114 protein-coding genes, 4 tRNA genes and 1 pseudogene (1 of these 119 cut by a window edge) are annotated in these 112,012 nt (G+C 64.3%); 57 read left to right on the plus strand and 62 right to left on the minus strand.

Translation table 11 applies throughout. The features are described from left to right. The 3 genes from PQR02_RS13760 to PQR02_RS13770 form a co-directional block, all read right to left on the minus strand. Nucleotides 1–960: tyrosine-type recombinase/integrase (locus PQR02_RS13760; protein ID WP_408231208.1), on the minus strand; the 960-nt coding region annotated here is incomplete at its 3' end. Nucleotides 961–1,034: 74 nt separating this feature from the next. Further along, nucleotides 1,035–1,121 (minus strand) — tRNA-Leu (locus PQR02_RS13765). Between the two features lie 231 nt (nt 1,122–1,352). Then, nucleotides 1,353–1,439: transfer RNA gene (locus PQR02_RS13770), tRNA-Leu, on the minus strand. 306 nt (nt 1,440–1,745) lie between these two features. Here PQR02_RS13770 and rnr point away from each other — a divergent pair. From rnr to PQR02_RS13805, 7 genes are all read left to right on the plus strand, one after another. Then, a complete protein-coding gene (rnr, locus tag PQR02_RS13775) occupies nt 1,746–4,247 on the plus strand; it encodes a ribonuclease R (RefSeq protein ID WP_408231210.1) in 2,502 nt (833 codons plus the stop codon). 227 nt (nt 4,248–4,474) lie between these two features. After that, on the plus strand, nt 4,475–5,218 hold the full coding sequence (gene rlmB / locus PQR02_RS13780; RefSeq protein ID WP_408231213.1) for a 23S rRNA (guanosine(2251)-2'-O)-methyltransferase RlmB: 744 nt from the start codon (nt 4,475–4,477) through the stop codon (nt 5,216–5,218). A 62-nt stretch (nt 5,219–5,280) separates the two neighbouring features. Next, entirely contained in the window at nt 5,281–5,976 is a 696-nt protein-coding gene (gene rpiA, locus PQR02_RS13785) for a ribose-5-phosphate isomerase RpiA (RefSeq protein ID WP_408231216.1), read from the plus strand. 597 nt (nt 5,977–6,573) lie between these two features. Then, complete coding sequence (locus tag PQR02_RS13790) at nt 6,574–7,818, plus strand: glycosyltransferase (RefSeq protein ID WP_408231219.1); 1,245 nt, start codon at nt 6,574–6,576, stop codon at nt 7,816–7,818. Between the two features lie 353 nt (nt 7,819–8,171). Next, nucleotides 8,172–8,342, plus strand: a complete 171-nt coding sequence (locus tag PQR02_RS13795; protein ID WP_408231550.1) for a type II toxin-antitoxin system HigB family toxin — start codon at nt 8,172–8,174, stop codon at nt 8,340–8,342. Beyond that, complete coding sequence (locus PQR02_RS13800; RefSeq protein WP_408231222.1) at nt 8,339–8,764, plus strand: helix-turn-helix domain-containing protein; 426 nt, start codon at nt 8,339–8,341, stop codon at nt 8,762–8,764. The genes PQR02_RS13795 and PQR02_RS13800 overlap by 4 nt, the downstream gene beginning before the upstream one ends. Nucleotides 8,765–8,807: 43 nt before the next feature. Beyond that, the gene (locus tag PQR02_RS13805; RefSeq protein WP_408231225.1) at nt 8,808–8,963 is read left to right on the plus strand and encodes a hypothetical protein; all 156 of its coding nucleotides are present in this window, start codon (nt 8,808–8,810) and stop codon (nt 8,961–8,963) included. Nucleotides 8,964–9,262: 299 nt separating this feature from the next. On the opposite strand, the gene PQR02_RS13810 is transcribed toward PQR02_RS13805, so the two are convergent. The 7 genes from PQR02_RS13810 to PQR02_RS13840 all read right to left on the minus strand — a co-directional run bounded on the left by PQR02_RS13810 (nt 9,263) and on the right by PQR02_RS13840 (nt 18,377). Continuing rightward, a complete protein-coding gene (locus PQR02_RS13810; protein WP_408231228.1) occupies nt 9,263–10,648 on the minus strand; it encodes an undecaprenyl-phosphate glucose phosphotransferase in 1,386 nt (461 codons plus the stop codon). 36 nt (nt 10,649–10,684) lie between these two features. Beyond that, on the minus strand, nt 10,685–11,419 hold the full coding sequence (locus tag PQR02_RS13815) for a Crp/Fnr family transcriptional regulator (protein ID WP_006048767.1): 735 nt from the start codon (nt 11,417–11,419) through the stop codon (nt 10,685–10,687). A 630-nt stretch (nt 11,420–12,049) separates the two neighbouring features. Then, nucleotides 12,050–14,701, minus strand: a complete 2,652-nt coding sequence (locus PQR02_RS13820) for a glycoside hydrolase family 2 protein (protein WP_408231553.1) — start codon at nt 14,699–14,701, stop codon at nt 12,050–12,052. A gap of 51 nt (nt 14,702–14,752) precedes the next feature. After that, on the minus strand, nt 14,753–15,799 hold the full coding sequence (locus PQR02_RS13825) for a DUF1839 family protein (RefSeq protein ID WP_408231231.1): 1,047 nt from the start codon (nt 15,797–15,799) through the stop codon (nt 14,753–14,755). Next, entirely contained in the window at nt 15,796–16,854 is a 1,059-nt protein-coding gene (locus PQR02_RS13830) for an amino acid--[acyl-carrier-protein] ligase (RefSeq protein ID WP_408231234.1), read from the minus strand. Before PQR02_RS13830 ends, PQR02_RS13825 begins: the two co-directional genes overlap by 4 nt. After that, the gene (locus tag PQR02_RS13835) at nt 16,855–18,132 is read right to left on the minus strand and encodes an acyl-CoA dehydrogenase family protein (RefSeq protein WP_408231237.1); all 1,278 of its coding nucleotides are present in this window, start codon (nt 18,130–18,132) and stop codon (nt 16,855–16,857) included. It lies immediately after the preceding gene. Further along, nucleotides 18,129–18,377 (minus strand): acyl carrier protein, encoded by a 249-nt coding sequence (locus tag PQR02_RS13840; RefSeq protein ID WP_408231556.1) that lies wholly within the window; start codon nt 18,375–18,377, stop codon nt 18,129–18,131. Before PQR02_RS13840 ends, PQR02_RS13835 begins: the two co-directional genes overlap by 4 nt. Before the next feature lie 353 nt (nt 18,378–18,730). Here PQR02_RS13840 and PQR02_RS13845 point away from each other — a divergent pair, with 353 nt between their 5' ends. From PQR02_RS13845 to lepB, 6 genes are all read left to right on the plus strand, one after another. Beyond that, complete coding sequence (locus PQR02_RS13845) at nt 18,731–19,258, plus strand: GNAT family N-acetyltransferase (protein WP_408231240.1); 528 nt, start codon at nt 18,731–18,733, stop codon at nt 19,256–19,258. A 167-nt stretch (nt 19,259–19,425) separates the two neighbouring features. Then, complete coding sequence (locus PQR02_RS13850; RefSeq protein WP_408231243.1) at nt 19,426–20,502, plus strand: mannose-1-phosphate guanylyltransferase; 1,077 nt, start codon at nt 19,426–19,428, stop codon at nt 20,500–20,502. Nucleotides 20,503–20,535: 33 nt separating this feature from the next. After that, nucleotides 20,536–21,003, plus strand: coding sequence for a cupin domain-containing protein (locus PQR02_RS13855; protein ID WP_408231246.1), 468 nt, complete (start codon nt 20,536–20,538; stop codon nt 21,001–21,003). 191 nt (nt 21,004–21,194) lie between these two features. Further along, nucleotides 21,195–21,914 (plus strand): FadR/GntR family transcriptional regulator, encoded by a 720-nt coding sequence (locus PQR02_RS13860; RefSeq protein WP_408231249.1) that lies wholly within the window; start codon nt 21,195–21,197, stop codon nt 21,912–21,914. A 141-nt stretch (nt 21,915–22,055) separates the two neighbouring features. Next, on the plus strand, nt 22,056–23,054 hold the full coding sequence (locus PQR02_RS13865; RefSeq protein ID WP_408231252.1) for a Gfo/Idh/MocA family protein: 999 nt from the start codon (nt 22,056–22,058) through the stop codon (nt 23,052–23,054). A gap of 129 nt (nt 23,055–23,183) precedes the next feature. After that, nucleotides 23,184–23,882, plus strand: a complete 699-nt coding sequence (gene lepB, locus PQR02_RS13870; protein WP_408231255.1) for a signal peptidase I — start codon at nt 23,184–23,186, stop codon at nt 23,880–23,882. 45 nt (nt 23,883–23,927) lie between these two features. Here lepB and PQR02_RS13875 read toward each other — a convergent pair whose 3' ends face one another. The 7 genes from PQR02_RS13875 to PQR02_RS13905 form a co-directional block, all read right to left on the minus strand. After that, nucleotides 23,928–24,587: an amino acid ABC transporter permease gene (locus tag PQR02_RS13875; RefSeq protein ID WP_149675221.1), complete on the minus strand. Its 660-nt coding sequence runs from the start codon at nt 24,585–24,587 to the stop codon at nt 23,928–23,930. A 206-nt stretch (nt 24,588–24,793) separates the two neighbouring features. Further along, the gene (locus PQR02_RS13880) at nt 24,794–25,588 is read right to left on the minus strand and encodes a cystine ABC transporter substrate-binding protein (RefSeq protein WP_408231258.1); all 795 of its coding nucleotides are present in this window, start codon (nt 25,586–25,588) and stop codon (nt 24,794–24,796) included. 129 nt (nt 25,589–25,717) lie between these two features. Further along, the gene (locus PQR02_RS13885) at nt 25,718–26,740 is read right to left on the minus strand and encodes a quinone-dependent dihydroorotate dehydrogenase (protein ID WP_408231261.1); all 1,023 of its coding nucleotides are present in this window, start codon (nt 26,738–26,740) and stop codon (nt 25,718–25,720) included. A gap of 221 nt (nt 26,741–26,961) precedes the next feature. Beyond that, on the minus strand, nt 26,962–27,783 hold the full coding sequence (locus PQR02_RS13890) for an arginyltransferase (RefSeq protein ID WP_408231264.1): 822 nt from the start codon (nt 27,781–27,783) through the stop codon (nt 26,962–26,964). Between the two features lie 97 nt (nt 27,784–27,880). Next, nucleotides 27,881–28,618, minus strand: coding sequence for a leucyl/phenylalanyl-tRNA--protein transferase (gene aat / locus PQR02_RS13895; RefSeq protein ID WP_408231267.1), 738 nt, complete (start codon nt 28,616–28,618; stop codon nt 27,881–27,883). Between the two features lie 9 nt (nt 28,619–28,627). Beyond that, nucleotides 28,628–29,173 (minus strand): NUDIX hydrolase, encoded by a 546-nt coding sequence (locus PQR02_RS13900; protein ID WP_408231270.1) that lies wholly within the window; start codon nt 29,171–29,173, stop codon nt 28,628–28,630. A 732-nt stretch (nt 29,174–29,905) separates the two neighbouring features. Then, a tRNA-Met gene (locus PQR02_RS13905) sits at nt 29,906–29,982 on the minus strand. 298 nt (nt 29,983–30,280) lie between these two features. On the opposite strand from PQR02_RS13905, the gene PQR02_RS13910 reads away from it, so the two are divergent. Further along, nucleotides 30,281–30,778, plus strand: coding sequence for a heme-degrading domain-containing protein (locus tag PQR02_RS13910; RefSeq protein ID WP_408231273.1), 498 nt, complete (start codon nt 30,281–30,283; stop codon nt 30,776–30,778). A gap of 10 nt (nt 30,779–30,788) precedes the next feature. Further along, complete coding sequence (locus tag PQR02_RS13915) at nt 30,789–31,121, plus strand: DMT family transporter (protein ID WP_408231559.1); 333 nt, start codon at nt 30,789–30,791, stop codon at nt 31,119–31,121. A 36-nt stretch (nt 31,122–31,157) separates the two neighbouring features. Here the strand turns inward: PQR02_RS13915 and PQR02_RS13920 are convergent, their stop codons facing one another. Both PQR02_RS13920 and PQR02_RS13925 read right to left on the minus strand, forming a co-directional pair. After that, complete coding sequence (locus PQR02_RS13920) at nt 31,158–31,538, minus strand: hypothetical protein (protein ID WP_408231276.1); 381 nt, start codon at nt 31,536–31,538, stop codon at nt 31,158–31,160. Nucleotides 31,539–31,604: 66 nt separating this feature from the next. Further along, on the minus strand, nt 31,605–31,796 hold the full coding sequence (locus tag PQR02_RS13925; RefSeq protein ID WP_408231279.1) for a hypothetical protein: 192 nt from the start codon (nt 31,794–31,796) through the stop codon (nt 31,605–31,607). Nucleotides 31,797–32,008: 212 nt separating this feature from the next. On the opposite strand from PQR02_RS13925, the gene PQR02_RS13930 reads away from it, so the two are divergent. Beyond that, nucleotides 32,009–32,278, plus strand: a complete 270-nt coding sequence (locus PQR02_RS13930; protein WP_408231282.1) for a hypothetical protein — start codon at nt 32,009–32,011, stop codon at nt 32,276–32,278. Between the two features lie 167 nt (nt 32,279–32,445). Then, nucleotides 32,446–32,730, plus strand: coding sequence for a DUF1488 family protein (locus tag PQR02_RS13935; protein ID WP_408231562.1), 285 nt, complete (start codon nt 32,446–32,448; stop codon nt 32,728–32,730). 128 nt (nt 32,731–32,858) lie between these two features. Here the strand turns inward: PQR02_RS13935 and PQR02_RS13940 are convergent, their stop codons facing one another. Further along, the gene (locus tag PQR02_RS13940; protein WP_408231285.1) at nt 32,859–33,857 is read right to left on the minus strand and encodes an NAD-dependent epimerase/dehydratase family protein; all 999 of its coding nucleotides are present in this window, start codon (nt 33,855–33,857) and stop codon (nt 32,859–32,861) included. A gap of 134 nt (nt 33,858–33,991) precedes the next feature. Here PQR02_RS13940 and PQR02_RS13945 point away from each other — a divergent pair, with 134 nt between their 5' ends. Both PQR02_RS13945 and PQR02_RS13950 read left to right on the plus strand, forming a co-directional pair. After that, on the plus strand, nt 33,992–34,975 hold the full coding sequence (locus PQR02_RS13945) for a TetR/AcrR family transcriptional regulator (RefSeq protein ID WP_408231288.1): 984 nt from the start codon (nt 33,992–33,994) through the stop codon (nt 34,973–34,975). 47 nt (nt 34,976–35,022) lie between these two features. Beyond that, nucleotides 35,023–36,159, plus strand: a complete 1,137-nt coding sequence (locus PQR02_RS13950) for an enoyl-CoA hydratase/isomerase family protein (protein WP_408231291.1) — start codon at nt 35,023–35,025, stop codon at nt 36,157–36,159. A gap of 97 nt (nt 36,160–36,256) precedes the next feature. On the opposite strand, the gene PQR02_RS13955 is transcribed toward PQR02_RS13950, so the two are convergent. Both PQR02_RS13955 and PQR02_RS13960 read right to left on the minus strand, forming a co-directional pair. Continuing rightward, nucleotides 36,257–36,682: a hypothetical protein gene (locus PQR02_RS13955; RefSeq protein WP_408231294.1), complete on the minus strand. Its 426-nt coding sequence runs from the start codon at nt 36,680–36,682 to the stop codon at nt 36,257–36,259. 157 nt (nt 36,683–36,839) lie between these two features. Further along, nucleotides 36,840–37,121 carry a hypothetical protein gene (locus PQR02_RS13960; RefSeq protein WP_408231297.1) on the minus strand — a complete coding sequence of 94 codons (282 nt, stop codon included), beginning with the start codon at nt 37,119–37,121 and terminating at the stop codon, nt 36,840–36,842. A 71-nt stretch (nt 37,122–37,192) separates the two neighbouring features. Here PQR02_RS13960 and ssuD point away from each other — a divergent pair, with 71 nt between their 5' ends. Genes ssuD through PQR02_RS13980 form a run of 4 tightly spaced genes read left to right on the plus strand, consistent with a single transcriptional unit; the run spans nt 37,193 to nt 40,526 of the window. Next, a complete protein-coding gene (ssuD, locus tag PQR02_RS13965; RefSeq protein ID WP_408231300.1) occupies nt 37,193–38,353 on the plus strand; it encodes an FMNH2-dependent alkanesulfonate monooxygenase in 1,161 nt (386 codons plus the stop codon). Between the two features lie 50 nt (nt 38,354–38,403). Next, nucleotides 38,404–39,240, plus strand: a complete 837-nt coding sequence (gene ssuC, locus PQR02_RS13970; protein WP_408231303.1) for an aliphatic sulfonate ABC transporter permease SsuC — start codon at nt 38,404–38,406, stop codon at nt 39,238–39,240. Next, nucleotides 39,237–40,262: an ATP-binding cassette domain-containing protein gene (locus PQR02_RS13975; protein WP_408231306.1), complete on the plus strand. Its 1,026-nt coding sequence runs from the start codon at nt 39,237–39,239 to the stop codon at nt 40,260–40,262. The genes ssuC and PQR02_RS13975 overlap by 4 nt, the downstream gene beginning before the upstream one ends. Nucleotides 40,263–40,310: 48 nt before the next feature. Next, on the plus strand, nt 40,311–40,526 hold the full coding sequence (locus PQR02_RS13980) for a TOBE domain-containing protein (RefSeq protein WP_149675241.1): 216 nt from the start codon (nt 40,311–40,313) through the stop codon (nt 40,524–40,526). Between the two features lie 20 nt (nt 40,527–40,546). On the opposite strand, the gene PQR02_RS13985 is transcribed toward PQR02_RS13980, so the two are convergent. Further along, on the minus strand, nt 40,547–40,804 hold the full coding sequence (locus PQR02_RS13985) for a hypothetical protein (RefSeq protein WP_408231310.1): 258 nt from the start codon (nt 40,802–40,804) through the stop codon (nt 40,547–40,549). Nucleotides 40,805–41,207: 403 nt separating this feature from the next. Here PQR02_RS13985 and PQR02_RS13990 point away from each other — a divergent pair, with 403 nt between their 5' ends. Beyond that, a complete protein-coding gene (locus PQR02_RS13990) occupies nt 41,208–41,405 on the plus strand; it encodes a hypothetical protein (protein WP_408231312.1) in 198 nt (65 codons plus the stop codon). Nucleotides 41,406–41,515: 110 nt separating this feature from the next. Beyond that, nucleotides 41,516–41,758, plus strand: a complete 243-nt coding sequence (locus PQR02_RS13995; RefSeq protein ID WP_408231315.1) for a DUF6566 family protein — start codon at nt 41,516–41,518, stop codon at nt 41,756–41,758. 279 nt (nt 41,759–42,037) lie between these two features. Here the strand turns inward: PQR02_RS13995 and PQR02_RS14000 are convergent, their stop codons facing one another. From PQR02_RS14000 to PQR02_RS14015, 4 genes are all read right to left on the minus strand, one after another. Beyond that, entirely contained in the window at nt 42,038–42,310 is a 273-nt protein-coding gene (locus PQR02_RS14000) for a hypothetical protein (protein WP_408231318.1), read from the minus strand. A gap of 378 nt (nt 42,311–42,688) precedes the next feature. Beyond that, nucleotides 42,689–42,764, minus strand: a tRNA-His gene (locus PQR02_RS14005). An 88-nt stretch (nt 42,765–42,852) separates the two neighbouring features. Next, nucleotides 42,853–43,854 (minus strand): tRNA dihydrouridine(20/20a) synthase DusA, encoded by a 1,002-nt coding sequence (gene dusA / locus PQR02_RS14010; protein ID WP_408231321.1) that lies wholly within the window; start codon nt 43,852–43,854, stop codon nt 42,853–42,855. Between the two features lie 141 nt (nt 43,855–43,995). Next, complete coding sequence (locus PQR02_RS14015; protein ID WP_408231324.1) at nt 43,996–44,337, minus strand: hypothetical protein; 342 nt, start codon at nt 44,335–44,337, stop codon at nt 43,996–43,998. 250 nt (nt 44,338–44,587) lie between these two features. On the opposite strand from PQR02_RS14015, the gene PQR02_RS14020 reads away from it, so the two are divergent. Next, nucleotides 44,588–45,256: a hypothetical protein gene (locus PQR02_RS14020; RefSeq protein ID WP_408231327.1), complete on the plus strand. Its 669-nt coding sequence runs from the start codon at nt 44,588–44,590 to the stop codon at nt 45,254–45,256. Between the two features lie 65 nt (nt 45,257–45,321). Then, nucleotides 45,322–45,519, plus strand: coding sequence for a hypothetical protein (locus tag PQR02_RS14025; protein ID WP_408231330.1), 198 nt, complete (start codon nt 45,322–45,324; stop codon nt 45,517–45,519). A 48-nt stretch (nt 45,520–45,567) separates the two neighbouring features. Here PQR02_RS14025 and PQR02_RS14030 read toward each other — a convergent pair whose 3' ends face one another. Together PQR02_RS14030 and PQR02_RS14035 are read right to left on the minus strand one after the other, a co-directional pair. Continuing rightward, nucleotides 45,568–45,813, minus strand: coding sequence for a hypothetical protein (locus PQR02_RS14030; RefSeq protein ID WP_408231333.1), 246 nt, complete (start codon nt 45,811–45,813; stop codon nt 45,568–45,570). Nucleotides 45,814–46,029: 216 nt separating this feature from the next. Beyond that, nucleotides 46,030–46,242, minus strand: a complete 213-nt coding sequence (locus PQR02_RS14035) for a DUF3820 family protein (RefSeq protein WP_149673212.1) — start codon at nt 46,240–46,242, stop codon at nt 46,030–46,032. 138 nt (nt 46,243–46,380) lie between these two features. On the opposite strand from PQR02_RS14035, the gene PQR02_RS14040 reads away from it, so the two are divergent. Further along, nucleotides 46,381–47,433 (plus strand): NADP(H)-dependent aldo-keto reductase, encoded by a 1,053-nt coding sequence (locus tag PQR02_RS14040; protein ID WP_408231337.1) that lies wholly within the window; start codon nt 46,381–46,383, stop codon nt 47,431–47,433. A gap of 111 nt (nt 47,434–47,544) precedes the next feature. Here PQR02_RS14040 and PQR02_RS14045 read toward each other — a convergent pair whose 3' ends face one another. Beyond that, nucleotides 47,545–48,981 carry a M20 family metallopeptidase gene (locus tag PQR02_RS14045; protein WP_408231340.1) on the minus strand — a complete coding sequence of 479 codons (1,437 nt, stop codon included), beginning with the start codon at nt 48,979–48,981 and terminating at the stop codon, nt 47,545–47,547. A gap of 220 nt (nt 48,982–49,201) precedes the next feature. Here PQR02_RS14045 and PQR02_RS14050 point away from each other — a divergent pair, with 220 nt between their 5' ends. Continuing rightward, on the plus strand, nt 49,202–50,164 hold the full coding sequence (locus PQR02_RS14050) for a LysR family transcriptional regulator (RefSeq protein WP_408231343.1): 963 nt from the start codon (nt 49,202–49,204) through the stop codon (nt 50,162–50,164). 337 nt (nt 50,165–50,501) lie between these two features. Further along, nucleotides 50,502–50,924: a hypothetical protein gene (locus tag PQR02_RS14055; RefSeq protein WP_408231346.1), complete on the plus strand. Its 423-nt coding sequence runs from the start codon at nt 50,502–50,504 to the stop codon at nt 50,922–50,924. A 116-nt stretch (nt 50,925–51,040) separates the two neighbouring features. On the opposite strand, the gene PQR02_RS14060 is transcribed toward PQR02_RS14055, so the two are convergent. The 3 genes and pseudogenes from PQR02_RS14060 to PQR02_RS14070 all read right to left on the minus strand — a co-directional run. After that, entirely contained in the window at nt 51,041–51,868 is an 828-nt protein-coding gene (locus PQR02_RS14060) for an ABC transporter permease (RefSeq protein WP_408231349.1), read from the minus strand. A gap of 115 nt (nt 51,869–51,983) precedes the next feature. Then, the gene (locus tag PQR02_RS14065) at nt 51,984–52,478 is read right to left on the minus strand and encodes an AAA family ATPase (RefSeq protein WP_408231565.1); all 495 of its coding nucleotides are present in this window, start codon (nt 52,476–52,478) and stop codon (nt 51,984–51,986) included. Then, a pseudogene (locus PQR02_RS14070) lies at nt 52,464–52,896 on the minus strand (ATP-binding cassette domain-containing protein); the annotation flags it as partial. The pseudogene PQR02_RS14070 and the gene PQR02_RS14065, both read right to left, overlap by 15 nt. A gap of 279 nt (nt 52,897–53,175) precedes the next feature. Here PQR02_RS14070 and PQR02_RS14075 point away from each other — a divergent pair. Further along, the gene (locus PQR02_RS14075) at nt 53,176–53,640 is read left to right on the plus strand and encodes a universal stress protein (protein ID WP_408231352.1); all 465 of its coding nucleotides are present in this window, start codon (nt 53,176–53,178) and stop codon (nt 53,638–53,640) included. A 78-nt stretch (nt 53,641–53,718) separates the two neighbouring features. Here the strand turns inward: PQR02_RS14075 and PQR02_RS14080 are convergent, their stop codons facing one another. The 3 genes from PQR02_RS14080 to lexA form a co-directional block, all read right to left on the minus strand. Beyond that, nucleotides 53,719–54,363 carry a DUF2939 domain-containing protein gene (locus PQR02_RS14080; protein WP_408231355.1) on the minus strand — a complete coding sequence of 215 codons (645 nt, stop codon included), beginning with the start codon at nt 54,361–54,363 and terminating at the stop codon, nt 53,719–53,721. A gap of 164 nt (nt 54,364–54,527) precedes the next feature. Further along, nucleotides 54,528–54,872, minus strand: coding sequence for a hypothetical protein (locus tag PQR02_RS14085; protein ID WP_408231357.1), 345 nt, complete (start codon nt 54,870–54,872; stop codon nt 54,528–54,530). A gap of 116 nt (nt 54,873–54,988) precedes the next feature. Then, entirely contained in the window at nt 54,989–55,639 is a 651-nt protein-coding gene (lexA, locus tag PQR02_RS14090; RefSeq protein WP_408231360.1) for a transcriptional repressor LexA, read from the minus strand. A gap of 313 nt (nt 55,640–55,952) precedes the next feature. On the opposite strand from lexA, the gene PQR02_RS14095 reads away from it, so the two are divergent. The 6 genes from PQR02_RS14095 (at nt 55,953) to PQR02_RS14120 (ending at nt 62,441) form a co-directional block, all read left to right on the plus strand. Then, a complete protein-coding gene (locus tag PQR02_RS14095; RefSeq protein ID WP_408231363.1) occupies nt 55,953–57,002 on the plus strand; it encodes a sulfate ABC transporter substrate-binding protein in 1,050 nt (349 codons plus the stop codon). A 157-nt stretch (nt 57,003–57,159) separates the two neighbouring features. Beyond that, nucleotides 57,160–58,059, plus strand: a complete 900-nt coding sequence (cysT, locus tag PQR02_RS14100; RefSeq protein WP_408231366.1) for a sulfate ABC transporter permease subunit CysT — start codon at nt 57,160–57,162, stop codon at nt 58,057–58,059. After that, the gene (gene cysW, locus PQR02_RS14105) at nt 58,056–59,144 is read left to right on the plus strand and encodes a sulfate ABC transporter permease subunit CysW (protein WP_408231369.1); all 1,089 of its coding nucleotides are present in this window, start codon (nt 58,056–58,058) and stop codon (nt 59,142–59,144) included. Before cysT ends, cysW begins: the two co-directional genes overlap by 4 nt. Further along, nucleotides 59,144–60,202 (plus strand): sulfate/molybdate ABC transporter ATP-binding protein, encoded by a 1,059-nt coding sequence (locus PQR02_RS14110; protein ID WP_408231372.1) that lies wholly within the window; start codon nt 59,144–59,146, stop codon nt 60,200–60,202. Before cysW ends, PQR02_RS14110 begins: the two co-directional genes overlap by 1 nt. 99 nt (nt 60,203–60,301) lie before the next feature. Then, the gene (locus PQR02_RS14115) at nt 60,302–61,228 is read left to right on the plus strand and encodes a CysB family HTH-type transcriptional regulator (protein WP_408231375.1); all 927 of its coding nucleotides are present in this window, start codon (nt 60,302–60,304) and stop codon (nt 61,226–61,228) included. 181 nt (nt 61,229–61,409) lie between these two features. Further along, nucleotides 61,410–62,441, plus strand: a complete 1,032-nt coding sequence (locus PQR02_RS14120) for an asparaginase (RefSeq protein WP_408231378.1) — start codon at nt 61,410–61,412, stop codon at nt 62,439–62,441. Nucleotides 62,442–62,599: 158 nt separating this feature from the next. Here PQR02_RS14120 and lysM read toward each other — a convergent pair whose 3' ends face one another. The 4 genes from lysM to gcl form a co-directional block, all read right to left on the minus strand. Beyond that, the gene (gene lysM, locus PQR02_RS14125; protein WP_408231381.1) at nt 62,600–63,091 is read right to left on the minus strand and encodes a peptidoglycan-binding protein LysM; all 492 of its coding nucleotides are present in this window, start codon (nt 63,089–63,091) and stop codon (nt 62,600–62,602) included. Nucleotides 63,092–63,829: 738 nt separating this feature from the next. Beyond that, nucleotides 63,830–64,738 (minus strand): 2-hydroxy-3-oxopropionate reductase, encoded by a 909-nt coding sequence (locus PQR02_RS14130; protein ID WP_408231384.1) that lies wholly within the window; start codon nt 64,736–64,738, stop codon nt 63,830–63,832. 136 nt (nt 64,739–64,874) lie between these two features. Beyond that, nucleotides 64,875–65,684 (minus strand): hydroxypyruvate isomerase, encoded by an 810-nt coding sequence (gene hyi / locus PQR02_RS14135; protein WP_408231387.1) that lies wholly within the window; start codon nt 65,682–65,684, stop codon nt 64,875–64,877. 139 nt (nt 65,685–65,823) lie between these two features. Next, the gene (gene gcl, locus PQR02_RS14140; RefSeq protein ID WP_408231390.1) at nt 65,824–67,599 is read right to left on the minus strand and encodes a glyoxylate carboligase; all 1,776 of its coding nucleotides are present in this window, start codon (nt 67,597–67,599) and stop codon (nt 65,824–65,826) included. Between the two features lie 252 nt (nt 67,600–67,851). Between gcl and PQR02_RS14145 the strand changes: the two genes are divergently transcribed. The 10 genes from PQR02_RS14145 (at nt 67,852) to PQR02_RS14190 (ending at nt 75,878) form a co-directional block, all read left to right on the plus strand. Next, nucleotides 67,852–68,766, plus strand: coding sequence for a LysR family transcriptional regulator (locus PQR02_RS14145; RefSeq protein ID WP_408231392.1), 915 nt, complete (start codon nt 67,852–67,854; stop codon nt 68,764–68,766). Between the two features lie 144 nt (nt 68,767–68,910). After that, entirely contained in the window at nt 68,911–69,729 is an 819-nt protein-coding gene (locus PQR02_RS14150; RefSeq protein WP_408231395.1) for an RNA polymerase sigma factor, read from the plus strand. Further along, entirely contained in the window at nt 69,719–70,789 is a 1,071-nt protein-coding gene (locus PQR02_RS14155) for an anti-sigma factor family protein (RefSeq protein WP_408231398.1), read from the plus strand. The genes PQR02_RS14150 and PQR02_RS14155 overlap by 11 nt, the downstream gene beginning before the upstream one ends. Nucleotides 70,790–71,097: 308 nt before the next feature. Further along, the gene (gene rpsF, locus PQR02_RS14160) at nt 71,098–71,472 is read left to right on the plus strand and encodes a 30S ribosomal protein S6 (RefSeq protein ID WP_006048823.1); all 375 of its coding nucleotides are present in this window, start codon (nt 71,098–71,100) and stop codon (nt 71,470–71,472) included. Between the two features lie 50 nt (nt 71,473–71,522). Further along, entirely contained in the window at nt 71,523–71,822 is a 300-nt protein-coding gene (priB, locus tag PQR02_RS14165; protein WP_007182110.1) for a primosomal replication protein N, read from the plus strand. 2 nt (nt 71,823–71,824) lie between these two features. Beyond that, nucleotides 71,825–72,100: a 30S ribosomal protein S18 gene (gene rpsR, locus PQR02_RS14170; protein ID WP_149673187.1), complete on the plus strand. Its 276-nt coding sequence runs from the start codon at nt 71,825–71,827 to the stop codon at nt 72,098–72,100. Between the two features lie 27 nt (nt 72,101–72,127). After that, nucleotides 72,128–72,580 carry a 50S ribosomal protein L9 gene (rplI, locus tag PQR02_RS14175; RefSeq protein ID WP_408231402.1) on the plus strand — a complete coding sequence of 151 codons (453 nt, stop codon included), beginning with the start codon at nt 72,128–72,130 and terminating at the stop codon, nt 72,578–72,580. 159 nt (nt 72,581–72,739) lie between these two features. Next, the gene (locus PQR02_RS14180; RefSeq protein ID WP_149673185.1) at nt 72,740–74,125 is read left to right on the plus strand and encodes a replicative DNA helicase; all 1,386 of its coding nucleotides are present in this window, start codon (nt 72,740–72,742) and stop codon (nt 74,123–74,125) included. Between the two features lie 116 nt (nt 74,126–74,241). After that, nucleotides 74,242–74,868 (plus strand): DUF47 domain-containing protein, encoded by a 627-nt coding sequence (locus PQR02_RS14185; RefSeq protein WP_007182106.1) that lies wholly within the window; start codon nt 74,242–74,244, stop codon nt 74,866–74,868. After that, entirely contained in the window at nt 74,868–75,878 is a 1,011-nt protein-coding gene (locus tag PQR02_RS14190; RefSeq protein WP_408231406.1) for an inorganic phosphate transporter, read from the plus strand. Before PQR02_RS14185 ends, PQR02_RS14190 begins: the two co-directional genes overlap by 1 nt. A gap of 141 nt (nt 75,879–76,019) precedes the next feature. Here the strand turns inward: PQR02_RS14190 and PQR02_RS14195 are convergent, their stop codons facing one another. The 12 genes from PQR02_RS14195 to PQR02_RS14250 form a co-directional block, all read right to left on the minus strand. Beyond that, a complete protein-coding gene (locus PQR02_RS14195; RefSeq protein WP_408231409.1) occupies nt 76,020–76,826 on the minus strand; it encodes an SDR family oxidoreductase in 807 nt (268 codons plus the stop codon). A gap of 131 nt (nt 76,827–76,957) precedes the next feature. Next, the gene (locus PQR02_RS14200) at nt 76,958–78,220 is read right to left on the minus strand and encodes an NlpC/P60 family protein (protein ID WP_408231412.1); all 1,263 of its coding nucleotides are present in this window, start codon (nt 78,218–78,220) and stop codon (nt 76,958–76,960) included. A gap of 203 nt (nt 78,221–78,423) precedes the next feature. Continuing rightward, nucleotides 78,424–80,283: a PhoH family protein gene (locus PQR02_RS14205; protein ID WP_408231415.1), complete on the minus strand. Its 1,860-nt coding sequence runs from the start codon at nt 80,281–80,283 to the stop codon at nt 78,424–78,426. A 356-nt stretch (nt 80,284–80,639) separates the two neighbouring features. Beyond that, nucleotides 80,640–81,038, minus strand: a complete 399-nt coding sequence (locus PQR02_RS14210) for a peroxiredoxin (protein WP_408231568.1) — start codon at nt 81,036–81,038, stop codon at nt 80,640–80,642. Nucleotides 81,039–81,242: 204 nt separating this feature from the next. Further along, nucleotides 81,243–82,136: a polysaccharide deacetylase family protein gene (locus PQR02_RS14215; protein ID WP_408231418.1), complete on the minus strand. Its 894-nt coding sequence runs from the start codon at nt 82,134–82,136 to the stop codon at nt 81,243–81,245. Between the two features lie 10 nt (nt 82,137–82,146). After that, entirely contained in the window at nt 82,147–83,193 is a 1,047-nt protein-coding gene (locus PQR02_RS14220; protein WP_408231420.1) for a bifunctional UDP-4-keto-pentose/UDP-xylose synthase, read from the minus strand. Beyond that, entirely contained in the window at nt 83,190–84,125 is a 936-nt protein-coding gene (locus tag PQR02_RS14225; RefSeq protein ID WP_408231423.1) for a formyltransferase, read from the minus strand. The genes PQR02_RS14220 and PQR02_RS14225 overlap by 4 nt, the downstream gene beginning before the upstream one ends. After that, a complete protein-coding gene (locus PQR02_RS14230) occupies nt 84,122–85,165 on the minus strand; it encodes a glycosyltransferase (RefSeq protein WP_408231425.1) in 1,044 nt (347 codons plus the stop codon). Before PQR02_RS14230 ends, PQR02_RS14225 begins: the two co-directional genes overlap by 4 nt. A gap of 6 nt (nt 85,166–85,171) precedes the next feature. Further along, nucleotides 85,172–86,323, minus strand: a complete 1,152-nt coding sequence (locus PQR02_RS14235; RefSeq protein WP_408231428.1) for a DegT/DnrJ/EryC1/StrS family aminotransferase — start codon at nt 86,321–86,323, stop codon at nt 85,172–85,174. 251 nt (nt 86,324–86,574) lie between these two features. Beyond that, nucleotides 86,575–86,946 carry an SMR family transporter gene (locus tag PQR02_RS14240; protein ID WP_408231431.1) on the minus strand — a complete coding sequence of 124 codons (372 nt, stop codon included), beginning with the start codon at nt 86,944–86,946 and terminating at the stop codon, nt 86,575–86,577. Nucleotides 86,947–86,971: 25 nt separating this feature from the next. Next, the gene (locus PQR02_RS14245) at nt 86,972–88,693 is read right to left on the minus strand and encodes a glycosyltransferase family 39 protein (protein ID WP_408231434.1); all 1,722 of its coding nucleotides are present in this window, start codon (nt 88,691–88,693) and stop codon (nt 86,972–86,974) included. 439 nt (nt 88,694–89,132) lie between these two features. Further along, the gene (locus PQR02_RS14250) at nt 89,133–89,507 is read right to left on the minus strand and encodes an Mth938-like domain-containing protein (RefSeq protein ID WP_149673172.1); all 375 of its coding nucleotides are present in this window, start codon (nt 89,505–89,507) and stop codon (nt 89,133–89,135) included. Nucleotides 89,508–90,117: 610 nt separating this feature from the next. Between PQR02_RS14250 and PQR02_RS14255 the strand changes: the two genes are divergently transcribed. The 6 genes from PQR02_RS14255 (at nt 90,118) to moaE (ending at nt 96,650) form a co-directional block, all read left to right on the plus strand. Continuing rightward, on the plus strand, nt 90,118–91,365 hold the full coding sequence (locus tag PQR02_RS14255) for a pyridoxal phosphate-dependent aminotransferase (protein WP_408231438.1): 1,248 nt from the start codon (nt 90,118–90,120) through the stop codon (nt 91,363–91,365). Nucleotides 91,366–91,461: 96 nt separating this feature from the next. Beyond that, nucleotides 91,462–92,793 (plus strand): homoserine dehydrogenase, encoded by a 1,332-nt coding sequence (locus tag PQR02_RS14260; protein WP_408231441.1) that lies wholly within the window; start codon nt 91,462–91,464, stop codon nt 92,791–92,793. Between the two features lie 7 nt (nt 92,794–92,800). Next, nucleotides 92,801–94,252: a threonine synthase gene (gene thrC, locus PQR02_RS14265; RefSeq protein ID WP_408231445.1), complete on the plus strand. Its 1,452-nt coding sequence runs from the start codon at nt 92,801–92,803 to the stop codon at nt 94,250–94,252. A 341-nt stretch (nt 94,253–94,593) separates the two neighbouring features. Further along, nucleotides 94,594–95,844 carry a molybdopterin molybdotransferase MoeA gene (locus PQR02_RS14270; RefSeq protein WP_408231447.1) on the plus strand — a complete coding sequence of 417 codons (1,251 nt, stop codon included), beginning with the start codon at nt 94,594–94,596 and terminating at the stop codon, nt 95,842–95,844. 34 nt (nt 95,845–95,878) lie between these two features. Further along, complete coding sequence (gene moaD, locus PQR02_RS14275; protein ID WP_408231450.1) at nt 95,879–96,136, plus strand: molybdopterin converting factor subunit 1; 258 nt, start codon at nt 95,879–95,881, stop codon at nt 96,134–96,136. A 37-nt stretch (nt 96,137–96,173) separates the two neighbouring features. Next, nucleotides 96,174–96,650, plus strand: coding sequence for a molybdopterin synthase catalytic subunit MoaE (moaE, locus tag PQR02_RS14280; protein ID WP_408231453.1), 477 nt, complete (start codon nt 96,174–96,176; stop codon nt 96,648–96,650). A gap of 90 nt (nt 96,651–96,740) precedes the next feature. Here moaE and PQR02_RS14285 read toward each other — a convergent pair whose 3' ends face one another. Beyond that, complete coding sequence (locus PQR02_RS14285) at nt 96,741–97,286, minus strand: group III truncated hemoglobin (RefSeq protein ID WP_408231456.1); 546 nt, start codon at nt 97,284–97,286, stop codon at nt 96,741–96,743. 306 nt (nt 97,287–97,592) lie between these two features. Here PQR02_RS14285 and PQR02_RS14290 point away from each other — a divergent pair, with 306 nt between their 5' ends. Further along, nucleotides 97,593–98,081 (plus strand): Rrf2 family transcriptional regulator, encoded by a 489-nt coding sequence (locus tag PQR02_RS14290; protein ID WP_408231459.1) that lies wholly within the window; start codon nt 97,593–97,595, stop codon nt 98,079–98,081. Nucleotides 98,082–98,201: 120 nt separating this feature from the next. Then, a complete protein-coding gene (clpB, locus tag PQR02_RS14295) occupies nt 98,202–100,799 on the plus strand; it encodes an ATP-dependent chaperone ClpB (RefSeq protein ID WP_408231462.1) in 2,598 nt (865 codons plus the stop codon). A gap of 153 nt (nt 100,800–100,952) precedes the next feature. On the opposite strand, the gene PQR02_RS14300 is transcribed toward clpB, so the two are convergent. Both PQR02_RS14300 and PQR02_RS14305 read right to left on the minus strand, forming a co-directional pair. Beyond that, nucleotides 100,953–101,492, minus strand: coding sequence for a YidB family protein (locus PQR02_RS14300; RefSeq protein ID WP_408231465.1), 540 nt, complete (start codon nt 101,490–101,492; stop codon nt 100,953–100,955). Between the two features lie 90 nt (nt 101,493–101,582). Then, nucleotides 101,583–102,170: a ComEA family DNA-binding protein gene (locus PQR02_RS14305; protein ID WP_408231468.1), complete on the minus strand. Its 588-nt coding sequence runs from the start codon at nt 102,168–102,170 to the stop codon at nt 101,583–101,585. Between the two features lie 301 nt (nt 102,171–102,471). Here PQR02_RS14305 and PQR02_RS14310 point away from each other — a divergent pair, with 301 nt between their 5' ends. Both PQR02_RS14310 and PQR02_RS14315 read left to right on the plus strand, forming a co-directional pair. Next, nucleotides 102,472–102,969: a MerR family transcriptional regulator gene (locus PQR02_RS14310; RefSeq protein WP_408231471.1), complete on the plus strand. Its 498-nt coding sequence runs from the start codon at nt 102,472–102,474 to the stop codon at nt 102,967–102,969. Further along, nucleotides 102,921–103,367 (plus strand): carboxymuconolactone decarboxylase family protein, encoded by a 447-nt coding sequence (locus PQR02_RS14315; protein WP_408231474.1) that lies wholly within the window; start codon nt 102,921–102,923, stop codon nt 103,365–103,367. Before PQR02_RS14310 ends, PQR02_RS14315 begins: the two co-directional genes overlap by 49 nt. Before the next feature lie 260 nt (nt 103,368–103,627). On the opposite strand, the gene PQR02_RS14320 is transcribed toward PQR02_RS14315, so the two are convergent. The 7 genes from PQR02_RS14320 to rho all read right to left on the minus strand — a co-directional run. Continuing rightward, nucleotides 103,628–105,007, minus strand: a complete 1,380-nt coding sequence (locus PQR02_RS14320; RefSeq protein ID WP_408231477.1) for an MATE family efflux transporter — start codon at nt 105,005–105,007, stop codon at nt 103,628–103,630. Nucleotides 105,008–105,009: 2 nt separating this feature from the next. Next, nucleotides 105,010–106,767 (minus strand): ArnT family glycosyltransferase, encoded by a 1,758-nt coding sequence (locus tag PQR02_RS14325; RefSeq protein ID WP_408231480.1) that lies wholly within the window; start codon nt 106,765–106,767, stop codon nt 105,010–105,012. Between the two features lie 347 nt (nt 106,768–107,114). Beyond that, nucleotides 107,115–107,381, minus strand: coding sequence for a type B 50S ribosomal protein L31 (locus PQR02_RS14330; RefSeq protein ID WP_149673157.1), 267 nt, complete (start codon nt 107,379–107,381; stop codon nt 107,115–107,117). Nucleotides 107,382–107,644: 263 nt separating this feature from the next. Then, nucleotides 107,645–108,478 carry a M90 family metallopeptidase gene (locus PQR02_RS14335; RefSeq protein WP_408231483.1) on the minus strand — a complete coding sequence of 278 codons (834 nt, stop codon included), beginning with the start codon at nt 108,476–108,478 and terminating at the stop codon, nt 107,645–107,647. A gap of 13 nt (nt 108,479–108,491) precedes the next feature. Further along, nucleotides 108,492–110,048, minus strand: a complete 1,557-nt coding sequence (locus PQR02_RS14340; RefSeq protein ID WP_408231486.1) for an MFS transporter — start codon at nt 110,046–110,048, stop codon at nt 108,492–108,494. Next, nucleotides 110,045–110,599 (minus strand): MerR family transcriptional regulator, encoded by a 555-nt coding sequence (locus PQR02_RS14345; RefSeq protein ID WP_408231489.1) that lies wholly within the window; start codon nt 110,597–110,599, stop codon nt 110,045–110,047. Before PQR02_RS14345 ends, PQR02_RS14340 begins: the two co-directional genes overlap by 4 nt. A gap of 182 nt (nt 110,600–110,781) precedes the next feature. Further along, nucleotides 110,782–112,012 carry the 3' portion of a transcription termination factor Rho gene (gene rho, locus PQR02_RS14350; protein WP_006048863.1) on the minus strand. Its footprint extends 38 nt past the window's final position, so the window shows 1,231 of its 1,269 coding nt (coding positions 39–1,269); the start codon falls outside the window, past its right edge; its stop codon occupies nt 110,782–110,784.

Below are 112,012 nucleotides of genomic sequence, written 5' to 3' on the forward strand. Positions count from 1 at the left end.
GCCAATCTTCGAAAAGACGAGGTTGATGGTGTTTTCGCTCATGATCTCGTGCTTCGTGCCGATGCCGGGAAAAACGTACTTGTGACGGCCAGTCAGCTCTTTGAGCTCTCTGAGCGCCTTGACGAGTTGTGACGGAAGCGGCGTGACGTGGCTGCGCCGCATCTTCATCTTTTCGGCGGAGATCGTCCACGGGGCGCCGTCGAGATCGACCTCGGTCCATTCGGCATATCTGACCATGCCCGGCCGGCTCGCAGTCCAGATGGTCATCCAGGCAGCGACGTATGCGATGAGGCGACTCGTTGATTTATCGAGCGCACGCAGGAAATCGGGCAGTTCTGGTTCGAGGAGATGAGGGTAGGGCTTCGGCTTCCTGGCGGGTTTCGCGATGACCGTGAGTTCGGACGCGGGATTGAACTCGCACTTGCCGCGCGCAATGGCCTGACTGAAGATTTCGCGTAACCAGCGGCGGGCCTTCTTCGATACGTTGAGAGCGTCGCGCTTTTCGAAGCGTTCCTGGATGCGGGCGCAGTCTGCGCGCGTGATGTTTACCAGCTTGATCGAACTGAACTCGGGCAGGATGTCCTTGTCGAGGTACGTCCGAATCTTGTTCAGCGTTGAGGCGGACCGACCCGCATCCTGTTTGCTCTTGTACCAGAGTTCAGCGGCGGCCCTGAACGTGCCGTCGTCGCTGGTATCAGCCCGCCGCCGGTCTATCCGTCGTTTCGCGCGCGGATCGGCGCCGTCGGCGACGAGCGTCCGGTATGCCGCTGCCTGCTGCCTCGCTTTCTGAAGCGTGATGTCGGGGTAGCGCCCCAATGAGATACGCGGTTGCTTGCCGGGCAGGCGATAGCGGAAATGCCAGAACTTGTTGCCCAGTACATTGCGTGATCTCGAACTTTCAATGTACTCAAAAACGTACTCATCTGCACGTGGCTTGCCGTGTTCAGGCTTGGACGGCAATAAACAAAAAACCCCGCAAATTCAATAATTTACGGGGTCTTCTGGACTTCTCTGTACTACGCTAAACAGCCTTGTGGTGCCCAGGAGAGGACTCGAACCTCCACGGTGTTGCCACCGCTAGGACCTGAACCTAGTGCGTCTACCAATTCCGCCACCTGGGCACGTCTTCAAGCTAGACCACTATTTTAGCGAGCTGATGCAGCGTGTCAATCCCTACTTCAAACAAACTTCGCTGTATCAAACCGCTCGGTTAAGTTGTGCAGAAAAGCGCTGCTTTTACTACTCAACTACCGTCCTGCCGACTACGCAAACCGGTCGCACCAACGCGTGAATCCGACCGCGTAGCTTCCACAAAAATTGAAGCCGCCCGCAGGCGGCTTCAATTTTGAATCTGGTGCCCAAGAGAGGACTCGAACCTCCACAGTGTTGCCACCGCTAGGACCTGAACCTAGTGCGTCTACCAATTTCGCCACCTGGGCAGGTGATGAACAGCAAAGACCGCTATTATAGCGACAGATTGAGGCCTGTCAAGCGTTTCTCCAAACTTGCTTGATCATCGCGCCGACACGCCCGCGCGCGCCTTCCCGCGACTATTGACGGGCCGCGTGGCGCGCAAGACGGGGTGTTAGAATGCCTCGCAGTAGTTCGTTGGCACGGTGCACACACGCCCGTCGACTCAGCCTTGAACGAGCCGGACCCGAGCTGTTTTTCCAGTGCAGCCGCAAGTGCAACTCAAGCGCAGCGCAAACGCATTCCAAGCCGAGCCACAACGCCGACCGACGTCCATGCAACGAGAAAAAATCATCGACAAGCCCTTGAGCAAATTTCCGTATCCGATTCCAAGCCGCGAAGAAATTCTGGGCGTCCTGCGCACGAGTGAAGCGCCGCTTGCCGCGAACGACATCGCCGAAGCCCTGTCGATCAAGCGCCAGGAGCGCGAAGGATTTTTCAAGCGCTTAGGCGCGATGGAGCGCGACGGCCAGATCCGGCTCGATCAGCGCAATCTCTATCAGCTGACGCATCCGTCGAACTTTGTCGCGGGCCGTGTGCAAGGCCATCGCGACGGCTACGGCTTCCTGATTCGCGACGACGGCCAGGACGATCTGTTCCTGCCCACCGCCGAGATGCAGAAGGTCATGCACAACGATCGCGTGCTCGCGCGCATCGTCGGTTATGACCGGCGCGGCCGTCCGGAAGGGCATGTCGTCGAAGTCACGGATCGCGCCAACAAGCGCGTGATCGGCCGCCTGCTCAATGAAAACGGCGCGCTGATCGTCGCGCCCGAAGACAAGCGCATCGGCCACGACATCCTGATCACGCAGAACATCAAGAAGGCCAAGGTCGGCCAGGTGGTGGTGGTCGAGCTGACCGATTTCCCGAGCCGTCATTCGCAGCCGCTCGGCCGCGTGGTGGAAGTGCTCGGCGATATCGACGACCCCGGCATGGAAATCGAAATTGCGGTGCGCAAATACGGCGTGCCGCACGAGTTCAGCCAGGACGCGCTCGACGAAGCCGCCAAGCTGCCCGACGAAGTCCGTCCGGTCGACGCGCGTCACCGCATCGATCTGCGCGACGTGCCGCTCGTCACGATCGACGGCGAAGATGCGCGCGACTTCGACGACGCGGTGTACTGCGAGCCGGTCCAGGTCGGCCGCGGCGAGGGCTTCCGGCTGATCGTCGCGATCGCGGACGTGTCGCACTACGTGCATCCGAAGGGCGGGCTCGACGCCGACGCGCTCGAGCGCAGCACCTCGGTGTATTTTCCGCGCCGCGTGATTCCGATGCTGCCGGAGAAGCTGTCCAACGGCCTGTGCTCGCTGAATCCGCAGGTCGACCGTTGCGTGCTGGTGTGCGACATGGTCGTTACCGCGCGCGGCGAAGTGAAGGCGTATCAGTTCTATCCCGGCGTGATGCACTCGGCCGCGCGGCTGACCTACACGGAAGTCGCCGCGGTGCTGAAAAACACCAAGGGCCCGGAGGCCACGCGGCGCGCCGCGCTGCTGCCGCAATTGCAGAATCTGTACGGCGTGTACAAGTCGCTGTTCGCGGCGCGCCAGAAGCGCGGCGCGATCGACTTCGATACGACCGAGACCTACATCGTCTGCAACGCGCAGGGCAAGATCGAACAGATCGTGCCGCGCACCCGCAACGACGCGCACAAGCTGATCGAGGAATGCATGCTGGCCGCGAACGTCTGCGCGGCCGATTTCCTCAAACGCAACAAGCATCCGGGCCTGTTCCGCGTGCACGCCGGGCCGACCGCGGAGAAGCTCGAGAATCTGCGCACGTTCCTGCGCGGCATGGGCCTCACGCTTGCCGGCGGCGACACGCCGCACGCGAGCGACTACGCCGCGCTGATGGCGCAGATCCGCGAGCGGCCCGATGCGCAGATGCTGCAAACCATGCTGCTGCGCTCGATGCAGCAGGCGGTCTACAGCCCGGACAACATCGGCCACTTCGGTCTCGCGTATGAGGCGTATGCGCACTTCACGAGCCCGATCCGCCGCTATCCCGACCTGCTCACACATCGCGCGATCTACGCGATCCTGCAGGGCCGCAAGTATCAGCCTGAGCCGCCGCAAGGCGTCGTGCTGAATACGGCGCTGTCGCCGCGCGCCCGCGCCATGCAGCAGGCCGACGACGAAAAACGCGGCCGCCAGCGCGGCAACAATGTTGCGATCTGGGAAGAGCTGGGGCTGCACTGCTCGGCCAACGAGCGCCGCGCGGACGAAGCGTCGCGTGACGTCGAAGCCTGGCTGAAGTGCTACTTCATGCGCGACAAGCTCGGCGAAGAGTATGGCGGCATGGTGAACGGCGTTACGTCGTTCGGCATTTTCGTGCAGCTCGATTCGCTCTTCATCGAAGGCCTCGTGCACGTCACCGAACTCGGCTCCGACTACTTCCAGTACGACGAGATCAAGAACGAGTTGCGCGGCGAGCGCACCGGCATTCGCTATCGCCTGTCGGATCGCGTGCGTGTGCAGGTGAGCCGCGTCGATCTCGACGCGCGCAAGATCGACTTCCGGCTCGTGCGCGATACGCCGATCAAGCCGCCCGCGCGCGGCTCGCTGGCCGACAAGGGTTCGAGTGAAGGCGGCGGCGGCGCGCGCGTGCGCGCGTTGCCACCGATCGAAGGTGGCGCGGCGGCGCCGGGCGCGCGGCGCAAGAGGGCCGCGCCCGCGCAAAGCGCGGCGGTCAAGGAAGCGCGCGCTGCGCGTGGCGCAGCGAAGAAGCACGGCGCCTCGGCCAAGCCGGCGCCGAAGGCGACCTCACACAAGAAGCGCTGAAGCGGTTTCACCGCCTGAACCGCGCGCATCGGGTACGTTCCCACGTGCCGGTTGCGCGCGGTCTGCGTTTTATCGCAGCCACGCCCGCATGGATGTGCGCACTCGTCTACGCGGGCGCGGCAGGCAGCTAGAAGTATTCAGGCATAACGATTCAAGCGAAGCACTCAGGCTCGCATTCATCACAGCAGCGCGCGTTGAACGCGCGCTCAATCAAAGGTTGTTCAGTCATGGCACGTCTCAAGGTTTTATATGGTTTCCACGCAGTGACCGCGCGTATCCGGCATGATGCGTCGACGGTCGAAGATGTCTATTACGACGCGACGCGCAAAGACCGGCGCATGACCGAATTCCTGCACGCGGCGAAAGAAGCCGGCGTGCGCCTGATCGCCGCCGACGAAACGCGCCTGTGGGGTCTCGCGCACACCGAGCGTCACCAGGGCGTGGTGGCTCGCGCGGGCGATCTGCCGCTGGCGCAGAACCTGGCCGAACTGCTCGACGGGATCAACGGTTCGCCGCTGATCCTGGTGCTCGACGGCGTCACCGATCCCCACAATCTCGGTGCCTGCCTGCGCGTGGCCGATGCCGCCGGCGCGCACGCGGTGATCGCCCCGCGCGATCGCGCGGTGGGGTTGAACGCGACCGCCGCGAAGGTGGCGAGCGGCGCGGCCGACACCGTGCCGTACATCACGGTCACGAATCTGGCGCGGGCGCTGCGCGAGTTGAAGGACGCCGGCGTGTGGGTCGTCGGCACCGCTGGCGAAGCCACCAAGAGCCTCTACGACACCGAGCTCGACGGCCCGGTGGCGCTCGTGATGGGCGCCGAAGGCGAGGGCATGCGCCGTCTCACGCGAGAGACTTGCGATGTCGTCATGCAGATTCCGATGGCGGGCACGGTCGAGAGCCTGAACGTGTCGGTGGCGAGCGGCGTGTGCCTGTTCGAAGCGGTGCGGCAGCGGTCGGTCAAGAAGTAATCGCCCGGCGCTCGCATGCCACTCCGGTAAACTAGCTGTTTTTACTGATTGCCAGCTTCCCCATGACTCAAGACGAACTCAAACAACTGGTCGGCCAGGCCGCCGCCGACTACGTGAACGCCAACGTGCCCCAGGGCGCGGTGATCGGCGTCGGCACCGGCTCCACCGCGAACTGCTTCATCGACGCGCTGGCCGCCAACAAGGCGCGCTATCGCGGCGCGGTGTCGAGTTCGCTCGCCACCACCGCGCGTTTGCAATCGCACGGCATCAAGGTGTTCGACCTGAACGAAATCGATTCGCTGCCGGTGTACGTGGACGGCGCCGACGAGATCGACCGCAGCGGCGCGATGATCAAGGGCGGCGGCGGCGCGCTGACGCGCGAGAAAATCGTCGCGTCGGTGTCGGACGTGTTCGTCTGCATCGCGGACGCGAGCAAGCTGGTCGACACGCTCGGCAACTTCCCGCTGCCGATCGAAGTGGTGCCGATGGCGCGCACCGCGATCGGCCGCCGCGTCACCGCGCTCGGCGGTGTGCCGGTGGTGCGCGTGACCAAAGAGGGCTCGCCGTTCATGACCGACAACGGCAACGAAATCATCGACGTCAAGGGTCTGCGTATCAGCGATCCGCGCACGCTCGAAATGCACATCAACGCATGGCCGGGCGTGGTCACGGTCGGCCTGTTCGCGGGCCGTGGTGCGAACCTGTGCCTGCTCGGCACGGACTCGGGCGTCGAAACGATCGAGTACAGCAAGGGTTGATGGGTCTGCGTTGAAGCTGCGCGTGAGTCCGCGGTCAGCGGGCTTACGCGCGCTTCGTTTGCATGGGCCGCTTCGTGTCGTATCGATTGAGTTGATGCGTGGCGTGGTGGATTGCCTGCGCCATCCGCTGTAAATACTTAGCCACCGGAACAGACTCTGGTTACGCATGGTTCGGCAGCGCCGCCTGCCGCGTAAAGACGCCGCGCCGGATCGGCATGCAACCTGCAGAGCGCGTCAACTGACGCAGCGACATCTCCGGCACTCAGCCGACATATATTCCCCTGACGATCACCGACCCCCACGGCCCGGCTTCCATCGACCTGGGCAAAGCACACGCATTGCACTCATCCATGCGCGCGCGCAGTTCCGACAGGTCGTGGCGCGCGCGCAATCAGCGACGCGCCGTGCCCAGCGCTGCGATCGTCAGGCATGCAGCCACGCGAAGCGTCCAGGCGCCGCTTCTAGCGGGCGAGCGAAAGGCCCCAATTATTAGCGCACTGTCGCATGTCGAATGTGGGCACGCGCACGCACGGCATTGAATGTGGCACATACACTCGTTGTTGAGCCCAACAGGCGTTTCCGACAGGCGGGGAGATCATGAGAGTGGCGATCGTGCACGACTGGCTCGACGCACCTGGCGGTGCGGAGAAGGTGCTCGCGCAGATCATCGAATGCTTTCCCGAGGCGGACCTCTTCAGCCTCGTCGATTTTCTCGAAGACCGCAAGCTGCTCGGCGGCCGGCCTGTCACGACGTCGTTCATCCAGAGTCTGCCGTTTGCGCGGCGCCGTTATCGCGCGTATCTGCCGTTGATGCCGCTCGCCGTCAGACAGTTCGATTTGTCCGATTACAACCTCATCATCTCGAGTTCTTCGGCGGTCGCCAAGGGTGTGCTGGTGGGACCGGGAAAGACGCACGTGAGTTACGTGCATGCGCCGCTGCGCTGCGCGTGGGATCAGCAACACGAGTCTCTGCGCGCAGCGAATCTGACGCGCGGACCGAAGTCGTGGGCGGCGCGCGCGATGTTCCACTATCTGCGCGGCTGGGATGCGCAATCGGCAAATGGCGTCGATCGCCTGATTGCGAATTCGCACTTCGGCGCGCGACGTCTGATGAAAACGTACGGGCGCGATGCCGCGGTGATTCCGCCGCCGGTCGACGTGCATCGCTTCGAGTTGCGCACGCACAAGGACGACTTCTATCTGACGGTAGCGCGGATGGTGCCGCACAAACGCGTCGATCTGATCGTCGAGGCGTTCAACGCGACGCCGCATCGCCAACTGGTCGTGATCGGCGACGGGCCGCAGATGGCCGCGCTTCGCGCCAAAGCGGGCCCGAATGTGACGATGCTCGGCAATCAGCCCTTCGAAGTCTTGAAGGGCTATCTGCAACGCGCGCGGGCTTTCGTATGCGCAGAAGAAGACTTCGGCATCGTCCCGCTCGAGGCGCAGGCCTGTGGCACGCCGGTCATTGCGCTCGGCAAGGGCAGTGCGCTCGAAACGATGGTGCCGGTCGGCGAGGCGCGCGCCACCGGCGTATATTTCGGAGCCCAAACGGTCGTGTCGATGCTGGGCGCGATCGCCCGCTTCGAACGGCTGCGCGGGCATATCAGCCCGGCGGCCTGCCGCGCAAACGCCGAACGGTTTTCGCCCGCGGTCTTCCGGCGCGCTTTCATGGCCGAGGTCACGCGGACGATCGCGGCGGCGGGCGTGCGTCAACCGGTGGAGGCAGGGCAACGGAGCGGCGTGGTCCGGCAACCCGACATGTCGGGCGAGCGCGCGAACCGGCATCCAGAAGCAGCAGGGGGCGCCGATGCGTTCACGCCGGGTGCGTCGGACTTTTGAGCTGACGTGGTGGTCGGTCCTTTGATGCAGAGGGCGGATCATCCGGTTGACCGTCTCATTGTGAGTTGCTGAAGGCGCGAGCAGGAAAGCTTTTCGTCGTATCGCAGTAGGTGTAACGAGCCGTTCGGGTGTAGGCGTCCGGCCGGCTGTCGCTGTCGATCCGCTGCGTTTGGCCTCGCAGGTGGCGCGCGCAAGTTCGAAGCGCGGGCACGGGCGAACAAGGACGAAGCGGGTCACCTCAAAAACGCGTTGCTGGGTTTCATAAAAGACATCGGGGCGTGCACAGTGGGCAATTTGCGTGGCGCTCACTGGCGCAGGCTTGCCTCGCGTATCGCTATAACGACCTGAAGCAGATGTTCGCCGGCGGGGACTACGTGCCGCTTCAATACACGGCTTTCGATGTGCGCGGCCCGCGGTCCTGGCTCGTCGCGGCGATTCACTGCAACAGGCAGTCGTTATTCGTTCGTCGTGAATTGACGCATGCGGAGTACGACCTTTGGACGAGGAAGAATCTAATCTCATGAACGCCGATCGCCTTCCGGGACCCTTTCCCGATGTTGCTCAAACCTGGGCCATGCTGCGAAGCCAGTTGCCGATCACACCCATTCGTAACGAAGAGGATTACCAGCAGATGGTGCGGGTAGCCAACACGCTCTCCGATCATCTGAGTCGTGGTAACGGGGAGGATCCGCTTGCCGATCTGCACGCGATCGTCACGGACCTGATCGGGCGATGGGAAGCGCACAGCGTGACGATTCCGAAAGCGGAGCCGCGCGAAGTCTTGCGCCATCTGCTGGAGACGCACGGGCTCAAGCAGAAAGACCTGATAGGTATCGCGTCGCCCACCGTGGTGAGCGACATTCTTGCGGGGCGCCGCGCGATCAGCAAGAAGGTGGCGAAAGCGCTAGCCTCGCGTTTTCATATCGACGTCAGCGCCTTTCTGTGAGAGGCTCGCCGCGCCCGCATCGTGCCGTGCTCTGCACGGCACGATGAGCTTTAACGCACTTTTTGACCGTTTCATCCGCGCCGGCGCCGGCGGCCTGCAGTTCAGCCGTTGGCAGCCGGCGCTTCTGTATCTGGCGCTGTTTCAGTTGTGGGTCGATCGAAAATTCAAACAGGAAGGGGCCACGCTCGAACGCGAATGAAAATGCGCGCAGGCCTCTTGGCCCGCGCGATCTCCGATCAATGTCGAATAAGCGGCGAACGCCCATCAGCCGGCCGGTCCCAGCTATTCGCACGTGATGAGCAAAAGATCGAACGACGGGTTATGGAAAGCGGCGCCGTCGAAGATGAGACGTGGGTCTTCGTGTGCGCGTTGGGCACAGAAGTGCTCCACCAGCAGCGACGGATCGTCAATCAAAGTCCCGCTGCGCCGTTGGACGTCCACGCGGAAGGCCGTCACGCAATGAGTCTGCGCGCGGGTGCCGCACGCGGCGCCGCGTGATCAGAATGCATTGCGCCCGACAAAGCCTTTGAAGATCGTGATGAACACGATTTTCATATCGAACCAGAACGACCAGTTGTCGATGTAGAACAGGTCGAACTTGACCCGCGCTTCCATCTTCTCGACCTTGGTGGTGGCGCCGCGATAGCCGTTCACCTGGGCCCAGCCGGTGATGCCGGGCTTGATCCGGTAGCGGTGCATGTAGCCGTACACCTGGTCCTTGTAGAGATCGTCGTGTTCGATCGCGTGGGGACGCGGGCCGACCACCGACATCTGCCCGAGCAGCACGTTGAGGAACTGCGGCAGCTCGTCGAGGCTCGTGCGGCGCATGAAGGCGCCGAGCTTCGTCACGCGCGCGTCGTTGCGGGTGGCCTGAGTGATCTGGCCGTGCGCTTCGTGATGCACGGTCATCGAGCGGAACTTGTAGATTGCGAACGGCTGGCCGTCGACGCCCTTGCGAGTCTGGCGAAAGAACACTGGCCCCGGCGAGCCGAGCTTGATGCCGACCGCGAGCACGATGAACACCGGTGCGAGCGCGAGCAGCGCGAGCGCCGCGAACAGGCGGTCGAACATCAGCTTGGGCCACATCTGCGGCGGCGAGAGGGGCGTCGCGCTCAGATTCAGCGTGGGCAAACCGACCACGTCCACCAGCGCGTGGTTGAACAGCGACAGGCTGCGCACATCGGGAATGAAGCGCAGGTTCACGAAGTCGTGTCTGAAGGTGCGCGCGAAGCGATAGAGCGTGTGTTCTTCGGAAAGCGGCAGTGCGAGCCACACTTCGTTCACGTGCTCGTTGCGCACCTTGTCGGCGAACGCACTCAGATCGGTCAGCACCGGCAGGCGGCTAAGACGCGGGCCATACGCGCCGGCGCCTTCGACGCTGGTGTCGAACACGCAGACCGGTTTGAAGCCGGCTTGCGGCGCATGTTCCAGGTGCGCGAGGAGCGTGCGCGAAAACCCGGGCGCTCCGACAATCGCGACCGTGCGCATATTCATTCCGCGACTTCGCACGCTGCGCAGCACGACGTGCATCGCGCACCGGGCGACGATGATCAGCGCGCCGGAGATCAGCGTGGAATAGCCGAACCACAGACGCGACACCGCATCCATCCGGTGCAACGTGAACGCCAGCACGAGGCCGGTGGCGACCACCACCATCCACGCAGCGGCGATTCTCGCCAACACCGGCGCCAATGCCTTGCCGCGCCACGTTTCGTACACGCCGAAGCCCGGAAACAGCAGCAGCACGAGCACGCAGTTAAAGGCGATCAGAAGCCGCTGGGTGTCCGACAACGCGATTGGCGTGGAGTAGCGCAGCCAGTGAGCAATCAGGCCTCCCGCAATCACGAAGAATGCGTCGAGGCATCGCGCAGTATTCCTGAACATAGATGGCATTTATCCAGTAGTCGAACGGTGCGGCGCTTATTCGACGGTTTCGGCTTGGCGCAGGCGCGGCAGCAGACGGTCGAATTCACGCTTGACGAGGCCGTAGCATTCGCACGCGCGCGCTTCGAGGCCCTTGCGGTCGAGCACCTTGATGTGGCCGCGGCTGTGGTGGATCAGGCCTTCGTCGTGCAGCTTGCCCGCGGCTTCGGTAATGCCTTCGCGGCGCACGCCGAGCATGTCCGCGATCAGTTGCTGGGTTACCGTCAGATCATTCGACGCGACGCGATCCACTTCGATCAGCAGCCAGCGGCACAGTTGCTTGTTCAGCGCATGGTGACGATTGCAGGCCGCTGTTTGCGCGACTTGCGTGAGCAGGGCGTGCATATACAGGAGCATCAGGCGGCGCAGGAAATCCGAGCGGGCGAATTGCTGTTTGAGCGCCTGTGCGCTCATCCGGTACGCGAAGCCGGCGCATTGCACCTGCACGCGGTTCGGCATGGTTTCGCCGCCGGTGAGCACCGGCACGCCGGTCATGCCTTCGCGGCCGACCGCGGCGATTTCGACCGAGCTGCCGTCTTCCATCGTCGAGAGCATCGAGATGATCGCAGTGGTCGGGAAGTACACGTGGTGAATACGTTGGCCGGAGTCGCACAGCAACTGCTCGGTGCGCAGATGAACCAGTTCGAGGTGGGGAGCTAGCGCTTGCCATTCGTGCGACGGCAATGCGCCGAGCAAATGGTTTCCGTGCAGATCTGATTGAAGTGTCAACATGATCGGTCCTCGCGTGAAAGGCGCGGTTTGGCGACTTTCTGTTTTTGATCCGATGCCTGTATCCGTTTATGAACGACATGCTGCTCGTCGAGCAGCGGAGGATGAACAGGACCGGCCCCGTATTGGCCTTGGCGCGTCACGCCATTCTTCTGAAGCTTCGATGAGGCGACGCCGTGTTGCGCAAGGATAATAGCGAGGAGCGTGCCAATGGCACGCAAAGCAAGCACTGGTGCGGCGCAGCGAATCGGGCCCCCTCATTGTGCGAAGGCAAAGGTGTCTTTTTGTTTCAATTCTGCACAACGCCTGGCTGGCAAGTCCGCGTTTCGCGGCCCGGTCCAAAACGACGCCAGGCTTTGACGGCATTGGCTTTGCGGCTGATGAAGGGGATTCGCGTGCAGTTGTCTGAGGGTTGCAAGAGCCCTTCCATGCTCGTCGCAATGCGATGTCCGGGATGTGCCGGAATTGATTCAGAAGTGTTCAATGCCCTACGTTCGCTGCCGTACGGTTCGCCTTTGCCACGAGGCGGGAGTCGCGCAGGAACCAACAGTGATGCTTCGAACCAGACACCTGCACGCGCACGGCGCGAGGTTTTTCGCGGCTTGCGAAGGAGTGCCTAGCTCAGCGGGACATTCAGCGGTAGAAGGTGGCGGATATCGCATTGATCGCGCGCACTTCGCCCGCGGGTGTCGGGCATGTTGCATCATCTTTAAATGCGGACCTGGCTGTGCGCGCAACGATTCGTTGCTGCGGCGCGAACGGCGTCGCTGCGATCAGCGGCACGACGCGAGGGCGGTTCGGCGCGAGGTGGAACCAGTCGTGCGCGGCCCGGTAGTGCGGGTCAATGATATGAACGAAACGCGCAAAACGCTGGGCTTCGATGACGAGCTGCCAGCCTTCACGCGTTTGCTCGACGGCCACCGTCAGGCCGAGATCGCGCCGCTCGTGCACGCGCCGCTCGGGCAGGTGAAACGTTTCCGACACGATCTGGCCGCTCGCCGCGTCGCGCAGTGTTGCAATCGTGACCTCGTGTGCGCGCGGGCCGAAACGATAAGCGTGCGTGAAGTCGAAGAACTGGCCTAGGCAGACGGCCGCACTGAGGCGTTGCGCGCTGTGCGGCTGCAACTCGACCGGGCAGTTCGCGGACGCGACCCGCACGTTGCCATCGCGCAGACAGATCAGTTCGAGCTGCGCGCTAAACGTTTGCGGGCGCTCGTTGATCAGATGAATGTCGAGGCCGTTGAGCCCTTCGTCGGTCATGACCACCTGCACGGGCTGCAACGTTTGCGAGAGGCCGTGCAGTGCGCTTTTAGGCCTTCCTGTCGCGTCGATCACGCCCCATCCCGCGCCGGCCCGCAGATCCTGCAACTGCCACACGAGCGCGCCGCCGCAGTTCGAATCCGCGCGCCGCCACTCGGCGAACACGTCGCTCATCAGTTCGGCCACCACCGCGCGCGACAGATCCAGATAACGCTCGGTGTCTTCGTAGCGCAACCGTGCGGCGTCGACGCCGTAGCGGGTGCGCAGATAGTGGTCGCGCACGTCGTCGAAATCCCAGCCCGCGCCAAGGTCGCGCGGCACGGCCGCCTTCCAGCGCGGATCGTGCGAATTCAGCGTGCCGAGCGCGTCGTGCAAGGTCGCGTCGTCGGGCACGTTGGCGAACGCGAGGCATTCGGCGGCGAAGCGCACCTGCGCGCGGCGCACGTCGTCGAGCGGGCGCTGATACGCGCCCACGCCATAGTAGTGCGTGATGCCTTCGTTAGTCGAAAACGGCCACGGGCCCCCTGATGGCGAGTTGCCGATATACGCCAGGTCGGGCCGTTCGCGCGCGACGATCGCGGGCAGGTGTTCCGTGAACACAGCCTGCGCGCGCCGTGAAGGCGGCAGACCGAACATCGCGGCCTGCTGGTCGGCTTCGCTGCCGCCGCACAGCACCGCGAGCGCGGCGAAGCGCCGCGTGCGGATCAGAAACTGGGTGGCTTCGCGCTCGATCGACGCTTTGAAAGCCGCGTCGTTCGGGTAGTCGAAATTCGCCAGCGCGAAGTCTTGCCAGACGAGCATGCCGTATTCGTCGGCGAGCGCGTAAAAGGCATCGGACTCGTACACCATCGTGCCGCCCACGCGCAGCATGTTCATGCCCGCGTCGCGAGCCAGCGCAAACGTATGCCGCAATTGCGCGTCGGTGCCGGCGAGCGTGACGAGGTCCGCGCTGGTCCAACACGCGCCGCGACAGAACACCGGCACGCCGTTCACGCGTAAAGCGAAGCCGGCGCCGTCGGCGCCGCGCTCCACCTCGATGCTGCGAAAGCCGATCGATCCCAGCGCGTGACTCGTTGCGCGGCCGTCATCGAATTGCAACGTCAGAGGATATAAGGTGGGCGCCCCGTGCGTGTGCGGCCACCAGCGCTCTGCATGCGTTACGCGCACACTGCCGCGCAGTGTATAGGCATCGCTCCATTGCAATGACGAGACAGAGGCGCCGCATTTCAACGTTGCGCGGCAGGTGGCGGCATCGTGCGGATTAACGAAACGTAACGTCAGCGCAACAACGCCGTCGTCGTCTTCGATGCGACTCGTCAGATCAATCGAGTCGAATGCGTGCGGCGCGGTGCCCAGCAGTTCGACCGGACGCCAGGGGCCGGCAGCCTGGATCGATGGACACCAGCCGGGCATATGGCCGAGCAGGGTGGTGCGCACGTTGCGCAACGTGGGCGGCGACACGAGCCGTGGGCGCCAGCGCGCACGCGAGCGCTTCTGCGCCAACGCTGGCGTCAACGAGCGAAAGCAGAGTGCGAGCGTCGTGGTGCCATTCAGTTCGATATCCAGATCATGTGCGATGAACATCGAATCGGATTCGAGCTGTCTGACGCCGTCGAGCCACACTTCGGAGAGCGTGGCGAGCCCGTGCAGACGCAAACGGCGTTTGCCCGTTCCGGTGAGCGTGACGCGATACCAGTGATCGTCGAACGCGAGCGGCGGCGGATCGTTGCTGTCGAACAGGCCCGCCGCGCGGCGCGCGCCGGCCACGGTGCCGGGGACCTGGGCTTCGAGCCAGCCATCAGCCGGCAAATCCACTGGCGACTCGCAGGCGCCCGCTGGCGTGCTCAGGCATTGCCAACCCGAGTCGAGCCGCTGCGGCCAAAGCGAATCATGCGTGCTGTCGACGCTGGCGACACTGACGCCCCTCTCGTCTGCCTGCGCGACAGGCAGGTCTTGACCGGCGAGCGTTGCCGCTGCGAGCGGGCCACGGCCGTCGCCACTCTCATCAGCCGCCGGCTCGAGCATCAGTGCATCCACGGCGAACTCCCGGATTGCGGACGCTGCACGAGACGGGCGTCACCGCACCAGCGCGGCGAGCGGCGGCAGTGTCTTTTCATAAGCACTTTCCAGTACATCGAAGCAATCTTCACAGGCGTCGCGCCGGCCGCGCGCGATGGCCCGCACGAGGCGGAACTGCATCACCATCGACTCCGCCGCGATGCGCTGCGCCGCCTCCGGAATCGACCGCGGAATCTCGAAGCCCTGGGCCGACAGCCACAGCAGATACTTCGACAGAAACTCGAAGTTCGCGCCGAGCTGACGCATCAGGTTGAACGAATACGGATGGAAGAACGCTTCACCGCGTTCAAGCAGCAAGTCGAGATGCGCGGGAAACACGGCACGCCACTGCGAAACCGGATTGCGCAGTGGGCGGCGCAGCAAATGCGCGCCCAGCAATTCCGCCGACGCATCCGCGAGCGCGGCGCCCTCGAGCGCGGGCCGCGTCTGCTTGGCGAATTCCACGTACGGGAATAGCAGGTCCGGTTGCTGCGCGAACTGCGGAAGCTTGCGGAACACGCCGTCGTAGTCCTCGCCGTCGAGCCGGTGATAGCCGGTGTTGTGAAAATAGCCGAGGCGGCGCGAGGCAGGATCGATGAAGTCGATGCCGACCGTGGTTTTCGGATGTTCGCGGCGATACGATGTGGCGCGCGTATTCGGCAAGTAATAGCCGTCCACTTCGACCAGCACGGTGTGGCCGCGCAAAGTCTGCGCAAGCACGCGGGCCTCGAGCGAATCGTAGATAGCCAGTTCCTGCACTTGCGTGCCGTACAGCCGTTCGAGGTCTTCGAGCGGAAACTTGAAGAACGTGAACTGGTCGCCCTCGAAATCCTGCGTGACGGTGAAGGCGAGCGCGGCGCGCGGATCGAGCCCGAAGCCGTGCAGCAGTTCGATCCACAGATCGACGTAGCAGTTGGTCTCCTGCCACACACGCTCGCCCTGATGCAGCGCGTGCGGCGCGTGCTCGCGCAGACCCGCGCCCGCCGTGCTGCGAGCGGACAGGCCGGTGTGCGGCGGCAAGGCTTCAGACGTGCCGGGGAGCGCTGTCGTCAGAGGGGAACTCATGCGCCGGCTCCCGTGCGTTGCGCCGCGTGCATGTCCTGTAGCCCATGCGCGACGCGCGCCTCGGTGTCGCCCCACAGCAGCGCGCGCACGTCGTCCGGCCAGCGGTTCACGTCGAGCCCGTGATGACGGAACAGCGCGAGCGTGATGCGCTCCATGCCGAAGCCGACACACCCGGTATGCGCGACCGAGCCGTCTGCGCAGGCGATCTTCCAGATCGCGCCGAAGTGCTCCATGTGATAGTTGAACGACAGGCAGGCGGTCTTGCCGCGCGGGTCCGCGACCGGAATCAGCAGCTCGAACTTGAGCGCCTGGGCACGCTGGCTATCGGCGATGATCTTGCCGCCGCGCCCGAAGAACGGGTCGTTGGCGAGGTCCACGTCGACCGGCAATTGCAGCAGCGTCACCAGCAGCGAGCCGCGTTCGATCCACATCTGCCGGAATGCCATCACCTGTTCGGCGTTGCCGAGGCGCACGTATTCGCGCTGCCGGAACATCTGCATGCGGCCCGGATCGAGCGAGGGCTCGTGACGGAAGCAGTACGACAGCACGTCGATCGTGCGGCCGTCGGCGGGCAGCGCGCCGCGCCGTGCGATCACCGGATAGATCGGATAGCAGGCGGCGGGCGTCAGCACCACGCGCGTGGGCTTCTGCTGCGCCATCCATGCGTCGCTGCGCTCGCCGTCGCTCTCGCTCGTCGCATCGTCGAGCGCACGCAACAGGCGCTGGTGGCCCATGTCGTTGCCGCAGAACGAGTGGATCGTGCCTGCCAGATTCGGAAAGCTCTTCAGATATTCGCTGTCCTCGAAGTCGGTGCGGCGCATGGCCGGCGGGAAGCGCAGCACTTCCGGCTGCTGGTCCGCACCCAGGTGCGTGATGGCCACGTTCAAGCGGTCCACCACGTCTTCGAAAATCTGGCTGCGGCCATACAGGCCGTTTTCGCCGGTATCGATCAGCAGGCCGGCGGCCAGCAGGTCGTCGCGAAAGTCCGGCGCGGTTGAGGTTTCGGCAGCCGCGTTGGCGGAGGCTGCCGCGGCGGTATCGGTCATGGTATTCATTCAGGCTTTCCCCGGGGCGGCAGGGCGCTGCGCGAGCAACAGGCTCGCGGTGTTCTGCGCGATGCGGTCGTTGTTGATCATCAGCGGCGCGGAGTGCAGGTCGCGTAAATGGCGGCCGACGCTGTACGGTGTGCCGTTCTTGTAGCCCGCCATGCCGCAGATCATCAGTACCTCCTGAACGACCTGTAGCGCGGTGTTCGAGATGCTGGTCTTCAGCGTGTTCATGTCGGACGCGAAGCCGAGTTGCGCCGCGAGCGGCGCATCGGCTTGCGCGCCGCCGTGGCGGGCCTGGTGCGCGATGCGCGCCGCTTCCAGCGCGACCGACAGGCGCGCCTGCATCATCTGCAGCAGACCGACCGCTTCGGCAAGGCGCAGGCCCGCGGGCGGCACCGTGCCGGGCTTCGCGCGAGCCTGGGCGCGGAAGAACGCCTTCGCGCGATTCACCGCGTCGGCAGCGATGCCGGTCCACACCGAAGCCCACAGCGTGTGTGAAACCGGCAGCATGGTCTGGTCGGCGATCTCGGCGAACGGCATCGCGAGAATCTGCCCGGCGAGTCCGGTCGCGACGAGCCGGAAGCCCTCGCTGCAGGTGCCGCGCATGCCCATTGCGTCCCAGCCGCCGCGCTTTTCCAGTTGGGTGTCCTCACGTAATGCGACGATCAGCACCTGGTCGGCGGCGGCCGACTCGGCGGTGCGGCGCGCCGTGACCAGAATGCCGTCCGCGTGCGCGCCGTACGAAATGGTCGGCGCGAGCTTCTCGATCCTGAAGCGCGCGCCGTCGAGTTCGACCGAGCATGCGCTGGTGCGCATGTTGCCGCCGATGGTTTCCTCCGAGGTCGCCGAAGCCAGCAGCCATTGATGCTCGACCAGCTGCGCGAGCAGCTGCCGGTGCCAGGCCGAGTCGCTGCCATGCGCGTCGATGCACGCGACCTGGATCTGATGCATCGCATACACCATCGCGGTCGACGCGCAGCCTTGCGCGAGGGTCTCGCAGATCGCGCCGACTTCCGCGAGCGACAACCCCGCGCCGCCGAATGCCACCGGCACCATGGCTGACAGCAGACGTTCGCGCTTGAGCGCATCGAATGCCTCGCTGGGAAAGCGCGCGTCGCGGTCCACCGCATCGGCGAATTGCGCGGCTACCGCAGTGCAGCGATGCGCCGCCGCACGCCAGCAGGGTTCGGCCGCGAGCGCCGTCAACTGGACGGCCGCATCGGCGCCGTCCTGCGCCGGCGCTGCGTTGCGCGGGACCGCCGCGTCGAGCAGCGGCGCGTTCATGCTGCTTTCGCCTGCTGCAATTCGACGATCGCGGCGGCCATCGAATCGATGCTGGAGAAGAGCCGTCGCGTCAACAGACGGTCGGGAATTTCTACGTTGAACTCATCTTCTATGGCCAGCATCAGATGCACGGTTGCGAGCGACGACAGGCCCGCAGCGTAGAGATCGGCGTCGTCCGCGAGGCTATCCGGGGCAACGTCCAGACGGGCAGATTCAGAAAGGATGCGGCGTAATTCGTTCTTCATTTCGTGGTGCCCCTTTGTTGTCCAACTGTCTTCGGGAGGTGTTGGCGAAGAGCCGCTACAGGTGCGGCTTGTTGCCGTCATCGGCCCGGTCCACATCGTTGACGCTCTGGATGCCTGGGACTGCCTCACGCCTGCGGCATCCAACTGCTCTGTGCAAAGGCTCGCGACATCGTGCACCGGTAGGGAGTATTTAAGGATTGTGAAAGCCTGGCGTCGGTGCGATGGCGCACGGAAGCTACCTTTTCACGGACGTACCGTGTAGCCATGACAATAAGCCGGTGTGTTGAAGCAGGCCGTAGAGGGCGGCATGCGATGCCGGACCTGTTGAACTCAATTGATCGCTGGGGAACTGGATGAACTGGAAAACGCTGGAATTCGATCAGCTCTCGGCACGTGAGCTGTATGTGATCTTGCGGGCGCGCAGCGCGGTGTTCGTGGTCGAACAGTCGCACGTCTGTCTCGACGCGGATGGCCGCGATGAAAACGCGCTGCATGTGTTCGCGGTGGAGGACATGGCGCGGCCGATGCCGATTCTCGCTTATGCGCGCGTGCAACCCGGCGACGCGGAAGATCCGGAAATCACGATCGACAAGGTGTTGACGAGTCCGTTGCGGCGCGGCGACGGCACCGCGGAGCTGCTGGTCGAACGCGTGCTGGAGGCGATCGCGCAACGCTGGCCGGGGCACGCCGTGCGCGTGAGCGCGCCGCTCGGCTTGCGCGGCTTCTACGAGCAGTTCGGCTTTCGCAAGACGGAAGGGCCGTTTCTCGAACACGGTGTGCCGTTCATCGGCCTCATGCGTCAGGTTCGCGCGAGCCAGCCGCGCTTCGGTTCGCGGCATCGTGCGCGCGCGACCGTGGTCGACACGTTCGAGCTGCTGTAGCGGTGCGCGTGAGCATCGCGCACGAGCCTTGGACCGCGTGGCGCCGCGGCTGAAGGGCGGGACGAAGGGGCACGCGGGGGACCGCGGGACGGTATCACCGATATCAAACATAAAACGACCAACGGGGCGACCAACGAGACCAGACCGAACACTGACGGGAAGCGCTGATGAATCGCATCGTAGAACCAGGCAATTCGCTCGACCTGAGCGTGGGCACGGGTGTCACGCAGACGTTTGCGCGTTTGTCGGTACAGCCGGCGATTCTCGCGGGTGGCGCGGGCACGCGGCTCTGGCCGTTGTCGCGTGAGCGAAGCCCGAAGCAGTTGATCGGCCCGATCAGCGACGCATCGGTGCTCGAAGCGACACTGAGCCGTCTCGATGACGCGCTCGCCGTGGCGGCGCACAGCATGCCGCCGACCGGTCGGTTCGCGGCGGCCGCGCCGCTGGTGGTCTGCTGCGAAGCATTGCGGCTGCAAACGCGCGAGCGCCTCGCACAGTGTGGACGCCAGGTGCGCGTGGTGCTCGAGCCGCAGCCGCGCAACACCGCGCCCGCACTGACGGTGGCTGCGCTCGCCGCACGCGCTGCAGGCGCCGGCGACGACGATCCGGTCATCGTCGCGGTGCCGGCCGATCATGCGGTCGCCGATCATGAGGCGTTCGGCGTGGCGCTGGCGGAGGCGCTCACGCATGCGGTGCGCGGCGCGATCGTCACCTTCGGGGTGCCTCCGCGGCGCGCGGCGACAGCGTATGGCTATATCCGCACAGGCACGACGCTCGGCACGCGGGGCGCGCGCGCGATCGTACGCTTCGTCGAGAAACCCGACGGCGAACTCGCAGAACGCTATGTCGCTTCCGGCGACTACTGGTGGACCAGCGGCATATTCGTGGTGCGCGCGTCGGTGTGGCTGTCGGCGATCGGGCTGTGCCGTCCCGTGATCGCGGCGGCGTGCGCGGACGCATTCAGGCATGCCACGGAGGATAGCGACGGCGCGCTGCATCTCGCGTGCGATGCGTGCGCCGCGTGTCCGTCTGATTCGATCGACTATGCGGTGATGGAGCGCATCGCGACCGACGCGCGTCTGGTCGGCGTGACGGTGCCGCTGATCGCGGGCTGGTCGGACGTGGGCGCGAACCCGTTGTGGGACGCGTCCGTCAAGGATGACGCCGGCAACGTCGCGGGTGGCCACGTGGAAGTGATGGCTTCGCGCATCTGGAGGGACGGCGCGTCGCGTGTGTCGGCGTGAGCGGCGTGGTGATGGTGGAGACGCGCCGGCGCGTTGCCGCTCGCCGCGAAGGATCGCGTGCAGGACGCCAAGGTGATCGTGGGCCCGGCTAAGGCGGAGCGCGGCATTCAAGCGCAGACGCATCGCAAGCTCGGGTGGCTGCGTGGCTTTTGCGATTCGCTCGAACGTGGCGAGCGTTTCCAGGTGACGCGCATCGTCGTGAAGCCGGGCGAGCGTCTATCGTTGCGGATGCATCGTTCTTGCGCCGAACGCTGGACGGTGGTGCGCGGCACGGCGCCGGTCAGGCGCGGCGGCCACAGGTCGCGCTGCTCCCGGATATACAGCGGTATACACCGCACGCCCTCCATCGCTCCGATTTGTCTTGTATCACCTGGCGTATTCCGCCAGTGTGCAACCGTGAGTGCCGGAAAATCAGACAATTCGATCCCATTACGTGCGTATTCGCACTATGCAGATCCGGCAACGCAGGCACGCTTGAGACGCAAGCATAAGGCCCTTTAAAACGTCCAGCGTTACATAGAAGAAACAAATCTTCAGAGGGATAACCCTGTCAGGAAGTGTCCCAACTGGCGCAACTGTTTTGAAGCTAGCAACGTATCGTGAATGCATAGTCGCGCACAAAAAAAAACGACACGCAAGGGCCGCTCGATCAACACGCAACGCGGGGAAAACACCGCTTCGGGGAGAGTGCCATGGAACAGACAAACAAAGAGCGATCGCTGGTGAGCAAAGTGATGGACGGACTCGTCACCGGCATCGTCGAAGAGAAGTACGGCGCGATACTGCCGCCGCAGGACGTGCTGTCCAAGGAGTTCAACGTCAGCCGCACCGTGATGCGCGAGGCGCTGTCGATGCTGCTCGCGCGCGACATGCTGGACGTGCGGCCGAAGATCGGCACGCGCATCCGTTCGATGAGCGACTGGCGCATGATCGACGAGGACGTCGTGAACTGGCGTTTTCGCGCGAAACCCGATCCCCTGTTTCTGCGCGACGTGATCGAATTCCGCATGCTGATCGAGCCGCGCGCGTCGGCACAAGCGGCCGCGCGCGGCAGTGCCGCCGACATCGCCGCGATCCGCGAGGCGTTCGACGCGTTTCGCGTGATTCGTCCAGGGGAGCCCGCCTATCAGGAAGCCGACGAGCTGTTCCATACCCGCATCGTGGTGGCGAGCGGCAATCAGTTTTTCAAGCAGATGGCGGCGATCGTTCGCGGCGCGCTATCGACCGTCAATCCCCTCGTCACCGACAAGAACGGCTTGTGGGAAACGGCGGTGAGCTCTCATCAACGCGTACTCGAAGCGATCGAACGGCGCGACCCGAAAGAAGCGGAAATCGCCGCGCTGGCGATGATCGACTTCTCGGCCGAAGAAGTCGGCGGCAAATTTTCAGCGGAGCCGCCCACGCACGTCTGAACGCAGCCGCGCAGGCGGCCTGCCCATCATCGTTTGTCTTGCGAGACAGCGCCTGAAGCCTGGCGCGAGCGCCGGTTCGCGTCCACGTTCGGCATGCGCGACAATAGCGCCTCGTCTGAACCGCAAGGACTCGAAGAAACGATGACAATCGCAACGCAGGAAACGCCCCCGGTCGACGTGATTCGCTGGGGGATCGTCGGCGCGGGCCGGATCGCCCGCCGCTTTGCCCAGGGACTCGCCCATGTGCCGCAAGCGCGACTCGCCGCGCTGTGGTCGCGCCGCGCGGAACCGGCGCAGGCTTTTGCCGAAGAATTCGGCGGCGAGGCGTGCGCGAATTTCGACACGCTGCTCAGGAGCGGGATCGACGCGCTCTATATCGCCACCGTCCAGGATAGTCACGCCGACTATGCGATCGCCGCGCTGCAAGCCGGCTTGCACGTGTTGTGCGAAAAGCCCGCCACCATCAACCGGCCGCAACTCGAGCGCGTGCTCGACACCGCGCGTGACGCGCAACGGCTCTTCATGGAAGCGATGAAGCCGCCGTTCTATCCCCTCTACCAAAAATTGCGCGGGCATCTCGCGGCCGACCCGATCGGCGACGTGGGTCTCGTGCGCGCGGGCTGTTCGGTGCCGGGCGTGCCGGACGATCACCCGTCGCTATCGTTCGACCATGCGGGCGGCGCGCTGCTCGATATCGGCATCTACGAGATGTTCCTCGCGGTGGACTGGCTCGGCGCGCCGCGCGAAGTGCAGACCCTGGGGCGGCTCGGGGCGACCGGCGTCGATACGTTCGCGAGTCTGAACAGCCAGCACGAGCGCGGCATTGCGCAGCTTTTTTGCGGACTCGATCTGCATGGCAAAGGCGATGCATTGCTGATGGCAAAAGGCGGCCACGTGACGATTCACGAGCCGTGGTGGAACCCGTCGCGCGCTACGATCCGTTACGGCGACGGGCGCGTGGTGGAACTCGACGAGCCGTTCGCGGGCGGCGGCCTGAACTACGAGACTGCGCACTTCTGCGAGCTGATTCGCGCGGGACGCCTGGAGAGCCCGCTCATGCCGCACAGCAAATCCTTGCAGATGATCGCGATGGCCGATGCGGCGCGCGCGGCGTTGGGGCTGAAGTTCGCGGGCGAGTGAGAAGCGGCTGAACGTGCGGGGCTGGGAGGCGCAGTGATACGATTCGCGCGGGCCCGCGAATGCGAAGGTGAACGTGAAAACGCAGCGCCCGCCCGCCGCTTCTGAACCTTTCCACCGGAGCCGCCCGTCATGCGCATGCTCAAAAGACTGTGGCGCGACAACAAGAGCCTCGTCGCGTTTCTCTTCCTGATGGTGCTGTTTCGCAGCGCCGTAGCCGACTGGAACGTCGTGCCGAGCGGATCGATGCTGCCGACCATCCGCGAAGGCGACCGCATCCTGGTCGACAAGATGGCCTACGATCTGCGCGTGCCGCTCACCCATATCGCGATCGCCCATCTGCATGATCCGAGGCGTGGCGACATCGTCACGATCGATTCGTCGGCCGCGCACGAGCTGATCGTCAAGCGCCTGATCGGCTTGCCCGGCGACAGCGTCGCGATGCGCGACAACGTGCTGTATGTGAACGGCGTGCGTGCCGCCTACCAGCCGCAGAAACTCGCGCCGCTGCCGGGCGACGCGCTGTCTCGCGGCGATTATCTGACCGAGCGCTTCGACGGCGTCGTGCATTCGGTGCGGCTCGCGCCGGACGCGCCCAGCCCGCGTGATTCGTTCGGCCCGGTCGTGGTGCCTCAAGGCGAGTATCTGATGCTCGGCGACAATCGCGACGACAGCGCCGATTCGCGCTACTTTGGTTTCTTTCCGCGCGAGGAGTTGATGGGCCGCACGCGGCGCGTCGCATACTCGCTCGATCCGCAGCATCACGACAAGCCGCGGTTCGAGCGCTTCGGCGCGCCGCTGGATGCGGCGGCAACGCTCGCCGGCCGTTAGGCACCGCGAGCCGCTGTGCAGGGCGCTGCGGGTTCCCTGTAGCGCTCAATGACGCGACGGCAGCGCGAGGCGCCGTTCGTACCAGCGCTGCGCCCATTCGAGCACCTGGCACAGCACCCAGTACACCGCGGCCGCGGCCAGATAGAGCGGCAGCGGCTGATAGGTCGACGCGATCATTTCCTGTGCGCTGCGCAGCAGCTCGGTCACCGTGATCACCGACACCAGCGAGGTGTCCTTGATCAGGCTGATCAGGCTGTTCGACAGACTCGGCACGGCGATGCGCAACGCCTGCGGCGCGACCACGTAGCGCAGCGTCTGGCGGCGCGACAGGCCGAGGCTATAGGCGGCCAGCCACTGGCCCGGGGGAATCCCGAGGATCGCCCCACGCATGCTCTCCGACAGATACGCCGCGACGTTCGCCGACAACGCGATCACTCCGGCCGGCGTCGGATCGAGCGAGATGCCGAAGCTCGGCAGGCCGTAGTAGATCACGAAGATCTGGACCAGCAGCGGCGTGCCGCGCATCACGCTCACGTAAATGCGGGCGATCCAGTTCAGCGGCCGACTGTGGCTGATGCCCATCAGCGCGAGCACGGCGCCGCCGATCAGGCCGAAGATCATCGACAGAACCGCGAACTTGACCGTCAGGACGGCACCCTGCGCGAGCACAGGAAGCGATTGGACGAGCAGGGAAGTGGTGGACATGAGCGGTGGTCTGGTTGGCGCACAAAGCGCACATCATAAACTTTGGCGGGCGGTACGGCGCGACTGTGTGCGGTGAAACGACGGTGCGGGCGTCGGGAAATCATCAGGCACAGGGCGCGGTGTAGCCGGCGAGGCCCGGTCAACGCCGCAAAAACACGAAGGGCGGCATCGCCGACGATGCCGCCCTTCGTTTCACCCCGCGCGTGTTACTTGATCGGTTTGCTGACGTCGATGCCGAACCACTTGTCCGAGATCTTCGAGAACGTGCCGTCGGCTTCGAGCTGGGTCATCGCGTCGTCGATCGCCTTCGCGAACTTCGGATTGCCCTTCCTGAACGGAATGCCCGACGGGTTGCCCGCGCCGACCATCGCGCCCGTGCGCAGCGGCAACTGCGAGTTCTTCAACAGGTACGCGAGCATCAGGCGGTCGTTGAGCGCCGCATCCAGGCGGCCGGCGGCCAGGTCGCGCAGATATTCGGGCGCGCCCGGATACGTCTTCACGTCGATGCCCGGCACCGACTTCGCCATGTCCATGTAGTTGGTGCCCAGACCGACGCCGAGCTTCTTGCCCTTCAGATCCTCGAGCGAGTTGAACTGGCGCGAGTCGTCCTTGCGCTGGATCAGCTGCGCGGCCGAGTACGTGTAGGCCGGCGAGAAGTCGAGCGCCTGCTTGCGCGCGTCGGTGATGCCGACCTGGTTGACGATCACGTCGAACTTGCCCGCCTGCAGGCCGGCGATGATGCCGCTCCACTCGGTCGTGACGAACTCCGGCTTCACGCCGAGTTTGGCCGCGACGGCCTTGGCGATGTCGACGTCGTAGCCGACCAGTTCGCCCGACGGCGCTTTCGAATTGAACGGCGGGAAGGTGCCCTCCAGGCCGATGCGCAGCGTGCCGCGCTGCTTGACCTGGTCGAGCAGGTCTTCCGCGTGCGCGGCGACGGCGGTGAACGACGCGCCGATCAGACCGGCGACCAGAAGCTTTTTCAGCAGGCCAAATTTCATCGTGTTCCTTGTTGTTCGTATGGCGTTTTAACGGACGAGAGCTTAGCAAAACAGGCTATCGAACCTAAATACCGTTTGTTTATGTCTATATTATCGGGCGCTGCGGCGCAGCGCCGGTGGGCCTGCGGCTTAGCGCAGCGCCTGCGCGCATTCTGCCACCAGTGCCGGTCCGCGGTAGATAAAGCCGGTATAGAGCTGCACCAGCGACGCGCCCGCCGCCAGCTTCGCGCGCGCATCGTCGCCCGAGAAAATACCGCCGACGCCGATGATCGGCACCGTCTCGCCGACTTCGGCGCGCAGCTTGCGGATCACCTCGTTCGACGCGTCGAACACCGGTTTGCCGGACAGGCCGCCGGCTTCGTCGCCGTGCTGCATGCCGGCGACGGCCGTGCGCGACAGCGTGGTGTTGGTGGCGATCACGCCTTCGAACTGGTGGCGCAACAGGGTGTCGGCGATCGACTTGATCTGTTCGCCGTCGAGGTCCGGCGCGATTTTCAGCGCGAGCGGCACCAGCTTGCCATGCAGGTCGGCCAGACGCTGCTGCTTGTCCTTGAGCGCGGCGAGCAGCGCGTCGAGTTCGCCCGCGCCTTGCAGCTGGCGCAAATTCCTGGTGTTCGGCGACGAGATGTTGACCGTCACGTAGCTCGCGAACGGGTACACGCGTTCAAGGCAGTACAGGTAGTCTTCGGCGGCGCGCTCGATCGGCGTGTCGGCGTTCTTGCCGATGTTCAGCCCGAGAATGCCGCGATAGCGCGCCGCCTGCACGTTCTGCACGAACTGGTCGACACCCGCGTTGTTGAAGCCCATCCGGTTGATCACCGCGTTGGCCTGCGGCAGACGGAACATGCGCGGGCGCGGATTGCCCGGCTGCGCCCGCGGCGTCACGGTGCCCACCTCGATGAAGCCGAAACCGAGCGCGGCCAGGCCGTCGATGCAGGCGCCGTCCTTGTCGAGCCCCGCCGCGAGCCCGACCGGGTTGCGGAACGTCAGCCCCATCACGGTGCGCGGCGCGTCCGGCACGTGCGGCGCGAGCATGCCCGCGAGGCCTGTGCGGCCGGCGGCGCCGAGCATCCGCAAGGTCAGGTGATGAGCGTCTTCCGCGTCCATGCGAAAGAGTTGGGCGCGTACGAGCGGGTAGAGGGAACTGAACACGGGGGACGAAGCCGGGCGGCCGGAAAATGGGAACCCGCTATTTTACCGGCTTTGATACGTTAATGAGACACATCGGCGCATTCGGAAGCGCCCGCACCTGGCATGGGATTGAAAACCGCGCGTCGGCGCATGGGGTGCCGGGGCGAGCGTCGCGCGAGTGCCGGCCTGCTTGCGCGCTTGTGGAAGACGGCGGCTCTCACGAGCCGCAGTGCGCGCTGCGCTTATGGCCTGAGTGGCCCGCGCTTGCCGTGAATCGCCAGATCGACCGGCGGCAGGTCCGCGTTTGTCGGATCGAGCACTTGCCACGCGCCGTCGATCAAGCCTTCGAGCGGGCGGAAATTCGCCTTGTACGCCATCTTCGAACTCTCGCGAATCCAGTAGCCGAGATACACGTACGGCAGCTTCAGGCTGCGCGCCTGTTCGATCTGCCAGTAGATGTTGTAGGTGCCGAAACTGGTGTGCGCGAGCCCGGGCTCGAAGAACGTGTACACGGACGAGAGTCCGTCGCCGAGAATGTCGATCATGCTGATCATGCGCAGGATGCCGGGCGCGTTCGGCCGGTCCGGCAACGGCTCGCGGAATTCGACGAGGCGTGAATTGATCCGGCTTTGCAGCAGGAACTGTTCGTACTGGTCGCGGCTGTCGCGGTCCATGCCGCCGCCCGCATGCCGCGCCGATTGATACCGCATGTAGAGCGCGTAGTGCTCTTCGTCGTAATGCAGCGGCGCGACGGTGGCGATCAGTTCACCGTGTTTCTTCCACACACGCCGCTGCGTGCGGTTCGGCTCGAACTGGTCGACCGGCACGCGCACCGGCACGCACGCGCGGCAGCCGTCGCAATACGGGCGGTATGTGAATACGCCCGAGCGCCGGAAGCCCGCCTTGACGAGGTCGGTGTAGACATCGGAGTTGATCAGGTGACTGGGTGTGGCGACTTGCGAACGCGCGATGCGGCCATCCAGGTAACTGCAGGGATAGGGCGCCGTTGCATAAAATTGCAGCGCTGAAAGCGGAGATAGAGGCAGCTCGTTAGGATGAGTCACGTTGGCAGCTCTCGAAGCGTCTCTGGTAATGCGAACCCGGCATGCCTTGCGGCTCGCGACCCGCGGCTCGGTGGATCCGGATTCGGCCTGATTCTTCCTACGCCGCCCGCGCGAGGACCTCGAGCAACGCGGTTTTGTCGAAGCGCCATGGAATGGGCGGTGCGTCGACCGACGCGCGAACATGCGCGATGAACGCCTTGCGCGCGATCTCGCGGCCGCCCAGCGACGCCAGATGCGACGTGTTCTGCTGGCAGTCTATCATTTCTATTTTGTGGCGGCGCAAGTGGCCGACCAGCGCGGCCAGCGCGATTTTCGACGCGTCGGTGGCGTGCGCGAACATCGATTCGCCGAAGAACATCTTGCCGAACGACACGCCATACAAACCGCCTACGCGCTTGCCCTCGAACCAGCTTTCGATGCTATGCGCATCGCCCAGCCGATGCAGCGACGAATAGGCTTCGACGACGTCCGCGGTGATCCATGTGCCGCGCTGTCCGCGTCGCGGCGCTTGTGCGCACGCGCGCATCACGGCGGCGAAATCATCGTCGACGCGGATTTCCCAGGCGTCGTCGCGCAGCACGCGCTTGAGCGTCTTGCGCAGCGACGGCGACAGTTTGAATTCCGCGGGGCACAGGATCATGCGCGGATCGGGACTCCACCACAAGACCGGCTGGCCGTCCGAATACCACGGAAAGATGCCGCGCCGATAGGCGTCGACCAGCCGTGACGGCAGCAGGTCGCCGCTCGCCGCGAGCAGGCCGGGCGCGCCGCTGGCCGCGCCGAGCGCGCGCTCGACGGGTGGGAACGGATCATCAGTTCCGAGCCAGGGAACCATGCGCGCCGCTCAGCCTTCGCGCAGCGAGCGGAAGATGTCGCCCGTGTGCAGGCCGAAGCTGCCGGCGGCGCGGTCGGCGAGAAAGAAGCGCAGTGTCTGGCCGACGGTGGGGAAGGCGATCTCGTCCCACGGAATCTCGTGTTCGTCGAAGAGCTTGACTTCGAGACTTTCCTCGCCGGCGGCGATCTCGAGATCGAGCAGCCGCGCCATGTAGAACAGATGCACCTGATGCACGTGCGGCACGTTCAGCAGCGAGAAGAGGTTTTGCACCTCGACGCGCGCGCCGGCTTCTTCCAGCGTTTCGCGCGATGCGGCCTCGGCTGTCGTTTCACCCATTTCCATGAAGCCCGCGGGCAGCGTCCAGTAGCCGTAGCGCGGTTCGATCGCGCGACGGCACAGCAGCACCTTGTCGTCCCACACCGGGACGGTGCCGACGACGTTGCGCGGATTCTGATAGTGCACCGTGCCGCAACTGCCGCATACGAAGCGCTCGCGGTTGTCGCCCGGCGGAATGCTCAGACTGACGCCTTGACCGCAGACAGAACAGAATTTCATAGGATGGGGACGAGAAGGGGTGATGGGAGTTTATCACCGGGGCGGATGGGAAGACTCGCTGTGTGCTCGACTGGGACGAGCCTGGATGCGTGCTGGTGGCTCGGGTTCGGCGGGGTAGTGCACGATGCGCTCGACGGGTCAGCAGCGCATCAACCACTATGCGCTACGACGAGCGGTTCGTGGCCCGCAAGGGCGACGAGCTATCTACCTGATACGAGCCTGTATCGCAGGACGAATCCGGTGCGAATCGACTCAGGGTCGGCAATCTGCATGGGGGGCGGACGCGCGTTATCAGATGTTTCGCTTCGCCGCTCGCTGCACTGAGTGAAGCCACGTGCCTCCGGAAAACAGGGCATCGTCGTAGGGTCATTGATGCCTCGGCAATCAGGCGCGACGCAATACAGGATGATCGGGGATCAGTAGCGAGGCGCGGCTTCTGAGTCGAAGCAGTTTCGGGACGGTCCATCGACGCTCGTAGTGCGCGCTGCGAAGAACGGAGCGGCACGAGCGATCATTCGCGGGAATTAGCGCAGTCAGTCGGCGCAAAACTGCGTCACGAAAACGAGAATTACGTGGCGGTCTCCGTAGGAGAACTTAGAAAGTGCAACATGCGAGCGCGCTGCGGGCTGTCTCGTTGCGGCTGTCTCGTTGCGTTACCGGCTACAGGACTGTTACACGGACACACAAAACAAAAAAGGCTTACACGCCAATGCGTTGTAAGCCTTTGATGGTTGGTTGCGGGGGTAGGATTTGAACCTACGACCTTCGGGTTATGAGCCCGACGAGCTGCCAGACTGCTCCACCCCGCGTCCGTCGAAGAAAAGATTATAGAACAACGCCGACGCCGATGCAATACTTATTTAAGAATCGGCTTCACATCGCGCCCAGGGGGCGCGGTAAGCCGCGCGCGGCAATCCAGATTCCAAACTCCGAACCGGCGGCGTGGATTAACAGCATCGGCCGACTTCGCATAGCCTAACGCGAAGGCAAACGCCAAGGCCGCTATCAGACGCTGCGCTAGAATTCAGGTTCTCTTCACGCTCGCCGCCAACGCAGTCACAACGGACAAGGGCGGGCGCCCAAACTCTTACCTTGCTCTGAACCCCCATGGATATCGCTCACGACCTACAGGTCATTGCCGCTCAGGAACAAGCGCTGGTGTTCCCTCAATTCGACGCCGACCGTGCCTGGCAAATCGGCGCCTATCTTCACGAGATCGCCAAGGCGCGCGGCATCGCCGCAGCCATCGACATTCGCACCTTCGGTCAGCCGCTGTTCTTCAGTCTGCTCGGCGGCGCGACGCCCGACAACGTCGATTGGGCGCGTCGCAAGGGCAACACGGTCGCGCATTTCCGCCGCAGTTCATATGCGATCGGCCTGAAGATGCAGCAGGCGGGCAGCACGCTCGCCGACAAGCACGGCCTGCCCGCCACGGAATACGCGTCGCACGGCGGCGCGTTCCCGCTGACGGTGGCCAGCGCGGGCGTGATCGGGTCGATCACGGTGTCCGGCCTGCCGCAGCGCGCCGATCATGAGCTGGTGGTGGAGGCGCTGTGCGCGCATCTCGGTCACGACTACGGCAAGCTCGCGCTCGCAAAGGCCTGAGCCGGTGCGGGTGCCTCCCTATGCATTGCTCGCAATGGCCATCGTCGCCGAAGTGATTGCGACCTCGGCGATGCGGGCGTCGGACGGTTTCTCGAGACTGCTTCCCTCAGCGGTTGTCGTGCCTGGCTACGGCGTCGCGTTCTATTGCCTGTCGCTGACGCTCAGGAGCATTCCGGTCGGCATCGTCTACGCGGTGTGGTCCGGCGCGGGCATCGTGCTGATCACGCTGGTCGCGCTGGTGCTCTACCGCCAGGTGCCGGACGTGCCCGCGATCATCGGACTTGGACTGATCGTGGCCGGCGTCGCCGTGTTGAACATCTTTTCGAAGATGCAGGCGCATTGACCCGGCGTTCAGCCATGCCATGCGCTTTGCGCAGGCTCACTTGCAGCGCACGATCATCGAGCGGTTTTTCACGTTGGCCGATACGACGTTGGTGACGCTGCCGCCCGCCGTGCCGCCTTCGTCGTTATCTTTCGACACGATTTCATAGCCGGTCGCGCCGCATGCTTTGCCGGCCTGCACGTAGCAGGAAGCCCAGCTGGACGCGGCGTCGGCGCCGCTGCAATTCACCGCGAAGCCGGTCTGGCCGTTCGGCAGGTTGATCAACGACGTGGTGTTCGACGATGCGCAGCCGGCGAGGCCCGCGCCCAGCAGCACGGCAGCGGGCAGGGCGGCCGACAGGCCCATTCTGCGGACCAGGGCAAGCGCGGCGCCGGAGCGCAAAGGGCCAGGGCGGCGCGTTCGCGTCATGATATGCATCGTGATAGTTCCTTTCAGATTGATAGATGGAAGCTTGCCGTTCGCGCGTGAGGTGCGCACCGAAGGCTAGGGTGTTTCGATCGTGATGCCCGCCGCGCCGACCAGGCGGCGGCTTTCCGCGCCGCTTTCGCTGGCCGCGTCTTCCCAGAGGCTGATGGCTTTCGGAATGTCGATGCCGTGGCTTTCGGCGTACTCGAACCACACGTTGGCCGCATCCGGCTCGGGCAGTGCGTGGTTCTGCAGAAAATATTTTCCCATATTGCGCTCGCGGGTCTCGAAAATGGCGTGTTGCGGCAGCACGGACCGTGCCGGTCACCGCGTTCGACCGGCGCGGCCGACGCAAGTGCAATCCGCTGGATGTCGTGCGCGGAGCGTCGGGCAGAACTTATCCGCGTGCGCGGCGCCTTACTGACTTGTGGTTCGCCGCGACTGCATGCGGGCGACCATCCATCGCAATGAGGAGAATGACCATGGCTGAACGGGTCAGCGGCCCCTATCGCGGCTACTACATCAGCGCCGCCGCGCGCCTCGTGCCGGCAATCGACGCGCCGGATGCCGCCGCGGGCGGCACCTATGTCGGATCGGTAAGCCTCGCCGAACAAGGCCCGGACGATCCGCACCGGATCGAAACCTTGCTCGATCTCGGCGGCGAGCAGCGCTTCGGCAATGAAGAGGAGGCGCTGCTGTTCGTCGAACAGGCGGCGCGCGATTATGTCGATCGTCTGCTGGGCGGGCGCTGATGGCGATGCGCAACCCACCCGAATCCCCCGCCGAATGCGCTGACGAAAGCAGCTCGCGCGCTGGACCGCGGTCCGGACGCGCGAGTACCATAGCGGGGGCGACGGCGGCGGGCTTGACGGCTCTCGCCGGCGCCGCTCTCCTGCACGAACCTTCTGATGAGGCGACCATGGAAATACGGTTTCCCGCGGACGCGCCTGCTTACCGCGGTTCCAATCTGACCATTGTCTTCCCCGCGCTGGTGGACGGCGAGCCGGTGCCGTGCGCGATCTCGGTGGAAGCGCTCGAAGATCACTTCGGCGCCTACTCCGAGGACCGTGAAGGTTGGCTGCGCGCGTTCGACGCCGGGCGCACCCGCATCGAGGCGGTGGCGCGTGAGCACTTGCAGATCAGCAACGGTACGCCTGTGCTGCTGAAAAGCGGGCACTTTCCGCCCGGCAAGGTGGCGGGGTAGGTTGGGTCCGCTAGTGCTGATCGTCGGCTGGCGCACGCGTGCACAAGTGTGCGGCGGCGATAAAGTCCCATCGAACCGCGTGGTTTGCGAAGATCGTTCGCCCACGTCCGCGAACCGCGAGCCCTCGTTCAAGCCGTTTTCGCGGCGCTACACCCGGTGGTGCCGCGAGCCGATGCCGCGTCGCGCGCGGCTTCGAAACAATGCCGGATCCCTTCCTCATACGGCGTTTTGGCGATCGGACCAAGCAACTGCGTGAGCGCGGAATCGTCGAGCACGAGCGGCTCGGTCATCAGGTAGTTCATCTCCACCAGTTCGCGCATCAATGGATTGAACAGGCCGAGCACGCGCAACAGGGTCTTGCCGGCCACCATCAGCTTCGGTTCGAGGCCCGCCAGCGCGTAGGCCTGCGTCGCCACTTCGCGTTGCGTGAGCGTGCCCGCGCCGGCGAGGTGCCACCAGCGCCCATACGCTTCGGGCGTGCGCGTGAGCTTCTCGACCACCGGCCCGGCATCCGGCAGGTAGATGAATTCGTGCGGCACGTCCACCGGGCCGACCAGCTGTGCGCGCTTTGCGGTTGCGGCGCCCTCGAACACGCCATTCAGCAGACTGCGCTCTATCCTGGGCCCATAGAAGTCGGGCAGGCGCAGGACCAGCGTCGACAGGCCGTTGCGGCCATGTGCGGCGAGGACGAGATTTTCCTGGGCGAGCCGCATCCGGCCTTTGAACGTGTGCGGCTCACGCGGATGATTCTCGCTGACGGGATTGCCGCGCGCGCGGCCGTACGGATACACCGTGCCGATCAGAATGAAGCGCTCGACGCCCGCTGCCACGACGCCTGCGAGCGTTTTCTCCATCAGCGGGGGATGCTTGGCGAACTGATCGTAGGGCACGCCGACCAGATAGATTACGGTCTGCAAGCCGGCCGACGCCGCGCGGACCGACGCGGGATCGTCGGGATTCCATGTGACGATTTCCGCGCGCGGATCGTGGCCGAAGGCGGCCTCGAGCGGCTCGCGCGAGCGGCCGACCACCCGGTAATCACGGCCCGCTGCGCTCAGTGCCGCCGCAATGCTCTGGCCGGCCGCGCCCGCGGCGCCGAATAAACCTACTTTTCCTGACGTTTCCACGGCAACTCCTTGAAAGAGCGCCGCGTCGCGCTCTGGTGACCTTGACTGACGACTGAAGAATTAGTGAACGACGTTCAGTGAACGGTGTTCAGTTTAAATTGACTTTTCAGTTTGTCAAGCCGAGAATGCTTCGCATGGGAATTATCGAACGTAAAAAACGCCAGAAACAGGCACTGCGCGAACGCATCCTCGATGCCGCGCGGCGCATCGTGGTGCATGAAGGCTTCGCCGCGCTGTCCATGCGCAAGATTGCCGAAGCCATCGAATATTCACCGGCCACGCTGTACCTGCATTTCGCGAGCCGCGACGAAATCGCGCGGGCGTTGTGCGCGGAAGGCTATGCGCAATTGCTGGCGACCTTCGTGCCGCTTGTGGGGATCGCCGATCCGGCTGAACGGCTCAAGGCACTCGGGCGCGCGTATGTGGCGTTCGGCGTGGCGCATCCGCAAACGTATCGGCTGATCTTCATGGAGGATCCGAGTTATACCGGCGCGGCGTTGGGCGGGGCGGCGGGTGTGTCAGATGCGGGGCAAGCCGGCGCCCTCACGGACCAAGATGCGGCGAGCGCGGCAACGGACTCCGTGGTGGACACGACGGCGTCCGCCACGGCGGCGATATCGGCCGATCCGGCAGCGAACTTCGCAACAGTCGCCCCCGCCGAAGATCCCGGCGCCGCCGCCATGCACATCATGCTCGCCGCGCTCGAAGAGCTTCGCGCAGCGGGACGCTTGCCGGCGTCGATGGATGCGACCGTGTGGGCCGAGGCGTTATGGGCAACGCTGCATGGCATCGTCGCACTGAATCTCACGTGTCCGGTGTTTCCAACTGCGCCGCTCGACACGCTGGTGGGGGTCGCACTCGATGCGTGGCTGGGTGTGCCAGAAGCCACACCACAACAGGCTAACCGACGCACCGCGCCACCTCGCAACGTCGCCAGCGCCGCGGGTGCGCGCAAGAAAAAGTCTGCTGCCGACCGCGCCGCACAGGCCTCACAACTCGAATCGCCCGATGAGCCGGAGAACCACCCGCCGACGCGACCACCGCACGCCAGATCAGCGGAGGCGTTGCCCAAAAAGCCCCTCAGCGCCGGCGCAAAACGCAGATCCACGACCACGTGATAACGTTCAAGTCCATTTCTACTCAACGCCGTCGCGTCTAGCTCTCCATGTCCATTTCCACCTCGCCCGCCGTCAGCGACGAAGTCGCGACTTACGTAGCCAACCGCATCGGCTTCATCGAACTGGAGCGGCCGAAGGCGCTCAACGCGCTATCGACCGGCATGATTCGCGCGATGCATGCGGCGCTCGATCAGTGGCGTGAAAATCCCGATGTGCTGGCCGTCGTGGTGCGCAGCCAGCATGCGCGCGCGTTCTGCGCGGGCGGTGACATCCGCTTTCTGTACGAGTCGGCGCAACGCGGCGAGCACGAAGCGCGCGATGAGTTCTTCACCGAGGAGTACAGCCTCAATCATGCGATCTTCACCTATCCGAAGCCGTATATCGCGTTGATGAACGGCGTCGTAATGGGCGGCGGCATGGGCATTTCGCAGGGCGCGCATCGCACCGGCGGCCTGCGCGTGGTCACCGGGTCGACGAAGATGGCGATGCCCGAAACGCGCATCGGACTCTTTCCCGATGTCGGCGCGAGCTGGTTTCTGGCCCGCACGCCCGGCGCGCTCGGCCGCTATCTGGCGGTAACGGGCGAGGCGATCGGCGCAGCCGATGCGCTCTACGCCGGGCTGGCCGACGTCTATATCGACGACTCGGCGTTGCCCGCGCTGGTCGATACCTTGCGCAGCGAACTGTTCGAACGCGGCGCGGACGTGGTCGCCTGCGTCGCGCGCGAGGCGCTCGCGCATCACGTCGTGCCGCAGCCCGAGGCTTCGCCGCTGGCGAACTCCCGTGTGTTGATCGACCGGCACTTCGCGCTGCCGGACATGGCGCGCATTCTCGCCTCGCTCGAAGGCGAGCGCGCACATGCGGGCGACGCGGCGGAATGGGCCGAGCAGACCATCGCGGTGTTGCGCGAACGCTCGCCGCTGTCGATGGCCGTGTCGCTGGAAGTGGTGACGCGTGCCGAGGGCTCGATGGTGGAGGTGCTGCGGCGCGATCTCGATCTGACGCGTTCGAGCTTCGCGATCGGCGATACGATCGAAGGTATTCGCGCGCGCATCATCGATAAGGACAATGCGCCGCGCTGGCGTTTCGCGCGCATCGAGGACGTGAACGCGGCCGAGGTCGAGAAGATGTTCGAAAGCCCGTGGCCGGCGAACGAACACCCGTTGCGCGATCTGCGGGGTTGAGTAGCGCGACTGAAGCAAAAGCGCTCATGCCGGCGGCGCTGCCGGCAATGAGTTCGCAATCAGGCCTGAGGCAAAGCGGGTAAAGTTGCAAACCCGCTCATTCTTCCTCTTCGCTTGCCATGAACGCGCGCATGAACACCAGCGCGCCCCAGCCCCACATCGCGTTGGCCGCGAAACCCACCGAGAGGCGCGGCAGCATGTTGCCGCTCGGCCAGATGCCGCGCAACGGGTCGATCACGAACACGCTCGCGGCGGTCAGCACGATGCCGCCGAACACGAAAGCTTCCACCCACGGCGCGCGGCGGTGCGGCGCTACGCGCAGCAGCCATGCCATCAGCACGGCCCAGACCGCGCTCCAGATCGCATTCGCGATGAACTCAGGCAGCCCGAGCGGTAAAAACGGCGCAGTAGAAAAACCAGTAGATTCGATCATGCCGGCTGCGTGGATCAGTGCCAGCGTCGATTCGTGAAAGAACAGGGATGCCAGAAAACCGGCGAAAAAAGGCAGGATGAGTTTTTGCATGCATTGCACCGCGAAAATACAGGCGGCGTGATTCGCGTAGCCTGTACCGGGTTGTTGGAAACGTGCGCCATTATATCTAGGGGCACCCTGTTTCCCGCGTGCACAACGCGCAACACCCGTATGCTTTAGCGTCGGGCTAATCACGAAAGTGGAAAACCTAAGCTAAAAAAAATCGTTCAAAAGCCGCGGCCCGATCCATAGACTGTTTCTCCATGCAGACGGCGTTCGTCGCCGTCGCCCATTTAATCGAGCGCGTCACGCGCCCGTTCTGATCGAGGGAAGCCGTCGCGATGTCCTGCCTGATGCCGATCTTCACCCGCCGCCGGGCGCACGCGCGCCGGTGCTTGCGCTGTCGACCGTAGCCCGCGCCGGCGGCGCTCGTTTTTCTCAAGCCACTTTGACGTTGCATCGTCCGGCCGCGCGCCGGCTGGATGCGCACGGCCGGCGCATGCGCAGCGCTTTCATGCAGCGTCTTTCGTCAATTCAGTTTCGCACCAGCAGGAGCCGCAAATGAATGTGTTCTGGTTCATTCCGACTCACGGCGATAGCCGCTATCTCGGTACGTCCCAAGGCGCACGCGCAGCCGATTACGACTACTTCCAGCAGATCGCCGTCGCCGCCGATACCCTCGGCTACGAAGGCGTGCTGCTGCCGACCGGCCGTTCGTGCGAAGACGCATGGGTCGTCGCATCGAGCCTGATTGGCGTGACCCGACGCCTGAAATTTCTGGTGGCGATCCGTCCGGGCATTGCGTCGCCGGGCCTCGCCGCGCGGATGGCCGCCACGTTCGACCGGTTGTCGAATGGACGCTTGCTGATCAACGTCGTGACGGGCGGCGACGTGACCGAGTTGGGCGGCGACGGCGTGTTCGTCGATCACGACACGCGCTACGAAATCACCGACGAATTCCTGCACATCTGGCGCAAGCAGCTCAGCGCGTCGCACACCAAAGACGCGATCGAATTCAGCGGCAAGCATCTCGCCTCGAAGGGCGGCAAGGTGCTGTATCCGCCGGTGCAGAAGCCGCATCCGCCGCTATGGTTCGGCGGATCGTCGCCGGCCGCGCATGACCTGGCGGGCGAGCACATCGACACGTACCTCACGTGGGGCGAGCCACCCGAGGCGGTGGCGAAGAAGGTGGCCGATATTCGCGCACGCGCAGCAGAGCACGGCCGACAGATCAAGTTCGGCATTCGCCTGCACGTGATCGTGCGCGAGACCGAAGATGAAGCATGGGCCGCGGCCGACAAGCTGATCAGCAAGCTCGACGACGAAACCGTCGCGCGCGCGCAAGCGTCGTTCTCGAAGACGGATTCCGAAGGGCAGCGCCGCATGGCCGCGCTGCACGGCGGCAAGCGCGGCGGGCGCGCCGAGCTCGAGGTCTATCCGAACCTGTGGGCGGGCGTGGGGCTCGTGCGCGGCGGCGCGGGCACGGCGCTGGTCGGCCATCCCGAACAGGTGGCCGCGCGCATGAAGGAGTACGCCGAGCTCGGCATCGACACCTTCATCCTGTCCGGCTATCCGCATCTCGAAGAGTCGTATCGCTTCGCCGAGCTGGTGTTTCCGCTGCTGCCGAACCGGCGCAGCAAGGTTTCGAACGGACCGCTGTCGGGGCCGTTCGGCGAGATCATCGGCAACGAGTATCTGCCGAAGGCGACGAGCGCGAGTTGAGTGATGCGCAGCGCAGTCCGGGTAATCGACGGGCAATCAGGAAAGCAATCATGACTCCATCCACTGTGAATGCGCACGGCGATGTCGACGCGAGCGCCGCAGCGAGCGCGCTGCGCCGGATCGGCGCGCATCTCGCGCCGTGGCTCGCGCCGCTCGCGATTCTGCTGGCGTGGGAATTCGCCGCGCGCAGCGGCGTGCTGTCGACGCGCGTGCTGCCCGAACCGCTCGCGGTCGTGAAGGCGGCGTGGTCGCTGATCCAGTCCGGCGAAATGTGGGCGGACGTGAAGGTCAGCACGTGGCGCGCGGTGTCCGGGTTCGCGCTCGGCGGCGGTATCGGACTCGTGCTCGGGCTCGCGACGGGTCTGTTCAAGCCCGCCGAAATCGCGCTCGATTCAACCGTGCAGATGGTCCGCAACATCCCGGCACTGGCGATGATTCCGCTCGTGATCCTGTGGTTCGGCATCGAGGAGCAGGCGAAGGTGTTTCTGGTCGCGCTGGGCGTGTTCTTCCCGATCTACGTGAACACGTTCCACGGCATCCGTTCCGTGGACGCCAACCTGATCGAAATGGCGCGCAGTTATGGCGTGAAGGGTTTCGCGCTCTACCGGCACGTGATTTTGCCCGGCGCGTTGCCGTCGATTCTCGTCGGCGTGCGCTTCGCGTTCGGGCTGATGTGGGTCACGCTGATCGTCGCCGAAACCATTTCAGCGCAATCGGGCATCGGCTACATGACGATGAACGCACGCGAATTCCTGCAGACGGATGTGGTGGTGGTCGGCATTCTGCTGTACGCGGCGCTCGGCAAGCTCGCCGACGTGTTCGCGAAGGGCCTGGAGCGCGTGTCGCTGCGCTGGCATCCGGCTTATCAACGTGGAGCGAAAACATGAGCGCAACGACATTGCCGGCGTCGTTCGGCGTGGTCGCGGGCCGCGATCTGGAGGCTGAACCGGCGGCGCAGGCGCGCAGCGTCGATCACGACGCGGCCCAAGCCGCGGACTTCGAGCAGGGCGAAGCGGCGCACGCGGCGCAACGCGCCGCTTCGCGGCACGACGCGCGCCGGCAGGACCACACGTTCGCGCGCAGCGACGCGCAACGCGCGGGCGGCGACGCGGCCGATTACGCGGTGCAATTGCGCGGAGTCGGCAAGCAGTACGGCGAACGTACGGTGTTGTCCGGTTTCGATCTGTCGATCGGGCGCGGCAGTTTCGTCGCGATCGTCGGGCGCAGCGGCTGCGGGAAGTCGACCTTGCTGCGGCTCATCGCCGGACTCGAAAAGGCCAACTCGGGCGTGCTCGAAAAGCGCACCGCGGACGGCGGCCCGCTCGACACCCGCATCATGTTTCAGGACGCGCGGCTGCTGCCGTGGAAGACCGTGCTGCACAACGTGATGCTCGGCCTTGGCCGCAGTGCCCGGGAAGAGGCGCGCGCCGTGCTCGCCGAAGTCGGGCTGCTCGAACGCGCCAACGATTGGCCGGCGCAGCTTTCCGGCGGTCAGCGTCAGCGTGTGGCGTTGGCGCGGGCGCTCGTGCATCGTCCGCAATTGCTGCTGCTCGATGAGCCGCTCGGCGCGCTCGACGCGTTGACGCGAATCGAAATGCACGCATTGATCGAACGGTTGTGGCGTGAGCATCGCTTCACTGCGCTGCTCGTCACGCACGACGTGCATGAAGCCGTGGCGCTCGGCGACCGGATTCTGCTGGTCGAAGAAGGGCGTATCGCGCTCGATCAGCCGGTGCCGATCGAGCGTCCGCGCAAGCGGGCGTCGGCGGGCTTCGCCGCGCTGGAAGAACACGTGTTGCAACGCGTGCTGAAGACCGCGCCGAACGACACGGCGCTGTCCCCGCGTGCGTTCGACGCGCGTGACGAAGGGCGCCTCGCGCGGCCGACAGACGTCCGCTGGGCCGTCTGACATTGTTTGCCTGACTGTTTTTCAACCGCTTCTCTGGAGTCGCTCGCTATGACCATTACTGCAATCAACGTGCGCAATCAGTTCAAAGGCAAGGTCAAGGAAATCATCCGCGGCTCGGTGGTGTCCGAAGTCGATGTGGAGACGCCGTTCGGCATCGTGACCTCGGTGATCACCACGCGCTCGGTCGACGAACTGGAACTGAAGGTCGGCTCGGAAGTCGTCGCGCTGGTGAAGTCGACGGAGGTGTCGATCGCGCGCCTGTGAGTTTGGCTGTGAAGCCGGCGTTATTTCGCGTTCGCGCCGCTGGCAGGCGGCTCGTGCATCATCCTGTCGTTGGTCGGTTTGCGCGGGCGTTTGATCGGCATGTTATCCGGATTGCTCGCGCCGCCCGAGCCGGAGGCCGACCCGGGCGGTTTTGCCATCGGCGCGCTGCTGTCCTGCGGCGTCGCTTTAGACGTTTGCGCGAATGCTGCCGTGCCGCTCGTCGCGGCCACCGCGAGCGCGATGCTCGCGGTCAGCCTGGTCAGTCTGCTTTGGTTCATTTCGTCCTCCTTTGCGATCCCGCCTGCTGGTTTGCTGCCTTTGCACATGGAGTGATAGACCGGAAGGCTTGTTGAAGATTCGCGTGTGTTCGGGTAGCGCTGGGTCCAGCTATGCCTCGATGTGTGTCGGTGCGATGAAGGCGAATGATGCGGCGACGGCCGCGCGTCCTTTGTCGCTCTCGCCGCTCTCGCCGGGCTTCGTTGTTGCGTTGTCGCAAAGCGCAGGGCAGCCCCTGCCGCAAGCCTCAGCACCCACGGCGGAGCACGCCCCGTGCCGGACCCGGCTACGTTTCTTCAGACGCGCCACGTCAATTCAAATCACTCACCGCGTAGAGGTCGACACCCGTCTGCATATGCCGTCGAAACTTGCTAGGATAAATTGAATATCCCGACGGAGATGGCCATGTCGAAGTCATTGAGTCCCCAAGCGGTCGAAGGGTTGCGGCGTCTGAACGACGTCGGCGTCGGACAGCAGGCGCCGCGGCTGGAGCAATCCGTCACGGCGGAATTGCTGGCGACCGGTCTCGCCACCGAAGTGAGCGGCGGAGAGGTCGAGATCACGTGTAGCGGCCGACAGTACCTTTCCGGCGATTGCGATTAATCGTCGGATAAGCCGAGGCTGGGAAAGCGTCGCTGCATGCCGCGGGCGTATCGACGCTCGCCGGGTCAGCTTGGCCGCCGTCCTTTCATCCGCGACACCAGGAGGCGAACATGGAGCCGAAGGGCCTCGACATGGGGGATTACCAGGAGCGCTATCGGGACTACGACATCGAGGTCGCGGTCGAGCAGGTGCTCACGGGCGTCAAGGCGCATTTTCGGGTGCTGCGGGGCGATGCGGTGGTGGTCGACTGGAGGCTCGTTCATATCGACAGCTTGTGGTCGACCGAGCATGGCGCTGCCGAGGCGGGCTTTAACGCGGCGCGTGAATTGATCGATGCGGGCCTCCCAGCTTAAGTCGCGGGTTTCGTTTCAGAGCGCTGCGAACGTGGATAGCGGATCGACTGCCGCGCTGTGATTTGCTGTGGACGTTGCACGCGGCACAACGAACCGACCTTGCGTGCAATGCAACGCTGCAATGCTACGAATCGCTAAAACGAAGATCGGCTAGCCGGGCTTGAGCGACGCTCGCCGACTGGCGCCCCCGTAAACGCAACCGGGCGCCGGCATCAGTACTGCATGCGCGGCGCCCGGTTGATCCGCTGCCGTGGGGGCAGCAGATTCGACGGCAAGTGCTTAGTGGCCGAAGAAAACCGATTGCGGTCCCGAAGCCGGTGCACGCGTACCCGATTGCGACGAAACGTTCTGCACGCCGCCGTAGGCATTCGTATTCGATTCAGCGTTGGCACGTTCAGCGGCAACCGTCTGCGCGCTTTGGCCTTGCTGCGAAGCCGGCGCGCCGACCGACGGACGATAGTACGGTGCGGGGCCGTAGCCGCTTGCAAAAGCAGGGGCGGCGATCGAGGCAGAAACTGCAACCAGCAGGGCGGCGATGAGCTTGGTCTTCATGGTGTGACTCCGATAACGTTTCGATTTCAGTTCAGGAAGGCGTCGCAGGGGCCGATGAGGTGTTGTCTGCAACGTCGATGGGAGGAGTGTATACCCCTACTATTGAAAATTTGTGCCGATAATATGAAATTACTATTCTCGGATCCGGAACAATCCGTCAGACGTAGGCTGTGTGGGGGCGAGCGCTGGTGCGACCCTCATCCCCAAGCGTTTTTGGGAGCTATAGCCCTTGGGATGGGTGGGGTTATCTGGGCGAGGGAGTTTGAGAGAGCGCGCGGTTGGTGCGCGCTGAGGAATCATCGAAACGGAGAGCACAAACAAAAACGGCGTGGTGATTTCTCACAACGCCGTTTGCAAAACATGACTACCTGAATTCTTTGGGGTGGCTGATGGGGCTCGAACCCACGACAACAGGAATCACAATCCTGGACTCTACCAACTGAGCTACAGCCACCACTGACATCTGCTTGACTTGCCAAGAAACTTGGCTCGCCGATGAAGAAACGAGATTATACGAACAAGAATCCCGTTTGCCTAGTCCTTTATTCAAAAATTTCGACGGGCTCGCGCAGATGCTGTCTTGCCTCGGCGAAGATGCCCAGATCGCGCGCGGCGAGGCGTTTGCTATCGGACAAAACACGACGCCATCCACGTGCGCCTGCCTCGCCGCGGTAAAGACCGAGCGCGTGACGCGTGATCGCACCGAGATACGTGCCCCGCGCCATTTCAGCCGCGCAATATTCGATCAGCTTTGCTTCGACCTGCTCGCGAGTCGGCGGCGCTTGCGTGGAACCATAGAAGCGCGCATCGACCTCTGCCAACACATACGGGTTGTGATAAGCCTCGCGCCCGAGCATCACGCCATCGACGTGTTGAAGATGCAGGTCGACTTCATCGAGCGTCTTGATGCCGCCGTTGATGATGATCTCCAGTTCCGGAAAGTCGCGCTTCAACCGGTATGCGTAGTCGTACTTGAGCGGCGGAATCTCGCGATTCTCCTTCGGGCTCAAACCTTTGAGGATGGCGTTGCGCGCGTGCACGATGAACACGTTGCAGCCCGCGTCCGCGATGGTGCCGACGAAATCGCGCACGAAGCCGTATTCCTCGACCGCGTCCACGCCGATCCGATGCTTGACCGTGACGGGTACCGAGACCACGTCGCGCATGGCCTTCACGCAGTCGGCGACGAGTTGCGGCTCGTTCATCAGGCACGCGCCGAATGCGCCGCGTTGCACGCGCTCCGACGGGCAGCCGCAGTTCAGATTGATTTCGTCGTAACCCCATTGCTCGCCGAGTCTGGCCGAGCGGGCGAGGTCGTCGGGTTCGCTGCCGCCGAGTTGCAGCGCGACCGGCGCTTCGTCGGGCGTGAAGCCGAGATGGCGCGGCACGTCGCCGTGCAGCAACGCGCCGGTCGTCACCATTTCCGTATAAAGCCACGTATGGCGCGAGATCGCGCGATGCAGCGAGCGACAGTGGCGATCGGTCCAGTCCATCATCGGCGCGACGGAGACGCGGCGCGGGCTGGGAGTTTGAGGTGAAGACATGGGACGGCCAGACGGCTTGAATCAAAACATCGATTTTACCGCAAGGTACGAAAGCGCCTGATCGGGCCGAGAGGTCACGTCGGCGAGGCCCACCCATGCTGCTTCGCGCAACTGCGCTCAAGCCATCAACCGTCGACGGCCTCAGCGCCCATGTCCACCGTGTCCACCATGTCCGCCGCCGCCGCCGCTGCTCCACGTGCCGCCGTGCGATCCGCCATAACCGCCGCCGTGCCAGCCACCGCCGCCATGACCATGCCAATGGCCGCCGTGACCTCCGTGGTAGTAATAGCAGCATGGACCACCGCCCCAGCCACCCCAGATCCCCACCGTCCCGTAAACCGGCGCATAGGGTGGACCGTAAGCGTAGCCATAACCCGGGTAGTAGGGCTGCGCGTACGCATAGTCGTAGCCCGGCGCGACCGCGCATCCGGTGAGACTTGCCGCCAAGGTTATCAAAGCGATTGATGCAACGAGCCTGCTCACGATTTTCTCCTTCATATAAGCATCAGAAAAATCGCGTGCGAACGAGTTCAATAGCATTTGTGTCTGCGAATTACCGCATGTCGCGTGCCTGTACGCGTCGCCGATTTCGGTAAGGCGACCGAACCCCATCGCCACCGGCCACTGCGCGAATCTTCCAGCGTCTTACCAATGTGCATTGCTGTAACAGTTGGTTAACTATTCGACAAGGAACAGTAGGGGGCGCTTGCAAGTTTTCGGTCGGACAGTTGCCTTGGAATCTCCACCCATGCTTGCGCTGCCGCAGGACGAAAAACAACGCCAGGCTTTCTGCCAGAATCGCGCGACGCGAGGCCTGCCCGCAACCAGCCGGCAATGGAGCACGATCCCCAGCCCGCGAGCGCATCGGCATGGCGCACACAAGGCGACGCCAGCATTGTGCGCGGCGACATCCCAACCGCGCTGCAATGTTTCGAAGCCGCGCGCGCGCTCGCTCCCGCCGACGCCGTCAATTACGAACGGCCTCGCCGCGACGCTTGTCGCGTTGAAGCGCTTTCCCGAAGCCGCCGGCCATTATCGCGAGGCGATCGCGCGCGATCCGTGCAACGCCGATTCGCATCACGGATTCGGCTGGACGCTCGAGCAGATGCAGCAACTCGAACCGGCGGTGGCGGCCTGTCGTGAAGCGGTGCGCCGCAAGCCGGGCGCCGACGGTTCGCACAAGTTGGGCAACTGCCCGCAAGCACTCGGCCGTTTCGACGAAGCGCATGCAGCATATCGCCGCGCGATCGACGGCGCGCCGCGCGTGCCGCTGTATTACCGGAACTTCGTGCAGATCACGCGCCTTGCTGCCGACGACCCCGTGTTCGCGTCGATCGAGCGGCTCGTCAGTGATGCCGCCTCGCTGGAAGTGGCCGATCAGGCGCAACTGCACTTCGCGTAGGGTGAAGCGCTGTCCGGCCTGGGCCGCGATGATGCTTCGTTCGATCGTCTCAGACGGCGCGTCAGGTGATCACGGCCAGCTCGGCGCAGGTGCGCCGTCCGCTGTACAGGACTTCGCTGCAGCGCTGGCAGCCACGGCAGACATTGCTCGCGCCGCTGCTCGATGCACTGGGCCCGGAGTTGGTGTCGGCAGGGCGCTTGAACGAGCGCGCGACTGGCGCGGTGACGCAACGTGCGGAGCCGGACGCGAAAGGCGAATCGTGACGAACGTGTGGTCCGGCGTCGCGCCGGAAACGCCGTGTTTGTCCCGCGCTAATGCAGTGCGGCAGCCGAATGATGCAGCGCCGGGTACACACCGATGAGGAACGCCGCATAGATCGCGGCCATCGTTACGCCGGCTGCCGTGCCCCAGATATCGCGCGACGCGGCGCCCTGGCGAAAATGCAGGGGCAGTCCGACGATCACATAGCCGATCAGAAAAAACGCGATCACTGCGCGCACGGGCGAGAGATCGTGACCGAGAAAGTCCAGCATCGCGGACAGGCTGAATTCAGACATGGACAGGCAGGGCAGGCAAGGTCATGTGCAAAGGCGCGCGCGGTTTTCGATCATTCGTGACCGCGCGACGACCTACGCCGATTAAAGTCCACGGGACCGCGCGGTGCAAGAAAAATACTGTATAAATTTGTACGGTCTTACATGGCTTGCACGATGCCTGCGCTGCAACTTTCGTCTGGCTTGCCCATGGTTCAGCCGGCTTTCATCGCGAGCGCGTCAGCGCTTGCGCAAAGGCGCGAGCAGCGGCTTCAAACCGTTGTGATCGATCTCATGCATCAACGCGAGCAGGCGGCCGATCTCGCCCGGCGGAAAGCCCTGGCTCGCGAACCAGTTTAGATAGTGGCCCGGCAGGTCCGCAATCACGCGGCCTTTATATTTCCCGTAGGGCATCACGCGCGTGACCAGCAGTTCGAGGTGTTCGGGATTCATCGCAGAAGAGTGGGTGCCAGGCTCATTGAGCGGGGCAAAGCGGACCGCCCGCCGCACCGGCATTTTAGCCTTGCTGCAGGCATCGCGCCGGCGTGGTAACTTCTGCGCTTTCCGATCACATTCGACAGGACAAACTAGATGGAATACCGCAGACTCGGCGGCTCCGACGTGCAGGTTAGCCTGATTGGTCTGGGCACCATGACGTGGGGCGAGCAGAACACCGAACAGCAAGCGCACGCGCAGATCGACTACGCGCTCGATCACGGCGTCAACCTGATCGACACCGCGGAAATGTACCCGGTGCCGCCGCGCGCCGAAACGCAAGGTTCGACCGAGCGCTACATCGGCACGTGGCTCGCGCAGCATCGCAGCGCGCGAGAGAAAATCGTGCTCGCCACCAAGATCGCCGGACCGGCGCGTCAACCTCACAACCCGCGCCATATTCGCGGGGAGGGCAACCAGTTCGACCGCCAGAATCTGACCGAGGCGCTCAACGACAGCCTCAAGCGCCTGCAAACGGATTATGTCGATCTGTATCAACTGCACTGGCCGGATCGAAGCACGATGACGTTCGGCCGCCCCGCCTATCCGTGGGTCGACGACGCGTACACGGTGCCGATCGAAGAAACCCTGTCGGTGCTGGCCGAGTTCGTGAAGGCGGGCAAGGTGCGCCATATCGGCGTGTCGAACGAAACGCCGTGGGGTGTCGCGCAATTCCTGCGCGCCGCCGAAAAGCTCGGCTTGCCGCGCATCGTCAGCATCCAGAATCCGTACAGCCTGCTGAACCGCACGTATGAAGTGGGCCTGTCCGAGTACGCGCATCGCGACAACATCGGCTTGCTTGCCTATTCGCCGCTCGCGTTCGGCTGGCTGTCGGGCAAGTACGAAGGCGGCGCGCGTCCGGCCGGCGCCCGCATTACGCTGTTCGAGCGCTTCCAGCGCTATAGCAAGCCGCAAGCGGTGCAGGCGACCACGCGTTATGTGGAACTGGCCAAACGCCATGGCTTGTCGCCCGCGCAATTCGCGCTCGCGTTCGTCAATAGCCGGCCGTTCGTGACCAGCAATCTGGTCGGCGCGACCTCGCTCGATCAGTTGAAGGAAAACATCGCCAGTGCCGCAGTGAAGCTGTCGCCGGAAGTCCTCGCGGAGATCGACGCGCTGCATGAATTGCAGCCGAATCCGGCGCCTTGATGCGGCGCTAGCGCGGCGGCTTTCGAGAGCCTCGTCCGGCGCGATGCCGGATCAGGCTCGAGCCGCGCTGCAGAGGTTCAGGCGTCGTTCAGGGGGCGTGCGGCTCGCGGCTCACGCCGTGTGGGCCGTGTTCGCCGTGCCTCGCGCATGCGTCGCATCTGCCGTTGCACGCGGCGAGTTCTCGCCGAGGTCCCAGAACAGCCCGGCCATCATTTGCAGTCCCTCGCGCACGACCGGCCCGAGCATGTGCTCGTTCGGCGCGTGCTGCGAGCAGGCCGGGTACGAGTGCGGCACCCAGATGGTCGGCAGGCCGAGCGTGTCGGAGAACACTTCGTTCGGCAGCGTGCCGCCCAGGTTCGGCAGCACCGCGGTCTTCTTGCCGGTAGTTCGTTCGAGCGACGCGACGGCCCATTTGACCCACGGATCGTCGGGGTTCAGACGCGTGGCGGGCGCACCGCGCTCGACGGCGATCTCCACCAGCGAGAAGCCATGCGCATCCAGATGCGTGCGCAGATGCCGTTCGAGCTGTGTCCAATCGGTGCCGATCACGAAACGCAACTGGCAATGCGCGTACGCCGACGCCGGAATCGCGTTGACCGGGTTCTCCGGATTACCGGCCTTGAAGGCCAGCACTTCGAAGCTGTTCCAGCCGAACACGCGCTCGGGCGCCGTGAGGCCGGGCTCTCCCCACTTGTCGTCGATCTCGGGGTCGCCGGGGCCGCCGCCTACCGTGAGGTCGGCGAGCGCGCGGCGCACGGCGTCAGGCAGCGGCGGCGGACGCAAGCCGTCGACGGCGATCACACCGCGCGCATCAACGAGGCTCGCCAGCGCGTTCGCCAGCACCGTGGCCGGGTTGCGCAGCAGGCCGCCCCAGTTGCCCGAGTGATGCGCGCCGTCGCGCAGATTCAGCGACAGCTTGAAGTTCACCGCGCCGCGCGAGCCGAGGAACACGGTCGGCCGCCGCGCGGCGACACGCGGGCCGTCGGAGGCGATCAGCACGTCGGCCGCCAGTTCGTCACGGTGCGCGCGGCAAATCGCGTCGAGGCCCGGCGAGCCGGTCTCTTCCCCCATCTCGATCAGCAGTTTCGCGTTGAAGCCGAGCCGGCCGCCGCGCGCGGCGAGCACGCTCGCCAGCGCGGCCAGGTTGATGGTGTGCTGCCCCTTGTTGTCGGCGGTGCCGCGGCCGAACCAGCGCTCGCCTTCGACCGTCACGGCCCACGGCGTCAGCGGCGCGCGCCACTGGCTGTCGTAGCCGCGCACGACGTCGCCGTGGCCGTAGACCAGCACGGTCGGCAGATGGTCGCCCTCACGGCGGCTCGCGATCAGGAACGGCCCGAAGCCGCCCACCGGGTTGTCGACGATGCGCGTGCTGAAACCGAGGCGCGCGGCTTCGGGCGCGATCTCGTCGGTCAGATACGACAGCAGGATGGCGGCGCGCTCGGCTTCCTGACTTTCGGTGCGAAAGCCGACACGGCGATTGAGGTCCTCAAGGAAGGCGCCTGATTCGAAATGCTGGGTTGCATGCTCGATCGCCCGGGTGCGGCTCATGGGGTGTCTCCATTGCGGGGTGCGGGGGGGCGGCGCGTGGCCGGATGCCCGGTCGGCATCGGCCTGCGGCCTGTGGTGTCGAACCGATTCTAGGAGGCCGTGTTTTTTGTCACAATGATCGTGTTTCGAATCTTGCGTTGCCGAAAAGGCAAAGCTCCACGCGCGCGGGCCGCGCTCGCGATTCCACCGGGCGCTCGGCTTCGCTGCATAAGGCGTCCCCATGGCAGTTTCGCTACACGGTATTGCATTGCGCTACTTCGTCGAAGTCGCGCGCACCGGCTCGCTCAGCGACGCGTCGCAACGACTGCATGTGGCCGTGTCGGCCATCAGCCGGCAGGTTGCGCGGCTCGAAAGCGAACTCGGCGCGGCGCTGTTCGAGAGGCGTCCGCGCGGCATGGCGCTGTCCGAAGCCGGCGAGCGGCTGCTGGCCTACGCGCAGCGCAGCCTTCTCGAAGCCGAGCATGTGATGAAGGAGATCGGCGGTATCGCGACCTTGCATGGCCGCATGATCAAGGTGGTCAGTTCGGAGGGGTTCGCCGCCGACTTCCTGCCCGCCGCCATGGCGAGCTTTCGCGGGCAGTATCCTGGGATCGACTTCATGCTGTCGGTGGTGTCGCCGGGCGAAGCGACGCGCCGCGTGCGCGACGGCGACGCCGATCTCGCGTTGACCTTCAGCCTCGCGCCCGAGAAGGGCGTCAAGGTCGAGCACACCGAACGCGCGCCGGTGCTGGCGCTGCTGCGCGCCGATCATCCGTTGGCCGCGCGTGCGAGGGCGTCGCTCGCGGATGTGCGGCACTATCCGCTGGTGCTGCCCGAGCCGGGCACGACGATCCGTCAGTTGATCGACATTACGTGCGCGCTCGAAGGCATCCTGCTCGAACCCGAACTCACGTGCAACAACAGCGGCGCGATGTATCGCTATGCGCAGAAGTCCGGCGCGATCATGTTCACGGGCCTGCTGTCCGTGCGCGACCGCTATGCTGGCGACGGCTTCGTCGTGATGCCGCTCGCGCATCCGCAGATGCGCCAGCGCAGCATTCAGGTGCAGACCATGGCGGGGCGAGAACTGCCGCCTTCAGTGCGCGCGTTCCGCGATCATCTGATCGTCGAGATCGGCGGCGCGAAGCCGGGCGATGCGGGTGGATCGAAGGGCGCGCGTAAGCGGAGCGCGCCGGTGCGCTAGCGTCGCGCGAGCTGCGTTCGATATCGCAATTGCGTATGCAGTGGCTGAGGCTGCAATTGCGGCAGGGTTCGGACGCAGTGCATGACGCTGATACCGTTCGTAACCAATCGGGGGGCAAATGTCCCTGCCGGAACCCGATTCACGACCTAAACTGAGGTGGACGAGGAGACCGGGAAGAACAGCGCTGCGAGTCCCGTGCCGGCGCACGCCAAAGCACTGTGCGGCTGGCGATGCTGCAACGCACACCAGTGGTACGATTCAGCCCGAAAAATGGAGCGCGCGGCGCAATCGACGCGGCGTGCCGTGCACAACAGAGCGATAGGACCAAGGACATCGAATGGCCCAACAAAAAACCAACCCGAAACTCGAGCAGGCGCTGACGCGCGGGGATCTGGCAATCCGTCAGGCGAACTCGGCGCGAGCGACAGCGTTGCTGCGCGCGCTGGCGAAGATGATCGTCGAGGCGTCGGCGACGATTGGCGTGGAAGCGTTCACGCTGATTCCCGATGGCGACAAGATTTACGATCCGGCTGACGGACTGTGGCCGCAGGAATTGCAGATCTCGCTCGACGGTCCCGTCGAGGAAGCCGATCCGGACGAAGTGCGCACGGTGCGCCTGATCGCCGATGATCCGGCCACGGTGTTCCGGGTTGAATGGCAGCGCGCCGATGGGAAGATCGGGCGTCAGGATGGCGGGCCGTTCGCGACGGTGGCGTTTATCTCCGACGTCGACATTCCGTGGACGGACGACGAGGACTGAAGCGGGTGGGTTGAGTACGTGGCGTGCCACCACTGCAACCGCGGCAGTCACAGAAGTTTCAGCGGGTTCGCCGAGTATCCGTCATCCGCTGCCCGCGGATCTTCAAGGCTCGCGGTTTATTTCATCATCCGGCGGCGAAACAGGATCGCCGACACGATAAACCCGCCCACCGCATAAGCCACCAGCACGGCCAGATGCAATACCGCGTGGTCGATGGGCCGCGCCAGCATCGCCGGGCGCATCAGATCGACCGCGTGCGCGAGCGGCATCACGCCGGTCACCGCCCGCGCGGCGGCGGGCAGTTGCGAAGCGGGAAAGAACACGCCGGAGAGCAACAGCATCGGCGTCAAGACCAGTGTTTGGTAAAACATAAAAAAATCATACGAAGGCGCGAGCGCCGTCACCACCATCGCGATACTCGCGAACGCAAGCCCGGTCAGGATGATGACCGGCAACGCCAGCAGCATCGACGGAAAATTCGCATAGCCCAATACGCCGGCCACCAGCATGATCGCCGCGCCCGACAGCATCGACTTGCTGCCCGCCCACATCACCTCGCCAAGCACGATGTCGCCGAGCGTGAGCGGCGTGTGCATGATCGCTTCCCACGTGCGCTGGACATGCATGCGCGAAAAGCCCGAATACATCGACTCGAAACTCGCCGACATCATGACGCTCGACGCCACCGTGCCCGCTGCCAGAAACGCGATGTACGACACGCCGTCGACCTGCCCGACCATCAGCCCGAGGCCGAAACCGAGGCCGAACAGATAGATCATCGGATCGGCGAGATTGCCGAACATCGACGCGAGCGCGAGCTTCTTCCACACCAGATAGTTACGGCGCCACACCGCGATCCAGTTCACCGCGTTGGCCGGGAAGGCGCCGAAGGGCGCCTGTTTCGACGGCGTGTCGCCCGGGGCTTCGTAAGTGCGTGCGTCCATTGCGTGTCTCGTGCGGTGGCGTGGCTGTGGCGTGGTGGTTTCGTTGCAGTTTCGATGCGGTTTCGTCGTGGTTTCGTTATAGCTGTGGAGAGAGTGCCCTCATCAATACGCGCCTTCAGTCCTGCATCTCGCGGCCAGTGAGCCGCAGGAACACGTCTTCCAGATTCGCCGGCCGATGCAGATAGCGCAGATCGGCGCGCTGCTTGAGCCGCGCGTGCACGGGCTGCGCGTCGTTCACGTAGCAGAAGAGCGTTTCGCCGCTGATTTCCGTGCGCTCGACCAGCGGCGCCAGTTCATCGCGCAACGCCAGCGGATCGGGTCCGAAGATCTCGATCACATCGCAGCCGATCTCGGAGGCGATCAGCGCGCTCGGCGCGCCTTCGGCGATCTTGCGTCCTTCCTCGATCACGCACAGCCGGTGACAAAGCCGTTCGGCTTCTTCCATGAAGTGCGTGGTCAGCAGGATGGTCTTGCCACGCGCGAGCAACGAACGCAGCCGCTCCCAGATGAGATGCCGCGCCTGCGGATCGAGGCCGGTGGTCGGCTCGTCCATGATGAGCACGTCCGGATCGTTGATGAGCGCGCGCGCCAGCGTGAGGCGCCGCTTCATGCCGCCCGACAACTCGCTCACGCGGGAATCCGCCTTGCTTTCGAGGCGCGCGAATTCGAGCAGCGACGGCACCGCCGCGCGGCATTGCGCGGCGCTCATGCCGAAGTAGCGGCCGAACACCAGCAGATTCTCGCGCACCGTGAAATCGGGATCGAGATTGTCGAACTGCGGCACCACGCCGACCCGCGCGCGCCCCGCGCGCGCGGCCGGGGATCGGTTCGCCGCATAGCCGGATCGCGCCGGCGTCGGGTGCCGCGATGCCGAGCAGCATGCGCAGAGTGGTGGTTTTGCCCGCGCCGTTTGGGCCGAGCAGGCCGAAACATTCCCCGGCGTTGACATGAAACGACAGTCCATCGACGACCGTTTTTTCGCCGTAGGTCTTTTTGACCTCATGGAATTCAATGGCGGCTTCAGACATAAATATCGGGCGAGGCTCCGCAAAACGGCGTTGATGGCCGGGAAGGCCGCCTATTCTAGGCTATCGCCGACTAACGTCGAGAGGGCGGCGAGTCATTGCGCCAAGCTCTTTTGCACTGCGGCATTGCCCCGCAAAAGTATCGCGGAGCACGACCCATCCCGTGTGCACCGGGTTAGGGCGCGCCGCTCGCACACTTAGCGTTTTCCATCCCTTGCTAGTTGAATTGCGGCGCACCATGATTGATTCAGACCGCGCTTTCCGCGCGAAGGGAGGAAAACCATGGCGAGCTACCAGAAAATCCTGCTGTGCTACGACGGCTCGCGCGAAGGCCGCAAAGCCCTGCGTTGCGGCGCCGACCTCGCGTTGGACCTGAAGGCGGAAACACATCTGCTGTCGGTGGTCGACATGCGCTCCAGCATTGCGCAAAGCGCGGGCCTGCTGACCGATGTGGCCTGCGGCAGTTTCGAAAAGACCGCGCGCGATATCCTGCAGGAAGGGGTGAACTGGCTGACCGAGCGCGGCGTGATTGCGCAAGGGCATTTCGCGTTCGGCCATCCGATCGACGAGATCGCCAATCTCGCCAATGAATTGCATGTCGACCTCGTGGTAGTCGGGCATCGCTGCCGCACCGGCTTGTCGCGGTGGTGGATGGGCGCGGGCAACACGCCTTTGCTCGACCGGGTGTCGTGCAGCATTCTGGTGGCCTGTTCTTCCGCGCAGGAGGAGCAACAAGCCGCGGCTTGAGGCGGCTTGCCGCTTGATGCCGGTTGCGCGCAAACGGGCAGTGCGTCGGTCGAGTGGCTGGCCGTCAGGGCCCGCCGGTCACTCGCTCAGGTTGATTGCCGCGAGCTTCCACGTGAACAGACCTTCGCGTCTGAAGATGGCCGAGTAATGCGCGGCGGCCTCGCCGCCACGCCGGTAAGTGACTGCGAACTCGTTGAGGCTGCGATAACCCGCCGAGGTTTGCCGTTGCGCGGGAGCAGCGTTGCCGTTGGCGTTGTTGCTGGTGTCACCAGCGGCAGGCGACGCGGGTGGTTGCGCGGCTGCGGCCGGCGCATTGTTCGCCGCAGGCGCTTCGGGTGGGTGTTCGCCAGGGTCGCCGCTCGGGGGCATACCGTTTAGCAAGGCCGCGACGCCGTCCGGCGTCGCATAAGCATCGACTAGCGGACCGATCAGCGTCACGCCGATCATTGCGCCGATGGTGGCGAGTTTGCTGTTGTTATCCGCGTCCAGCCGGCGTGACAGCAAGCTGGCGATCTGCAGCTTCAGGCTGTCGCGCAACGCGGGGAAATCCACATACTGATTGACGGTTTGCACGTCGCGCGCATCGGCCGCGCGTTTGAGGTTGTTCAGTGCGATATACGGTGATGCGTAAGCAAACCCCAACACGGCGATCACCGCAATCACGATCAGCGTGATGATCAGCGGCCGGGTGGCGATGCCTTTGTTGCGTGTTGGAACTGTCATTGAACGGGACTCCCCATCAGGTTTGATCTAACGTGGACCTCGGTCACGCAGAAACAATCCCATTCTAGGCAAATATCCGACGGCGGGTCTGAAAAGGGCGAAGCAGCGAACGATTACGCGCTATGCACCATGCAGCCGCTTTCGCGCTCAACACCGACTCGATCTCAAGACTCGAACACGGCGCCGTGCACATTGGCTTCGTCGGCAATGCACCGGTCGATCATGCGGCACACCGCGTCGACCGTGCCGACCATGATCAGCCGCGACGGCCCGTGATAGACCCGCACCGGCGCGCGACGCGCCGGCTCGGCCGTGTTCAATCCCGAGTTCAACGACACGCGCGCAAACGCCGGCAATGCAGAGGGCAGGCTCGCTGCCTCGGCGGGCGTGTCGAACAGCGATGCGGTATTCGCCGCAGCCGCTTCGATCAATGAGCACGGCACCAGATTGCGTAAATGTCGCAGACGACCAAACTGGCGAAAAGGCAGCAGGCGGGCAAGGCGTTCCATGAGTCTCTCCAGGCGAGGCAGCGTTGATGCAGCGTGAGTGTGGCCGATAGGTACAAGCGAGGTACAAGTGACGCACAAGCGACGCCTATACGACGCCCGGGCGCCGCGCCTGCGGCTTAAAACTCGCCTGGGCGAATCAGGCCCACGGCGATGCCTTCCAGCGCGAATTCCGCACTGCCGGTCTCGACGAAGATGTTCTCGTAGTCCGGGTTCTCCGCGATCAGCTCGATGCCGTTGGGCCGGCGCTTCAGGCGCTTGACCGTGACGTCGTCGCCGAGCCGGGCAATGATGATCTGGCCGTCTTTCGCCTCGCTCCTCTTTTGCACCGCGAGCAGGTCGCCGTCGAAGATGCCCGCGTCGCGCATGGACAGCCCGCGCACCTTCAGCAGATAGTCGGGCTTGCTCGAGAACAGCGCCGGGTCGCACACGTAGTGCTGCGAGATATGTTCCTGCGCGAGGATCGGGCTGCCGGCGGCAACCCGGCCGATCAGCGGCAGCGACAACTGCATGATGCTGGCGTGCGGCAGCGTGAACTGATGCGGCGAATCTTCGGGGCCCGCCAGCAGGCGGATGCCGCGCGACGCGCCGGCCGCGAGTTCGATCACACCCTTGCGAGCGAGCGCGCGCAGATGTTCTTCTGCCGAATTGGCCGAGCTGAAGCCCAGTTCTGCGGCAATCTCCGCGCGGGTGGGCGGAAAGCCGGTGCGTTCGATCGCCCGGCGGATCAGATCGAACACCTGCTGCTGTCGTGCTGTGAGTTTTGTCATGGCCACTGTATGAATGAACAGGTGACTGTATTTTTATACAGTATTCGGCGCAATTCAAGCTTTACTTTAAGTTCGCCGCTTGGGGTGCCGCTCCAACGTCACCCGGCGACGCCGAGACAGCCGTTTTCGTGCCGCAACGCCTTATCCAGCTGTCATTACCACTTTTGCGTATTAAAAAATGAAGAAACATTATTTTTAATGATGAAAGCGCTTCGATAGACTGGCCTCCAGTTGGCGCTCATGTGCACGTGACCGCGACGCAAAACAACACCAGACGCTGTTTCAGCGGACCACAACGCGGAGAAGATCGAACATGAACCATCGACACACGGGGCTGACGGGCAGGACCAGACAACTCATCGCGGCGCTTGCGTTCGGCGCGGCCGGCGTGCTCGGCACGCTCGGCGCCATCGGCCAGGCGCACGCGGCCGACAGTACGCTGCTGAACGTTTCCTACGATCCGACGCGCGAGTTGTATCAGGACGTCAACCAGGCATTCGGCAAGGAATGGAAAGCCAGGACCGGCGAGTCGATCACCTTCAAGCAGTCGCACGGCGGCTCCGGCGCGCAGGCGCGCTCGGTGCTGGACGGTTTGCAGGCGGACGTGGTGACGCTGGCGCTCGCTTACGACATCGACGCGCTCGCCGGCAAGGGGTTGCTCGACAAGGGCTGGCAAAAGCGCCTGCCGGACAACGCGTCGCCGTACACGTCGACGATCGTGTTCCTCGTGCGCAAGGGCAACCCGAAGCACATCAAGGACTGGGACGATCTGACCAAGCCGGGTGTGTCGATCGTCACGCCGAATCCGAAGACCTCGGGCGGCGCGCGCTGGAACTATCTGGCGGCGTGGGCGTATGCCGAGCATCAGCCGGGCGGCAATGCGCAGAAGGCGAAGGAGTTCGTCGGCAAGTTGTACAAGAACGCTGGGGTGCTGGATTCGGGTGCGCGGGGCGCGACCACCAGCTTCGTGCAGCGCGGTATCGGCGACGTGCTGATCGCATGGGAGAACGAAGCGTTTCTGTCGCTGAAGGAGTTTGGTCCGGAGAAGTTCGAAATCGTCGTGCCGTCGGTGAGCATTCTGGCCGAGCCGCCGGTCGCGGTGGTCGACAAGGTCGTCGACAAGCACGGCACGCGCAAGCTCGCCGAGGCGTACCTGAACTTCCTGTACAGCGAAGAGGGCCAGGAGATCGCCGCGAAGAACTTCTACCGTCCGCGTTCGAACAAGGTGCCGGCCGACCTGACCGCGAAGTTTCCGAAGCTGAAGCTGTACACGGTGGATGATTCGTTCGGCGGCTGGACGAACGCGCAGAAGACGCACTTTGCCGACGGCGGCGTGTTCGATTCGATCTACCAGCCACAGTAACTCCGCCGATGCCTGCCTTGTCCGGCATCGGCGTCGACAACGGGGCGCGGCAACGCGCCACTTCCGAGCGCGCCCCAGGGCGCGCTTTTGGCTAACCGGAATCCGGCAGCCGAAGATCGGCATCACAACGCAAGCATCAACCTGAAGAGTATCCAGCATGACGACGTTGACCTTCCGAAAGCCGAGCGCGTTGCCCGGTTTTGGCCTGACACTCGGCATCACGGTGGCTTATCTGAGCCTCGTGGTGCTGATTCCGCTGGCGGCGACCTTTCTCAAGACCGCGACGCTCGACTGGGATCAGTTCGTGCGCGCGGTGACGTCGCCGCGGGTGCTCGCGTCGTATCGCCTGACGTTCTTTTCCGCGCTCGGCGGCGCGCTGATCAACGCAGTGTTCGGCTTTCTGGTCGGGTGGGTGCTGGTGCGCTACACGTTTCCGTTCAAGCGCATCGTCGACGCCGTGGTCGATCTGCCGTTCGCGCTGCCCACCTCGGTGGCGGGTATTTCGCTCGCGGCGGTGTACTCGGGCAATGGCTGGATCGGGCAGTTTCTCGAGCCGCTCGGCATCAAGATCGCCTTCACGCCGGCGGGCGTGCTGGTTGCGCTGACCTTCATCGGTTTGCCGTTCGTCGTGCGCACGGTGCAGCCGGTGCTCGAAGAGTTCGAGCGCGAGCAGGAAGAGGCGGCCGCGTGCCTGGGCGCCTCGCGCTGGCTGACGTTTCGCCGCGTCGTGCTGCCCGCGGTGTTCCCGGCGCTGCTGACGGGCTTCGCGCTCGCCTTCGCGCGCGCGCTCGGCGAATACGGCTCGGTGATCTTCATCGCCGGCAACGTGCCGATGAAGTCGGAGATCACATCGCTCCTGATCATCACCAAGCTGGAGCAATACGACTATGCGGGCGCGACCGCGCTGGCGGTGGTGATGCTGGTCGTGTCGTTTCTGATGCTGCTGTTCATCAACAGCTTGCAGTGGTATTTGCAGCGGCGCACGGGCCGCGGCAGCGCGGGGCCGGCGCCGGTGGCGGCAACCAGTGTCGCCGCGATCGGCGGAGGTGTGCAATGAGCCGCCAACCGGTGAACGATGCAAATCGCGCGCAGGGTGCGAACCATGCGAACGATAGCCCAGTGGTGGCGCTTGCGCCGCGCGCGCCGCTGAACGTCGCGCGCCGGCCCGATCCGGTCACCGAACGGCCGATGGTGCGTTGGCTGCTGACCGGCATCGCGCTGCTGTTTCTCGCGCTGTTTCTGGTCGTGCCGCTGGTGGCCGTGTTCTATCAGGCGCTGAACAAAGGCCTCGGGTTCTATTTCGAAGCGCTCGCCGATCCGGACGCGCTGGCCGCGATCAAGCTGACGGTGATCACCGCGGCGATCGCCGTGCCGCTGAATCTCGTGTTCGGTCTCGTCGCATCGTGGTGTATCGCCAAGTTCGAATTCCGCGGCAAGGCGCTCTTGACCACGCTGATCGACCTGCCGTTTTCGGTGTCGCCGGTGATCTCGGGTTTGATCTACGTGCTGATGTTCGGCGCGCAGGGCTGGTTCGGTCCTTGGCTGCAGGCGCATGACGTGCAGATCATCTTCGCGGTGCCGGGCATCGTGATGGCGACGATCTTCGTCACGTTCCCGTTCGTCGCGCGCGAGCTGATTCCGCTGATGCAGGCGCAAGGCAATGACGAAGAGGAAGCCGCGCATGTGCTGGGCGCCTCGGGCTGGCAGATCTTCCGCCGCGTCACGCTGCCCAACGTCAAGTGGGGCCTGCTGTACGGCGTGATCCTGTGCAACGCGCGGGCGATGGGCGAGTTCGGCGCGGTGTCGGTGGTGTCGGGCCATATCCGCGGCCAGACCGACACGATGCCGCTGCACGTCGAGATTCTCTACAACGAATACAACTTCTCGGCGGCGTTCGCCGTGGCGTCGGTGCTGGCCTTGCTCGCACTCGTGACGCTGGGGCTCAAGTTGCTCGCCGAGCGCCATATGTCGGCGGAGCTGTCGGCCGCGCGCGACGTGCCCGCGTATGCCGGGCCGCCGACGCAGTCCGCCGGTGCGCCGTCGGGCGCTGCGTCGTCACGTTCCGCATCACATTCATTCTCGCAGTCCGTCAACGCGGCGCATGCGACGCAGCAACACCCGCTCAAGCAAGGAGAGCTGTAATGGGTATCACCGTTCGTAACCTGCAAAAGCGCTTCGGCGATTTCGTCGCGCTCGACAACGTCTCGCTCGACTTCCCGCCGGGCGAACTGGTTGCGCTGCTCGGGCCGTCGGGTTGTGGCAAGACCACCTTGCTGCGCGTGATCGCCGGGCTCGAATACGCGGACGGCGGCCAGGTCGTGCTGCAAGGCCAGGACGTCGCGACGGTCGGCGCGCGCGAACGCGAAGTGGGCTTCGTGTTCCAGCATTACGCGCTGTTCCGCCACATGACGGTGTTCGAGAACGTGGCGTTCGGCTTGCGAGTGAAGCCGCGCAAGGAGCGGCCCTCGGAAGCGGTGATCCGCGAGAAGGTGCATGAGCTGCTGAAGCTCGTGCAGCTCGACTGGCTCGCACAACGCTATCCGTCGGAATTGTCGGGTGGTCAGCGGCAACGGATCGCCTTGGCGCGGGCGCTGGCGGTCGAGCCGAAGGTGCTGCTGCTCGACGAACCGTTCGGCGCGCTCGATGCGAAGGTGCGCAAGGAATTGCGCAGCTGGCTGCGGCGCCTGCACGACGATCTGCATATCTCGACGATCTTCGTCACGCACGACCAGGAAGAGGCGCTCGAAGTAGCCGACCGCATCGTCGTGCTCAATCGCGGCCATGTGGAGCAGGTCGGCAGTCCGCAGGACGTGTACGACCATCCGCAGACTTCGTTCGTCTACGAGTTTCTCGGCGCGGCCAACCGTCTGCACGGCAAGGTCGACGCGAGCGGCTTCGTGGTCGACGGCGCGGCGCTGCCGGTTGCGATCAGCGCGGATTTCCACGGTCCGGCCTTCGCCTATGTGCGGCCGCACGATCTGCAGTTGTATCCGCAGGCGTCCGGGCATCGCGAGGGGATTGTCGTCGACGTGCGGCGCGTCGTCACGCTGGGCGGCTCGGTGCGGGTCGAACTGGCGGGGCGCGAGGGCAATCTGCTCGAAGCCGAACTCGATCGCGAATCGTGGCGTGATCTGCGACTGGCGATCGGCGATGGCGTGACGGCGGTGCCGCGTGCATTGCGGGTTTTTCCCGCGCAATGATCTGTGCAAGGTAACGCGTGCGCACCCAGCGTTCCAGCCGCAGACCCGGATAGTCGAATACTCAAATAACTCAACTCTGGCTGAACCGGAGACATACAGATGAACTTCCAGCAACTGCGCTTCGTGCGCGAGGCCGTGCGTCAGAACATGAATCTGACCGAAGTGGCGAACGTGCTTTACACGTCGCAGTCGGGCGTGTCGAAACAGATCAAGGATCTGGAGGACGAACTGGGCGTCGACATTTTCATCCGGCGCGGCAAGCGTCTGACGGGCCTGACGGAGCCGGGCAAGGCGGTGCATCAGCTGATCGAGCGGATGCTGCTCGATGCGGAGAATCTGCGCCGCGTCGCCCGCCAGTACGCCGATCAGGACAGCGGCCATCTGGTGGTGGCGACCACGCACACACAAGCGCGCTATGCGCTGCCGAAGGTGGTTCGCCAATTCACCGAGGTGTTCCCGAAAGTGCATCTGGCGCTGCGCCAGGGCAGCCCGCAGCAAATCGCGCAGATGATCATCAACGGCGAAGCGGATATCGGCATTTCAACCGAAGCGCTCGACCGCTTCCCGGATATCGTCACGTTCCCGTGCTATTCGTGGCACCACGTGGTGGTCGTGCCGAAGGGACACCCGCTGGTGGGGCGGCCGAATCTGACGCTCGACGAGATCGCCGAATTCCCGATCGTCACCTACGACCAGGACTTCACGGGCCGCTCGCACATCGACCAGGCGTTCGCGAAAGCGGGTGCGTTGCCCGATGTCGTGCTGACCGCAATCGACGCCGACGTGATCAAGACGTATGTCGAACTCGGCCTGGGCATCGGCGTGGTCGCGGCAATGGCCTACGATCCCAAACGCGACACCGAACTGGTCGCGCTCGACACGCAGCATCTGTTCGAAGCGAGCACGACGCGCGTTGGCCTGCGCAAGGGCGCGTTTTTGCGCGCCTACGCGTACCGTCTGATCGAGATGTTCGCGCCTCAGTTGAACGAGGCGGACATCGCCGCACAGCTGCGCGAAGGGGTTTGATGCAGGCGCGGGGACTGCGGAGTCCGTGCATCTGAAGCGTGCATCAACGGTGTATTGCAGGTGCATTGATGCGCGCCGCGTCCGCGTGGACCCGGCGCGAACTTCCGGCGAGCCACTCAACGAACAGACGGCCGTTTTTTCTCGCGTGGCGGCGCGCGGCGCATCGCTTACAATCGCCGCCATGAATACATCAACTTCTTCTTCCGGCCAGGGCGCCACGCCGCCGCTGCCGCGCATCGCCGTGCTGGCGACCGGCGGTACGATTGCCGGGGCCGCCGCCGACGCCACCAATACGTCCGGCTATCAGGCGGGCGTCGTCGGCGTCGATCAATTGCTGGCGGCGGTGCCGGCCTTGTCCACGGTGGCACGCATCGCGCCCGAGCAGATTGCCAGCGTCGACAGCAAGGACATGGCGATGCCGCTGTGGACCACGCTCGCGCAACGCATCAACACGTTGCTCGCCGCCGACGACATCGACGGCGTGGTGGTCACGCACGGCACCGACACACTCGAAGAAACCGCCTACCTGCTGCATCTGACCATCAAGTCGCACAAGCCGGTGGTGCTGACCGCGGCGATGCGCCCGGCCTCGGCGTTGTCCGCCGATGGTCCGCTGAATCTGTTGAACGCGGTGACGGTTGCCGCGCATGCGGGCTCGCGCGGGCAGGGCGTGCTGGTGGCGTTCAACAACCGGATTCATAGCGCACGCGACGTGGTCAAGACCAGCACGTACGCGGTCGATGCATTCCAGTCGCCCGAGATCGGCGCGCTCGGCTGGGTGCAGGACGGACGCGTCGAATTCCAGCGCGGGGTGGTGCGCGCGCACACGCTCGCGACCGAATTCGTGATCGGACCGATGTGGCCGCATGTGGAAATCGTCACGAGTTATGCGGGCGTGTCGCGCATCGCGGTCGATGCGCTGGTGGCCGCTGGCGTGCGCGGGATCGTCGTGGCGGGCACCGGCAACGGTTCGATTCACGCGTCGATAGTGCAGGCGCTCGGCGATGCCGTTTCGCAGGGCGTGGCGGTGGTGCGCTCGTCGCGCGTGGGTTCGGGACACGTGATGCACAACGGCGCGGCCGCCGACGATGCGCTCGGTTTCATCAGCGCGGGCTCGCTAAATCCGTACAAGGCGCGGGTTCTGCTGATGCTGGCGCTGGCCGCGGGTGGCACGGGACCGGTAGCGTTGCAGAAGGTGTTCGACACGTATTGATACTGATGCGGTACTGACCCACTGGCATGCAGCACGTGTCTGTTCTGTGCGTGAAGGCTCGATGAAAAAACGCGGCGCCCGGTTTCAATCCGGGCGCCGCGTTGTCTATTGGTGCGCGCGTTACAGCGGTATGTGATGCCCTATGACACCAGAGCGCATCACTGCGGCGGAATCACCAGCACCTGGCCCGGATAAATCTTGTCCGGGCTTTTCAGCATCGGCGTGTTCGCCTGGAAGATCACCTCGTTTTTCGCGCCGCTGCCGTAGTACTTCTCGGCGATCTTCCACAAATTGTCGCCGGACACGACCGTGTGGAACTGCGTCGGCGCGGCGGCGGGCGTGGTGACCGTCAGTTGATCGTCGACCTTGTCGACGTTCTGCACGTTGCCGGCGGCGACGAGGATCTTGTCCTTGGTCGGCTGATCGGCTGCTTCGCCGGCGACCGTGACCGTGTGGCTGGTGCCCTCGTAGCTCACCTGCAGATTGGTGGCGTCGAGGCCCTGGCTGCGGATGTAGGTAGCGATTGCGTCGCCCGCCGTTTTATTCAGCGCGGCGAGATCGGGCGCGGCCGGCGCGGCGGCCTGTGCGGAAGTAGACGCGGCGCCGAACAGCTTTTCGCCGGCTTCCTTGATGAAACTGAGAATACCCATCGATCACACTCCTAACGTAACGGCACAAGAACATGTTGTGCACGGGGTTGGGGCACTGCCTGCGAGATTGCGCAAGAGATTCGGATCACACGCACACGACATGCGGATGACACGCCTGCGTGACGCAGGAAGCGATATACGGCGCGTCGCGTTCGCAAACTTAACGAATGCAGCCAACCGGACAAGGAGTTTAGGAGAAAAGTGCGCGGCGATGTGTCAAAAAAAGTGCGGGGGAGCGCGCGGAGTTGCAAGCAAATGCAAACATACGTGCAAGCGGGCGGCATGCATGATTGCACCCGCTGCGAGAAACTGGCGGAAAAAGCATGACGATGAATCCGACAGGCGGACACCCGACGACGACGTCTGACCGACCAAGGCTTCCCCGGCGCCGCCGGGTGCCGCTGCGGACCCCACTTGCCGCTCTCAGCCCAGAGCGACACGATTTGCCCGCTCCGCCGCGCATACTGCACGACGAACGGGCGCCCCACCTGTGCTTGCGATGATGTCGACGATGCGCCGATCACGGCAAACCGTATGACTGTCTGAAGTACTTTTTATGTGCCGCCTGTGACGCTTGCGGCACGCTCCCCGATTGACCTGTCGCAGTTCCGCGTGATCTGTCGCGGCTCGCCGTTGCCCGTGTTCATACGACTCGCGCAGCAGCACAGATATGACGCAGCGCATGCTGCAACGATCCTGCGCGGCGAACCCCGCAGCCCGCTCACGCGATGACCCGCCTCAAGCCGCCTTCGCTTCGTTGCCCGGCGCTTGCGCGACCTCATGGTTCGCCATGATCTCCAGCGCGCGCACCATCGCCGAATGGTCCCATGCCTTGCCGCCATGCGCCGCGCACACGCTGAATAGTTGCTGCGCGCTCGCCGTATGCGGCAGCGCGATGCCGAGCTTGCGCGCGCCGTCGAGCGCGAGGTTCAGGTCCTTCTGATGCAGTTCGATACGGAAGCCCGGATTGAACGTGCGCTTCGTCATGCGCTCGCCATGCACTTCAAGAATCCGCGACGACGCGAAGCCGCCCATCAATGCCTTGCGTACGCGCTCCGGATCGGCGCCCGAACGCGACGCGAACAGCAGCGCTTCGGCCACCGCTTCGATGTTCAGCGCAACGATGATCTGATTGGCCACCTTGCAGGTTTGACCCGCACCGTTCTCGCCGATCAGCGAGATGTTTTTGCCCATCAGTTCGAATAGCGGTTTCGCAGTCGCGAACGCTTTTTCCGGGCCGCCCACCATGATCGTCAATGATGCTTCACGCGCGCCGACTTCGCCGCCGGACACCGGCGCATCGAGATAGTCGACGCCGAGCGCGTTGATCTGCTTCGCGAATGCCTGTGTGTCGAGGGGCGAGATCGAGCTCATGTCGATCACCAGCTTGCCCTTCGTGAGACCGGCGGCGACACCGTCGTCGGCGAACAGCACGTTGGCGACGTCAGGCGTGTCCGGCACCATGATGATGACGATATCGGCGGCCTGCGCGACAGCGGTCGAACTGGCGACCACGCTGGTCGTTTTGGCGAGGTCTTCCGGCACCGGGTAGGCGCCGTTCACGAACAGTGAATGACCGCCCTTGATGAGGTTGCGCGCCATGTGCGCGCCCATGATGCCGAGCCCGATGAAACCGATCTTTGCCATGAGTGTGAATCTCCAGGGTTGTTGAGTGTCCCGCGCGGGGACTTCCTTCAGGGCGTGAGGCGCGCGATATGCGCCTGCTTCGCTCGTTGCGCGTGATGTGGCCAAGGCGCTGCAGGCACGCCGCGCATGCAGCGGCTCAAGCAGCCGCGTGCACCGCGCCGCGTACTTGCCCGGCCACGCTTTGCACCCAGCCGAGGCCGGCGGTGGTGGTCGTGCGCGGCTTGTACTCGCAGCCGACATAGCCGTCGTAGCCGAGCGAGTCGAGCAGCGCGAACAGGTACGGGTAGTTGATTTCGCCGGTGCCCGGTTCGTTGCGGCCGGGGTTGTCGGCGAGCTGGATGTGCGCGATCTGCGGCAGGTTCTTTCTGATGGTCGCCTCGAGTTCGCCTTCCATCCGTTGCATGTGATAGATGTCGTATTGCAGGAACAGGTTGTTCGAGCCCACCGCGCGAATCACGTCGAGCCCTTCGCTCGAACGGTTCAGCGCGAAGCCGGGAATGTCGTACGCATTGCACGGCTCGACCAGCAGTTTGATGCCGGCCTTCTTCAATTCACTCGCGGCGAAGCGCAGGTTATCGACGATCGTCGCGCGCGCCCTGTCCGCATCGACGCCCGCCGTCGGAATGCCGACGAGGCAATTCACCTGCGGCACCTGCAGCGCGCTCGCATATTCGATCGCGCGTCCCACGCCTTCCTGAAACTCGCTCACGCGATCCGGCAGGCACGCAATGCCGCGTTCGCCGGCTTCCCAGTTGCCCGCGGGCAGATTGTGCAGCACCAGCTTCAGGCGGTTTTGCTGCAAACGCTCGCTCAACTCGGCGATCTGGTACGGATACGGAAACAGGAATTCGACGGCGTGAAAGCCCGCCTCCGCCGCCGCGGCAAAGCGTTCGAGGAACGGGACTTCGTTGAACAGCATGGTGAGATTCGCTGCGAATTTCGGCATGGTGCGTGGGTCTCTCTGGTCGGTCAGTGAAAGAACTTCTTGAGGTAACTTCGTTCGTCACGGGGATCGCGCGGGCGATCGGGCAGCGCTGCATGGCGACGCTGCCCGTCGTACTTACGTGATGCAAAACCTGCGACGCTCAGTCGAGCATGCTGATCGCGGTCGGTGCGTCTTCGCGCTTCGCGGCCAGTTCTTCGAACTCGTTGATCGCATCGATCTCGGTGCCCATCGAAATGTTGGTCACGCGTTCGAGAATCACTTCGACGATCACCGGCACGTTGAACTCGGCGAGCATCGACTGCGCGCGTTGCAGCGCGGGCTTCAGCTCTTCCGGCTTGAACACGCGGATCGCCTTGCAACCCAGACCTTCGGCGACCGCGACGTGATCCACGCCATAACCGTTCGTCTCAGGCGAGTTGATGTTCTCGAAGCCGAGCTGCACGCAGAAATCCATCTCGAACGCGCGTTGCGCCTGGCGGATCAGCCCGAGGTACGAGTTGTTCACCACCACATGCACGTAGGGCAGCTTGAATTGCGCGCCGGCCGCGAGTTCTTCGATCATGAACTGGAAGTCGTAGTCGCCCGAGAGCGCGACGATCGGCCGTTGCGGATCGGCGGCGCGCACGCCGAGCGCTGCCGGAATCGTCCAGCCGAGCGGGCCGGCCTGGCCGCAGTTGATCCAGTTGCGCGCCTTGTACACATGCAGGAATTGCGCGCCGGCGATCTGCGACAAGCCGATCGTGCTCACGTAGCAGGTATCGCGGCCGAACACCTGGTTCATCTCTTCGTACACGCGCTGCGGCTTCATCGGCACGTTGTCGAAGTGCGTTTTGCGCAGCATGGTGCGCTTGCGTTGCTGGCAGTCGGCGACCCATGCGCTGCGGTCCTTCAGCTTGCCGGCGGCCTTCCATTCGCGCGCCACTTCGACGAACAGTTCGAGCGCGGCTTTCGCGTCCGACACGATGCCCAGATCCGGGCCGAACACACGGCCGATCTGCGTCGGCTCGATGTCGATGTGCACGAACTTGCGGCCCTTCGTGTAGACCTCGACGCTGCCCGTGTGACGGTTCGCCCAGCGATTGCCGATGCCGAGCACGAAGTCCGACGCGAGCATCGTCGCGTTGCCGTAGCGGTGCGAGGTTTGCAGTCCGACCATGCCGGCCATCAGCGGATGGTCGTCGGGAATCGCGCCCCACGACATCAGCGTCGGGATCACCGGCACGCCGACGGTTTCGGCGAACGCCACCAGCAGGTCTTCAGCGGCCGCGTTCAGCACGCCGCCGCCTGAGACGATCAGCGGCTTGGCCGCGTCGTTGAGCATCGTCAACGCGGCTTCGATCTGCTTGCGCGTCGCCTTCGGCTTGTAGACCGGCAGCGGCTCGTACGTGTCGATGTCGAATTCGATCTCCGCGAGCTGCACGTCGATCGGCAGGTCGACCAGCACCGGACCCGGGCGGCCCGAGCGCATCAGATGGAACGCCTGCTGGAACACGCGCGGCACCAGCGCCGGTTCGCGCACCGTCACGGCCCACTTGGTGACGGGCTTGGCGATCGCTTCGATATCGACGGCCTGGAAGTCTTCCTTGTACAGACGCGCGCGCGGCGCCTGACCCGTGATAGCGAGGATAGGGATCGAGTCGGCCTGGGCGGAGTACAAACCGGTGATCATGTCGGTGCCGGCGGGGCCCGACGTGCCGATGCACACGCCGATGTTGCCCGGCTGCGCCCGCGTGTACCCTTCGGCCATGTGCGACGCGCCTTCGACGTGACGCGCCAGCACGTGGCTGATGTTGCCGGCCTTGCGCATCGCCGAGTAGAACGGGTTGATCGCGGCGCCCGGCACGCCGAACGCGGTGTCGATGCCTTCTCTTTCGAGCACCAGCACGGCTGCGTCGACGGCTCTCATCTTGGCCATGAATGTCTCCTGAATGTCTTGGGGGTATCTGGAAATAGGCGAACCAAAGCGTGTTGAGAGCAACTGTAGGCCCGACCTAAAGGTTTGATAAGATCAGTCGGGGTCGCTTATTCCGAGACAAAAAGTATGTAATGGGGGCGTGGCCTCGCGTGGCGCGGGATGCACCCCGGATTGCGCCCGGAAATTCGCCCAGGAATGCGCCAGGAATGCGCCCAGGAATGCGCCCAGGAATGCACCCAGGAGGAGACGGAGATGGACCGCTTCAAACAGATCGAAACCTTCGTGCGCGTCGCCGACGCGGGCAGCCTCGCGGCGGCCGCGCTGGAAGAGGGCGTGTCGCCGGTGATTCTCGGGCGCCGCATCGACGCGCTGGAAAAGCGCCTAGGCGTGAAACTGATGTACCGCTCGACCCGACGGCTGGTGGTCAGCGAAGACGGCGCCGCGTTTCTGGAACGCTGCCGTGGGCTGCTCACCGAGTGGGACCAGGCGGAAAACGAACTGAGCGCCGGACGGCGCGCGATCAACGGCCATCTGATCGTGTCTGCGCCGGCCGCGTTCGGGCGCAAGCACGTCGCGCCGCTCGCGCCGGCTTTTCTCAGCGACAAGCCGGAGTTGCAGGTGTCGTTCAATCTGACCGACCGGGTCGTGGACCTGGTGCGCGAGGGCTACGACCTGTCGATCCGCATCGGCGGCGCGGTCGATCCGAACTTCGTCGCGGTCAAGCTGGCGTCGAACCGGCGCGTGGTGTGCGGCACGCCGGATTATTTCCGCCGGCACGGCAAGCCGAAGACGCTCGAAGACCTGCCGCGCCACAACTGTCTCGCGTTCAATCTGCAAGGCGGGCAGAACCGCGGCTGGTACTTCCGCCGCAACGGCAAGCTGGCGACGGTGCGCGTGGGCGGCACGCTCGACTGCAACGACGGCGAACTGCTGCATCGCTGGGTCTCCGAAGGGCTCGGGCTCGGCTGGCGCTCGACGTGGGAAATCCAGCAGCAACTGGCGCGCGGCGAACTCGAAACCGTGCTCGACGAATACGCGCTGCCCGACTACGACATTCTTGCGGTCTACCCGCAGCAGCGCTATGTGCCCGCCAAGGTGCGTTATTTCATCGATTATCTGAAAGAGGTGTACGCGAGCGAGGATTACTGGAATCGGCCGGCTTACTAGCGAGCGGTTTTTTCAGGCTTTTTTGCGCGCATTGGCCAATCCGGCAGCGACGGCGGGAATAAACTCGGCAGATGGCCGGTTATGCGGTGAAGGGAGCGTGACGACGCGCCGCCCAGCATCGCCGCAATGCCTTGGAGGGCCGAGGTGGTCCAGACCGATTCAGATGCCGCCGCTCACGAGCGACGCGAAACCGACGCAGCCAGGAGCCGCCGCTTCGAGCAGCTTGCGCTGCCGCATCTCGACGCCGCGTACAACCTCGCGCGCTGGTTGTGCGGCAACACCAGCGACGCGGAGGACGTGGTGCAGGAAGCCTACATGCGGGCGTTCCGATTCTTCGACACGTTTCGCGGCGACTCGGCGCGACCGTGGCTGCTGGCGATCGTGCGCCGCACCTGGTACACCGAATGGCGGCGGCGCGCGTCGCCGCAGGACATGCTCGAATTCGACGACACCATGGACGACGCCGTGTTCGACGGTTGGAGCGCGGGCGGCGCCGATCCGCAGGCGCTGCTGATCCGCGACGAGGACACGCGGCTGGTGCACGAGGCGCTCGCGCAGCTGCCGGTCGAATATCGCGAGGTGCTGATTCTGCGCGAACTCGAAGAGATGGGTTATCGGGAGATCGCTGCGGTGGCTGACCTGCCGATCGGCACGGTGATGTCGCGGCTCGCCCGGGGGCGCCGCAAGCTGGCGGCGCTATTGATGGCGACGCCGGGGGCGGGGGCGTCGGCCGGAAAAGACGCGGGCGGGTCCGCGCGTGGCCAGGCGCCGCGGCAGCCGGAGTATCCGGAGCCGCCACGGCCTGGTCTTTCCGATTCGCCCGACAGCGCTCCGCGGATGGCCGCCGGCAAGCCGGCTGGCGCGATGGTCATGCCACTGCGGGCGTCCGCCAACGGGCGGCCGCTCAACATTTCCGGCGGCGACACCGCCGGTCCAGTCAGGGAGACGCCGGATGGACTGTAACGAAGCACGGCCGCTCCTCGATGCGAACGCCGATCACGAATTGCCCGCGCCGGATGCGAGGCGCGTCCAGCAGCATATCGAGAGCTGCGATGCTTGCCGGCGCGAAAGCGAAAACCTGCGGACGTTGAGTGGGGCGCTGCGGGCGGCGCCGTATCATCGCGCGCCGCAGTCGCTGCGAGCGCGGATCGTGGCGGGATTGCCGGCGCTCGACGAGGCGCTGGCCGTGTCTGGCGGGGCGCCTGGGGGAGAGGCGGCTGCGACTGCTCAGGCGGGTGGAGTAAGCGGGGCGAACGCGGAGGTGAGGAAGCCCGGGCTGGCTGGTGCAGTTGGTGCAGTTGGCGCAGCCGGAACGGCTGAGGCCGCTGGAGCCACCGGAGCTAGCGCAAGACCGGACCCGGCGCCGAAAGCACGCCCACGCCAGCGCCGCTGGCCTGCCTGGCTGACCGGCTGGCGCATCCCGGGAGGCGGCTTTGGCCAGCCGGTCGCCGTCGGCGGCGCGAACCGCGTGCTCACGCCGGGCTGGCTGGCCGCACTCGCTGTCGCGTTGTGCGCGGCGACGGCGGTCATCACCCTGAACCTGCGCCGTCCGGCCGACTTCACGCCGTTCGCCGACGAACTGGTGGAAAGCCACGTGCGAGCGCAGGTATCGGGGCGCGACATCGACGTGATTTCGACCGACCGGCATACGGTCAAGCCGTGGTTCAACGGCCGGCTCGACTATTCGCCACCCGTCGAGGACCTGGCGGCAAGCGGCTTCGCACTGGAGGGCGGCCGCCTCGACTACATCGGGCATCAGCGGGTGGCCGTGCTGGTGTACCGCTATCGCAAGCACGTGATCGACGTCTACGTGTTCCCGCAGGCCGGCGCCGGCGGCGCGCCGGCGGGCCGGGGCGCGGCGCCGGCGGCCCTTGGGCACGAAGGCTATTCGATTGCGCGCTGGGACGCGAAAGGCATGACCTGGTGGGCCATCACCGACGCCGCGCCCGACGCGCTGAGCGGCCTCGAAGCGGCGCTGAAGGCGCGCCTGCAAGGCGGCAGCGAGCGCACCGAGGGCGGCTGACGGCCCGCCTAGGGCGCGCAGAGGCAGCGTGCAGGGGAGAGCACAGCCGCCGGTAGCAGGAAGCGGGTCAAGGGTGGGCAGGAAGCCGGGTGGAAGCGGGCAGGCACAACCGGCATAAGGGTCGCGCGCCTCCACTGAGCCCGCCCTGCATTGCCGCGCCACCCCTAAACCCTTGAAAACACACCCGATTCATGCGCCGCCCCAATGGGATATCTTGCAACCCGGCCCCATTCGGGTTACACTCTTTGGCTTCTCACTTGCTACACCGGTTCCGACGCCCGGGTGGCTTTAATCCACAAGGAGTGTGTATGCGTCATTATGAAATCGTCTTTATCGTGCATCCCGATCAGAGCGAGCAAGTGCCCGCCATGATCGAGCGTTACAAGAGCACGATCACCTCGCACGGTGGCCAGATCCACCGTATCGAAGACTGGGGCCGTCGCCAGCTGGCCTACATGATCGAGAAACTCGCGAAGGCTCACTACGTCTGCATGAACATCGAATGCGACCAGACCACGCTCGACGAGCTGGAACACGCATTCAAGTTCAACGACGCTGTCCTGCGTCACCTGATCGTCAAGATGAAGAAGGCCGAAACCGGCCCGTCGCCGATGATGAAGGAAGTGCAGCGCGAAGAAGCCAAGAAGTCGGCTGCTACGCAACCGTCCGAAGCGCAGGCTTAAGACACACTATTTAAGCTACCAGAACAAGCGTCGCTCTCGCCAAAGGCTTCATGAACCGGCTGCAACTCACGGCCAGCGTCGTCGAACGCGAACCGGTGCGGTACACCCCCGCCGGCGTTCCGATTGCAGGCTGCACGTTGCACCACCGCACGGAAGTCGTCGAAGCCGGCATCGCCCGGCAAGTCGAACTGACCATGCAGGCGGTCGCCGCGGGCGAAGCGAGCGGTAAGCTCGAAAGCTGTCAAATGGGCGTGGAAACGCTCTTCACCGGCTTCCTGGCGAAAAAGCACCGCAACGCAAGAACTCTGGTATTTCACATCACAGCATTGCAGGACATTGGAAAGGACTGAACATGCCCCGCCCGACTGGTAAGAAATTCGACAAGCGTCGTCAGCAACAAAATCCGCTCTTCAAGCGCAAGAAGTTCTGCCGTTTCACGGCCGCTGGCGTCGATCACATCGACTACAAGGACCTCGAAACGCTGAAGGACTTCATCGGCGAAAACGGCAAGATCACGCCGGCGCGTCTGACCGGTACCAAGGCCCATTATCAACGCCAGTTGGACACGGCAATCAAGCGCGCACGTTTCCTCGCGCTGGTGCCGTACACCGACCAGCACAAGGCCTAACCCGACGACGCGATAAGGAGCATCCGAATGCAAATCATTCTTCTGGAAAAAGTCGTCAATCTGGGCAACCTGGGCGATATCGTGAAGGTCAAGGACGGTTACGCACGTAACTTCCTGATCCCGAACAAGCAAGCTCGCCGTGCAACGAAGGAAGCCCTGGCTGAATTCGAAGTGCGCCGCGCAGAACTCGAAAAGATCGCCGGTGAAAAGCTGGCAGCCGCTCAGGCCCAAGGCGAAAAGCTGGCAGGCTCGACCGTTCAGATCGGTCAGAAGGCTGGCGTCGACGGCCGTCTGTTCGGCTCGGTGACGAACGGCGACATCGCTGAAGCACTGGTCAAGCAAGGCTTCGTCGTGGAAAAGGCGCAAGTGCGTCTGCCGGAAGGCCCGCTGAAGACGGTCGGCGAGCACCCGGTTCAGGTCTCGCTGCACACCGACGTTCTGGTCGATGTGACGGTGGCTGTGATCGGCGAACACGTCTAGCCGACCGCGTCTAAGTATCACCTAGTATTTGCCAGGATGTTGCTGGCGAAGGGCAGGGGCCGGGTAACCGGCCCCTGCTTTTTTTGTACCCGGTTTTTTCGCGCGCTTTTTCGTTTTCCCGCTCGCCGCCGCCGCCCGATTACCCGATAATTCCTCTCCATGAACGCACCGTCCAAAGATCCCCAACTCGAGTCGCTGAAAGTCCCGCCGCATTCGATCGAAGCCGAGCAATCGGTGCTGGGCGGCTTGCTGCTCGACAACGCGGCCTGGGACCGCATCGCCGACTTCCTGTCGCAGAGCGACTTCTACCGCTACGACCACCGCATCATCTTCGAGCATATCGGCAAGCTGATCGCGGCCACGCGTCCGGCCGACGTGATCACCGTGTACGAGGCGCTCGGCACGGCGGGCAAGGCGGAAGAGGTCGGCGGTCTGGCTTACCTGAACGCGCTGGCGCAGAACACGCCGAGCGCGGCCAACATCCGCCGCTATGCGGAAATCGTGCGCGATCGCGCGGTGCTGCGCCGGCTGGTTTCCGTGGCCGACGAGATTTCCGCCGACGCATTCAACCCGCAGGGCAAGGAAGTCCGGCAGTTGCTGGACGAAGCCGAATCGAAGGTGTTCTCGATCGCCGAAGACGGCGCGCGCGGCACGCAGGGCTTCCTCGAAATCGGGCCGCTGCTCACCGAGGTGGTCGAGCGGATCGACACGCTGTATCACACCGCCAATCCAAGCGACGTGACCGGTACGCCAACCGGCTTTGTCGATCTGGACCGCATGACTTCCGGTATGCACGGCGGCGAGCTGATCATCGTCGCGGGCCGTCCGTCGATGGGTAAAACGGCGTTCTCGATGAACGTCGGCGAATACGTGGCGGTCGAGTATGGTCTGCCGGTGGCGGTGTTCTCAATGGAAATGCCGGGCTCGCAGCTCACCATGCGTATGCTCGGCTCGGTCGGCCGGCTGGACCAGCACCGCATGCGAACCGGACGCCTGACCGACGAGGATTGGCCGAAGCTCACGCACGCGGTGCAGAAAATGAGCGAGGCACAGATTTTCATCGACGAAACGGGCGGTCTGAACCCGATGGAATTGCGCTCGCGCGCCCGCCGGCTGTCGCGCCAATGCGGCAAGCTCGGACTGATCATCATCGACTACCTGCAGCTGATGAGCGGATCGTCGTCCGGCGAAAATCGCGCGACCGAAATTTCGGAAATCTCGCGTTCGCTGAAAAGTCTCGCCAAAGAACTCGACGTGCCGGTGATTGCGTTGTCGCAGCTCAACCGGGGTCTCGAACAGCGTCCGAACAAGCGGCCGATCATGTCGGATCTGCGCGAATCGGGCGCTATCGAGCAGGATGCGGATGTGATTCTGTTCATTTACCGCGACGAAGTGTATAACCCGGACAGCCCGGATAAGGGCACCGCGGAAATTATCATCGGTAAGCAGCGGAATGGCCCGATCGGCCCCGTTCGACTCACGTTCCATGGTCAGTTCACGAAGTTCGACAATTTTGCCGGTGCGCAGAATTTCTACGGCGAGTAAAGAAGCAGATGCGGCGCCTGTTATAACAGCACTTTCGAAAGTGCGATACGAGCCCCGCAACGGTACAATATTGCGGTTTTATGTCAGCCATTACATGACCAATTTTCGGGATACCAATGTTCGGTCGTTTCATGCCCACCGAGGGCAAGTTCTTTGAAATTTTCAATGCGCACGCAACGTGCATCGTCTCGGCGAGCCGCGAACTCGAGCTGCTGATCGACAATCTGCAAGACGCGGAAACCCACAAGCAAAACGTGCAAAAGGCCGAGAAGGCCGCTGACAAACTCACGCACGAAACCATCGACCTGCTGCACAAGACCTTCATCACACCGCTCGACCGCGATGAGATCCACAAGCTGATCACCACGATGGACGACATCCTCGACCTGATGGAGGACGTCGCCACCGCTATCTCGCTGTACGACGTGCAAGCGGTGACGTCCGAAGCAAGCCAGTTGGCGCACATCTGCACGGCGACTTCCGAGCGCGTGCAGTTTGCCGTCAGCCTGCTGTCGGACATGAAGCAGGCGAGCCAGATTCTGAAGGCCTGCGAGGAAATCGATCGTCTGGAGTCGGAAGCCGACCGCGTGCTGCGCTCGGCCATGTCGAAACTGTTCCGCGAAGAAGACAACGTCAAGACCCTGATCAAGCTGAAAGCAATCTACGAATTGCTCGAAACGATCACGGACAAGTGTGAGGATGTAGCGAACATCATCGAAGGCATCGTGCTGGAAAACGCATAATGCAATCGATACAACTTGCTATCTGGGTCGTCGCCGGCCTGGTCGCGGTCGCGCTGATTTTCGACTTCATGAACGGCTTTCACGACGCGGCGAATTCGATCGCCACGGTCGTCTCCACCGGCGTGCTGAAACCGCAGCAGGCGGTGGCGTTTGCGGCGGCGTTCAACGTCATTGCGTATTTCGTGTTCCACCTGAAGGTGGCCGCGACCGTCGGCCGGGGCACGATCGATCCCAATATCGTCGATCATAACGTGATTTTTGGCGCGCTGGTCGGTGCGATCGGCTGGAACGTCATCACCTGGCATTACGGCATTCCTTCCAGCTCGTCGCATGCGCTGATCGGCGGGCTTGTGGGCGCGGCGCTCGCCAAGTCGGGCTGGGGCTCCCTCAACATGGACGGCCTGATGAAGACGGTGGCCTTCATTTTCATCTCGCCGCTGCTGGGCTTCGTGCTGGGCTCCTTTTTCATGCTGGCGGTGTCGTGGCTTTATTTCCGCACGCCGCCCAGCAAGGTCGACCGGCGTTTCCGGCGTTTGCAACTGCTGTCGGCGGGCTTGTATAGCCTCGGCCATGGCGGTAACGACGCGCAGAAAACGATCGGCATCATCTGGATGCTGCTGATCGCGACCGGTTTTGCGTCATCGGCCGCAGACGCGCCGCCGTTGTGGGTGATCGGCGGCTGCTATCTGTCGATGGGTCTCGGTACGCTGTTCGGCGGCTGGCGGATCGTCCGCACGATGGGCCAGAAAATTACCAAGCTCAAGCCGGTCGGTGGTTTTTGCGCGGAGTCCGGCGGAGCGATCACGCTATTCACCGCTTCCTGGCTCGGCATCCCGGTGTCCACCACGCATACGATCACCGGCGCGATCGTCGGTGTCGGCGCTACGCAGAAGCTCAGCGCGGTGCGTTGGGGTGTGGCCGGAAACATCGTCTGGGCGTGGGTTCTGACGATTCCGGCCTCCGCGATACTCTCCGCGGCGGGTTGGTGGTTTGGCCACCATTTCCTGTAAGTCAGCGTGGGAAATGTGACACAGCGCTGCTTGCGGGCGGCGCTGGCGGCGCGCAGGTGTCAACTGTCAGGCTTTCGCGGGCTTTAACGCGCGGGTCTCCCTGCACGCAGACTGTCCCGCCTATCCGCAGCAGCGCGTCGCTCAGATCAGCGGCGCGCTGCCACCATCCATCGGGACGATCGCGCCCGTTACATAACTCGCGCGGCGGCTCGCCAGAAACAGCGCGACGTCGGCAATCTCCTCCGGTTTTGCATAGCGTCCGAGCGGCACTTTGGCCTGCCCGCGCGCCAGCGCTTCCGCGTTCTCGATACCTTGCTGCGCGGCTTCCAGTTTGACCGCTTCCTCGACGCGCTCGGTCAGCGTCGCTCCCGGGTTGATCGCGTTGATGCGGATGCCGTAGCGGGCATAGTAGTGGGCGAGGCCGACGGTGGCCAGCATCAATGCGGCATTCGCGGCGCCGCCGGCGATGTGGATATCGCTGGCGATCTTGCCTCCCATGCCGATGATATTGACGATCGTGCCGGGCTCGCCGCCACTGCCCGCTTTCGCGCGTTCCGCCATGCGGCGCAGCACTTCCTGCTGCGGATAGATGTAAGGGAAATACTTCGCTTCCATCGTTGCCTTGAACGCGTCCGCGTCGAGCGTCTCCGGGGCGTAGCGGCGCGCCGCGCCGGCGCTGTTGATCAGCACGTCGATCGGGCCGACCGCGGTGCTGACTTCCTCGACGATATCGGCGGCGCTGTGCGGTTCGTGCAGATCGGCGCGGGTCCGGTGCACGTGCAGGCCTTCCTGCTTCAACTGCTCGTACGCGCGTGCGAGATTGGCGGGATCGCGCGAAACGATCGCGACTTTCGCGCCTTCCTGAGCGAACGCGCGCGCGCAGGCGAACCCGATTCCCTTGCTGCCGCCCGTGATCAATACCACCTTGCCTTTCAGCCCAAGATCCATCGTCGCCACCCGGTGTCGGAAGAATATCGATGACGATAGCAGATCGGGGGCGTCGCTGCGCCGTGCCGTCCCTTTGATGCAGCGGAAAGGCGGCGCGGTTCGCTTGAGCGAGGCGAGGCGGCGCTACGGCGTCAGTAGTTGCCGTTCGCGAAGCGGGCGATCGGATCGTCGTTGGTGTGCGTGGGAGCGGGCATGCCGCGAGAGGCTGTCGAGGCTCGCATGATCTGCACGCCGCCATTCGCGTCGGCTTGCTGGGCTTGCAGAGCCTGACCTGCGGCGATAGAGGCGGGCGGCGGCGGCTCGAACGCATCGGCGGCGGCGTCGATAGCGTCGGGCGCATAGGCACCCGAGCCCTGTGGGGCGGCGCGCGTGGCCGTTGCGGTCTGCTCCGGTGCGGCGGCAGGGGCCGCGTAGGCGCTTGGCCGAGCGGCTGGTGCGATGGTCGGCGCCACGGTGCCGGCTGCGCGTGCCTGCATCTGCGCAGCGGTCATGCCGGGCGGCGGCGGTTCGAACGGATCGGCTTGCGTTGGCGGCGCGCCAGCGGTACTCACAGGAGCGGCCGATGTCGGCTTCGCCACCGTGGTCAACGATGCGCGCGGCGTCCTCGCAACCCGGACTGCTGGCTGCTGTGATGACAATTGCACCTGCGACGACCCGGTCGCGTAGCCCGCCGGCGGTGCCTCACCCGCTCCCGCGCCTGCCGAAGACGCCTCGCTTGCCGTCACGGCCGCCAGCCCGCCCGCGCCCGCATACGCCGGCGCCGTGCGCGCCACCGCCACTGCCGGCGCAACCCGTTCCGGCGACTGCGGCGCCGCAGCCTGATAGCTCGGCGTATCGAACGGCGCAGGGGTGGCGGCCGGCCCCGCCACGCGGCGGATGCCGTCGAAGCGCTTGGCCCAATAAGGATTGGTCAGGTAGTCGAGCCGCACCGTGCCGCCGGTAGACGGCGCATTGACGAAGCGCAGCTTGCCCACGTAAATGCCGACGTGCGAATGCGCGCGTCCCGTCGTATTGAAGAAAATCAGGTCGCCCGGCGCGATTTCATCCGGTTCGATCGTTTCACCGCGTCCGCTCATATCCGCCGTGGTGCGAGGCAGATTCACCGACGCCGCGCGCAGCACGACATAGCGAACCAGTCCGCTGCAATCGAAGCCGCTATCGGGCGTATTTCCTCCCCAACGGTACGGAATGCCGACCAGACTCATCGCCTGAATCGAGATTTCCTCGCGGCCGATGGTGTGGTCGACAAAATGGGGAAAGCCCGGCGGCGGCGCATGATACGCGCCGTTCGCCACCACGATCGAGTTGCCGGACCCGCGCGAACTTTCCTGCGGCGCGCCGGCGCAGGCGGCGAGCAGCAGGACGGTCAGCAGTGAAAACGCGAGTCGGCGCATTGAAGGCGAGGCGAGCGTTAAGTGCTCGTTGACGGACGGACGATCCTTGGATGGTAGCCCGCGCAACATGGCGCGGGCAAGAATTGTTGATAAATTACTTGAAGATCATGCGCTAAGTGTTGCCTCTCCGGGGCGCGGGGCAATAAAAAAGCCGCGCCCGGATTTCCGGGCGCGGCTTCTCGATACGGCTAACTGATTGAAACTTAAAGAATTTCCGACGCGTAATCAGCCAGTCGCGAGCGCTCGCCACGCGCCAGCGTGACGTGCCCGCTGTGCGCCCAGCCTTTGAAGCGATCGACCACATACGTCAAACCGGAACTGCCTTCGGTCAGGTAAGGCGTATCGATCTGCGCGATATTGCCCAGACAGATGATCTTCGTCCCCGGACCCGCGCGCGTGACCAGCGTCTTCATCTGCTTGGGCGTCAGATTCTGCGCCTCGTCGATGATCAGATACTTGTCAACGAACGTACGGCCGCGCATGAAGTTCATGCTCTTGACCTTCAGGCGCGAGCGGATCAGCTCCTGCGTCGCGGCGCGGCCCCATTCGCCGGCGGCGTCGTCGGTTTTCTGCAGGACTTCGAGGTTGTCGTCGAATGCACCCATCCACGGCTGCATTTTTTCCTCTTCCGTACCCGGCAGAAAGCCGATGTCTTCGCCGACCGGCACCGTGGCGCGCGTCACGATGATTTCGTTGTAGCGCTTGTCATCGAGCACCTGCGCGAGACCGGCCGCGAGCGCAACCAGCGTCTTGCCGGTGCCCGCCTGGCCCAGCAGCGTGACGAAGTCGATTTCCGGATTCATCAACAGGTTCAGCGCGAAGTTCTGTTCGCGGTTGCGCGCCGTGATCCCCCACACGTTGTTCTTGTTGTGGCCGTAATCGCGCAGCGTTTGCAGCAGCGCCGTCTTGCCGTTTAACTCGCGCACCAGCGCATGAAACGCGGGCTCGCCGTTTTGCGGCTCCAGATAGACGAATTCGTTGACCAGCATCGACGCGCACAGCGGACCCGTCACGCGGTAGTACGTGGTGCCGGTCTTGGTGTCCTGCCAGCTCTCCATGCCCTTCGCGTGCTTGGTCCAGAAGTCCTGCGGCAGCGCGCGGATGCCTGAATACAGCAGATCGCTGTCTTCCAGCACCTGGTCGTTGAAGTAATCTTCGGCGGGCAGACCGAGCGCATGCGCCTTGATGCGCATGTTGATGTCTTTCGACACCAGCACGACCTGGCGGTCCGCCCGGTCGCGCTGCAGTGCGCGCACCACGCCGAGGATCTGGTTGTCGGCCTTGCCTTCCGGCAGACCTTCGACCGGCTCGATCGCGGTGAGCTTGGTCTGGAAGTACAGACGCCCGGACGCCTCGCGGCTGCCCAGTCGGGCAAGCGAAATGCCGTCGGACATGTTGCCGGCGTTGGCCACCAGCGCGTCCAGCGTGCGGCTCACCTGGCGTGCGTTACGCGCGACTTCCGACATGCCCTTCTTGTGGTTGTCGAGTTCTTCCAACGTCATCATCGGCAGATAGACGTCGTGTTCCTCGAAACGGAACAGGCAACTCGGGTCGTGCATCAGCACGTTCGTGTCGAGCACGAAGAGCTTCTGGACTTCGATCGGCTCGGCGGCCGCGCCGCGTTTCCTGCTCGTGCCGCGCGTGTTGGGCGCGGCGGCAGGGGTGCCGTCCGGGGGTTGTTTCGCGCTCGGCGCGCGCGCGACGACCGGTTGCGCTTCAAGCGCGGGTGTGGCCAGTTCGGCTTGCGGACGCGCAGTCGGAACCGGCTGCAACAGCGCAGCAGTCTGCTTCGATCTACGGCCGCGCGCCGGCGCGGCTTGCGCGGCGGACGCGTCGGCTGAGGCGGACGACGAAACCGGCACGGGCCGCAAGGTGGTCGCGGCATTGGCGGCGTGCGCCATCGGCGTGGCGACGTTCGCGCGGCCGTAATCGGCCGACTCTGCGGATTCCCCAACGCCTGCCTGTTTCTTCGCGGCGGAGCGCGCCGGCGTGGCGGGTTTGGCCTTGTATTCGTCAGGTGGCAGAAGATTGCCGAGCTTGCTGGGGGGAGTAGGCAAAGGCATGGTTTCCCTCGAATTTATCGGGTCACATATCGTGCGCCGCCTGTCGCATTCTGCCGGTGCCAATGGATGCGCACGCAGTTTGCGCCCGGAGGCGCGCATTCGGTCTAGAGATGCCGGTTCGCCTGGTCTTCGATCGGCTCCTTGATGCAAGCGCGCGGCCGAGTGAACGAACGGTTGCGCGCAATTAAAAAAGCCGCCGCCCCGGCGTACGGGGCAAGCGGCTCGCCTTCGGTGCTCGCGTTGCGCCTCAAGACTCTGACGGCTCCGGAAAATCCGGGAAAGCCGCCATCAAGTCTGGCGCAGCGGAGGAAAATGTGGGGTGGACAGGCACTCATTGCAACCCAATATAACGCGCCTCAAAGCGCTTGTACAGCCGCCAGAATATCGTCGACGTGGCCGGGCACTTTCACGCCGCGCCACTCTTCGCGCAGCACGCCATCGCCGTCGATGAGGAATGTGGAGCGTTCAATTCCCCGTACTTCTTTGCCATACATTTTCTTCATTTTGATGACATTGAAGAGCGCGCACAGGTTTTCTTCGGGGTCCGAGATCAGCGGGAAGGGGAGTTCGAGCTTGGCCTTGAAATTGTCATGCGAGCGCAGGCTGTCGCGCGACACGCCAATGATTTCCGCGCCGGCCTTCCTGAACTTCGGATATAAGTCGCGGAATTGCAGACCTTCGGTCGTGCAGCCCGGCGTGTTGTCCTTCGGGTAAAAGTACAGCACCACCTTCTTGCCCCGCAGCTTGGACAGCATGATCTCGCCGCCGGTAGCGGGGGCGGTGAAGTCGGGGATGGGTTGGTCGACTGCGATGGACACGAGGTTCTCCGGTTGTTATGGCCGGCGCCGGATTGCTGCTGCGGCGTCGGCCTGGCATCGAGGCTTATAGGAAGGTCGGCCTGGGCGCGGCGTGCTCTCGCGCGGCGGCCGGGTCGTCAGGATTGGCTGCTGGCCGGCCCGTCAGGGCTGGACGATCAGTTCGCCGGAGCGCCCCGGAATTTCACCCCACGTTACAGGGTACGATGGCAGAGTGCTGCGGTCTAGCGTGGCGTAGTAATCACCCATCGTCGCGAAGGTATGGCCTTGCGCGCGCCAGCCGTCCAACAGTTGTTCGAAGATCGGCGCGAGCTTTTGCCCTTCGAGTTCCGCGTGCAGCGTGAACACCTGGTCGTGCGGATTGTTGGCGGTGTGTTTGAGCATCCATTGCGCGACGGTGTGCTCGTCGACGCCGTCCACGCCGAGCACTTCGTCGAGCGTGGGCAGCGTGGTCGGCATCTGCACATGCGTGAGCGTCCTGCCGCCAACCACCGGCAGATACGGTGAGTGGCCGCGGCCGTCGGACGCGTAGCGCATGCCCCATGCGTCGATCTGCTCGAACGCGTGGCCGTTCATCTGCCAGCCCGCCGCGCCGTGCGTGACCGGCGGGCCGCCGAATACCTCGACGAAACGGTCATGGCTTTTCTGCATCTGCGCGGTGGTCCACGCGCGATCTTTCGAGCGCACGTTGTCCTGCCAGTACACGTGATCCCAGGAATGAATCCCGCATTCGAAGCCGGCTTCGTGGATCGCGCGCATCTCGGCGGCCGCCTTCGCGCCGATGTCCGGACCGGGTAGCAGCACGCCGTACATCAGCTGCCTGACGCCGTAGTGTTCGACCACCGAGGTGCGCGACACCTTTTGCAGAAAGCCCGGCCGCAGTACGCGACGCATCGCCCAACCGGTGTGGTCGGGGCCGAGGCTGAAGAGGAAAGTGGCGCGCGCCTTGAAGCGGTCGAAAATACGCGCGAGATTCGGCACGCCTTCGCGGGTGCCGCGCAGCGTGTCGACGTCGATCTTCAGGACGATACGGGCCAAGGATCAGCCCTTATTGCTGTTCGACGAGTGCGCGTGCTTCGCCGACATGGCCGCGATACGCTTCGAAAATCTTGCGCAGCGCTTCGTCGAAGGTGGACTTCGGCGCCCAGTGGAGTTCCTGCATCGTGTTGTCGATCTTCGGCACGCGGTTCTGCACGTCCTGGTAGCCCGCGCCGTAATATGCGCCCGACGACGTTTCAACCAGTTGCACCTGCTTGGCCGTCGCAGCGTACTCCGGGAATTCGGCGGCCAGCGCCAGCATCTTGTGTGCGAGTTCGCGCACCGAGAAATTGTTGGTCGGGTTGCCGATGTTGTAGATCTTGCCCGTGGCGATGCCGTCCTTGTTCTCGATGATCTTCATCAGTGCGCCGATGCCGTCGTCGATATCCGTGAACGCGCGCTTTTGCGCGCCGCCGTCGACGAGGCTGATGTTCTCGCCGCGCACGATGTGGCCGAGGAACTGCGTGACCACACGCGAGCTGCCTTCCTTCGGCGTGTAGATCGAGTCGAGGCCCGGGCCGATCCAGTTGAACGGACGGAACAGCGTGAAGTTGAGGCCCTCCATGCCGTAACCCCAGATCACGCGGTCCATCAGCTGCTTCGAGCACGCGTAGATCCAGCGCGGCTTGTTGATCGGGCCGTACGACAGTTGCGATTCTTCCGGATCGAACTGCTCGTCCGTGCACATGCCGTAGACCTCGGACGTGGACGGAAACACGAGATGCTTGCCGTACTTGACGGCCGAACGCACGATCGGCAGGTTCGCTTCGAAGTCGAGTTCGAACACGCGCAGCGGCTGCTTCACATACGTGGCCGGGGTGGCGATCGCGACCAGCGGCAGGATCACATCGCACTTGCGGATGTGATACTCGACCCACTCCTTGTTGATCGTGATGTCGCCTTCGAAGAAGTGCATCCGCTCATGATTGATCAGGTCGCCCAGACGTTCGGTCTGCATGTCCATCCCGAAGACTTCCCAATCGGTCGTTTCGAGAATGCGTTTGGACAGGTGATGGCCGATGAAGCCGTTCACACCCAGAATCAGGACTTTTTTCATGAATGTCGGGGAGTTGGGAGGAGCTGGGCGAATTCGGCCGGGGTGACGACAGTCTCGCTGCCGTCGTGCTGGTGCCGCAATTCGTGGATGGCGACGGCGCGGCCGTCGCCGCAGATCGCAAAAACGGCATTATCGCTTACGTGCAGGCCCGGCGGCAAATCCGAGCGGAGCGCGCCAGGTGGGGCGAGGCGCGCGCGCGCGACGATGAAACGCTGGCCGTCGAGGTCGGTGAAAGCGCCGGGATACGGCGGCGCGACCGCGCGGATCAGGTTGTAGACCTGCTGCGCGGGCTGCGTCCAGTCGATCCGGCCGTCTTCCGGCTTGCGTCCGCCGTAGTAGCTGCCGTGCGCGAGGTCGTTCGGCAGATGCGGCGCTTCGCCCGCCAGCAAGGCCGGCAGCACGCGCCACAGGGTTTGCTCGGCGGCGACCGTGACCTTGTCGAACACTTGTGCGGCGGTGTCGTCGGGCAGGATCGGCACCGGCGTTTGCGCGATGATCGCGCCCGCGTCGGGCTTGGCGGCCATCTCGTGCAGCGTCGCGCCGGTCTCGGTTTCGCCGTGGATCACCGCCCAGTTGGTCGGCACGCGGCCGCGATATTTCGGCAGCAGCGAACCGTGCATGTTGTAAGCGCCCCGTGCGGCGAGCGCGAGCAGGTCGACCGGCAACATGTGGCGGTAGTAGAACGAGAAAATGAAATCGGGCCGCGCGGCGCTGACCGCGGCGCGCAGCTCCGGGCTCTTCGGATCGCCCGGCGTGACGACCGGAATGCCGTGTTCGGCGGCGACCGACGCCACGCTCCCGAACCAGATGTTTTCGCTCGGGTTGTCTTCGTGGGTGACGACCAGCGTCACGTCGACGCCGCGCGCGAGCAGCACCTGCAGGCAGCGCACGCCGACGTTGTGGTACGCGAATACGACAGCGCGCGGCTTCATGGCGTCGGCCCCTGATCGGCCAGCGGCGCGGCTTGCACGGCCTGCACGACCGCCTGGCGCGGCGCTTCGGTGAAGGTCGTGCCGTCACGCTGTTCGAGAATGGTCTGCACCAGATAGCGCGGCCGCGCGCGCACCTGTTGATAGATACGCCCGATGTACTCGCCGAGCAGGCCGAGCGCGAAGATGATCACGCCGAGCAGGAAGAAGGTGATGGCGAACAGCGTGAACACACCTTGCACTTCCGCGCCGATGATGAAGCGGCGAATCAGCAGCAGCACGAACAGCGCCGCCGAGCCGAGCGACAGGATCACGCCGATGAACGACAGCCATTGCAGCGGCACCACCGAGAAGCCGGTGACGAGGTCGAAATTCAGGCGGATCAGCGAGTACAGCGAGTACTTCGATTCGCCGGCGAAACGCTCTTCGTGCGCGACTTCGATTTCGACCGGATTCTGCGCGAACGTGTAGGCGAGCGCCGGAATGAACGTGTTGATCTCGCCGCAGCGATTGATCGTATCGATGATGTGCCGGCTGTACGCGCGCAGCATGCAGCCCTGGTCGGTCATCTTGATTCGGGTGATGCGCTCGCGCAGCTGGTTCATCGCGCGCGATGCCTTGCGGCGCCACAGGCTGTCCTGGCGTTGCAGACGGATCGTGCCGACATAGTCGTAGCCTTCCCGCATCTTCGACACCAGCTTGCCGATTTCCTCCGGCGGATTCTGCAGGTCGGCGTCGAGCGTGATGACGATCTCGCCCCGCGATTGCTCGAAGCCCGCGAGAATCGCCATGTGCTGGCCGTAGTTGCCGTTCAGCAGGATCACGCGGGTCGTGTCGGGCCGCGCGCGGAACTGCTCGGCGAGCAGCGCGGCGGATTTGTCGCGGCTGCCGTCGTTGATGAAAATCACTTCATAACTGGTGCCGAGCGCGTCGAGCGCCGGATAGAGGCGCGCGAACAGCGCGGCCAGTCCGGCTTCCTCGTTGTACACCGGAATGATGATGGATACTTCCGGTGCGGCGGCGCGATGTTCCGAATAACTCATTTCCGCTTATTTTCCGTATTGTTCGCAAATTTCGTTGACCGCGCGGCACACCCGTTCCACGTCGCTCCCGTTCATCAGCGTGAAAAGGGGCAGCGTGACGGTGCTCGCGCCGAAGCGCTCCGCATGCGGGAACATGCCTTCCCTGAAACCGAGCGCGCGATACAGCGTGAACAGATGGATCGCCGGGTAATGCACGCCCGAGCCGATGCCGCGCTCCTTCAACTGGCTCATGAAGCCGGCGCGGTCGAGCGAGAGTTTTTCGAGCGGCAGCGTGATCTGGAACATGTGCCAGTTGCTGTTCTCGAAGTCCGCAGAAGGCAGGCCGACGCCCAGCTTCACCGCCGCGCCGCCTTCGAAGCCCGCGAAGTACGCACGCACGAGCTTCCTGCGCTGCGCGAGGAAACGCTCCAGATGCGGCAGCTGGCCGAGACCGACGCGCGCGGCGACGTCCGTCAGGTTGTACTTGCCGCCGAGCACGTCGCAGTCCATCCCGTCGAAGCCCGTGCGGGTGATGCCTTGCAGCCGGTATTTCTGGGCCAGCACGGCTTCTTCCTCGTTGTTCAGCACCAGTGCGCCGCCTTCGATCGAGGTCAGGTTCTTGTTCGCGTGGAAGCTGAACGACACGATGTCGCCGAGCTTGCCGATGCGCTCGCCGTGCCACGTCGAGCCGAACGCCTGCGCGGCGTCTTCGATCACGCGCAGCTTGTGCGCGCGGGCGATCGCGTAGAGCCGGTCCATGTCGACCGGCAGGCCGGACAGAAACACCGGCAGCAACGCCTTGGTGCGCGGCGTGATGGCTTTTTCGAGCAGATCGAGGTCGATGTTGCGCGTGGCCGGATCGATGTCGACGAACACCGGCGTCGCGCCGGTTTCGAGGATCACGTTGCTGGTCGAGACCCACGACGCGGGCGTCGTGATGACTTCGTCGCCCGCGCCTACGCCGGCGATGCGCAGCCCGATTTCCAGTGTCGCCGTGCCGGAGTTGAAGGTGCGCACCGGACGGCCGCCGCAGAACTCGGACAGCGCCGCTTCGAACTTCTGGTTCTGCGGGCCGGTGGTGATCCAGCCGGAGCGCAGCACGTCGGCGACGCCCTGGATCGTTTCCTCATCGATCTCAGGTTTGACAAACGGCAAAAACGGGACTGTTGACTGGCTCATGAATGCTTCGCTCGATTGATAGGGGCGCAACCCGAAAGGGCGCGAAGTAAACCACAAACTACGCGCAAACCCAAGGCCGCGCTAAAGAGCAACCGCACAGAATAGTACGGTCAACCTTATGTCATGCTTAGCCGGTTTGCAGCTTTTGCTGACGGTATCTTGTGCCGACGCGCGCCGCGCCGGCCCGGTGCGCGCAATAAATCTGCAATGAATCGTGTCCGGCGATGCGCTGCCGGGATTGCCGCGCGTAGCTAGCTGCGCGCCAGCACCACCACGCCGATCAGGATGATGCCGATGCCGATGAGCTTCTGCAGCGACAGCACTTCGCCGAACAGATACCACGCCGCGAACGCGTTGACGACGTAGCCGAGCGACAGCATCGGATAGGCGATCGACACGTCCACCCGCGACAGCCCCACCATCCACACGACCACGCTGATCACATAGCATGCGAGGCCGCCGATGATCGGCGGCTGGGTCGCGAGCCGCCAGCCGATGGGCAGGATGTTCGCACGGGTGAATTCGAAGTGTCCAACGGCATTGGTGCCGGCTTTGAGCAGCAACTGCGCGCCGGCGTTCAGCGTCACGCCGGCGAGGATGCAAAAGAGGGAAATGGGGTTCATCGAACGGTTGGATCCTGAGATGGGGTCATGGTTGCTGCTTTTCCACCGCCGCCGGCGCATCGGACGCCGCGAGCGGCTTCATCACCACTACCCGCCGCGAATCGCGCGCGATGACCTGCATCGGCAGGCCTTCCTTGACGAGCCGGTCGTAGGTCGGCGGCGGGATCAGCGCGAGCGCGTAGCGCTCGGCCTTCCAGCGTTCGATCCACGCGTCGACGGAGGGCACCCATTTCTGCGGTTCGACGGACACGCCGAACGCCAGTTCGTCGGGATGCTCGACCATGATCATCGTGTGGTCGACGTAGAACGGCAGCGTGTGGTCGAGCACGCCGACCGAGTAGAACGGGGTATCGGCCGGCAGCTTCGCGAGCTGGGCCTTGATCGGCGGGGCGAGCGGCGCGCCGGAACTCAGACGGCCGAATACGTCGTGGCCCGTGCCGGCGATCGTGCCGAGCAGCAGCCACGCCGCGCCGAAGCAGGCGATCGCACCGAGGGTGCCGGCCCGGCTGCGGCGGTTCAGCCACAGCGCGGCGAGCGTCAGCACGAACGCGACGCCGAGAGCGGCGAGCACCCAGGTGCGGAACTCGGCATACAGTTCTGCCGGATTGCGCGCGCTGCCAAAGCGCGTCATGAAGAGCGCGGCGAACGCGGCGACGACCAGAAACAGCGCATAGCCGGCCAGATGCCGGCGCAACTGGTCGCGCGTGACGAGCGGCAGATACATGCCGATCAGCAACGCGATCGGCGGGGCGATCGGCAGCGTGTAGGACAGCAGTTTCGAGTGCGACGCGCTGAAGAACAGGAAGATGAAGCCGATCCACACCAGCATCAGGATCACGGGCGCGAAACCATTCGGCTGGCGCGGCAGGCGCCACGCGTGCCGCACGCTTTGCAGCGTCACCGAGAGCCACGGCAGAAAGCCCACCAGCAGCACCGGCACGAAGTAATAGAACGGCCCGGGGCGATTCTGCTCGGGCGTCAGATAGCGCTTGAACTGCTGAACGATGAAGAAGAAGTTCAGGAATTCGGGATTGCGCTGCTGCACCAGCACGAACCAGGGCGTGACGATCGCGAAGAACACGATCAGGCCGCCGATCAGGTGCAGACGCTTCCACAGCGCCCAGTCGCGCGCGACTACCGTGTAGAGCACCAGCACGGCACCCGGCAGGATCACGCCGACCAGTCCCTTGGACAACACCGCCAGCCCCATCGACGCCCAGCACACCCACATCCAGCCGCGCACGCGCGAGGTCGGCAGGTTGGGGCGCTGCGCGAGCAGCAGCGCGCACAGCGTGAGCGCCATCCAGAACGACAGGCCCATGTCGAGCGTGTTGAAGTGGCCCATCAGGTTCCAGTACGGCGAGCACGCCAGCACGATCGCGGCGAACACGCCGGTCGCCGTGTTGAACACGCGCGCGCCGGTGAAGCCGATCAACAGCACGCCGGCGAAGCCCGTCAGCGCGGTGTACAAGCGCGCTTGCCATTCGCCGACGCCGAACCACGCGAACGTGAGCGCGTTCGCCCAGGTTTGCAGCGGCGGCTTCTCGAAATATTTGTAGCCGTTGTAGCGCGGCGTGATCCAGTCGCCGGTGACGAACATCTCGCGCGCCATTTCGGCGTAGCGGCCTTCGTCGCTCGGCAGCAGGTGGCGCCAGCCGAGCGGCACGAACCAGATCACGGCGAGGGCCAGCACCAGCAGCAGGATCGTGGTGCGATTGAGCGGTAGCCTCGACGGCGTATCGTTCATGGGTTTCAACCTGTTGGGCGACGCCGCGTGTGGGCGGCGAAGCGGTGTTGTCTGGAAATGGCGACCGGCTATGCGCGGGTGGCCATTTGCGGATTCTGCGGGCGCGGCTGCGGCGCCGGGCGAGGCCGCGGACGGCTTCGGCGGGGGGCGCCAGGGCGTCGGTTGCCTGCTCCCAAGCGGCGTAACGTGACCAGGCCATCGAGGCGCCGGCCGGTTACGCACGACCTGGCCGGGCTCGTCAGCACCGCACGGATGGCGCGCAGTGTACGTGATCTGCCGTGACGCGGCCAAGGTGCGCGAGGCGATGCGGCGCCATGAGCGTCCTTTCACACGTTTGCCGGGCGCGCGCGGCGGCCTGCCGCCACGGCGAAGCAAGGCCTGGCCGCGCGGCGCCACGGCCATCCCGCAGCCGCACCGGCGCGACACGACGCCTCGGCCGCTACGCTTCGATCAGCAACGCGGCCGCAACCTTGCGGCCTTCAGCCATCAGAATGTTGTAGGTGCGGCAGGCGGCCTTGAAATCCATCGTTTCGACGCCGATGCGCTTCGCGGTGAGCGCGGCGGTCAGGCGCGGATGCGGAAAGCGCAGCCGCTCGCCGCTGCCGAACACGACCACTTCGGGCGCGGCCTCGATCAGCATCGCAAAGTGCTCGGCGCTCAACTGGTCGAACGACGAGACGGGCCAGGGGATGACCGGTGCGTCCGGCAGCACGAGAATGCTGCCCGCGTGACGCACCAGATTGATTTCGACATAGTCGGCGCCGTAGCCGGTCACGGTGTTGAGGGCGCCGCTGGAATCCTGATGTAATTTCAAATTCGTTTTCCGAAGTCGTCGTGAGACATCATGCGTGCGGACCGCCTGATCGGGCGAGGCGAAGCGGGGCGGTTCGACGCGAGTGGGCACGAAGGAGCCGAAAAGGCTTGCCGATGCGGTTGGTGCATTGCGGAAGTCGGCCAAAATCCGCTAAATTATAACTTTTTAGCCGCCTTGCGGCGCCCCTCGCTCATGTGCCGCCACAAGCTGCGCTGCGCGCAGCGGCGCGGCCCATCGGCTACCTGCCCTGGTTTTGCCCGCTTTCGTCGGATTTTCGCCGGGTTTTCGCCCAAGCTGGCCCGTTTTGACTGCTTCATCCCGCTTCGCTGCTACGCTGGCGCAATCCGCCGCAAGCGCGCAGCAGGGCGGGCGGGGCGGGCGAAGCAACGGGCTGCGCAAGCGGCATTCGAGCGGCACGAAAGCAAGCGGCACGAAAGCTTGCCCCGAAAAGCGCGCCGGCTGCGAAAATGCAGCGGCGGCTCGACAGGGCGGTCCGATTCGCGTCTGGCGGCCGTCGCCGGCCCTGCGCGCCCGAATTCCCCTATCGGCGAACTGGCCGGCCTGGCGTTTTGAGCCAGCGCCGGTTCGCCCAAGCCATCAACAGGATGAAGTGCCCGCCGTGAAACCGATTCTCAAATCCAACAAGTTGCTGAATGTCTGCTACGACATTCGCGGGCCCGTCCTCGAACATGCGAAGCGGCTCGAAGAAGAGGGCCACCGCATCATCAAGCTGAACATCGGCAATCTCGCGCCATTCGGCTTCGAAGCGCCGGACGAAATCATTCAGGACATGATCCTGAACCTGCCGGGCTCGTCCGGCTACTCCGATTCGAAGGGCGTGTTCGCCGCGCGCAAGGCGATCATGCATTACACGCAGCAAAAGGGCGTGCACGGGGTCGAGCTGGACGACATCTACATCGGCAACGGCGCGTCGGAGCTGATCGTGATGGCGCTGCAGGGGCTGCTCAACGACGGCGACGAAGTGCTGCTGCCGGCGCCCGACTATCCGCTGTGGACCGCCGGCGTGAGCCTCGCGGGCGGCACGCCGGTGCACTACATCTGCGACGAGTCGAACCGCTGGATGCCCGACCTCGACGACATCCGCGCGAAAATCACGCCGAACACGCGCGCGCTCGTGGTGATCAACCCGAACAATCCGACCGGCGCGCTGTACTCGGACGAACTGCTGCTCGGCCTGATCGAAATCGCGCGCCAGCACGGCCTCGTGATCTTCGCCGACGAGGTCTACGACAAGATCGTCTACGACGGCAAAACCCATACGTCGATGGCGGCGCTTTCCGAAGACGTGCTCACCGTCACCTTCAACAGCCTGTCGAAGAGCTACCGCTCGTGCGGCTATCGCGCCGGCTGGATGTTCATCTCGGGCCTGACCGGCGAGAACCGCCGCAACGGCCGCGACTATTTCGAAGGCCTCGGCATCCTCGCGTCGATGCGGCTGTGCCCGAACGTGCCGGGCCAGTACGCGATCCAGACCGCGCTCGGCGGCTATCAGAGCATCAACGACCTGATCGTGCCGGGCGGGCGCCTGTACAAACAGCGCGAACTCGCGTATGACATGCTGACGGCCATCCCCGGCGTGAGCTGCGTGAAGCCCGAGGCGGCGCTGTACATGTTCCCGCGCCTTGATCCGAAGGTGTATCCGATCCACAACGACCAGCAGTTCATCCTCGACCTGCTGCTCGAAGAGCGCGTGCTGCTGGTGCAGGGCACCGGTTTCAACTGGAAGACGCCGGATCACTTCCGCGTGGTGTTCCTGCCGAACGTCGACGACCTCGCGGATTCGATCAACCGGATCGCGCGCTTTCTCGACGGCTACCGCAAACGGCACACGGCCTAGCGCACGAGGTGGCGCGCGGCGCGGCAGGCACCGCACCGGCCGCGCCACACCAGACACCCGTTTCCTTTCAATCACCTACTCGAAAACACACGCTGCATGGAACCGATCAAAGTTGGACTGCTGGGCTTCGGCACGGTAGGCAGCGGCACCTTCACGGTACTGCGCCGCAATCAGGAAGAAATCAAACGCCGCGCGGGCCGCGGCATCGAGATTGCGCGCATCGCCGTGCGCAATCCCGCGAAGGCGACCGCGGCGCTCGGCAGCGAAGCCGGCACGGTCGCGCTGACCGATGACTTCAACGCGGTGGTCGACGACCCCTCGATCGATATCGTGGCCGAAATGATCGGCGGCACCGGCGTGGCGCGCGATCTCGTGTTGCGCGCGATCAGGAACGGCAAGCATGTGGTCACCGCCAACAAGGCGCTGCTCGCGGTGCACGGCACCGAGATCTTCGAAGCGGCGCACGCCAACGGCGTGATGGTGTCGTTCGAGGCGGCGGTGGCGGGCGGCATTCCGATCATCAAGGCGCTGCGCGAGGGGCTGACGGCCAATCGCATCCAGTACATCGCGGGCATCATCAACGGCACCACGAACTACATCCTGTCGGAGATGCGCGACCGCGGGCTCGATTTCGCGACCGCGCTGAAAGCCGCGCAGGAGCTGGGCTACGCGGAAGCCGATCCGACCTTCGACATCGAAGGCGTGGACGCCGCGCACAAGGCGACCATCATGAGCGCGATCGCGTTCGGCGTGCCGGTGCAGTTCGAGCGCGCCTATGTCGAAGGCATCAGCAAGCTCGCGGCGATCGACATCAAGTACGCCGAGGAACTCGGCTACCGCATCAAGCTGCTCGGCATTGCGCGCCGCACCGACAAGGGCATCGAATTGCGCGTGCACCCCACGCTGATTCCGGAAAAGCGCCTGCTGGCGAACGTGGAAGGGGCGATGAACGCGGTGGTCGTGCATGGCGACGCGGTCGGCACGACGCTCTACTACGGCAAGGGCGCGGGCGCGGAGCCGACGGCCTCCGCGGTGGTGGCCGACCTGGTCGACGTGACGCGCCTGCACACGGCCGATCCGGAGCATCGGGTGCCGCATCTCGCGTTCCAGCCGGACAGCTTGTCGAACACCCCGATCCTGCCGATCGACGAGGTGACGAGCGGCTACTACCTGCGTCTGCGGGTGGCGGACGTGACCGGCGTGCTGGCCGACATCACGCGCATTCTGGCCGACACCGGCATCTCGATCGACGCGCTGCTGCAGAAGGAATCGGAGCAGGTCGACGCGAACGGCAAGGGCGAAACCGACATCATCCTGATCACGCATGAAACGGTCGAAAAGTATGTCAACGCCGCGATCAAGTCGATCGAAGCCTTGAAGACCGTCGTCTCGCAAGTCACGAAGCTGCGCATGGAAGCGCTGAACTAGGCCCACTATGAACTACCTCTCCACCCGCGGCGCCGGAGCCGGCGAGCGCCACACCTTTTCGGACATCCTGCTGGGCGGTCTCGCGAAAGACGGCGGCCTGTATCTGCCCGCCGAATATCCGCGCGTCAGCGCCGACGAATTGGCGCGCTGGCGCACGCTGCCTTACGCGGATCTCGCCTTCGAGATCCTGTCGAAATTCAGCGACGACATTCCCGCCGAAGACCTGCGCGCACTCACGCGCAAGACCTACACGGCCGCGACGTACTGCAACGTGCGCGACGACGAAAGCGCCGCGCAGATCACGCCGCTGAAAACGCTGGGCGTCGAGAACGGCGCGCCGCTCGCGCTGCTGGAACTGTCGAACGGCCCGACGCTCGCCTTCAAGGACATGGCGATGCAGCTGATCGGCAACCTGTTCGAGTACGCGCTCGCGAAGCACGGCGAGACGTTGAACATTCTCGGCGCGACCTCGGGCGACACCGGCAGCGCCGCCGAATACGCGATGCGCGGCAAGCAGGGCATCCGCGTGTTCATGCTGTCGCCGCACAAGAAGATGAGCGCGTTCCAGACCGCGCAGATGTACAGCCTGCAGGACCCGAACATTTTCAATCTCGCGGTTGAAGGCGTGTTCGACGACGCGCAGGACATCGTCAAGGCGGTGTCGAACGATCATGCGTTCAAGGCGAAGTACAAGATCGGCACGGTCAATTCGATCAACTGGGCGCGTGTCGTCGCGCAGGTCGTGTACTACTTCAAGGGTTACTTCGCGGCGACGAAGTCGAACGACGAGCGCGTGTCGTTCACGGTGCCGTCGGGCAACTTCGGCAATGTCTGCGCGGGTCATATCGCGCGGATGATGGGTCTGCCGATCGAGAAGCTGGTCGTCGCGACGAATGAAAACGACGTGCTCGACGAGTTCTTCCGCACCGGCATCTACCGCGTGCGCAAGGCGGCCGAGACGTACCACACCAGCAGCCCGAGCATGGACATTTCAAAGGCGTCGAACTTCGAGCGCTTCGTGTTCGATCTGCTGGGCCGCGATCCGGCGCGGGTGCTGCAACTGTTCCGCGATGTCGAGGAAAAGGGCGGCTTCGATCTCGCGGCGAGCGGCGATTTTGCGCGCGTAGAGGAGTTCGGTTTCGTGTCGGGCCGCAGCAGCCACGACAGCCGCCTGGAGACGATCCGCGACGTGTTCGAGCGCTACGACACGATGATCGACACGCACACGGCCGACGGCCTGAAGGTGGCGCGCGAACATCTGCAACCGGGCATTCCGATGATCGTGCTGGAGACCGCGCAACCGATCAAGTTCGGCGAGACGATCCGCGAAGCGCTGTTGCGCGAGCCGGAGCGGCCGGCGGCGTTTTCGGGGCTGGAGTCGTTGCCGCAGCGCTTCGAAGTGTTGCCGGCCAATGCGCAGCGCGTGAAGGACTTTATCGTGGCGAACACGGTCGGGTGAGGCTGTTTTGCGCGCTGCGTGAGGCGGCGGCTCACGCAGCGCGGCTCGGGCGGCCTGCAGCGGCTGGACGCGGTTTGATGCGCTGCCGAGGCGCGCCGATCGAAGCCGCGCCGCGCAGACAGCCGTTCAGCCGCATGTGGACGGACCAGAAGGCCCGCAGCAAAAGAGGGCTTGCCGCACACTGCGCTGAGCGGGCTAAAAGAGCAAAACCCCCGCAGTCACACGAAGCAAAACCCCCGCGTCACGCCGGGCCGCCCAGGCCGACGGCATCGGCCGCTACAATGTTCTTTTAATCCGCAGCTTCGAAACCAGAGATGTCCACACCAACGCCCCGCGCTCCCATGCTCGCCACTGCCGAAGCGTTGGCGACCCTGCTTGGCGCCGCGAGCCCGATCGCCAGTACGGAATCCATTCCCACGCTGGACGCGCTGAACCGCGTGCTGTCGGCCGACGTCACGTCACCGCTCGACGTCCCGCCGATGAACACCAGCGCAATGGACGGATATGCGATCCGCACAGCGGACCTGGCGCGTGCGGGCGGCAGCCGGTTGCCGGTGTCGCAACGCATTCCGGCCGGCCACGCACCCGTGCCGCTGCTGCCCGGCACCGCGGCGCGCATCTTCACCGGCGCAACGGTGCCGCCCGGCGCCGACGCGATCGTGATGCAGGAGCAAACCGAAGCCTCCGGCGGCGAAGTCACGATCCTCCACACTCCGCAAGCCGGTGAATGGATCACGGCGCAAGGCGCGGATATCCGCAGCGGCTCGATCATTCTGCCGGCGGGCACTCGGCTTACGCCGCAGGCGCTGGGGCTCGCCGCATCGGTCGGCTGCGCGAAACTAGCGGTGCGCCGCCGCGTCAAGGTCGCGGTGTTTTTCACCGGCGACGAGCTGACGATGCCGGGCGAGCCGCTGAAACCGGGCGCGATTTACAACTCGAACCGCTTCACGCTGCGCGGGTTGCTGGAAAAGCTCGGCTGCGAAGTGACCGACTACGGCATCGTCGCCGACCAGCTCGACACGACCCGCGCGACGCTGCGTGAAGCCGCCGCCGGGCACGATCTGATCCTGACTTGCGGCGGCGTATCGGTCGGCGAGGAAGATCACGTGAAGCCCGCCGTTGAGGCGGAAGGGCGTCTGTCGATGTGGCAGATCGCGATGAAGCCGGGCAAGCCGCTCGCCTTCGGCGCGGTGCGGCGCGGGGCGGCGAATGCTGATGCCAATGCGGACGCAGCGGCAGCGGCATCGGCCGAAACGTTCTTCATAGGGCTGCCCGGCAACCCGGTTTCCAGCTTCGCCACCTTCCTGCTGTTCGTGCGTCCGTTCGTGCTGAGGCTCGCTGGCGCGCGGACGGTCGCGCCGCGCACGCTGTCGCTGCGCGCGGATTTCACCCAGAGCAAGGCCGACCGCCGCAACGAATTCCTGCGCGCGCGGCTGAACGAGGCAGGCGGCCTCGATCTGTTCCCGAATCAGAGTTCGGCCGTGCTGACCTCGACGGTCTGGGGCGACGGCCTGATCGACAATCCGCCGAACCATGCGATCCGCGCGGGCGAGACCGTGCGCTTCATTCCCTTTTCCGAACTGCTGAACTGAGGCCGGCTATGCATAGCAGGCCGGCGATATCCCGATGAAGATCGAACTCCGCTATTTTGCGAGCGTGCGCGAAGCGCTCAATCTGGCCGACGAAACCGTCGAGCTGCCCGACGGCATCGCGACCGTCGGCGACGTGCGCGCGTGGCTGCGCGTGCGCGGCGGAATCTGGGCCGACACGCTCGCCGAAGGCCGCGCGCTGCGCATGGCCTGCAACCACGTGATGACCGACGCCGGCACCCGGATCACGGACGGCTGCGAAGTCGCGTTCTTCCCGCCGGTCACTGGCGGCTAGGCGGCAACGCCGCCAGATCGTCACCAGGGAGCCGCCCATGCCCGTTCGCATTCAGACTGAAGACTTCGACCTCACAGCCGAAGTGGCCGCATTGCGCGCACGCAATCCGAAGATCGGCGCCATCGCCTGCTTTGTCGGCACCGTGCGCGATCTGAACGACGGCAGCAGCGTCGAGACGATGGAACTCGAGCATTATCCCGGCATGACCGAGAAGTCGCTGGAAGCGATCATCGCGAGCGCGCGCGAGCGCTGGCCGGGCATCGAGGTGCTGATCATCCATCGGGTCGGCAAGCTTTATCCGCTCGACCAGATCGTGCTGGTCGCGACCACGGCCGCGCATCGCGGCGACGCGTTCGCGTCGTGTGAGTTCGTGATGGATTATCTGAAGACCCAGGCGCCGTTCTGGAAGAAAGAGAAGACCGAGGCCGGCGAACGCTGGGTCGACGCCCGCGTCACGGACGACGCCGCGCTCGCCCGCTGGGGCATCGAATCGGGGAATCGCTCGCGGGAGTAGAGGCGGGTCAGGCCGCTATCGAAGCGGCGCGCGGCACTCGGCGTCAAGACGGCTGACGCGTGCGATGCTCCCGAACGAACCCAACACCCATTACTCGTCGCGCGCCCGTCCGATGATTCGTGCTGGAAACGGCTCGCCAGCCGGCCGTGTCGCGTGAGCCGACCCATCGTCATCGTGCGGGCGGCGCTTCGGTGCCACGCGCTCCAGCAGCGCCTGCTGCTCGGGCGGAATCTTGTAATCCCAGCCGAAGCGGCTCAATTGCAGGCTTTGCGCGATGCGCAGCGCCGGTTCCATGAAGCGCACCGCCGCAGCCGGCTGGTAGCGCGATTCGACCGTATCCAGAAACAGATACAGCCAGCGGCTGAAGTGCTGCGGCTCGACGCCTTCCAGCGGTTGATGCGCCTGCTGCACGTTGCCGCGGTACTGCTTCGCGCCCAGCACGAGAGAGCCCCAGAACGTGCACATCTTCGGCAGATGGTCGTCCCAGCGGCCGGCGAGCTTTGCTTCGAAGACCGGGCCGAGCAGCGCATCGGCGCGCACGCGATCGTAAAAGCCGTAGACGAGTTCGCGAATATTCGCTTCGGTGGGCTCGGCGGCGCGCTCGACGACCGCCGCGACGGGGAAGGAAGGATTCATGCAAATTCCAGATAAATGCGGCGCAAGGCGGCGTGTCCCGCGGCGCCCCAGCCGCGCGGAAACGGCCCTCAAATGCGTGCGATCGAAAAGAAGGCCGGGAATAACATGCTTTTCGCGTGAACTTGACGCAGGAAACGTTACCATTACTACCCGAACACCGGCGCGAACAGCAACGCCGCCCATCCGCGCAAGTTGGCAAACATGCGCGCTGGCTGCATCTTAGGGCGAAGCGGCGCGCCACGGCAACCCTAGCATCGACGCGGTTATCTCAGGGATCGCGGCTTGCGCTTATCGTGACCTGTATTTATGAGACTGACCGATTATACGGATTACTCACTACGCGTCCTGCTGTACCTCGCTGTGCGGGGCAATGGCCTGTCGACGATCCAGGATATTTCGCAGGCGTACGGGATATCCAAGAACCACTTGATGAAAGTCGTGCAGCAACTCGCCGAGCGCGGCTGGATCGAGACCGTGCGCGGGCGCAACGGCGGCCTGCGGTTCGCCGAACGATCTCGCGCGCTGACGGTGGGCGAGGTGGTTCGCGTAATGGAAAACGACTTCGCGCTGGTCGCCTGTCTGCCCGACCAGCACGGCGCGCACCGCTCCTGTGTGATCATGCCCGCGTGCCGTCTGCGCGAGGCGCTCGACGCTGCGGGCCAAGCCTTCCTCGCCCAACTCGACCGCTACACCATCGGCGAGGTCGCGCAGCCGCACGGCGCGCTGGCTTCGCTGCTCGGCCTGGGCGGCCCGGTGATCCCGATCGTGCCGGCCGCATCGGCACCGTCCGCGTGAATCGGGGCGCGGACGGTTCTTGCGCTCAAATGTTAAATACTTGCTGTTGAGCGCAAAAAAGCGCTTGAAACCTGAATAAAACGCCTCATTTTGGTGGTAATCGAAATTGGAGGTCTCTTGATGAGAATCGACAAACTCACCACTAAATTCCAGGAAGCACTGGCGGATGCGCAGAGTCTGGCCGTCGGCCATGACAATCAATACGTCGAACCGGTTCATGTGCTGTCGGCGCTCGTCGCGCAGCAGGATGGATCGGCGCGCTCGCTTTTGTCGCGCGCCGGCGTGCACGTTCAGGCGCTGCAAACCGCGCTCGGCGACGCGATGACGCGTCTGCCGCAGGTGCAGGGCACCGACGGCAACGTGCAGATCGGCCGCGAGCTGACCGGCTTGCTGAATCAGGCGGACAAGGAAGCGCAGAAGCTCAACGACACGTTCATCGCCAGCGAGATGTTCCTGCTCGCGGTCGCCGACGACAAGGGCGAAGCCGGACGCCTCGCGCGTCAGCATGGCTTGTCGCGCAAGTCGCTGGAAAGCGCGATTGCGGCGGTGCGCGGCGGCTCGCAGGTACATAGCCAGGACGCCGAAAGCCAGCGCGAGGCGCTCAAGAAGTACACCATCGACCTGACCGAGCGCGCGCGGGCCGGCAAGCTCGACCCGGTGATCGGCCGCGACGACGAAATCCGTCGTTCGATCCAGATACTGCAACGCCGCACCAAGAACAACCCGGTGCTGATCGGCGAACCGGGCGTGGGCAAGACCGCGATCGTCGAAGGGCTCGCGCAGCGCATCGTCAACGGCGAGGTGCCGGAAACGCTGAAGGGCAAGCGTGTGCTGTCGCTCGACATGGCCGCGTTGCTGGCCGGCGCGAAGTATCGCGGCGAGTTCGAAGAGCGGCTGAAGGCTGTCCTCAACGATATCGCGAAGGACGAAGGCCAGACCATTGTCTTCATCGACGAAATCCACACGATGGTCGGCGCGGGCAAGGCCGAAGGCGCGATGGACGCGGGCAACATGCTCAAGCCGGCGCTTTCGCGCGGCGAACTGCATTGCGTGGGCGCCACCACGCTCGACGAGTATCGCAAGTACATCGAGAAGGATGCCGCGCTCGAGCGCCGCTTCCAGAAGGTGCTGGTCGACGAACCGACGGTAGAGGCGACCATCGCGATCCTGCGCGGGTTGCAGGAAAGGTACGAACTGCATCATGGCGTCGACATCACCGACCCGGCCATCGTCGCCGCAGCGGAACTGTCGCATCGCTACATCACGGACCGCTTCCTGCCGGACAAGGCGATCGATCTGATCGACGAAGCCGCCTCGAAGATCAAGATGGAAATCGACTCGAAGCCGGAAGAGATGGACCGGCTCGACCGGCGTCTGATCCAGTTGAAGATCGAACGCGAAGCCGTGAAGAAGGAAAAGGACGAAGCGTCGCAAAAGCGTCTGCAACTGATCGAGGAGGAAATCGAGCGGCTGAATCGCGAATATTCGGACCTCGAAGAAATCTGGACCGCGGAAAAAGCCGCGGTGCAGGGCAGCGCGCAGTTGAAGGAAGAGATCGAGAAAACGCGTGCGGAAATCACGCGCCTGCAGCGTGAAGGCAAGCTGGAGAAGGTCGCCGAGCTGCAGTACGGCAAGCTGCCGGGTCTCGAAGCGCAGTTGAAGGAAGTGACGCGGGTCGAGGCTGAGGAGCAGAGCAATCCGCAGCGTCCACGGCTGTTGCGCACACGGGTCGGCGCGGAAGAGATCGCGGAAGTCGTGTCGCGTTCCACCGGCATTCCGGTGTCGCGGATGATGCAGGGCGAGCGCGAAAAGCTGCTGCAGATCGAAGCGAAACTGCACGACCGGGTGGTCGGTCAGGACGAGGCGATCAACGCGGTGGCCGACGCGATCCGCCGTTCGCGGGCGGGGTTGTCGGACCCGAACCGTCCGTATGGTTCGTTCCTGTTCCTCGGGCCGACCGGCGTTGGCAAGACCGAACTGTGCAAGGCGTTGGCGGCGTTCCTGTTCGATTCGGAAGATCATCTGATCCGTATCGACATGAGCGAATTCATGGAGAAGCACAGCGTCGCGCGTTTGATCGGTGCGCCGCCGGGCTACGTCGGTTACGAGGAAGGCGGTTATCTGACCGAGGCGGTGCGCCGCAAGCCGTATAGCGTGATCCTGCTCGACGAAATCGAGAAGGCGCACCCGGACGTGTTCAACGTGCTGCTACAGGTACTCGACGACGGCCGCATGACCGATGGCCAGGGACGTACCGTGGACTTCAAGAACACGGTGATCGTGATGACCTCGAACCTCGGTTCGCAGGTGATCCAGTCGATGGTCGGCGAGCCGCAGGAAGCGGTCAAGGACGCGGTCTGGGAAGAGGTGAAGCTGCACTTCCGGCCCGAGTTCCTGAACCGGATCGACGACGTCGTGGTGTTCCATGCGCTCGACCGTTCGAACATCCAGTCGATCGCGCGTATCCAACTGCAGCGTCTGCATGATCGGCTTGCGAAGCTCGACATGCAGCTGGTGGTGTCGGATGAGGCGCTCGAGCACGTCGGCAAGGTCGGCTACGATCCGCTGTTCGGCGCGCGGCCGTTGAAGCGCGCGATCCAGCAGGAGATCGAGAACCCGGTCGCCAAGCTGATCCTGGCCGGCAAGTTCGGTCCGAAGGATGTGATTCCGGTGGAAGTGGAAGACGGCACGCTGGTGTTCGACCGCGTCGTGCATTAAGCAAAACGCGTGTTCGGCGGCGCAAAGCGGCGGTAGTCGAGCTGCTTTCCCGCCGGCGATAATAAGCGGCAACGGAAAAGCGGTAACGAAGGTGTCTTCGTTACCGCTTTTTTTCGTGTCCGCGACGCCGCCCGGATTCGGCTGCCCGCGTCGTTAAGCGTTGCCGTTCTTGCCGAACAGCGCCGACAGGCCGCCGAGCGCGCCGAGCACAGTGGTCGCGTTCAGCTTGCCCTCGGCCGGCACTTCACCTTCCGGCGTCGCCGCATTGACGACGTGCGGCAGGATCTGCGACAGCAGGCCGATCACCTGATCTGGCTGCACGCCGGCTTTTGCCGCGAGGTTCGTGACGGTCTCCGAGCCGAGCACGCTGCGCAGCGCATCGGGCGCGATCGGCTGGTTCTCGCCGTTGCTGACCCACGACGACACGACGTCGCCGAGGCCCTTTTCCTTGAAGCGGTCGATCAGGCCATTCAGGCCGCCCGGCTGGCTATTGACGAATTCGAGTGCGGCTGCGACAAGCGCTTGCTGGCCGCCGCCTTCGGGCGATTTGCCAAGCATGGAACCAATGGTGTCGAGTAGGCTCATGACGGTCTCTCTTGAATGCCGGCACGTTCTTGACGGGCCGGCGGGTGAAAACGCCGCGCGGTTGCGCGGCGTAGTGGGAAGGCGGGCGGGCCGCTTCGATATGGGCATGGCGCGAGGCTCATGCGTGTATCGATCAAGCTCCGCGATGCCGTCGCCCGCCCCGTTGTGCGTCGTTGATGCGTCTGCTTAGGTGTCCGCTTATGCGCCAGAAGCTGCGGCGGCCGAAGCGGCCTTGCTCTTCTTCGCCTTCTTCGAAGCTTGGGCGCCGGACGCGTCGGCGGGCGCATTCGCCGCGGGCGCTGCCGCCGGTGCGGAAGCCGCCGCCGCCTCGGAGGCCGCGGCCTTGCTCTTCTTCTTCGACTTCGACGCTTTGGTGCCCGACGCTTCGGCGGGCGCAGCCGTGCTCGTTGTCGTGGCCGGCGCCGCGGTGGTCGCCGCGGGCGCGGCCGCCGGCGCCCCCTTGGTGCCCGCGGTGCTGCTGGACTTGGCGGCGGTCTTGGCGCCGCTCGGCGGCGCCGACGAGCCGTTGATCGTCAGGCCGGCCGCTTCGAGATTGGTGACCGATTTGGTGCCGATGCCCTTGACGCGGGCGGCGAGATCGTCGGCATCCTTGAAGGGGCCATTCTTGGCGCGTTCGTCGATGATCGCCTTTGCGTGCGCCGGCCCAATGCCCTTGACCGATTCGAGCGCCGCCTGATCGGCGGAATTCACTTCGACGGCAGCCGCAAATCCGGCCGACAACGACAAAGCCAAAGCAACGCAAAGCATTAAAAGCTTCTTCAGCATGGCAAGCACTCCATTGAGGGCAAAAAAGTAAGCCGGGAACGGACGACGCATCCTGTCAGCACGCGCAGCGGTTAAGCATAGAACAATTCACGCGCCCTTATTTGCGAACGCCGACGATTTATACCGATCGATTAGTGACAAGTAAATCAACGTGGACACTATTTAAACCTTTTTGCATCGCGATTAGGCTCTGGCGAGTTTATCCGTCCATATGGCGCGCCATAAAGAATGACAACGCAGACAAATGACAACGACGAGTGCTTGACTTAGAGTGCACTCGAAGTCCTAACCTGAGTCCGTCATGTCGAATCTCCCAACTGCACTCACCATCGGTCAGGTCGCCGAAACGATCGGCGTCTCGACGCATACGCTGCGCTATTACGAACAGGCCGGGCTGATTCGCCCGGTGGGGCGCACGCAGGCGGGGCATCGCCTGTATTCGCCCGCCGATCTCGACTGGCTGCTGTTCGTGATGCGTCTGAAAGCGACCGGCATGCCGATCGCCGGGATGCAGGCTTTCGCAACGCTGCGCGCGCAAGGCCAGCCAACGATGGGCACGCGCCGCGACTTGCTGATGGCGCACCGGGATGCGGTTTTGGCGCGCATCGCCGAGTTGCAGAACAACCTCGGCGTGATCGTCGACAAGATCGCGTACTACGAAAAAGCGGCGCAGCAGAACGCCCACGCGGGAAATCCGGCACGACAGAAAGACGCAAGCTCAACGCATTCACATTCGGACAAGGACTCACCATGGACTATGCACACAACGATCGCTACACCCGAGGCTGGGACAAACTGAAGGAGATCGACGGCTCGGCCGGCGAACAGGTGATCACCGCGCTCGCGCCAATCGCGCCGGATTTCGGCCGATTGCTGATCGAATTTGGCTTCGGCGATATTTACAGCCGGCCGCAGCTCGATCTGCGCGCGCGCGAAATCGCCACCATTGCGTCGCTCGCGACGCTGGGCTGCGCGCAACCCCAGTTGAAGGTGCATATCGAGGCAGCGTTGAATGTCGGCTGCACGCGCGAGGAGATCGTCGAGGTGTTCATGCAGATGGCGCTGTATGCGGGTTTTCCGGCGGCCCTGAATGCGCTGTTCGCCGCGCGAGAGATGTTTGGGCGGCACGATCGGGCGGCGCAGATGGCGCAGCGGGACAGGGCAGGCGAGGTGGCGGAGGAGGCGCTCGTAGGTTGATGGTCGTGTGGCAACGCGGCGGCCTTGTGGCGCCGCTTTTTCCTCCCGCTTCAATGCAACTAACAGTCTATCATTGAGGGACACCACGAAGGGGCGTGCGTGGTGACACCCAGTAAGCTGTTTGGCAGGAACGGGGCAATGCCAAATTATTGTGGTCAGGCAAGCCAACACCATGGCCAATCAGGAAGTCAGCCAGGCAGTCCGGCAGTCCGGCAAGTAGCGGCCAAGCGGGCCGACCGCCAGCCCTAACCTGCCGACCCTCACCCCGCCGAATCCACCGACACCGCCGCACCGCCGCGCAAATACCGCTTGCTCACCAACCGCCAGTACATCAGCAGACCAAGTCCGGCAATCGCCAGACTCGCGGTATTCGCGACCCAGAAGCCGCGCGCGCCGGTCAGCCATTGAGGCGTGAGGCCGCTCACATCGAAGCCGAGCAGATAGCCGCCGCCCAGTCCGACGCCCCACAGCGCCACCGCATAGATGACGGTCGGCACGACCGCCACCCTATACGCGCGCAGCACGAACGCGGTGGTGATCTGCAACGCGTCGAACAGGTGATAGCCCACGACGATCAGCACCAGCGGCATCGCCGCCGCCACGACCTGCGCATTCGGCGTATAGCCTTCGATGATGTACGGCCGCAGCACCAGCACGATCGCGCCATAACAGCAGGCGATCGCGACCGCCATCAAGATGCCGTGACGCGACAGCGTACGCGCCGCCTCCGGACGATGCGCGCCGAGCGCCTGCGCGACCAGTGTCGAAGAAGCGATACCGATCGACAGCGGCGTCATGTACAGCACCGCGCCGATGTTGCCGGCGATCTGATGTCCGGCGAGGGTCGTCGTGCCGAAGCGCGCGATGAACAGCGCCATGAACGTATAGGACGTGACTTCGATCAGATACGACAGGCCCATCGGAATGCCGAGCCGCAACTGCGCGGCCTGGCGGCGCCATACCGGCCAGCAGAAATGCGCGAAGATCGCGAACGGCCTGAAGACGTCGACGCGCGTCAGCAGCACCATACCGAGCACCGCCAGAGCCCAGTTGATCGAGGTACTGGCAAGCGCGCACCCCGGACCGCCGAGCGCCGGCACGCCCAATCCGCCGAAGATGAACCACGTGTTGAGGGGAACCTTGAGCAGCAGCGCGCCGATCTGCAGGATCATCACGAGCCGCGGTTTGCCGACCGAATTGGTGACCGAACTATAGACGCGAAACGCGAGGCCGGCAGGCAGGCCGAAGGCCAGAATCCGCAGATACGCTACCGTGCGTTCATGCAGCGCGTCGGGCACGCGCGCAAGATGTAGCACGGGTCCGGGGAAAAACAGAATCAGGAAGCCGATCACGGTCAGCACGAGCGTGAGCCACAGCGACTGCCGCACCTCCTCGCCGATCTCGGCGTAGTGGCGCGCGCCGTAGAGCTGCGCGGCGATCGGCTGCAGTGCGGTTAGAATGCCGGTCAGGCCGATATAGACGGAGATATAGATCGACGAACCGAGGCCGAGCGCGGCCAGATCGACCGCAGAATATCGGCCGACCATCGCCGTGTCGATCACGCCGAAGGCGATGATCGCCAGCTGGCCGATCAATACGGGCCACGCCAGCGCGGCGATTTTCCGTACGTCGGCGAACATGGTCAGTTGAGCTTCTTGTGCCAGTTGCGGCGTGTGACGACGGGCGGCTTCGGCCGGTCGATCCGCACGTACAGACGGAAGTGTTCGTCGCGGTCGGCCACGCGGCGGCCTTCCCACACCAGTTTCCAGATGTAGTCGGGCATCGCGCTCGGGTCGCCGTACTCCGTCGAGTCCTGCCGCAGGATGACGTCGCAGTCCTGGTCGAACGAGAAGTGCATGTCGCCGAAATAAGTGAACGTGGCGATCTGCGCATTGCCGAGGCGCACCGGCGAAATGCAGGTGTAGTCGTCCGGCAGATGGCTTGCGATCTGTTGCGCGACGTCCTTGTAGGTCCGGCTGTAGTTGACGACGGGCAGCCACAGCGTCATCAGCAGCACCCACATCAGCGTCGTGCCGGCGCTCGAGAGCACCACGCTGCGCCACAACACTTTCGGATGACGCGCGAGACGCCAGCGCACCAGCACGAACCAGCACACGGTCACGGCGACCGCGCAGACGAACGACAGAATCTTGAACTGCGGCGCGAAGCCCGGCGCGAGCCGCGCGAGGTTGCGCGCGAGCGGATGCGGGAAGCCGGTCAGGCCCGCCACGTACACCAGCCAGACGAAGCTGCCGAGAATCGTGAAGCTTAGCAGCGCGAACCAGTCGATCGCGTTGATCGCGCCGCGTTTGAGGGTGGGCAGCGCAAAGGTGGCGAGCACCGCGAGCGGCGGCAGCAACAGCATATAGAGCCGGTTCGACTGATGGCTCTGCAGGACCACCAGCGCCAGCAGCGGTCCGATCACCGAAAGCGGAATCGCCACGTGCGGCGCGCGCCGCAGACCTTTCCAGCTGAACCATGACCACAGCGCGAGCGGCCATGCCGGCCACGTGAAAAGCGGCAGGTTCTTCAGCGCATAGGCGGCGACCGAGCCCGGCGGTCCGGCAAACGAACTCAGGCTCACATGCACCCATTGATTCAGGTACCAGACGGCGTCCTCGGGAAAGGCGGCGAGCGCGGCGATCGGCCACGACACCGACACCACGAGCGCGACCGGCAGACCGGCGAGCAGCAGCCAGCGGGAACGCCCTTCGCGCACGATCAGCGACATCGCCAAGGTGCCGATCAGCAGCGCGCAGACCAGCACCGGGCTGCTCGCGAGCGTGACGAGGCCGAGCGCGAGGCCCCAGATCAGCGCGCCTTGAATCGGCTTGTCGAGCATCCGCACGAGCCCGTACACCAGCATCGCGATGCCGACGAACTGCGCCAGTTGCGGCGTGGTTTCGTGACCGCGTTCGGCAAGGCCGAAGCAGGCGAGCAGAATCAGCAGCGCGCCGTCGGCGAGTGTGCGGCCGTAGTCGCGCGGCTCCGGTTCGCCGCCGAATGCGTACTTGAACGGCTGAACCTCGGCCCGCCGGCCGAGCAGGTAGGCCGCATACCAGACGAACGCGCAGCCCACGCAAAACAGCAGGCCGGTGAACACGCGCGACGCGTTGCTCGCATCGACCCACGGCGCGAGCGCGCGGATCGCGCTGGCGCCGAGCCAATAGCCGAGTGGACCGTCCTCGGTCAGGTATTTGCCGACCAGATTCGGCAACAGCCAGTCGTGGGCGCCGCCGTTCGCCATGGTCCACATGACGCCGAAGCCGGCTGCGTCCTCGTTCTTCCACGGATCGCGGCCGAACAGCCCGAACGATGCGTAGACGATACAGATGGTCAGCAGCAGCCAGCGCGGCAGCGCACTGGTCGCAGAGGCAGTGAGGCGAACGACAGGTCTCATGCGGTGTGTGGAAATTGGATAAGCGGTGCGGCCATGACCGGACGACGTGTCCGGCCGGGATGGCCCATCTGGAGCATCCGGCATTGTAGTCGTGCCGTGCGTTGCGCGTCACGGCTGGTAACGGTCCGCAACGTCGTTGTGAAGCCTGTAACACGCGCATTGCGAGCGCAGCTGCGGCGGGTGCCATGAGCACGGCATCGGCGATCTTTAGCCGGTACATGAGGCCGCGAACTAGTCAACCCGCAAGGCCGCAAACAAGCCGACAGCGCAGGTGACAAAAAAAGGGCAGCTCGCGCTGCCCTTTTTTGCTGCTTCGCCGCCGGCCAAAGCCAGCGACGAGGCGGGTATTACTTCGCTGCTGCCTTGCCGGTAGCGCGTGCGCCGAACTTCTTGTTGAACTTTTCGACGCGGCCTGCCGTGTCCATGATCTTTTGCTGGCCGGTGTAGAACGGATGCGATTCCGACGACACTTCGATCTTGGCGAGCGGGTAGGTCTTGCCGTTGAATTCGGCGGTTTCACGCGTCTGGATGGTCGAGCGCGTCACAAACTTGAAGTCGTTCGACATGTCGATGAACAGGACTTCGCGGTAATCCGGGTGAATGCCTTCTTTCATGGTCTTTCCTTTAATCTGGCGGTAGCCAACCCGCGTGCAGCCGCAAAGTGCAGACCGCATCTAGGCGCGAGCCACTTGCCTCTGGTCGAAAAACGGCGATTATGCCAGAAAATCAGTCGTTTGACGACTTTTCTGCCAGCTTTTTGGGAGCCCTGACAGGGGAGTTTCAGTGGCGCCGGTGCCGGCCAGCGCAGCGTGCGCGGATTCTCGGCTTCGGGCCTTGTCCAGCCGGCCCGAGGCATGACGGCGGGAGAAGCGCGCTGTCAGGTGGGCGCGAACGTCACTCCGACGCGCGCCGGGTCCTGCCGGTAATAGCGCGCGAGCAGCCGGTAAAGCTCCGGATATGCCGCTTCAAAGGCCTGCGGCGTCACGAATAGCGCTTCGCTGCACACGGCAAAAAATTCCGCCGGATGGTCCGCCGCGTACGGGTCGATCAGCGACTCACGCTCGAACCGCGCCCACCGACGCTCCGGCACCGCGTCGACGCGGGCGCAGAACTGGTCGTACGCGGAGTCGAACACGCCGGCCCACGCCTGCGAGTCGAGCGGCGCATGCCAGCGGCGCATCAGCGGCGGATGTCCGTCCGCCTCGCCGTTCAGCATGTCGATCTTGTGCGCGAATTCGTGAATCACGACGTTGTACGCCTCCGTGCCGTCCGTCATCTGCGCGTCTTCCCACGACAGCACCACCGGCCCGCCTTCCCACGCTTCACCGCTCGCATCGTGCTCGACCTCGTGCACCACGCCGTCCTCGTCCTCGACGGTCTTGCGGATCACGAATTCGCCCGGATAGACGATCACCCCGACCCAGCCGCGGTACAGATCGAGACTCAGATTCAGCACCGGCAAACACGCCTGCGCGGCGATCGCCACGGTCATCGCGTCGGTCAGCTCGAGCTCGTGGGCGGTCGAAAATTCCTTTTGCGCGATGAACAGGCTGGTCAGCTCCCGCAGCCGCGCGAGGTCCGGCGCATCGAGGTGCGCGAGAAACGGCAGGCCCTCGAGCGTGGCTTGCCATAGCGCGTCGTCGATCGCGTAGTCGCGCAGCGCGCGGTCGCGGCGGCGCGCGCCCAGCCATTGAGTGAGTTTCGAAAGCATCGCCTGATGAACCTTAGTCGATCTGTTTTTGCCATGCGGCGAAAATGCCGCCGCAAATCGCTACGCCGATCAGAAAGTAGAAGCCGTCCAGCGAAGCCAGGAAGCTTGCCTGCTGCGCGACCGTCTGGCTGATTTCGACGAGCGCCAGCGAGTGCGCCTCGGATGCCGGGCGGCCTGCTGCGGCGAAGCCGTGCGTCAGCGCGGCGAGCGAGTTCTGGAACACAGGATTGTACGGATTCACGAACTCCGCGAGGCGAGTTTGATGCAATGCCTGCCGATGCTGTTCGACGATGATCACCGAGGCCGTGGCGAACGAGATCGTCAACTGCCGAACGATGTTTTTCAGCCGGTAGCCGTGCGTGAATTCTTCGATCGCGAAGATTCTGAACGTCAGATTGGCGACCGGCAACACAATGAACAGCAACAGCAGTCCGCGCAACAACAACGGCACGACGAGCGCGGCTTCGCCGGCCCCCGGCGACATACGTGTCAGCCACGCGGCAGTGAACGCCGCCACCGCGAAGCCCGGCACGATGATCCACTTCTTGCGCGGCAGCAGCTTCGCATAACGCAGATACACGAACAGCGCGCTCGCGGAAATCAGCGACGTCACGCCGACCAGCCGCCCGGTGTTCTCGACCGGAAAGCCGAGGCCGCCTTCGAGAAAGCGCGAGATCAGATAGCTGAACACGGTCGAGATGTAGTAGTAGAACATATACAGCACGAGCCCGACCCGGAAGACCTTTTCGCGCAGCGCATGTAGACGCATGAGCGGCGCGGGATGATGCCACTGCTGATACGCGAACCAGCCCAGCGCGACGAGGCCGGCGACCGTCAGCAGAATCAGCCCGGGCGACGCGCTGAACAGCTCGAAGCGCACCTGCTGCATCACGAGCTGCAGCGCGCCCTGGGCGAACGCGAAGATGAGATAGGGCCACAAATGTGCCGACCCGCGTTCTTCGGGCAGGCGATTGCCGGAGTCGGGTAGCGCGAGCAGGGCCAGGAACGCGAACAGCACGCCCAGTGGCGCGGTGCAGGCGAAGAGCCCGCGCCAGTCGAAATGCGCGACCAGTTGACCGCCGATCAAAGGCGCGAGCGCGCTGCTCAGCACGATCAGCACGAGAAACGCGCGCGTGGCCGCCGGCCGCTGCTGCGGCGTGAAACTCATCTGGATCAGGATGCGGCAGGTGCCCATCATCGGGCCGATGAAGTAACCCTGAAAGCCGCGCGCCACGGCGAGTTCGATCGACGATTCGCAGAGCGCGGCGGCGAGCGCGCCGGCGCCATAGAGCAGCATGCAGCCGGCTACGTAGCGCCGATAGCCGAAGCGCTCGACCCACCATTGCTGCTGCAGGATGCCGAGCACCGCCGCGACCGCGTAGGCGCTCGAGGCCCACACCAGTTCATCGGGCGACGCGTTGATGCCGCCGGCGATATAGCTGGTGAAAAACGAGAAGATCGAATTGTCGAAGTAGTCGAGGCCGGTAACGACCGCCAATACCCAGGGGAAAAAATCGCCGCGCAGTTTTTCGACGCTGAACAGCGCAACGCGGGACGACGCCGCGCTCATGACGATTCGTCCGGCGCGGCGGGTTGTGGTTTTTTTGCGCGCTTTGCCGAAGGAGATTGTGCCGGGCTCGCGGTGTTTGCCGCTTTGGCAAGCGCGCTACGGCGTTGGGCGAGCAGCGCGTCGGCATTCTCGCCGGCGAGGCGTCGTTCGAGATAGTCGAGATCGGGGCTCAGCTCGGCGCGCAACTTCTGCGCTTCCTTGAGTTCGCGGCGCATCGCTTCGATACGCGCGTCGAGCGCTTCGACCTGCTGCGCAATGGCGTCGCGAATCTGCTTCAGCGATTCGGTCGAAAAGCGATGCCCGCCATCGACGGGCTCCAGCGGACGCTTGAGCATTTCGGTGATGCCGTGCAGCGAGAAGCCGAGCGAGCGCAAACGCAAAATGCGGCCGAAGCGCTTGAGGTCCTCTTCGTCGTAGAGCCGGTAACGGCCCTCGCTGCGCGTGGGCGAGACGAGGCCCCGTTCCTCGTAGTACTTGAGCGTGCGCGGCGTGACACCGAGGCGTTCGGCGGCGTCACGCACGGTTAGTAGCGGGGGTGAGTCCTTCGACATGAGCAGTGGCAGGTATGACGGACTGGCTGCATTGTACTCCAACGTGTACGTTCACGTTTAGGTTGGGCGACTGTGATGCCACAGGAACCTGAAAAGCGAAGCGGGCGAGCGAAAAAAAACCGCTCGTTTGCGGCGAGCGGCTTTTTGCGGTGCGGCTGATGCGGCTGAGTTGGCGTGAGGCTTCAGCTGCCGCCGCCACGACGCATCATGTCGAAGAACTCGGAGTTGCTCTTCGTCTGGCGGATCTTGTCGAGCAGGAATTCCATCGACTCGACTTCGTCCATGTCGTGAATGAACTTGCGCAGCACCCAGATCTTTTGCAGGACTTCGGGCTTGATCAGCAGTTCTTCACGGCGCGTGCCGGACTTGTTCAGGTTGATCGACGGATAAACGCGCTTCTCGGCGAGACGGCGCTCCAGGTGCACTTCCATGTTGCCGGTGCCCTTGAATTCTTCGTAAATCACGTCGTCCATGCGGCTACCGGTTTCGATCAGCGCGGTGCCGATGATGGTCAGCGAACCGCCTTCCTCGATATTGCGCGCCGCGCCGAAGAAGCGCTTCGGACGTTGCAGCGCGTTGGCGTCGACACCGCCGGTCAGGACCTTGCCCGAGGCCGGCACGACGGTGTTGTAGGCGCGCGCGAGACGCGTGATCGAGTCGAGCAGAATCACCACGTCGTTCTTCATTTCGACGAGGCGCTTGGCTTTTTCGATCACCATTTCGGCGACCTGCACGTGACGCGCAGCCGGTTCGTCGAACGTGGAGGCGATCACTTCGCCGGCCACCGAACGCTGCATTTCGGTCACTTCTTCGGGGCGTTCGTCGATCAGCAGGACGAACAGCACGACGTCGGGATGGTTCTGCTTGATCGCGTGGGCGATGTGCTGAAGCATCACGGTCTTGCCGGACTTCGGCGACGCCACCAGCAGGCCGCGCTGGCCTTTGCCGATCGGCGCGATCATGTCGATGATGCGGCCCGTGACGTTTTCCTCGCCGCGCATTTCACGCTCGAGCAGCAGCACCTTGTTCGGGTGCAGCGGCGTCAGGTTTTCGAACATGATCTTGTGCTTCGAGGCTTCCGGCGGCTGGCCGTTGACCTTGTCCACCTTGACCAGCGCGAAATAGCGTTCGCCGTCTTTCGGCGTGCGCACTTCACCTTCGATCGTGTCGCCCGTATGCAGATTGAAACGGCGGATTTGCGACGGGCTGATGTAAATATCATCCGTGCTGGCGAGGTACGAGGTTTCCGGCGAGCGCAGGAAGCCGAAGCCGTCCGGCAGCACTTCGAGCGTGCCGTCGCCGAAGATCGTGTCGCCCGTTTTGGCTCGTTTTTTTAGAATGGCGAACATCAGTTCCTGCTTGCGCAGGCGGTTCGCACTTTCGATCTCGAGGCCGTTGGCCATCTCGATCAAT

The organism is Paraburkholderia sediminicola, from assembly GCF_046026895.1.
In the GTDB taxonomy this organism is placed as follows: domain Bacteria; phylum Pseudomonadota; class Gammaproteobacteria; order Burkholderiales; family Burkholderiaceae; genus Paraburkholderia; species Paraburkholderia sediminicola_C.

Coding starts and splice junctions, on each gene's coding strand:
- rnr (WP_408231210.1), top strand. CDS start 1,746: ATGCAACGAGAAAAAATCATCGACAAGCCCTTGAGCAAATTTCCGTAT.
- rlmB (WP_408231213.1), top strand. CDS start 4,475: ATGGCACGTCTCAAGGTTTTATATGGTTTCCACGCAGTGACCGCGCGT.
- rpiA (WP_408231216.1), top strand. CDS start 5,281: ATGACTCAAGACGAACTCAAACAACTGGTCGGCCAGGCCGCCGCCGAC.
- PQR02_RS13790 (WP_408231219.1), top strand. CDS start 6,574: ATGAGAGTGGCGATCGTGCACGACTGGCTCGACGCACCTGGCGGTGCG.
- PQR02_RS13795 (WP_408231550.1), top strand. CDS start 8,172: ATGTTCGCCGGCGGGGACTACGTGCCGCTTCAATACACGGCTTTCGAT.
- PQR02_RS13800 (WP_408231222.1), top strand. CDS start 8,339: ATGAACGCCGATCGCCTTCCGGGACCCTTTCCCGATGTTGCTCAAACC.
- PQR02_RS13805 (WP_408231225.1), top strand. CDS start 8,808: ATGAGCTTTAACGCACTTTTTGACCGTTTCATCCGCGCCGGCGCCGGC.
- PQR02_RS13810 (WP_408231228.1), bottom strand. CDS start 10,648: ATGTTCAGGAATACTGCGCGATGCCTCGACGCATTCTTCGTGATTGCG.
- PQR02_RS13815 (WP_006048767.1), bottom strand. CDS start 11,419: ATGTTGACACTTCAATCAGATCTGCACGGAAACCATTTGCTCGGCGCA.
- PQR02_RS13820 (WP_408231553.1), bottom strand. CDS start 14,701: ATGCTCGAGCCGGCGGCTGATGAGAGTGGCGACGGCCGTGGCCCGCTC.
- PQR02_RS13825 (WP_408231231.1), bottom strand. CDS start 15,799: ATGAGTTCCCCTCTGACGACAGCGCTCCCCGGCACGTCTGAAGCCTTG.
- PQR02_RS13830 (WP_408231234.1), bottom strand. CDS start 16,854: ATGAATACCATGACCGATACCGCCGCGGCAGCCTCCGCCAACGCGGCT.
- PQR02_RS13835 (WP_408231237.1), bottom strand. CDS start 18,132: ATGAACGCGCCGCTGCTCGACGCGGCGGTCCCGCGCAACGCAGCGCCG.
- PQR02_RS13840 (WP_408231556.1), bottom strand. CDS start 18,377: ATGAAGAACGAATTACGCCGCATCCTTTCTGAATCTGCCCGTCTGGAC.
- PQR02_RS13845 (WP_408231240.1), top strand. CDS start 18,731: ATGAACTGGAAAACGCTGGAATTCGATCAGCTCTCGGCACGTGAGCTG.
- PQR02_RS13850 (WP_408231243.1), top strand. CDS start 19,426: ATGAATCGCATCGTAGAACCAGGCAATTCGCTCGACCTGAGCGTGGGC.
- PQR02_RS13860 (WP_408231249.1), top strand. CDS start 21,195: ATGGAACAGACAAACAAAGAGCGATCGCTGGTGAGCAAAGTGATGGAC.
- PQR02_RS13865 (WP_408231252.1), top strand. CDS start 22,056: ATGACAATCGCAACGCAGGAAACGCCCCCGGTCGACGTGATTCGCTGG.
- lepB (WP_408231255.1), top strand. CDS start 23,184: ATGCGCATGCTCAAAAGACTGTGGCGCGACAACAAGAGCCTCGTCGCG.
- PQR02_RS13875 (WP_149675221.1), bottom strand. CDS start 24,587: ATGTCCACCACTTCCCTGCTCGTCCAATCGCTTCCTGTGCTCGCGCAG.
- PQR02_RS13880 (WP_408231258.1), bottom strand. CDS start 25,588: ATGAAATTTGGCCTGCTGAAAAAGCTTCTGGTCGCCGGTCTGATCGGC.
- aat (WP_408231267.1), bottom strand. CDS start 28,618: ATGGTTCCCTGGCTCGGAACTGATGATCCGTTCCCACCCGTCGAGCGC.
- PQR02_RS13900 (WP_408231270.1), bottom strand. CDS start 29,173: ATGAAATTCTGTTCTGTCTGCGGTCAAGGCGTCAGTCTGAGCATTCCG.
- PQR02_RS13910 (WP_408231273.1), top strand. CDS start 30,281: ATGGATATCGCTCACGACCTACAGGTCATTGCCGCTCAGGAACAAGCG.
- PQR02_RS13920 (WP_408231276.1), bottom strand. CDS start 31,538: ATGCATATCATGACGCGAACGCGCCGCCCTGGCCCTTTGCGCTCCGGC.
- PQR02_RS13925 (WP_408231279.1), bottom strand. CDS start 31,796: ATGGGAAAATATTTTCTGCAGAACCACGCACTGCCCGAGCCGGATGCG.
- PQR02_RS13930 (WP_408231282.1), top strand. CDS start 32,009: ATGGCTGAACGGGTCAGCGGCCCCTATCGCGGCTACTACATCAGCGCC.
- PQR02_RS13935 (WP_408231562.1), top strand. CDS start 32,446: ATGGAAATACGGTTTCCCGCGGACGCGCCTGCTTACCGCGGTTCCAAT.
- PQR02_RS13945 (WP_408231288.1), top strand. CDS start 33,992: ATGGGAATTATCGAACGTAAAAAACGCCAGAAACAGGCACTGCGCGAA.
- PQR02_RS13950 (WP_408231291.1), top strand. CDS start 35,023: ATGTCCATTTCCACCTCGCCCGCCGTCAGCGACGAAGTCGCGACTTAC.
- PQR02_RS13955 (WP_408231294.1), bottom strand. CDS start 36,682: ATGCAAAAACTCATCCTGCCTTTTTTCGCCGGTTTTCTGGCATCCCTG.
- ssuD (WP_408231300.1), top strand. CDS start 37,193: ATGAATGTGTTCTGGTTCATTCCGACTCACGGCGATAGCCGCTATCTC.
- ssuC (WP_408231303.1), top strand. CDS start 38,404: ATGACTCCATCCACTGTGAATGCGCACGGCGATGTCGACGCGAGCGCC.
- PQR02_RS13975 (WP_408231306.1), top strand. CDS start 39,237: ATGAGCGCAACGACATTGCCGGCGTCGTTCGGCGTGGTCGCGGGCCGC.
- PQR02_RS13980 (WP_149675241.1), top strand. CDS start 40,311: ATGACCATTACTGCAATCAACGTGCGCAATCAGTTCAAAGGCAAGGTC.
- PQR02_RS13985 (WP_408231310.1), bottom strand. CDS start 40,804: ATGAACCAAAGCAGACTGACCAGGCTGACCGCGAGCATCGCGCTCGCG.
- PQR02_RS13990 (WP_408231312.1), top strand. CDS start 41,208: ATGTCGAAGTCATTGAGTCCCCAAGCGGTCGAAGGGTTGCGGCGTCTG.
- PQR02_RS13995 (WP_408231315.1), top strand. CDS start 41,516: ATGGAGCCGAAGGGCCTCGACATGGGGGATTACCAGGAGCGCTATCGG.
- PQR02_RS14000 (WP_408231318.1), bottom strand. CDS start 42,310: ATGAAGACCAAGCTCATCGCCGCCCTGCTGGTTGCAGTTTCTGCCTCG.
- dusA (WP_408231321.1), bottom strand. CDS start 43,854: ATGTCTTCACCTCAAACTCCCAGCCCGCGCCGCGTCTCCGTCGCGCCG.
- PQR02_RS14030 (WP_408231333.1), bottom strand. CDS start 45,813: ATGTCTGAATTCAGCCTGTCCGCGATGCTGGACTTTCTCGGTCACGAT.
- PQR02_RS14035 (WP_149673212.1), bottom strand. CDS start 46,242: ATGAATCCCGAACACCTCGAACTGCTGGTCACGCGCGTGATGCCCTAC.
- PQR02_RS14040 (WP_408231337.1), top strand. CDS start 46,381: ATGGAATACCGCAGACTCGGCGGCTCCGACGTGCAGGTTAGCCTGATT.
- PQR02_RS14045 (WP_408231340.1), bottom strand. CDS start 48,981: ATGAGCCGCACCCGGGCGATCGAGCATGCAACCCAGCATTTCGAATCA.
- PQR02_RS14050 (WP_408231343.1), top strand. CDS start 49,202: ATGGCAGTTTCGCTACACGGTATTGCATTGCGCTACTTCGTCGAAGTC.
- PQR02_RS14055 (WP_408231346.1), top strand. CDS start 50,502: ATGGCCCAACAAAAAACCAACCCGAAACTCGAGCAGGCGCTGACGCGC.
- PQR02_RS14060 (WP_408231349.1), bottom strand. CDS start 51,868: ATGGACGCACGCACTTACGAAGCCCCGGGCGACACGCCGTCGAAACAG.
- PQR02_RS14065 (WP_408231565.1), bottom strand. CDS start 52,478: ATGAAGCGGCGCCTCACGCTGGCGCGCGCGCTCATCAACGATCCGGAC.
- PQR02_RS14075 (WP_408231352.1), top strand. CDS start 53,176: ATGGCGAGCTACCAGAAAATCCTGCTGTGCTACGACGGCTCGCGCGAA.
- PQR02_RS14080 (WP_408231355.1), bottom strand. CDS start 54,363: ATGACAGTTCCAACACGCAACAAAGGCATCGCCACCCGGCCGCTGATC.
- PQR02_RS14085 (WP_408231357.1), bottom strand. CDS start 54,872: ATGGAACGCCTTGCCCGCCTGCTGCCTTTTCGCCAGTTTGGTCGTCTG.
- lexA (WP_408231360.1), bottom strand. CDS start 55,639: ATGACAAAACTCACAGCACGACAGCAGCAGGTGTTCGATCTGATCCGC.
- PQR02_RS14095 (WP_408231363.1), top strand. CDS start 55,953: ATGAACCATCGACACACGGGGCTGACGGGCAGGACCAGACAACTCATC.
- cysT (WP_408231366.1), top strand. CDS start 57,160: ATGACGACGTTGACCTTCCGAAAGCCGAGCGCGTTGCCCGGTTTTGGC.
- cysW (WP_408231369.1), top strand. CDS start 58,056: ATGAGCCGCCAACCGGTGAACGATGCAAATCGCGCGCAGGGTGCGAAC.
- PQR02_RS14110 (WP_408231372.1), top strand. CDS start 59,144: ATGGGTATCACCGTTCGTAACCTGCAAAAGCGCTTCGGCGATTTCGTC.
- PQR02_RS14115 (WP_408231375.1), top strand. CDS start 60,302: ATGAACTTCCAGCAACTGCGCTTCGTGCGCGAGGCCGTGCGTCAGAAC.
- PQR02_RS14120 (WP_408231378.1), top strand. CDS start 61,410: ATGAATACATCAACTTCTTCTTCCGGCCAGGGCGCCACGCCGCCGCTG.
- lysM (WP_408231381.1), bottom strand. CDS start 63,091: ATGGGTATTCTCAGTTTCATCAAGGAAGCCGGCGAAAAGCTGTTCGGC.
- PQR02_RS14130 (WP_408231384.1), bottom strand. CDS start 64,738: ATGGCAAAGATCGGTTTCATCGGGCTCGGCATCATGGGCGCGCACATG.
- hyi (WP_408231387.1), bottom strand. CDS start 65,684: ATGCCGAAATTCGCAGCGAATCTCACCATGCTGTTCAACGAAGTCCCG.
- gcl (WP_408231390.1), bottom strand. CDS start 67,599: ATGGCCAAGATGAGAGCCGTCGACGCAGCCGTGCTGGTGCTCGAAAGA.
- PQR02_RS14145 (WP_408231392.1), top strand. CDS start 67,852: ATGGACCGCTTCAAACAGATCGAAACCTTCGTGCGCGTCGCCGACGCG.
- PQR02_RS14155 (WP_408231398.1), top strand. CDS start 69,719: ATGGACTGTAACGAAGCACGGCCGCTCCTCGATGCGAACGCCGATCAC.
- rpsF (WP_006048823.1), top strand. CDS start 71,098: ATGCGTCATTATGAAATCGTCTTTATCGTGCATCCCGATCAGAGCGAG.
- priB (WP_007182110.1), top strand. CDS start 71,523: ATGAACCGGCTGCAACTCACGGCCAGCGTCGTCGAACGCGAACCGGTG.
- rpsR (WP_149673187.1), top strand. CDS start 71,825: ATGCCCCGCCCGACTGGTAAGAAATTCGACAAGCGTCGTCAGCAACAA.
- rplI (WP_408231402.1), top strand. CDS start 72,128: ATGCAAATCATTCTTCTGGAAAAAGTCGTCAATCTGGGCAACCTGGGC.
- PQR02_RS14180 (WP_149673185.1), top strand. CDS start 72,740: ATGAACGCACCGTCCAAAGATCCCCAACTCGAGTCGCTGAAAGTCCCG.
- PQR02_RS14185 (WP_007182106.1), top strand. CDS start 74,242: ATGTTCGGTCGTTTCATGCCCACCGAGGGCAAGTTCTTTGAAATTTTC.
- PQR02_RS14190 (WP_408231406.1), top strand. CDS start 74,868: ATGCAATCGATACAACTTGCTATCTGGGTCGTCGCCGGCCTGGTCGCG.
- PQR02_RS14195 (WP_408231409.1), bottom strand. CDS start 76,826: ATGGATCTTGGGCTGAAAGGCAAGGTGGTATTGATCACGGGCGGCAGC.
- PQR02_RS14200 (WP_408231412.1), bottom strand. CDS start 78,220: ATGCGCCGACTCGCGTTTTCACTGCTGACCGTCCTGCTGCTCGCCGCC.
- PQR02_RS14205 (WP_408231415.1), bottom strand. CDS start 80,283: ATGCCTTTGCCTACTCCCCCCAGCAAGCTCGGCAATCTTCTGCCACCT.
- PQR02_RS14210 (WP_408231568.1), bottom strand. CDS start 81,038: ATGCTGTCCAAGCTGCGGGGCAAGAAGGTGGTGCTGTACTTTTACCCG.
- PQR02_RS14220 (WP_408231420.1), bottom strand. CDS start 83,193: ATGAAAAAAGTCCTGATTCTGGGTGTGAACGGCTTCATCGGCCATCAC.
- PQR02_RS14225 (WP_408231423.1), bottom strand. CDS start 84,125: ATGAAGCCGCGCGCTGTCGTATTCGCGTACCACAACGTCGGCGTGCGC.
- PQR02_RS14230 (WP_408231425.1), bottom strand. CDS start 85,165: ATGAGTTATTCGGAACATCGCGCCGCCGCACCGGAAGTATCCATCATC.
- PQR02_RS14235 (WP_408231428.1), bottom strand. CDS start 86,323: ATGAGCCAGTCAACAGTCCCGTTTTTGCCGTTTGTCAAACCTGAGATC.
- PQR02_RS14240 (WP_408231431.1), bottom strand. CDS start 86,946: ATGAACCCCATTTCCCTCTTTTGCATCCTCGCCGGCGTGACGCTGAAC.
- PQR02_RS14245 (WP_408231434.1), bottom strand. CDS start 88,693: ATGAACGATACGCCGTCGAGGCTACCGCTCAATCGCACCACGATCCTG.
- PQR02_RS14260 (WP_408231441.1), top strand. CDS start 91,462: ATGGAACCGATCAAAGTTGGACTGCTGGGCTTCGGCACGGTAGGCAGC.
- thrC (WP_408231445.1), top strand. CDS start 92,801: ATGAACTACCTCTCCACCCGCGGCGCCGGAGCCGGCGAGCGCCACACC.
- PQR02_RS14270 (WP_408231447.1), top strand. CDS start 94,594: ATGCTCGCCACTGCCGAAGCGTTGGCGACCCTGCTTGGCGCCGCGAGC.
- moaD (WP_408231450.1), top strand. CDS start 95,879: ATGAAGATCGAACTCCGCTATTTTGCGAGCGTGCGCGAAGCGCTCAAT.
- moaE (WP_408231453.1), top strand. CDS start 96,174: ATGCCCGTTCGCATTCAGACTGAAGACTTCGACCTCACAGCCGAAGTG.
- PQR02_RS14285 (WP_408231456.1), bottom strand. CDS start 97,286: ATGAATCCTTCCTTCCCCGTCGCGGCGGTCGTCGAGCGCGCCGCCGAG.
- PQR02_RS14290 (WP_408231459.1), top strand. CDS start 97,593: ATGAGACTGACCGATTATACGGATTACTCACTACGCGTCCTGCTGTAC.
- clpB (WP_408231462.1), top strand. CDS start 98,202: ATGAGAATCGACAAACTCACCACTAAATTCCAGGAAGCACTGGCGGAT.
- PQR02_RS14300 (WP_408231465.1), bottom strand. CDS start 101,492: ATGCCCATATCGAAGCGGCCCGCCCGCCTTCCCACTACGCCGCGCAAC.
- PQR02_RS14305 (WP_408231468.1), bottom strand. CDS start 102,170: ATGCTGAAGAAGCTTTTAATGCTTTGCGTTGCTTTGGCTTTGTCGTTG.
- PQR02_RS14310 (WP_408231471.1), top strand. CDS start 102,472: ATGTCGAATCTCCCAACTGCACTCACCATCGGTCAGGTCGCCGAAACG.
- PQR02_RS14315 (WP_408231474.1), top strand. CDS start 102,921: ATGGACTATGCACACAACGATCGCTACACCCGAGGCTGGGACAAACTG.
- PQR02_RS14320 (WP_408231477.1), bottom strand. CDS start 105,007: ATGTTCGCCGACGTACGGAAAATCGCCGCGCTGGCGTGGCCCGTATTG.
- PQR02_RS14325 (WP_408231480.1), bottom strand. CDS start 106,767: ATGAGACCTGTCGTTCGCCTCACTGCCTCTGCGACCAGTGCGCTGCCG.
- PQR02_RS14330 (WP_149673157.1), bottom strand. CDS start 107,381: ATGAAAGAAGGCATTCACCCGGATTACCGCGAAGTCCTGTTCATCGAC.
- PQR02_RS14335 (WP_408231483.1), bottom strand. CDS start 108,478: ATGCTTTCGAAACTCACTCAATGGCTGGGCGCGCGCCGCCGCGACCGC.
- PQR02_RS14340 (WP_408231486.1), bottom strand. CDS start 110,048: ATGAGCGCGGCGTCGTCCCGCGTTGCGCTGTTCAGCGTCGAAAAACTG.
- PQR02_RS14345 (WP_408231489.1), bottom strand. CDS start 110,599: ATGTCGAAGGACTCACCCCCGCTACTAACCGTGCGTGACGCCGCCGAA.